The organism is Acinetobacter higginsii (assembly GCF_000369525.1).
GTDB classification, from domain to species: Bacteria; Pseudomonadota; Gammaproteobacteria; order Pseudomonadales; family Moraxellaceae; genus Acinetobacter; species Acinetobacter higginsii.
In genome coordinates this window covers 1,421,488-1,536,830 of the sequence record NZ_KB850072.1, presented here as the reverse complement: position 1 = coordinate 1,536,830, position 115,343 = coordinate 1,421,488, and the positions used below count along the sequence as shown (strand labels likewise).

Here is a 115,343-nt window from a genome sequence, read left to right as displayed (position 1 = left end):
TCAACGCGGCGACGGAGGTTTCTGTCGCAAAGTTGCTGAAATACATTATTGATGCCATCCAAGAAGGCAGTCGTACAAACTTAGATTGGTTTCCAGCGCTGATTGTTTTACTGATGTTTTTCCGTGGTGTTGGTCTATTCCTTGGTGGATATTTTTCCGCTGTTATTTCGCGTAGTTTGGTGTTTAGTATCCGTCAGGAAGTCTATGCAAAATTGTTAAGACTCCCAGCGCAATACTATCTTGATAACAGTGCGGGTCATATCAGTGCCAAGTTGATGTATAACGTAGAGCAGTTAACAGCTGCTTCTTCTGAATCTTTGCAGACCCTGATCAAAGATGGTTTGATTGTTATTGGTCTATTAAGCTATCTGCTTTATACCAACTGGCGTTTAACCCTTTGTATCGTGGTTTTCATGCCATTTATTGGGGTATTGGTCAGAATCGCATCGAAGAAAATGCGGAAACTTTCGATCCAAGTCCAAAATACCATGGGTGATGTGAACCATGTGGTTCAAGAAACCATTACCGCTAACTCGGTTGTGAAGAGTTTTACGGGTGAGGCGTTTGAACAAAAACGTTTTTATAAGTCCTCAGAAGAAAACTTACGCCGTGGTTTGAAAATGGTGGTGGTACAAAATATTAACAGCCCAATTATTCAGCTGTTATTATCAATGGCGATGGCAATCATTCTTTGGCTGGCGTTGCGCCCACAAGTATTTGGAGATACCTCAGCGGGTGAGTTTATTTCATTCATTACCGCAGCGGGCTTGATTTCTAAGCCAGTGAAGAACCTGACTGATATCAATGAAAAACTACAACGTGGGTTGGCAGCAGCACATTCGGTCTTTGAATTATTGGATATGCCTGAAGAAGTCAATAATGGTCAACTTAAGCCTGCATTGAAAGGTAATATTCAATTTGATCATGCCAACCTGCGTTATGATGATGGTACGCATGCGATTAAAGACTTCTCTTTGGATATTAAGGCTGGTCAAACTGTTGCACTGGTTGGACGTTCGGGGGCTGGGAAAACCTCATTGGTCAACATGCTGCCACGCTTTCAAGAGTTAAGCGAAGGGCAAATCTATTTTGATGGTATTCCTGTTCAAGAGATTGAGTTAGCTTATCTGCGCTCACAAATTGCAACCGTGAATCAGCAAGTGGTGTTATTTAATCGTTCAGTACGCGATAACATTGCTTATGGTCAGTTACAAGACTCAAGTGATGAGCAAGTGATTGCCGCTGCTAAAGCTGCTTATGCACATGACTTTATTATGAACTTGCCTCAAGGCTATGACACGATTCTAGGTGCCCAAGGCTTAAACCTATCAGGTGGCCAGCGTCAACGTATTGCGATTGCGAGAGCAATTTTAAAAGACTCTCCAATTTTAATTTTAGACGAAGCGACCAGTGCTTTGGATAACGAATCTGAATACTTCATCCAACAAGCATTTGATGAAGCTATGCAAGGTCGTACCACTATCGTGATTGCTCACCGCTTATCTACAGTTGAAAATGCAGATGTCATTGTGGTGATGGATAAAGGTCAGATTATTGAGCAAGGTACCCATGCTGAGCTACTGGCAAAACATGGCATGTACTATCAGCTTCATCAACGCAATTTTGAGGAAAACTAAGTATGTCGATGGCGCAACGAATACAGGATGCTTGGAATGAACAAGCTTCGTGGTTGGTGGTGTTGCGCCCACTGTCTTGGTTATACCGATTTGGTTTTTGTGCTAACCAAGCCTTGTATAAACACGGAATTAAACCCGTTTATACAGCACCCGTACCTGTCATGGTGATTGGTAATATTACGGTTGGTGGGAGTGGTAAAACACCATTGTTGATTCAGCTGGTCAAATATTTACAGCAACAGCAGATTCGGGTGGGTGTGATTAGTCGAGGTTATGGCGGCGAAGGTCCATTTCCGCTTTTGGTGACTCAACAATCTGAGCCCGATGCTGCAGGTGACGAACCTTGTCTTATTGTCCAATCTACCCAAGTGCCAATGGCGGTTGGGCCGAATCGACAAGCTTCGATCGAATTGTTACTCGAAAATGAGCAACTGGATCTCATTATTAGTGATGATGGTTTGCAACATTGGGCTCTGGCACGTCAGCTTGAATGGATTGTACTCGATCAAAATCGAGGTTTAGGTAATGAAAAATTATTACCAGAAGGTTATCTACGTGAGCCTAAATCACGCTTAAATGGTAGTACTGTCATTGAGCATAGCAAAACCGCACAAGCACAAAGAAGTATGCATTTGGCGGTTGGCCAGCCATACCTTTTAAATACAAATGTTGAAGTGGATTGGTTTGATGCCACTCAATATTTTAATGCGGTTGTTGGTATTGGCTTTCCACAACGTTTTTATCACACCTTAAATACGATAGGCGTGCAGCAATATCAGGCGCATGAGTTCCCAGATCATCATGATTATGAAATTGATGATTTAAGCTTCGACAACCAAGAAGCCATTATCACCACTGAAAAAGATGCCGTAAAGTTTAAAACCTTATTAAAGCAACATCCTGAATTTAACACGCCGATTTGGGTGGTTCCTGTTGAGGCCGTTTTATCATCCGATTGTTATGACTTGCTGAAACAGCAGTTACAACACGTCGGTATTCAATTTTCTTAGAGAGCGACCATGAAACATATTGTCATTCCAGCTCGTTTTGCTAGTTCTCGTTTACCAGCAAAACCTTTATTACTCATTCATGGTCGTCCAATGATTTTGCGTGTGGTTGACCAAGCCAAAAAAGTTGCTGGTTTTGATGATCTGTGTGTGGCTACGGATGACGAGCGCATCGCAGAGGTATGTCGAGCGGAAGGGATTGATGTGGTGATGACCCGTGCAGAACATCCTTCAGGCACCGACCGTTTAAGCGAAGTTGCACGTCGGAAAGGATGGTCACAAGATGATATTATTGTCAACGTACAAGGCGATGAGCCCTTGTTGCCTGCACAATTGGTTCAGCAGGTGAGTCAGCTTTTAGTTGAAAATCCGCAATGTTCAATGTCTACGTTGTGTGAACCAATCCATCAGTTGGATGAGTTTCAGCGAGATAGTATTGTTAAAGTGGTGATGAGTAAGCGTAATGAGGCGCTGTATTTTAGCCGAGCAACCATTCCGTATGATCGTGATGCTGCGAAACAGGCTGAACCAACATTGCATGATCAAGCTTTTCGTCATTTAGGTCTATATGCCTATCGTGTGAAATTACTACAAGATTATGTCACTTGGGAACAAGGTCATCTCGAAAAGTTGGAAAGTTTAGAGCAACTCCGTGTACTCGAAAATGGTCACCGTATTGCTATTGCTGTGGCTGAAGCCAACTTACCGCCGGGGGTTGATACTCAGGCAGATTTAGACCGTTTAAATACTCTGCCTTTGAGTGCATTTGAATAATTATGGTCGATACTCAAGCTACAGTGATTTATCCTTGGCATGCTCAGACATGGGAACTATTAACAACTCGGTTCCCTGAACTTGGGCATGGTCTTTTATTTTACGGAAAGAAAGGTTGCGCCAAGAAAGAGTTTGCAGAGCGATTTGTGGCTTGGGTGCTGTGTTTAAATAAGCAAGCACAACGGGCATGTGGTGAGTGTACCAGTTGTCAATGGTTGAAGTCTGATACGCATCCAAACTATGTGCATATCACCACGGATGAAGACAATAAAAAGCAAAATGCAAAGATTAAAATTGAAAAAATTCGGGATCTACTTCCGTTTGTTCAGCAAACAGGAGAAGGTTGGCGGGTGGTGGTTATTGAGCCTGCCGAAGCACTGAATACCGCCTCAGCCAATGCACTGCTCAAGACCTTGGAAGAGCCTGGTGAGAAGGTTGTATTGATCTTGCTTGCAGATCATTACTTAAAACTTCCTGCAACCATTCGAAGTCGCTTACAGCACTTCGCTTTAGATCGCTTGACGATTCAGGATGCACAAACATTTGTGCAGCAGCAAATTCCAGAAATCTCGAATGAACAAATCTCATTATTGTTGAGTCTTGCTAATGATATGCCTTTGACTGCTATTGAGATTGAAAAGAGTGAGTGGTTACAGAAGCGTGCATTATTCTTGAGTGATTGGTTTAAATTAGTTGCTGAAAAGAATATGCCTTTAAACTATTCAAATAAGTGGTCTAAAGAATTAAATTTCTCTGAATTGATCACCATGTTTGAATATCTTTTAGGGGATCTGATTAGTTTAAAATTGAATCAATCATTAAAGAATAATGATTTGGACTTTAAATCACTAGTCGAGTTCTACAGTTTAGAGGCACTTTTTACTATTTATTCTGACTTACAGCAAAAAAAGTTAATGATTGAACAAAATGTACAAACCCAACTGGTATTGGATGAGTTGTTTATTCAATTGATGAATGTTGCTTAAGTAAATTTTAAAAATATTTTAATTAAATTTATAGGCTTAACCCTCTGGAATAATCAGGAGGGTGGGTTTTTATCATGTTTATGTAAAGTTTGTATATAAATTGTTCGAGGCTCTTCAAACCTTATTAAAAGTATATAAAATGTGAGTTACTTCACAATAATATTAAAAAATAAGGAATATAGAGATGAAAATAACATTTATCGCGATTGCTTTATCATTTGCAATGATACCTAATATTGCAATGGCTGAACCGAAATTTGTATCCAATATTAATGGCTCCTCATTTGCGATTAATGCTTCAAATGCAGGTTCTCAAGCATATGAATGTGTCTATAGCTATTCTTTCAATCATGCCAAAGGTGTGGTAGCGAGTCAGTTCAGTGGTAAGTTTTATATTGAAGCTGGGGTGAGTAATATTTCCGTGATTTCAAGAAATACAGACCAAATGATTAGCACATTGGATTTTGATTATAAATGTACTGAAAAATAGTCATGCATATATTGAATACTCAGTAAAAAAACCGCTTGGAAGAGCGGTTTTTTTTATGGGAAAAATTTCTATTACGCTTGATGTTAAAAATTCACATATACAAATAAATATGTTATTTTTTCACATGGCGTTTTGCTAGGTATGCTAGGGAATTTAGATATGCACATAAAAACACTTTTGGTCGCTTTAAGCTTTTTGTCATTGAGTGCTTGTCAGACATTGGATTCAGCAATGTCTGCAACGGATGGAATTTTAAATAAAACTGGAGATATCCTGAGTGGGGACTTTCGTGGTTTAGGCCCCGCAAAGAAAGCAACACTTTCTGAAATCTGGAGAGATTGGCAACAAAATGAAATTACTGCAAAGCGGAAATGGGATGCTCAACGTCTTGAAGTGCCGGGAATCATTACTCGGATTACCAAAACTGGTGAAGTGATTTCTCAAAACCAAATCGCGATTATTTTTAAAGATCCAAGTAATAGCAAGTGTAAAGGGCAAGGCCTGACTCGCGATGATTTAAAAGTAAATACAGACAAAATTAGCAACCTAAAAGTCGGTGATCGAATTACCGTGACGGGGGTGCTTGGTACCACCGAATCGAAATGGGCAACACAAGGTGAATGTTGGTTCTCATTTGATAAAGCTGAGATCGTAAAAGCCACAAAGTAATATTTTTGATCGAGATAGTAAGCAAGCCTTACTATCTTTATCGATCTGAAGTATTTATGGGTTTAACGTATTGTTATCATCTTCATTTTTTGCAGGAATAGGCGTGTGATAAACCAGTTTCAATTGATTATTTTTGAGGAGGTAGAATTTTTTAGCATAGATATCCTTCCCATTCATTTGAACGGAACCATGAGTGACCAATAATAAGCTATTGGGTTGGATATCAATTAATTTTTCTCCAGTTTTACCGCCGAATGCTTTAAGAATTTTTCCTGTTCTTTTGCTGATTAAAGTGTGGCTGAAACACATAGCACCACAACCCCAACCAACCGCGACATATTCTCCAGCATAGTCAGGTTTTTGTTTGAGTCCTTCAGATAATCGTGTTCTAAACAAACGAGCATCAGCATCACTCATGTCTAATTTTGCAGTGGGTCCTGTATAGATCTGCACTGGATAGTCGGTGAATTTGGGTTGTTTGTTCAAAATCTTCGCATAAAGCATGGATGGACTCAATAAATAAGCACTACACACGATGATTAGACTTATTCTTTTCATTCTAAATTCCTTTGGATCTGCCTTGTTATGTTTTAATCGAGTCGATTCATTCAGTTTTGGTGAATTGTCATCTAGTTTTAAACAATCCTTTCTAGAATGCATGGCTTGTTTAAATAAAGTGCAGATTGATTGCTTTGTTCGGGTTTTATTTAAACATTATTTGTTGTTTGTTCGATTGTTTTCTATAATCAATTCATAAATCGAGTATAGATTTTTTATTAGACGGTCACCAATGAGAATTCTCTAAAATTATGTATAGCTAGTAATATTTTTAGATTTATCAATGGTATAAAATTATTAACGTTTTGATGAATTCGTTTTTGACAGGGGAATGTTATGCAACCACAAATGATGGGCGGAATTATACAGGTCAATATTCCAGATAAAACCACATTGCAATCCAGCTATATGCCTTTTGTTGTGGGTGGTGGTTTGTTCGTACCGACGAAACAAGCCGTTAAAATGGGACAAGAGGTGTTTGTATTGGCAACCTTGCCAGAGCAATCACAAAAGATTCCTTTGACTGGAAAAGTGATCTGGATTTCGCATAAACAGACGCATTTTAAACCACAAGGCTTTGCGATCCAACTTGTGGGGGAAAAAGGTGTGTATTATAAAAACGAAGCTGAAAAATTATTGGCGGGTATGAAAGGCTTGGATCGTCCAAGCTATACGATGTAGTTGTAAAGAGAATAGGAAGAACGAGTGTTTGTTGATACGCATTGCCATTTAACCATGTTAGATCTCAGTCCTTATCAAGGGGATTTGGATCAAGCACTTGAACAAGCACGACTTGCAGGTGTTTCCAAGTTCATGGGGATTTCAGTTGATCTTGATGATCATGTTAAATTGGCTGAAATTGCTGCTCGCCATCAGGATGTAGGCTATTCAGTGGGTGTGCACCCTTGTGAAGACGAGCATATTATGGCACGTGCAACAACGGATTATCTGGTGCAACTCGCTCAGTCAGACAAAGTCTGGGCCTTAGGAGAAACGGGTTTAGATTATTACCACAGTACTGATTTTGTTGCTGAGCAAAAACGTTGTTTTGCACGTCATATTGAAGCATCGAAAATTGTTAAAAAGCCTGTGGTGGTGCATACCCGAGCAGCGAAACACGATACGGTAGATATCATTCGGTCAGAACAATCTACACATGGCATCTTGCATTGTTTTACTGAAGACTGGGAAACCGCAAAGGCTGTATTAGATTGCGGCTATTATATTTCCTTTTCAGGTATTGTCTCTTTTAAAAATGCGCAAGACTTACGTGATGTTGCGAAGCAGGTACCACTTGATCGTTTGCTTATCGAAACAGATAGCCCTTATTTAGCGCCTGTGCCATATCGTGGTAAAACCAATGAACCGAAATACGTTCCTTTTGTAGCAAAAGCATTAAGTGATGTATATGATAAATCGGTTGAAGAGATTGGCATGATTACAACACAAAATTTTGAGAATCTCTTAAATTTGAAATAAACGGTTTTTGATGTACTAGGAAAGAGAGTTATTACGTGAAAATGGATCGTCAGGCTCAGTTTAGAGCACGAGAAGTATTAATTTTTCAAATCGCGGAGCAACTCCTATTAGAAAATGGCGAAGCTGGTATGACGCTGGATGCCTTGGCAGCTGAGCTGGATCTTGCCAAAGGTACGCTATATAAGCATTTTCAAAGTAAAGATGAATTGTATATGCTGCTCATTATCCGTAATGAGCGTATGTTATTGGAAATGATTCAGGATACGGAAAAGGCTTTCCCTGAACATTTAGCATTCTTTATGCTGCATCATTTACATCACCCAGAACGTACAGCATTATTTCACCAAATTGAAGAGCGTCTTTCGACAACGGGCCAGGGCATTCAATTGCTTTTTAGTGAGTTGTATAAAGTACGCCGACAGCGCTTACGTATCATTATTCGTATGACTGAAAGTTATTTATTGGGTATCAATAGCACGATGACCACACGTGATTATCTCGCATCAATTTGGTCGTTAACATACGGTGCAGCGGTTATATTGAATTCGAGTTTCTATCAACGCTATTTAGGTTCTCGAGATACCTTACGCGTTGCCTATATTGAGCAGGCTTTAGCATTACCTAAGCTACTCGAACCTGTTCTCCCATAGTTGAAACAATAATGAGATCGCCACTGCATTCGCAAAAAGCCTTTACCCTGATTGAGATCATGGTGGTGATTGTCATTATGACAATCATGGCATCTCTGGTGGTATTAAATATTGGTGGGGTCGATCAACGCCGGGCCATGCAAGCCAGAGAAATGTTTATTCTTGATCTTAAAAAAATAAATAAAGAAGCAACAGATCAGGCCAAAGTTTTTGCTCTAAATACTCAGAATGCCACAGATGTTGCACCGTTTAGCTATAACTTGTTTGAATACCATGATCAAAGTCGTGAGCAGATTCAGCAGGCAGACCGTACTTGGCAACTGTATAAAGAATTTAAAACTCGCCAATTACCTGATCATGTGTCTTTCAGTATCCAAAGTTTGGACACAGCGACTTATAACAAAGCAAAAAATGAAGACTTGTTGGGGGGGAGAGCTCCTCAATTGATTTGGTTTGGGAATGGTGAAGTGAAACCAGTTCGAATTCAGTTCTACTATGAGCAAAAACCGATTGGCCATGAGTTGCAGTTAGATCACTTGGGTAAAATTGATGAAAGTTAGATATTGGGGAAATCGCGCTTCATCGTGTACTCGAAGCATAGCTTCTCGCCTTGCGACACGATCGAGCCTTGCTCGATTTAATCGTGTTCACGTCGAGCATAGCTCTCCGTCTTGCGCTCGGGTGAAACGTTGTTTCATTAACCCTCGCTCAGGATTTACCTTGCTCGAAGTGATGGTGGCCTTGGCAATCTTTGCTGTAGCTGCAATTGCCTTAACTAAAGTTGCCATGCAATACACTCAGTCGACATCGAATGCGATTTTGCGTACCAAAGCGCAATTTGTAGGGATGAATGAAGTTGCATCGATGGAAATCAATCAGGAATGGCTAGAGGGAACACAATCCAAGCAAGTGACTTCTCAAGGTGAAACCTGGCAAATTGATAAAAAGGCCCAGTCGACGATTAGTCCGAAAATCCAACGTATCGAGTTGCAAGTCAGCTTATTTAATAATGAACAAGGTAAGGTCGAGGCGGGTATTACCAATCTTGTGTTCTTTAACTATCCTGCAAAGGCGAGAACACAATGAAATATAATGCTGAGCATCGCTTTTCGCCTCACTCTGGCTTTACCTTGGTTGAGTTGTTGGTTGCAATTGCGATTTTTGCCGTGCTTTCGATGCTGGGGTGGAAGGTCTTTGATTATCTATTAAAAGTAAAAGATCGTAATGCTGAGCATGAAATGCATCTATTTGCTTTGCAAGATGCATATCAACAAGTGTTAAGAGATAGCTTGCAGATTATTCCATTGACAGCAAATGATGGAAGGCAGTTGCAAGCAGCTATTGTATTGAATGATCAAAGTTTTTCATTTAGTAAGGCTGGTGTTTCTGATCCATTGAAGCAGGGACTATCACCTTATGAGCGTATTGAATATCGCTATGATTCTGCACAGAAGAAAGTGTATCGATTGAAATACTCAAATCTCAATATCCCGAATCGTGTGCAACCGATATCAAGTACATTGTTGGAAAATGTAGATCAGTTTAAAGTGCTGGTTTTGAACCCGCAAGAATTGACACAGTGGCCTGAGAATAGTGACCCGAGCAATATTGCTGAACTTAAAAAATTACCGCTAGGCATAAAAATACAGTTAACTGTTGCAGGCACGGACTATGAATGGATCTATAGTTTATTGAATACTCAGGCATATTTACAGTCGATAGGAAACTCAAGTGGTATGGGTGGGGGTGCAAATTCACCTGATAATAAAGATGGCTCAAACTCATCTAATCCTACTCAACTTCCAACACAATGAGCAAGAGGCATATTCAGTGATTAGAAAAGCTCAAAGTTATGGAGTTGCTCAGCGTGGCATTGCATTATTAACCATTCTGGTCATGGTCGCTTTAGCAACGATTTTGGCAGCGACTATTGCCAAACGCCAGACCAATACCTCTGAAAATACTGGGTATTTGATGCGCCAAGATCAATCTTTATTGTATGCAAAAAGTGCTGAAGCTTTTTTTTCTGAGTTACTTATTCAAGACAGCGATAATGGCGGCACGATTGATCATTTACAGGAGAACTGGGCCAAACCTATGCCACCATTCCCAGTCGAGGATGGTTCTGTTTCTGGGCGCTTATTGGATGAATCCGGGAAATTTAATCTTAATAATTTAGTTAAGGCAGATGGTAGTCAAGTTGATGATTCGGCTCGACGTTGGTTTGAAAAATTGTTGCAGCGAGTTGGTTTACCCGCTGAACTTAGTCAAGCTGTGATTGACTGGCAAGTTGTTAATGATGAGACAACAGGTGCAATGGGTGCTGAGAGTAATTATTATCAAGGTTTAGACCCTGCATATTTAGCGCCGAATACGAAGTTTCACAGTGTCGATGAATTGAAACTAGTGAAGGGGTTTGAAGGAAAAAATTACGATTTAATTAAGCCTTATGTCACAGCACTGCCCGAACAGACCAAAGTAAATATGAATACAGCACCTGCATTATTGCTCGCCAGTATTGATCCGAAAGTTGATGTTAAGGCGGTAGAGCAGGAACTGAAATCCAAACAAGCCAATTTGACTTATTTCAATAATGTTGAAGATTTATGGAAGTTAAGTGCTTTTTCTGGAATAGATGAACAAAGCAAAACAGATGCTGCGACTTTCCTTGACAGCAAATCAAGTTATTTCACTGCTCAAATTGAAGTTGTTTTAAGCGAACGGAAAAGGCAGTTTACCAGCTCATTGGCACGAAAAGACAAGCAAGTATTTGTTTATTCTAGAAGTCTTTCGCCATTTGAGTAGTATTCTTTATTGAGTTATCAAATGGTGACAAGATTTAAAATCAATCCCAATGCTTGTTTTTTTGCTTTATAATAAAATTCGTTTGCAGATAAAAGATTAGCTTGGTGCATGTTAATTCGTAAATTGTTTAAGTTTGAAAATGCTCATATTGTACGTAACTGTACATCGGACCGTTGTAAGCGTTCGATTCATGGGCATAGCTATAAAGTTGAATTATTATTAAAAGCGTCAAAGTTAGATCATGGGCAAATGGTCTATGACTTCGGTCTGTTAAAAGGCGTCATCAAAGAGTTGTATGATAGTTTTGATCATGCAATTTGTTTTTGGCAGAAAGATGATCCTGCTTATATTGATGCTTGTAAAACATTTAGCGCGCGTTGGATTGCGTTACCTGTTTCTCCATCGGCTGAACAGTTTTCTCGTATTTTCTTTTATCTTGCTCAGCAGGTATTGAACTCGACCACCACTCAAAATGGTGAGGGTGATGTTGAGGTTTATTCTGTTATTGTGCATGAAACGGATACAGGTTACGCACAGAGTTTTCAAGAAGATATCGACAATGAGCAAATGGGTGTATTAAATTTGGATCAAATTGTATTTTCAAAGCAAGTACAAGCTGAATGGAGCGATGTTCAGATGTATGAAAATCTGAAAAAAGGAATCAAATTCCAAAACCCAAACGTAGAATTACAAGTTAATATTTGAGTGTGTTTTCACTCCGGTGAGTGAATTTATTTCAAGGAATGTGGATGCAATTTACTGAACAGCAACAGGACAAACTAAGTAAAGTTCAGTTGGATGAGTCTTGGAAAATCTCACTTTCAGAGTTTCTATTGAGTCAAAAAATGGATAATTTGAGGGAGTTTTTGCAACAAGAAAAACTTGCAGAAAAAACCATTTATCCACCAAGTAAACAAATTTTTAATGCGCTGAATACGACACCACTTGGTGGTGTCAAAGTGGTGATTTTAGGGCAAGACCCGTATCATGGTCCAAACCAAGCCAATGGTTTGAGCTTTTCGGTACAAAAAGGGATTGCATTACCACCGTCCTTGCGTAATATTTTTCATGAATTACATACGGACTTGGCAGTACCAGTTTCACGTCATGGCGACTTAAGTAAATGGGCGGCACAAGGCGTACTCTTACTGAACAGTGTACTCACGGTAGAAGCAGGACAACCGACTTCACATCAAAAACAAGGATGGGAAGAGTTCACGGATAGCGTAATTGATGTATTAAATGAACAACGTGAACATATCGTGTTTATTTTGTGGGGTGCCTACGCACAGCGCAAAGGTCAACGTATTGATCGTAATAAACATCTAGTACTAAGTGCAGCGCATCCATCACCGCTAGCAGCGAATCGTGGTGGTTTTTTTGGCTGTAAAGTATTTTCAAAAACAAATCATTACTTGAAACAACATGGCATTGAGCCTATAGACTGGCAATTGGACGCATAATGACTTCTCCTGATTTAAATAGCTATCATCCAGATTTAGTTATTGAACACGCAAAAAATGGTTGGCGAATCATTCGTCTGAATCGACCTAAATCGTTGCACGCTTTAGATGAATCAATCGTAAGTGCGCTGCTTCAAGTATTTGAAGATTTTCATGTCGATGAGACGGTTAAAGCGATTTGGTTTGACTCAACCACGCCAAAAGCATTTTGTGCGGGCGGTGATGTTCGCAAGTTACGTCAATTAGTGATTAATCAGGAAGTGGATGCTGCGAATCAATTCTTCCAGCAGGAATATGCACTTGATTTACTGTTGCATAACTATGCTAAACCAATCGTGGTTTGGGGAGAGGGTTATGTGATGGGTGGTGGGCTTGGTCTATTTATGGCTGCACCATTTCGCTTAGTTACGCCTTATTCACGTTTGGCCATGCCAGAAATCAATATCGGCTTATACCCTGATGTTGGTGCAAGCCGCTTCTTGGCTGATCGTGGGCAAATTGGTTTGTTTACCGGCTTGACGGGTTCAATTATGACGGCAGCGGGTGCATTTAGCATCGGTTGGGCGACCCATATCTGCGAAGCGCAACGCGATAATATGCTTCAAAAAGTACTCAGTGTGGATTGGAATCATTACCCTGCCGGCGCATTTAGAGCGATTGACGATACTTTAAATAGTTTACATCGCCCTGTGGCGTCTGGGCCACTACAAAACTCGATTGATGTAATTCATAGCGTATGTCGCGGTCAAAGCTTTGAATATGATTATCAGTCGATTATTGGTTTAAGTGATGCGAGTAGTGACTGGTTGCGTCAAGCCAGTGAAAACTTACAGAAAGGCTCACCAAGCACGGCTGCAATCACATGGTTGTTATGGCAGTGGGGCAAGCAAGGGCATGCATGGGATGAAGTGTTTGCATTGGAAGCACAGATTTCTGATTGGAAAATTCGCCACCCAGATTTTGTCGAAGGGGTTCGTGCGCGTTTGGTTGATAAAGACTTATCTCCAGAATGGCAGGCAACTGAGCAACTCAGCTTGAAAGGTATCTTGGGAGATTGTCCTCCTGTGACTAATATCGAAAGCTGGAATGCTTTATTAAAGCAATACGGTGTCATTGCCTGATTGTTATGAGTTCTGAAAAATTTAATGATGAATATTGGATGCAGCTTGCCTATGAGCAGGCTGCATTAGCAGCAGCCCAAGGTGAAATACCTGTCGGAGCAATTCTGGTCAGCAAGGGGCAGGTAATCGGTGCTGGATATAATGCGCCAATTAAATTGTCGGATCCAACAGCACATGCTGAAATACAAGCGTTGCGTGCAGCTTGTCAGTCTTTAAATAACTATCGCTTGCCCGACGATACAACACTTTATGTGACGCTTGAACCTTGTACCATGTGTGTGGGTGCATTAATTCATGCACGGATACAGCGTGTAGTTTTTGCTACGACCGAACCAAAAGCAGGTTCATTGGTGAGTGCTAGACAATTGCTTGATAGTGGCTATTACAATCATAAGTTTGTCTTTGAACAAGGTTGCTTACAAGAACAATGTTCATTGCAATTGAGTGATTTTTTTAAAAAAAGAAGAAATGAAAAGAAGACAATCCGTTCGTCAAAAACGTCCTTAAATGATTAAAAATGTCTTATGAGTTGTGGCAAACTAAGCCTCCGATGATTTTGGGTTACATCAAAAGGCGAACTTATGCGTAATGCAATCACCATAGAAAAAGAATTTAATGCACCGATTTCCGAAGTTTTTGACTTACTGTCAAAACATGCCACTTATAACAAGGCATTTGCACCTTTACAGGTTGTTCGCGTAAAGGATTCTGCTGATCCAGAACGTCCTGATGGTGTAGGTTCGATTCGCCGTATGGGCTTTGGAGCGATTAAGCCTTTACAAGAAGAAATCACTTTGTTGGAAGAAAATAAGCGTATTGAGTATAAGTTGATTAATAATCCTTTGGTGAAGCATCACTTGGGGCAAATTGATTTTAAAGAAATTACACCTTTTATAACTTTAGTAACTTATAAGATTGAATTTACAGCAAAAGCACCTTTAGTCAGTAAATTAGTTCTTGCACAACTTAAAGCAGCGATTACACTAGGGTTCTCAAAATTAGCCAAATCAGTTGCTTCATAAGAGATGGGAATGACAGTTCATATTATTACGATAGATGGTCCAAGCGGTTCGGGCAAAGGCACATTGGCTGCTAAAATTGCAGCACATTATCATTTTAATTTATTAGATTCTGGTGCTTTATATCGTTTACTCGGACTGTCATTGTTTCAGCGAGGCTTGCTGGATCAAATTGATGCGAACTTAGATCAATGTGTTGAGTATGCGACTCATTTGGATATTGAATTTAAAACGACTGAAGAAGCGACACTTGTTTTTTTGGAGGGTGTAGATGTCACTAACACTATTCGAACGGAACAAGTGGGTGAGTATGCCTCTAAAGTTGCAACTGTACCTGAATTAAGAAAGGCGTTATTCTCGCGCCAACGTGCATTTATTCAAGCACCAGGATTGGTTGCAGATGGTCGTGACATGGCAACTTCTATTTTTCCAGAAGCCCAAGCGAAAATTTATTTAACCGCTTCGGCTGAGTCTCGGGCGGAGCGACGCGTAAAACAGTTGCAGGGCATGGGCCTTGATGCTAAAATAAGCGACATTTTATCTAACATACAAGCTAGAGATAAGCGAGATATGGAGCGCACAGTTGCTCCGCTCAAACCAGCTGATGATGCGTATATCATTGATAGTTCTACAATAGGCATCGATGAAGTGTTTCAGTTAATGGTTGACTATATCAATAGCTGTATAAAATAGATACACAATTTTTTATCAGTTGAAGCATTGCTTGATCAGATTTTTTGGACAATGTAACAACTTAACTAAACCGGCCTTGTCTGATCCAAGACCGCGGACTTTATCAGGTATATCATGACCGAATCTTTTGCAGCCCTCTTTGAAGAAAGTGAATTAAACCTCAACGTTGAAAAGGGTGCAGTCATCCAAGGTACTGTTGTTAGTATCGATTCTGACTGGGTTACTGTTGACACTGGCCTTAAATCTGAAGGCGTAGTTGACCGTGCTGAATTTTTAAATGAACAACGTGAACTTGAAGTTCAAGTTGGCGATACTGTTGACGTAGTTGTTGAAGCGCTTGACAACGGTATGGGTCAAACAGTTTTATCACGTGAAAAAGCGAAACGTGCTGAAACTTGGACTAAACTTGAGAAAATCTTTGAAGACGGCGAAATCGTTACTGGTGTTATCTCTGGTAAGGTTAAAGGCGGTTTCACTGTTGACATCGGTCCTGTACGTGCATTCTTACCAGGTTCTTTAGTTGACACTCGTCCTATCCGTGACACGACTCACCTTGAAGGTAAAGAGTTAGAGTTCAAAGTAATCAAACTTGATGCTAAACGTAACAACGTTGTTGTATCTCGTCGTGCAGTTATGGAAGCTGAATCTTCAGCTGACCGTGAAGCATTACTTGCTCAACTTGAAGAAGGTCAAACAGTTACAGGTACAATCAAAAACCTTACTGATTACGGCGCGTTCGTTGATCTTGGCGGTATTGATGGTCTTCTACATATCACAGATATGGCTTGGAAGCGTATCAAGCACCCTTCAGAAGTTGTTGAAGTTGGTCAAGAAGTTACTGTTAAAGTACTTAAATTTGACCGCGAGCGTAACCGCGTATCTTTAGGTCTTAAGCAATTAGGCGAAGATCCATGGTTAGCGATCATGAGCCGTTACCCTAAAGGTTCTATCGTTAAAGCACGTGTAACTAACTTAACTGACTACGGTTGCTTCGCTGAAATCGCTGAAGGCGTTGAAGGCTTAGTACACGTTTCAGAAATGGACCACACAAACAAAAACATCCACCCATCTAAAGTTGTTCAGATCGGTGACGAAGTTGATGTTATGGTTCTTGAAGTTGACGAAGAACGTCGTCGTATTTCATTGGGTATCAAACAAACTCGTGCTAACCCATGGGAAGAGTTTGCTAAAGCAAATGAAAAAGGCGAAAAAGTTTCTGGTACGATCAAGTCAATCACTGACTTCGGTATCTTCATCGGTTTATCTGGTGGTATCGACGGTTTAGTACATTTATCTGACATTTCTTGGAACGAACAAGGCGAAGAAGCTATCCGTCGTTACAAGAAAGGTGACACAGTTGAAGCAGTTATCTTATCTGTAGACGCTGAAGGTAACCGTATCAGCCTTGGTATCAAGCAATTAAACAGCGATCCATTCAATGATTTCTTAGCTGCGAACGAGCGCGGTGCTTTAGTTAAAGGTACTGTAACTGCTGTTGATGCTAAAGGTGCTACAGTTAAATTAGCTGATGACATCGAAGCAACGCTTAAAGCTTCTGAAATCAACCGTGACCGCGTTGAAGATGCAACTAAATTCTTAGAAGTTGGTCAAGAAGTTGAAGCGAAGATCATCAACGTTGATCGCAAATCTCGCTCTATCAACTTGTCTATCAAAGCGAAAGACGAAGCTGAAGAGAAAGAAGCTGTGAACAATGCTCGCCAAGCTGCTGCGACTCAAACTGCAGAAAGCAATGGTCCTAAGACTATTGGTGACTTAATTAAAGCTCAAATGAAGTAATTTGTTAAAAAGTACGTTTCTTGTAACTGAGACGTACTTTTTTATACAAAAATACTGCAAACGGTAGCGTAGTAATCATGTACTGCGCTACCGTTTTGTATTTAAACAGGTTATTATTAAAAACATTGAAAAGTAGCAATAATTAAAGAGGTCATCAATGACTACTGAAGCACTTAATAAATCTGATTTAATTGAACGGATTGCACTTAAAAACCCACACTTGGCTGAGCCTCTAGTTGAAGATGCAGTTAAGATTATGATTGATCAAATGATTGAAGCGCTTTCAAGCGGCGATCGTATTGAAATCCGTGGTTTTGGTAGTTTTGCATTGCATCACCGTGAGCCACGTTTAGGTCGTAATCCTAAAACAGGTCGATCTGTAGATGTTGCAGCCAAAGCGGTCCCACACTTTAAACCTGGTAAAGCACTTCGTGATGCAGTAAACGAATCTGCTGAATAAGAATTGAGGTGTTTATGCGTTATGTCTTAATTGCATTACTCGTTGCCATTTTTGGTTATTCACTCGCTTTGGTTCTTCAGAACCCAGCTGAGTTACAAGTGGATTTATTATTTACTCAAGTCCCAGCCATGCGTTTAGGTCTTCTCCTTTTATTGACGCTTGCATTGGGTATTGTGGTGGGTTTATTACTGGGCGTTCAAGTTTTCCGAGTCTTCCAGACCAGTTGGGAAATTAAGCGGCTTCGTAAAGATATTGACTATCTTCGAAAAGAGCAGATCCAACTTGCACAACAAGCTGCCGCAGACGCTGCTGCAAGTGTAAGACATGAAAAAACAGTGTTGGACATTAATCCTGAGAGTCAAACGCGTACGCCACTGTAATTAAAAATATTTATAGGGTTGTAAAGTCTGAAGATTTTAGAACCCTATTAAATGGCCCTTTATTGGATTTAAAGGGCCATTTTTTATGGAAAACCTAAATATCTTAAAGTGGCAGTAATCAGCATGGCCGCAAGAATAACCATGATCAGTGAATATTTCTTCCAAGCAAAGATAAGAGCTACGGCAACGCCCACGATCTTACTGATTCCACTAAAATGAGCCTCAGAAAAAAGTGTATTGAATACGGCCAAGGTAAACAGTAGTACACAAGCAGAGTCTGCCAGTAGTTGTTTATGATGTTCTTTAAAGGTCATGCGATTGGCTAGATAAAAACCTGAGTAGCGAATTAAATAGGTACCAAGGGCAAGCACAACAATTCCAACAAAGATATAACTTTCACTATATTTCATTTTGACTTACCTTTTAACAGTAGACCTAACATGGAAACGAGCACTGGTAAGCCTGTTGGTAGTAAGGGAATTGATGCTACGGATAATGTGCTACCTAAAAATACACGGTGTCGTGTAGTTTTATTCTTTAGCATAGGTAAGATTAATGCGAAAAGAATGGCAGGAAATGCAGCATCTATACCAAATACATAAATATCAGGAATATTTTTACTGAGTATATAGCCAATAAAAACACCAATTGGCCAGAGAATAGCAATCCCTAATCCGCACATCCAATAGGCTTTTTGTTTGGCTTGATCTTCTTGTTGGCTTAGTCCAAACATGACGCTTTCATCATTCATGATATGGCAGGCAATAAACCGATAAGCATTCTTTTCAATAAATGTTGCAACGGATAAACCAAATGGCAGATGGCGTAGGTTGATCAATATACCGGTCAATGCCGCAAAAATAGGATTGGTGCCAGTTGCAATCATACCAATGAATGTAAATTCTGCAGCGCCTGCGAGGACTGTGAGTGATAACAGCAAAGGAATCCACATCGGTACATCGAAGCTTGCAGCTACTGAGCCCAAGGAAATGCCCACAATTCCTGTTGCAACTGAAATCAGTACAATGGCTTTGATTAGATTAAATTGTTCTTTATCTTGCATCATTGGTTTCTATATCAAACGAACGTACGATATAATAGATTAATTTTATACTGTTCGTCAAAACGAACGTTCGTTTTTTATGGTGTTATATGAGTTTGCCAATTGAAATTGTCGCCAAAGGCTTACAACGAGAAAGACAGAAGTCTGGATTATCTTTAGCAGAAGTGGCTCGCCGAGCAGGGATTGCGAAATCGACATTGTCTCAATTGGAGGCCGCTCAAGGTAATCCAAGTCTGGAGACTTTATGGGCCTTATGTGTTGCTTTAGATATTCCATTTGCGAAATTGATGGAATCAAATATTGCGCAAACTCAAGTGATTCGTTTTGGTGAGGGGCCGTCAGTCAGTTCTGAAATCGCGCATTATCAAGCAATCTTATTGGCCAATTGCCCAACAGGCGCTAGACGGGATGTATATATATTAACGACACAACCCGGTGAGCCACGTTGCAGTCAGCCACACCCGATTGGGAGTGTTGAGCATATTATTATTATGAAAGGACGAGCAAAAGTGGGGTTGGTTGCGGAACCTATTTTGTTGAATGAAGGGGATTATATTTGTTATCCCGCAGATCAAGCGCATATCTTTGAAGCTCTGGAAGTGGATACTAGAGCGATCTTGATATCGGAGCAAAGATAAAGATCATTTCATCATTTTAAAAAAGCTTTTTTGTATTATGATGACTTTCTTGCTTTGTTCATTCTACTAATCACTTTATAATTAGCCGATTTTTATGTGATGGAACTAGATTCGTGAGTATTATTGTTGCCCTAGACGCAAAAAGCCAATATGACGCCTTAACAATTGTAGATCAGCTTGATCCGTCACTTTGTCGTGTCAAAGTAGGCAAAGAGCTTTTTACTCATGAAGGCCCATCAATCGTAAAAAATTTACAAGATAAAGGCTTTGAAGTTTTTCTTGATTTAAAATTTCACGATATTCCGAACACGACTGCTCAAGCGGTGTGTGCTGCCGCGGATCTTGGTGTGTGGATGGTGAATGTGCATGCATCGGGTGGCCGTAAAATGATGGAAACCTGTGTAGAGCGCCTTAAAGCGGGTAATTATTCAACTCAATTGATCGCAGTCACAGTTTTGACTTCAATGGGCCGTGAAGACTTACGTGATCTAGGTTTGGATATAGAACCTGTCGATCATGTAAAGCGTTTAGCAAAACTTACTCAAGACAGCGGATTAGATGGTGTCGTGTGTTCAGCACAAGAAGCCAAGATCCTTCGTGAACTATTAGGACTAGAGTTTGCATTGGTCACACCGGGGATTCGTCCTGAGGGTTCAAATGCAGATGACCAAAAACGTATCGTAACGCCAAAGCAAGCAATGCAAGACGGATCAACGCATTTAGTCATTGGCCGCCCAATTACCAAGGCTGAGAATCCAACTGAGATGTTGAAATCAATCTTGGCTTCAATCTAATAAAGTACGATGTTAAAACTTCATACTTAGAAATAAGCTGATTAAGAGTGGTGCGAGAAGTGACAAGATCAATCCACTCATCATGGCATGTGGGACATAATGTGTGCCACATGATTGTTTGACCATGGCAAGTGTGACATCCATTGACGTTGCACCTGCACTGGAAATCGCAGAGCGTGGAAAACGCCAGCCAAGACAATACATCAATAAAATGGCAAAAATTTCTCTAAACAAGTCTGTTAATAAAGCAATCCCACCCAGTTTGGCTGAGTGTAGTTCAGTGAATAAAATCCCTGACATGGAATACCAGCCATAGCCTTGGGCTAAGGCCATGACTTCGTTAAGACTATATTCATTGGATAAGATGAAATAATTTAACAGGGATGCCAAGCATGAACCAACAAATGCAGCCACGGGAACCAGCAAAATTTTCCAACTCAACCAACTACGATCAAATTGGGTGAAGGCCAGTTCGATCCCGATCAAAAAAATAAAGATCAGTAATAAATACCAACTATTAAAGCTGATCGTTAAACCTGAACTATTGACCATGACGCCGAATAGAATACCAACCCCCAAAGCCAAAAATGCTTTGGCGATATTCTTGAGTGCATTGAGAAATAGGTGTAAGGAAATCTTTCCTTGTACACTTTGGCGATCAATCAGTTTGTAGGTGATCAAGCAAATAAAAAATGAACCAATCGAGGTGGTAAATGCAATCAGTAATGCTGGCGGTAGAATAGCAGTAGGATTTTGAACGTGATTTAAGGCTTGAGTCAGTTCAAATGCGACGCTAATCAGTAAAATATAAGAAAAATAGGGCAGTATTTTAAATATGAATTGTTTAATTGTCTGTGATAAATGTGGCCCGACAAAATAGCCTAAGCTAATGCAAACAAAAATCTGGAAGATTAAAACAAGAGAGGTCATACAATCAGAGCGTTTATAGTGCTGATTTATTATGCAGGGAAATCTGATACTTGAATAGATTTATATATCATTTGATATAGAAAGTTTTGAAGATAAACGGATATCAATAAACTTGGGGGATACTGAGTAGATGATTATGTTGTCATTTAGGTAGATGGCATATAAATACAATCTCTTATTCAGCTATGAATATCCTGTTGGCTGAAATATAATTTTAGCAGTAATAAAGGTGGATGATTTGTGACAGCAGCTAAGATTCAAAAAGTGGCATTAGAACGGTTTGCAAAACAGGGCTTTGCAGCAACATCGCTAAACGAGATTGCGACTGGTGTCGGGATAAAAAAACCTTCAATTTATGCACATTTTAAGAATAAGGACGAATTGTATCTCAGTCTGATTCCAATCATGATTGATGAAGAATTGGGACATGCCAAGGTTGTATTGCAAGGCGGAGAAAAAATCCAGCAGCAATTACTGCATTACTTTGAAAGTATCGAACAGCGTTTTGATGCATCATATGGTGTTCAATTTTGGATGAATGCATTAATTAGTCCGCCTGTGCACTTATATGATCAGGTAATTGAACCGATGCATGTCTTTATGGCGGAACTGGAAAATGTATTTTTACAAGCCATTCAACACTCTATTTTAATAGAAAATAAGCATCAACTGGATAGTGTCGCTCTGGCTCGTGTATGCATGAGCTTTGTCGATGCCTTACAAAGCGAATTGATCTATGGTGGGCGAGAGAAGTTTCACCTCAGATTGGATGCGATCTTAAAAGCATTAAATATTCTGATCAGTGCCTAAGTTCAGACACTGATCAAGTGTAATTTCTTTATTCTGTTTCTACTCTAGCAAATGATTCGCGCTGTTCTAGCGCAGCATAAAGACATAAGCCCAGAGCGATAGCACCACAAATAAACAAGCTGCTTGGAAGTAAGCTGATATTAATTTCTATCAAGCTCACAACAAAACCGATCAGTGCCGCGAAAGCATATTGTAGTAAGCCCATTAATGAGGATGCTGCCCCCGTTAAATGTTGTGGGCTTTGCTGCATGGTGAGTGCCGTTAAATTGCCAAAAATGAACCCAGTCGACCAGATGCTTAATCCCAAAAGCGCAATGTATTGCCATAAATTTAAGTCATAAAAATATAGGCTGAGCATCAAAATAAAACTAGAACCGCTGAATAAACACATACCGATGACGAGCAATTGTTGAGCTGACCAACGTTTGAGTAACAGGATTGAGGTTTGTCCTAGAATAATTAAGCCAATCGCATTCGCTGCAAATAGGGTACTAAAACTTTCGTTGTGAATATGGTAGTGCTGAATAAAAATAAAAGGCGATTGGCTGAGGTAAACAAAGAAAGCACCTAAGATAAACCCACCAGCAATCGTATAACTGATAAAGCTTTTATTCAGACAAAGCGTTTGATAGCTATTTTTGATCGCAGTGAATTGTAATGCTTGTCGATATTGAGGTTTCAATGTCTCTGGAATGGCTTGATTTCCCCATAGCCACAGGACCGAACCAAGTACTGCCAATGTATAGAAAATCAAATGCCAAGAGCCGATGCGTAAGATCAAGCTACCCAATAAGGGGGCAAGAATCGGTACAATCATCATGACTTGCATCAAAATAGAAAAATTCTTGGCACTGGTTTTAGCATCGCATACATCAGAAATAATTGCTCTTGGAACCACTAGACCTGCTGATGCACCTATTGCTTGTAAGAAACGTGCAGCCAGTAACCACTCAATCGTTGGTGCAACGGCTGCCAGTATTGATCCTAAGATAAAAACAGCAATTCCGATCAGTAATGGATTACGGCGACCAAAGCGATCAAGCAATGGACCATAGATACCTTGACCAATAGCGAGTCCAATCAGAAATACTGAGAGCGTGAGTTGTATATGGCCTGGCGTTGTCGCATAACTTTCTGCAAGCAGTGGAAATGCTGGCAAATAAATATCGATTGCCAATGCATCCAAGGCGGTAAAAAGGGAGAGCAACAGCAACAAAGACCAACTGATCTTTGTGACGGGAGGAGCAGCGTTCATGTTTTGTGTACTCTTTCCAGGGGAACAATATTTATTTTAACTACCTAACGGTAGGTAGTTAAAATATTAGCATGATTCTTTAGGTCTTGCATAGAGAAAAACAGGGGGATTTAAATCAGATCCATAAAGCGTTGCAATAAAAAAGCACCTTTAAGTTTTAAAGGTGCTCTTGATATTTGGAAGAATTCCGCTATTACTGCTTAAGCAGCATGGTTTTTTGAATTAATCACTGTGCTGATAAAATTATAATCAGCAACATTCACTTTACGTGTCTCTAGCCAATATCTCCATGTATAGGTTGGCCATAAAGAAAAGTTTTTACCGTCAGCGGCTTGATACCAGCTGCTACAGCCACCTGCTTGCCAAACTGTACCTTTGAGCTGATCTTGAACACGTTGATTGAACTGGTCTTGAACTTCGTGCTTGATCTCAACTGCTTGTGTATCTGTTTTATCAACGGTTTGAATCAATTGTAGAATATAGTTGACCTGAGACTCGATCATGAAAATCACAGAATTATGTCCAAGAATCGTATTTGGTCCAAGTAACTGGAACAAATTTGGGAAGTTCTTGGTGCTCACACCATAATAGCTTTCCGCACCATCTTTCCATGCTTGCTTAAGCTCTATGCCGTTACGGCCAACGCAATTGAAATGCTTTAAGTAAATGCGTGGATCAGTAATAAAGCCAGTACCATAAATCAAGCAATCAATTTGACGTTCTTTACCATCTTTAGTGATGATACCGTTCTCTGTAATTTCCTGGATGGCATCTGTCACTAATTCAACATTTTTACGGTTGAAGGTTGGGAAGTACTTATTTGAAATAAGAATACGTTTACAGCCCATGACAAAATCTGGTGTCAATTTTTTCGCAAGCGCTTTATCTTTCACTTGATAGCGAATAAAGGCTTCAGCAAGTTTTTGACCATATTTCATAATCTGTGGTTGTACGATTGGTACAACACGTGATTCATTGGTCCAATAGAGACGGGTACGGTGAATCTGGCGATAAATATTCGACGCCTTAAATAAGTGCTTACTTAGCTGAGAATATTTACGCTCATCACGTGGAATGACCCAAGCTGCGGTGCGCTGGAACACATAAAGCTGTTTTACTTCTGCTGCAATTTCAGGAATATATTGAATCGCGCTACCGCCAGTACCGATTGAAACAACTGCTTTGCCGCTTAGATCGTAATTGTGATCCCATTGCGAAGAATGGAACACTTTACCTTTAAATTTCTCAATGCCTTTGATATGGGGAATTTGTGGCACGTGTAAGGGACCAGACGCAAAGATGACAAATTGAGCCTCAAGAGTTGTCTGGTCTTTAAAATCTAGCGTCCACACATTGCGGTTTTCGTCAAATTCGGCATTGGTCACTTCGTGATTGAATTTGCAATAATCTCGAAGTCGATATTGTTCAGTAATATTTTGAATATAATCAAAAATTTCATCTGCCTCAGCATAGCGTTTTGACCAATCTGTTTTGGGTGCAAATGAAAGGGAATACATATGTGATTGAACGTCACACGCTGCGCCAGGATATTGGTTTTCTCGCCATGTACCGCCAACATCGTTGGTTTTTTCTAAAATTACAAAATCATTGATTTGACTTTGTAATAGTCGAATAGCCATCGCTAAGCCACCAAAGCCCGCACCAATAATTGCAACTTTTGTTTTTTGAATCGCATTTTTGGTTACATCACGCATAGTCTACGTCCTACACAGCTAAATTTTGTGCAAGTTTAACGGTTTTGACGAGATTAAATATGATTGTATAGACGTAAAACTTGATCATTTCGGCAATTCATTTGCACAACGTTTTATAGTAAAACATTAAAGTTTTGAGAACTGCATTCGGAATTATGAAGAGATCTATCCTCGGATTGATGTATTTGATTCAGGGCATGCGTCATGTCGGAATTGACGTGGATGCGCGTTTAGCCAATATGGGAATACAGGCCGATGCTTTAGATCCTAGTTCAATTATTCCAGATGAGATTGAATGGGATATTTTGCAGCATATTAGTCAGGATATTTCACCTGAACAAGGTTTATTTATCGGTCAGCATTATGCGTTAGCGGGTTATGGGCCTTTCCTGATGCTATTGGTTACGAGTGATACCTTGCATAAGGCCCTATTAAATGGGGTTCAGTATCAGCAACTGACTCATCTTTTTGGTTCATTGCAGTTAAAGATCGAAGATGACTTGATCTATTTACTGTATCGACCGATTGATTTAAGTATGCATTTAGGTCAATTGAGAGCGCAATGCGAAATCTCGGGCACTTATAAGTTTTTACAAGATATCTTTAAGATGATGGGACTTGAAGTCCCTCAAATTCAAATTGAACTGCCATTTCATCGACCCAAAGATTTAACACTGCTCGCAGCATATCAAGATTACTATGGGCAAGATGTCAAATTTGGATGTGCGCAAGCTGCTTTTATTTTAGAAAATACACAAATTTTAAACACAAAAATTCCGTCTGCCGATATTTTGACGTATCGCATTTATGAAGAAAAATGCCTACAGGATATTCAACATTTAGAAAAAACTGCCAGTCTCAAATTGACTGTAGTTGAGTATGTTGAGGATTATCTGGAAATGCAAAATGGGGTGATTCCAAGTATGGCGGAAACGGCGTGTGCATTGGATATTCCTGAGCGTACTTTGCGGCATCAATTGCAGCAAATGCAGACCAGCTATAAAGAAATTCGTGAAAGATTAATCAAACAGAAGGCAATAAAGTTTATTGAAAATAGTTCATATTCAATCGAACAGGTGGCCGAAATGTTGGGTTATTCTGAGCCTGCAGCATTTAATCATGCCTTTAAAAGATGGTTTGGATTGAGCCCTCGTCAATATAATCGAAATCATTAAATGATTAAAAATGGTACATTATGATGTTTAAACTCTATGATAATTAAGCCTAAAATCTAATGTCATTGAACGGAATGTTCGATATAATTTTCACCAATTAAAATTGCAATAACACCTTATGTCAAATTCTAAACCAGACTCACATAGCACTGCATTTATCCCAACATCACCTGCCGAGCGTTATGCTCAAGCAATTGAGTCAGGACAATTCATGCCAGATGAAGCACAAGCTCAGGCTGTGCAAGAGTTAGATCGAGTATGGAAAGAGTTACACACTCGCTATAAGGCTTCAAAGAAAGCATTTCGACGTTTCCGTCGTCAGACTTATCCTAAAGGCGTTTATATGTGGGGTGGTGTAGGTCGTGGAAAAACGTGGCTAATGGATCAGTTCTATGAATCTGTACCATTCCGCCGTAAAACACGTATGCATTTCCATCATTTTATGCAACATGTACATAAAGAGTTGAATAAACTTTCTGGCCAACGTAATCCTTTAGATTTGGTTGCTGATCAAATTTATAAGAATGCCGTTGTCATTTGTTTTGACGAATTTTTCGTATCGAATGTAACCGATGCCATGATCTTAAGTGATCTGTTCCAAAAGCTGTTTGATCGTGGAATAACATTGGTTGCAACGTCAAACATTGCACCAGATGGTCTATACAAAAATGGAATTCATCGTGATCGTTTTATACCGACGATTGAGCTGGTGAAGAAGAACTGTAGTGTTCTGAATGTTGACGCTGGGGTGGATTATCGTTTGCGCGTATTGAAGCAGGCGCAATTGTTCAAATATCCATTAACCGATGATGCTCAAGCGTGGTTATCTGGTCGTTTTAAAGCTTTGACTCAGACACAGGCACAATCTAATTCTCCAATCATGATCAATAATCGTGTGGTAGAAACTTTAGGTCATACAGAAGATGTATTGTGGTGTGAATTTTCAGAGTTATGCTTTAAGCCACGTAGCCCAGCAGACTTTATTGAAATCGCGAATATCTATAATACGGTTTTGGTGAGTAATGTTCCGCATTTGACTGATTTCCTGTCAGAAGGAACACGCCGCTTCATTTACTTGGTCGATGAGTTCTATGACCGTGGTGTAAAACTGATTCTTACCTCAGAAGATTCAATTATCGATCTTTATGAAGGCGAGAAATTGGCCTTTGAGATTGAACGTACGCGTTCACGCTTATTGGAAATGCAATCGGATGATTATCTACATTCGGAGCATCGACAAATTCAGGTCGCACAGACTTCATAAATGAAAAGGCATTCTTCGGAATGCCTTTTTTTATAAACTTACATGGATAAGGCTTTATTCTTGGTCAAATTTTGCTATAACTAGATGAGTTTGAAAAAGGGAGTGTGTCACATAAGGATAGTAAAAACTCATTATTTGATATTTTGATAAGTATAAAAAGTTGTGTTTGTCAATACTTCTAATGGGGAAAATGCTTACTATTTAGGAATGTGATATTACTATTCAGGCTAGTATAAATCAGTATACTAGAATTCTTGTTATAAAAAGTTAGCACCATCAGGAAAGACAATGACTGCACGTATTCAAAAAGGCAAGCTAGCGATTGCTAAAGAACTTTACGATTTCATCGAAAATGAAGCTTTACCAGGCACTGGTTTAGATAGTGAAACTTACTGGAAAAACTTCGAGCAAGTCGTTGTAGACCTTAGCCCAAAGAACAAAGCATTATTGGCTAAGCGTGATGATCTTCAAGCAAAGATTGATGAATGGCACCGCAATAATAAATTTGAATTAAATGCTTATAAAGCATTCTTAACTGAAATTGGCTACTTGGTTCCAGAAGTTGCTGACTTCCAAGTAACAACTGAAAATGTGGATGAAGAAATTGCTTTATTGGCAGGTCCACAATTGGTTGTACCTGTACGTAATGCACGTTATAGCTTGAATGCTGCGAATGCACGTTGGGGTTCTTTATATGACGCGCTGTATGGCACGGACGTAATTTCTGAAGAAGGCGGTGCAGAGAAAGGCAAAGGCTATAACCCAGTTCGTGGCGATAAAGTTATTGCTTTCGCAAAAGATTTCTTAAACCAAACTTTCCCCTTGGCTCAAGGTTCGCATGCAGATGCAACTCAATATGCAGTGGTGAATAATGGTTTAGCTGTAACCTTAAAAGATGGTTCAACCACTTCTTTGGCACATGAATCACAATTTGTTGGTTTTAATGGCGAAGCTGCAAGCCCAACTGAGATTGTTTTATTAAATAATGGTTTGCATGTGATTATCGAAATCGATGCCAACAGCCCAGTAGGTAAGACAGACGCTGCTGGTGTGAAAGATTTAACACTCGAAGCTGCGGTTACAACCATTCAGGATTTGGAAGATTCTGTTGCTGCGGTTGATGCTGAAGAGAAGGTTGAAGGCTATCGTAACTGGTTAGGCTTAATGAAAGGTGACTTACAAGAGTCAATCGAGAAAAATGGTAAGACCATTACTCGTACCTTAAACAAAGACCGTACTGTTCAGAACCTGATTGGTGGCACGACTAAATTACATGGTCGTTCATTGATGTTGCTTCGTAATGTGGGTCACCTTATGACAAACCCAGCCATCCTTGTTGATGGTCAAGAAGTGTTTGAAGGCATCATGGATGCTCTAGTGACTCCATTACTGACAGTTGCGGATATTCGTGGTCAAAACGAAAACCAAAACTCTCGTAAAGGTTCAATGTATATCGTTAAGCCAAAAATGCATGGTCCAGAAGAAGTTGCATTTGCGGTTGAATTATTTGAGCGTGCTGAACAAGCAATTGGTTTGCCTGCAAAATCACTCAAAATCGGTATCATGGATGAAGAGCGTCGTACCTCTGTAAACTTGAAGAACTGTATTGCTGCTGCGAAAGATCGCACCATCTTCATCAATACAGGCTTTATGGATCGTACAGGTGATGAAATCCATACCTCTATGGAAGCTGCACCAGTTGTACGTAAAGAAGCAGTTAAAACACAAAAATGGATTGCTGCTTACGAAAACCGTAACGTGGCAATTGGTTTAGCATGTGGTTTACAAGGTAAAGCGCAAATTGGTAAAGGCATGTGGCCAAAACCAGACAGCATGAAAGACATGTTGGCGACGAAGACTGCACATCCAAATGCAGGTGCATCTTGTGCATGGGTTCCATCTCCAACAGGTGCTGTACTTCATGCATTGCATTATCACCAGATCAATGTAAAAGCACGCCAAGATGAGTTGGCTGCTGAAAACATGTTGTCATTAGATGACTTGTTAACACCACCATTTGCGCCAGAAACAAACTGGACTGCGGAAGAGTTAAACAACGAACTTGAAAATAACTGTCAAGGTATCTTAGGTTATGTGGTTCGTTGGGTTGACCTTGGTGTTGGTTGTTCTAAAGTACCAGACATCAATAATGTTGGTTTGATGGAAGACCGTGCTACTTTACGTATTTCATCTCAACACGTTGCAAACTGGTTACGTCACGGTATCGTAACGCGTGCGCAAGTTGAAGAAGTGCTTAAACGTATGGCAGTGATTGTTGATCAGCAAAATGCTAATGATCCATTGTATACACCAATGGCACCAAACTTTGATGGGATTGCATTCCAAGCTGCTTCTGATTTGATCTTCAAGGGTGCAGAGCAACCATCAGGTTATACAGAGCCATTGTTACATGCGGCACGTTTAAAATTAAAAGGTTATACAGGTGATTAAGTTCATCTAAAATAAAAAAGCCTCTTCGGAGGCTTTTTTATTGCATAAGTATTGCTTCACAATTATAATATTTTTATTAAGTTGTTAATTTACAACGATATTTTAAAAGTATTGCAACTGCGTTTAAAAGGATTTAAAAAGCTGATGTAACAAGAGTGCAACAGGTTTTTATATGGCTACCTATCAAAAAAGAAATGGCAGAATCACGGCAATGGTGCGTATCAAACCGCATCCTGTTAAGTCCAAAACATTTGATACTATGCGTGACGCCAAGGCGTGGGCGCAAGAGTTGGAAGTTAAACTGAAGAATGAAAAAGCTCAAGTTTATGAGCATATCTTATTAAAGGATGCTTTAACCGAATATCGAGATACTGTTTCAATTAAGAAAAAAAGTTCTATACAAGAGATCCAAAAAATCAACTTCGTACTAAAACATATGAAATGCGATATTCCTCTTTATAGTGTCGATAAAATGTTTTTAGTAGGATGGCGTGAAAAGCGACTTGAGGATGTGAAGAGCTCAACAGTGCAACGCGAGTTCATTATGTTAATGGGTTTTTTTACATGGTGTGTAGAAACTAAGCTTTGGCTTTCAGCCAATCCAGTTAAAGAAATTCAGATGCCAAAATCGGGCAACCATCGTGAGCGAGTTATATCTTATGAAGAAGTTGAAGCACTAACACCTTTTTTAAATAACGATCTACGGGATATTTTCCATTTGGCTTTAGAGACAGGCATGCGACAAGCCGAAATCTGCAACCTTAATTGGAATCGTATATTTTTAGACAAAAGTTACTTGAGGCTCGAGATAACAAAGAACGGAAAACCCCGTGAAGTGCCTCTTAGTAAAAGGGCAAAAGAGATTTTATCTGCTAGAAAGGCCAAAGGTGCAGGACTGGTGTTTGGTGAATATTCAACATATAGAGCGGGTCAAGACTTCTACAAAGCAAGAATTAAAGCTGAATTATTTGGGTTTACATTTCATCATCTTTCTGTGCAAAGGCCTCAAGTATGGCTCTACGACAAACTCGATCTAAAAGATTTTCTAATTCTGTTTCAGTGATTGTGATTACTTTGACTTCTGACATTTTATAATACCTCTCTGCGTTTCATTGCTTCCATCAATAAATCCTGCACTTCGCGCTTTGAGTCTCGGCGTTCCATAACAACAGAATCAATCGTGTTTTTTGCAATGATGTGATAAATGTAAACTGGACGATCATGGCCTGCTTGCGCTTGGCGCGTTGGCCCAATACGTTCTATGATTTGTTGGTATTGTTCTAAATCCCACCAATGGGAAAAGAAAACTAAAATATTTCCGCCATCCTGAAGATTCAGCCCGTGACCCGCACTTGCTGGGTGGGCAAATAGCACAGGAATCTTTCCTGCATTCCAGTCGTGGATTGTCTTTGGATCTTTGTCTAAATGTTTGCCGCTTGGGAAAGCCTTCTGTAACCGCTCAAGGTCACTTTTAAAGTGATATGAAACGAGTACAGGCATCCCACAAGCTTCTTCAATAATTGATTCAAGCGCTTGTATCTTTTGGTCATGTATGGCTTGCCAATTGCCTTGCTCATCGGTGTAGATAGAACCACTTGCGATTTGCAAACACTTCATTGTTTTTGATGCTGCGTTGAATGCTTCGACTTCTGTGGTTTCAGAAAGTTCAATAAACATTTCCTTTTCCATCTCGTCATACAGTTTTCGCGCTTTGCCTTTGAGCTCAACTTCTATTGTGTTAAATATTGGCTCTTTAATATCGAAATAATCCTTAGCCTCAATGCTCAGGCAAATATCTTTGAGCTTGGTCTGTATTTCATTTTGACTATGTGGAAAGGGCACAAGCTGAACAGCATTGCGGTCTGCACCAACTTGGATTTGCTGAAACCAACGCTGAGTAAATGCGCCAAAACTTGTGCCTAATCTTTGACCGCGGTCAATAAACCATACTTGACCCCAAAGGTCCTTCAATCCGTTGGGGCTCGGGGTTCCAGTTAAAGCAATGAATCTTTTTACTCGCGTATGGGCAACTTTACCTAAGGCGCGTGCACGTACTGAACCTTGACTGACGCGAAAGCCTTTAAGCTTTGTACTCTCATCGGCAACCACTTTAGTAAAAAACCATTTCTCTTTTAGATAGCCCACAAGCCAAGGCAAATTTTCATAATTGATTGTGTAGACATTGGCTTGCTGTTTTAGAGCGCGTACACGTTCTTCAGCAGTACCAACGACAGCTACAACTTTAAAGTGCTCTAAGTGCTTCCACTTCTTAGCCTCATCGGGCCATGTGGTCGCTGCAACACGCAAAGGGGCAACAACAAGCGTTGCGCCGGGTTCGATTAAATCAAGCATGTCCAGAGCGGTGAGGGTAGAAGACGTTTTGCCTGTGCCCATTCCCGCCCACACACCGCAACGCTCATTATCAAGAATGTGCTCGATAATGGCGTGTTGATAATCATGCGGTTTGTATGCGAGTGCAGTCATTATTCAACATCCTTTTGTTGCATAATATCTTCAGTTCGAATGCCTGAAATAATTGCAGATACCCCACAACATGAGCACTCATCAAAAGTAATTGTTAAACCTTTGCCATGAATGATGGAAGTAACTGTCCCAGAAGAATGAGCAGGAACTTTTACGTAAGCATTTTGCATTGGGTGAATATTTTTGATTCGCGTACCAACCCAATCGCTTACTTTTTTAAATCCTAAAGGTGGTTTGGTTTTAAAAGTCATCCCAATAACTCCTCAATTCGTTCTATGCTATCGATTACTTCAACTCGCTGACCCATATCGCGCATACGTTTGTGCTCTCTGATCTGTGCCGCTGTTGGTTTTTCGCCTGTTGCTTTTAGCTCTGCCCAAAACGTGTTGCTTGGTAGCATTACGATACGGTCAGGGGCAGAGTTGCGACCGATCCACTTAACTTTCCGAACTTCACCGCCTAGCGTATTAACTCGTTGCACTAGGTAAGCTTCAATTTTCGATTCGCGCATTAGGTGAGCGCCTCGCATGATTCAGAACAAGAGCCCGATTCATATCGTTTGCTACTACGTAGTGCTTTGAACATCTCATCACGATCATGGTCTTCGTATATTTCAATCACATCACTCATGTGTAAGCGCTTTCGATACATGCGATGATGATTGTATTTGCGACCCTCTGATCTAACTTCAGGCCCTTCTGTTAGACCAATCCATTTCACAGCTTGTTCAGGCTCATCCTTTGCAGCCAAAGCGATTTTGTTTAATGTCTTTTTGATGCAGAAAACGCAGTTGCCAAGATGCTCCGTGATTGCTAAATCAAATGGTTGTTGCTCCCACCAATCCAAAACATCATCTTTTTCAAATTCACAAATTTCTGCTAAATAACGAAATCCTTCTTTCTGATGTTTTGCATCTTCATGTATTGGCAATCCTAGCGTTACAAGGATTTCGATCGGCAATCGAGTTGGTTCATCAAGCCGCATCCCGATCCAGCGCTCAAAGTTATTTTTCCCAAAGATATCATTGCAATATTTCTCAAAGGGTTCCGTCTTCATTCTGGCGGTACAGAACGGAGTATTGTAATACGGGCTACCATACTTCTTGAGCATGTCTTTCCACGGCTCTAAGTCCTGTTTTAATTCATCAAGCCCGATAATTTTATAGTCATTACCAATACCTAAAACTGGATTAATAACGACACGAAGGCAAACAAGGTCGATTTTCCAGTGCTTTACAATATCTTTAATGAATTGATATGTAGATGGATGTTCTGCGCCAGTGTCCATAAATACAAAGTGTGCATTTGGATCTGATTTAAAAAGATGAACCAAGTAAGCTGAAGTACGTCCACCGCTAAAGCTGATAACTTTTTTCATGGTCTTAGTCCTTCTTATAACGGTAAGATTCAAAGCCTGCAGCAGCCAAGGGCAAATCAATTGCCCAATCTGGATTGCGTGCAAGCAGACTTGATAAATGGTCAGGGTTAAATTCAGGCAGATCATCAGTTTCGGTAATCACTTCGTCATGTACCGAAAGGCAAATGTCATAACCTGATTCTTCGATTAGCGGCATGTTGTAGCCAAGTACATCACGGGAAAAAGCTTGTGTGATGTTCTCGGCAAACTTGCCGCCATAGGTGTAAAGGCGTTCCCATTTACGTGTGTACTGGTTATTGCCTAAATATGAAATTTTGCCGTCTTCGGCTTTTGCACCTGGGTAGCAAAGGAAACGGCCACTAGGTAATTTGATCAATAACCAAGAGCCTTTTTTAATGAATGTCACTTTACGGCATGGCACAGCGCGATCTGGATTGTTGATGGCTTCAATGGCTGCTTGTCTTAACTCATTCCACCAAGCGCTAATGTTTGGATGCGCATAGCGCCATGAGCGTTTAAATGAGTCACATACAAGCCATGTTTTTTTCTTAAGTCCGAACGTCGTGCGGCGCTCTTTCTTATGCCATTCCCATGCGCGAATTGCTTCATTCAAAATGCTTGGATCTAAGCTGTCGTATGCTTGGTCAGCCATTGCATCCAGATCGAGTCCATAGGCTGCGGCGAATGTTAAGAAAGCACCCACGCCGCCTTCATAACCTAAGGCTAATTCTTGGACCTTACCGACTTGACGTTGTTCTTTGTCTACTGACTCGGGCGAAACGCTGAATGATTTTGCATAGGCCAATTTGTAAAGGTCGTGCCCAATGCCAGCATCAAAGTCATAGAAAGCTTTGATCTTCCACGTTTCGCCTGCAAGCCAAGCGAGTGCACGGCCTTCGATATTCGATAAGTCAGTGACTACAAGCTTTTTGCCTTCAGGCGCACAAATACAACCACGGATTGCAGAACTAGTCAGCTCCATGACGTTTTCATAAAACAGATCTGCACAGCCGATTTTTAGTGTCTCGATGCCTTCATCAATTACAGATTGTTTAAGAGCAGGGCGCGGCAAGTTTTGCGGCTGGAATAATCGACCCGCCCAACGTCCAGTACGTGATGCACCATTGAATTGAAGCGTCCCACGTAATCGCCCATCTTTGCTTGTACCCTTGGCTAAAGCGTTGTATTTGGCGGTACTTGTGGTTGAAGCTTGTAAACGGATTGCAAGCAATTCTCGAACAGCTAGAGGTAAGGACTCATCATTTAATCGACGCTCTAAAGTTGATTTCTGCATGTCTGGCAGCGAAACGCCATGTGCTTCCAGAATATGCTTAAGCATTGCATCACGTTGGGTTGCGGCTTGCACTTCACCATCTGTTAATGCAACAGTACGTTTTGCTAATCCTTTTTGCGCTTTCTCAACGGCTTCGATTGCCGTGTGAACAAGCTCAAGGTCGATGCATACACCACGATCATTAATTTTTTGGTCCAGATGCCACAGTGCTAATTCAGCATTGCGGTAATTCCATTTTGGGATTTTTTTGTGCAATTCGCGCATCGCCAAAATATCTGACTTTGCATATTCAAGGAAACGCGCCCATTCTGTAGGGTGTGTTTCACTGGTTGCACGTCTAATCTTTTGATTTGCAGGACGTGGCTTGCAGAACAATTGAATGAGTTGTTTACCAGCTTTGTCCTTTGCCTTGTCCTGGTCAATCTTGAAAATCTCACAAAGGATATCAAGGCCGCCTGGTAACGAGTGGCTCAAAGCCTGCACCATCGTATCTTCCCAACGATGGATATCGCGTGCGGCTTGATTGGCCAAGTTGCTTTTTAGATTGCTGTGACGCAACACGGTTCTGTCAAAACCAGAATTGTGCGCGACAATTTTTATATTCTTATCGCTATCAAGTAATGCTTTCATCAAAAGCACTGGCATAGTTGAACCGTCTGTTACATCCCAAACATGAACAGGACCATCATCTAATGCCCATGCGAAAACCATTATTTCTGCATTTTCGGCATAAATATGCGTGCCGTTTTTAATAGGGGTTTCGCTGTATGTTTCTAAATCTAAATACAAAAATTTAGGGGGCCAGTTTGGGAGTTTTCTTCTGTATTGGAATCTGTAGCCTTCATATTTACTTGCGTTTGGATCAGCAAAGCTTTCCTCCAAGCAATCATCGTGTGTGTGACTTTTTGTGCCAAGCCAGACAATTTTTTTCTCGATTAAATCCCGTTCAAATAGCCCATTAAAAATAGAGAAGTAGTCAAAGACTCCCTTATGAATCCTGTCAGCGATTTCCTCTGGACAAAACATATCTGTCCATTCAGTTGTCATTTTTGATAAAACTAAGTCTTGGGCTTCTTTCAAGGTATAGGTAGGTGACATTTCTTTATTTTCCTTATTTATGCTTTGGTAAAGTGAACGCAGAGGGTCAGCAATACATTCACTTTCCAAAGCATCTAGCGCATTGCTAGATGCCTTATGTCTTAAGCTTGGTATGAACCTTGGTAGAAGCTGCCTAAATCCGCTAATTCACTTTCCAGAATTTCAGTGAATTGATCCGCACGAAGTTGGTTGTGCGCATCGCGGCCAATAAAGCGCAATACGAATGTCGGCACGTCATCTTTAGTCGAGATACGGAAAGAAATTTTGATTTCTTCAACAGGCAAGCCTTTATAGCTTTCAGTACGCAGAATGAAGTGGGTAGGCAGGTCAGCTGAAACGCCCTCCGCTTCAGCAGCCTCAGTAACACTGAGCTTGTGGCCCATATCACGTACATCGCTATCAACATCACGGCTACGACCAATTTTCACATTACGGATTGCACGTAACGCCTTTTCTGCTGTTACTTGTTCAGTTCCGGCATAAGGTTTTACGAAATCCGCCCAATCATCTAACCAGTCAATCAATTTTTGCTGTGAGAAACGATCACCATCAATATTTTCTAAAGCGATAAATTCAGGTGTCTTTTCCAAGTTTAAACGAGCAGTATCGTCGCCATGACCTGGTGCAACTTCATCGCCAATATTGAAAATGGTTTCAGCTGATAAGCCGTTTTTTGTTGAGATGAATGATTTAATACCTTTAACACCGCGGTCAGATACATATGCAATAAATGCAGCAATTGCTAATGTTGAAAAACGTCCGCGGAAACGATCACGTTGCTGATTGAATTGTTCAAGCGAATGAACTTTGAAATCCGCGGGGATGATTGCAATTGAGGCGCTGCCGTCAACGTTAATTGGCATTTTTCCTTGCGCTGCAATTGCAAGTTGTGAGATTTTTTCGATTGCTGTTTGTTCCATGATTTTTACTCTTAGTTAGGTTTGTGTTGTTTAAATCAAAGTTTGAAAGGGCTATGCAGAATTAATCTACATAGTCCGTTGCACGGACCTTTTCAGGCATAAGAGAAATCACACCGCCACGTAGTACATGCATTGGTGTTGCACCTACCGAATATTCGGTACGGTGACCGCCTTTTGCGGTTGGGGTTTTATAGTCAATCGAGTGTTCAACATTGACTTGCTGGGTATCTGAAATTTGCTTGAGCTTTAACTTAATGGTGACTTCACCTTGTTTACCGTTAAGCACTACGCCAGCAGCAACATCAGAAAGTACTGCGCCTAATTGCTTTTCAAAAATGCCAGCGTTTAGGTCGCCAAAAAAATTTGGTACATCAGTTGAGGTTTGGCTCATTTTTATTTGTCCTTTCGTGCATTTTGTTTTTGGGTTTCATGCCACTCTACCAATTCTGCATAATCAAAATAGACAGGGGCTTGTTGTGCTTTCCCTTGCTTATAAGGCTTGGGGAAAGAGGGGTCTTTCAAAGTAAGTTCACGTAGCGCATCTCTTTTGATCGCTAATAATTCACACGCTTGGTTATAAGTAACTCGAAGTGGTTGCATTTATAATCGCTCTTCTTTTGATTCGGAAATTGATGCCACACTCTCGCAGTGGCCTCGGCAAACACATAAAGCGGAAATAGTTAAACTCTATTGTTTGCTGCTATGGTTATTTCCAGTTTCAACACTCATAGCTTGTCGAATTTGGTGACACACTGGTCTTGGCGGTCGTTATGCGAAAAGTGGATCTTCGCCCATGTCGTCGGCCGCAAGGTCGTCAAATTCATCAGCATTGGCAACGCCACCGCCTGCAAACGCTTCGCCATCTTTTAGGAACTGAACGCCACGAAGTGATGCGTTAATACGCTTACCGTAGTTGTTGTCTTGGCACCAAAGTTCGATTGATGCATTCACATAGCAACCCGCATAAGGTTTGCCGTCTGCTTGAACAAGCGGGGTGCGGTCACGATCAACTACAGTCACACGGGTTTTGTTACGTGCAGAAATGAAGTAGTGACCTGAAAAACCTTCATAGTCGGATTTAGTGTCGCCATCGTGCAGTGCTGTACGATCTTTTGTTTCAATTTCTTTTTTAACTTGAGGCCATTTTGCGCCCCATTTTTCTGATCCGGCTTTCTCCATGGCATCTTTGATTTCTTTGAGCTGCGGATGGTTCGCAGGTAATAAGAATGATGCAGAGAAAGCAGGTTCACCTTCGCCATTAACCGTTTTTGCTTCGAACAAAGTAGGGAATGCAAGGCGTACATTTTTAAGAGTTACTTTCATTGTTATTGCTCCATTAAGCAGTGAGATCGTCAAAATCGTTTTGTGGGTTTACATCCAGTGCAGGACGTTTATCGTTTTCAGGCGCGACAGTAGGTTTACCGTCAGCACGTGTAATAAGGGCTTCAACTTTGGTCCATTGGCGTGGGCCAATAACTTCAGCTTTTTTGAGTTTTTCAGCTGTCGTTGGACTAATTAATTTGAGGTCGTACATTTCCTCGGTTTTGAGGCGCATGCTCTTAAGCATTGCTTCTGCATCTTCAGGATTTGCCCAGGTGCGTGCACCTTGGCGACCTGCTACAAGCTTGAAGCCTTGAATCTGTTCACCCGCATGTAGCTTTTGGTGAACTGCTGAATCAATGGCTTTGATCCATGATTCAAGAAGGGGAATCGCTGCGTACAACTGACCAAGCTTGTCATTTTCATGGTTCGCAACTTGAGCTGTGGTCTGTGCAATATCCGCTTGCAAGTCAACTTGTGTTAGATCGTCAAAGTCGCCTAAAACAGTTTGCAAGTTGTGCTTCGCAAGGGCTTCGCATTTCGCTTTGGCTTTACACCACTGGCATTGCTTCTCGCCCGGATTGAAGGACCCTTCAAAATCAGCAATCGCACCGCCATCACCTTCATCCAATCCGACTTCTAAACAACGGATGTATTCAGCGGATGTTTTTGCTTCTTGGGCAAATGCTTCAAGTTCTTCGATTGTGCAAACTGCTTCTGACATATAGCCTAAGCGTGGTTGGTGGATGACCATTCGGACCTGCTTGTATTCACCGATCAAACCGAACTCATTTAATGCGCCCAATCCGTACAGCTTTAATTGCTCATTGTTTTCTGCGTCGACTTTTACACCACGACCATATTTCAGGTCGTGGATCTGAATCTCATCAGCAGTTAAAACAACAGCGTCACTTGTACCGAACGCGTTTTCCGAATTGATGTAGTTAGAGAACTCCACACGTTGTTCAACTAACAGTTCATTGCCTTCGGCCTGTGAGCGAACACCATCAAGATAAACCTGTACGTTCTCTGTCATTTCCAGATCAACAGTAAAGTAAGAACTCAGCTTCACTTGCTCGTCTAAATCGCTCCAATGCGCTGCACCGTCTTTGATATAGATTTGACGGTTCAGAAAATCAGTAGCATTCTTGCCTTGCTCTAAACTTTCTGATGCAAGGAAATGTGCCGCTGTACCTAAATCCGCATGCTCAGATGTAGAGTCAGGAATATCTTTTTCTAAGATTATGCTGCCCGCACAATGCATCCAACGATGGGCAGCAGATGGGCTTAACTTAGCGTGTGAAGTCATGGCGAATCCCTAGTAGCTAATTGCAGCGCAATAGATGATCAGCGCGCCAAAAATACTGAATGCGGCAATCGCAATTAGCTTTTCGCGCTGGGTTAATTCTTCTGGTTGTGCGAAATCGTCAGCGTTTAAGCGCTTGTCAACAATCTCATCGAAACGTCCTTTTTTCATGCTGCGTATCCTTCAACTAATTGAATTGTTTTCGCATAATCTGTCTCATTAATTTCAGACATATTTGTTGCACCAACTTGCGCTAGAACTGAGGCAATGGCATCGCGGCCGTGTACTTTGCTTAGACCGATAAGCGCCTTTTTCACATCGTCTTTTGTGACAGCAGTGGTAGCCTCTGTTTCTTCCGCTTTGGTTTCAGTAGTTGCGGTTTCTTCAACGTTTGCAGCTTCGGCAACTTTTTCAGCGGATTCATCAGCTGCTTTTTGTGCTTCGACTGCGGCATCGGTTTTTTTGGCAGAAGTCTTTTCAGTCTCCGCATTCTTAACTTCAGGGTTAGAATTTTTTCCTGCGTATTCATCAAGGTTGAATACAAACTTTTCTAAGGCAGCGACAGTTGAAATGATCTGTGCGGGTTGCGTTACGCCTGCACTGATTAGTGCAGCACATGTTTGTTGGCGGAAATCTGGCATTGCGATTGTCATAACTTTATCCTTCTTTTGTTGCGTTTGGCTCAACATATAGATAAGTTAAACGCAACCTTTAGTTGCGTCAAGCGCAATTTTTAATAAATATGCATAAAAAAACCTGCTTTGATAGCAGGCTTTTGATTTTTATAAAATTATATTTTTAATTAGGTCTTGAGCGTCTTTTTACTTTGTATGTTCTTCTGAAAGAGTCAACAACTTGACCAACAAAATGGCAATCCTCATCAAGTGGAATGATATTGGGTTGGAAATTTGGATTGAGTGCTTGTAGGTATCTATTTCCGTTAGATTCAATGACCAACTTTTTAAAAGTCGCATCATTACCTTTACGCACTACGATTAGATCTCCTGAAATCATGTCGGAATACCAAACGGTTGGGTCGACCAGGATATAGTCGCCTTCAAAAAAGTCGGGTTCGTTACTAACTCCTTTTACTTTTAGATAAAAGCAATCATCGCATGGGTCTTCAGGAGCGGGCATCCATTCCGTAACCTCTGTTAAATCAACAGCCTGAACATTAGTAAAAGTTCCTGCTTGCACCCAAGTCAACACTGGTAGCAAGTTGTTTCTTTTTAAATGTGCCACGTTATTTTCGAGCTTTGTTTCAGCAGTTTTGAATAACTCTGAGACAGTAGTACCAAAGGCACGTGCAATTTTTTCAAGCGTTGGGAAATCGGGGTACTGCTTGCCAGATTCGTATCTTGATACGTTGCCTTTATCGACTTCAATCATTTCGGCAAGTGTTTGTTGACTCATCTTCTTAGCACTACGCAATTGTTTAATTGCATTTCCTAGTTCGGCTTTCATAACGTGTCTCAGTTTGCAAATTTTGCATTATTGAGAAATTTTATCGTTAATATTGCGTCAAACGCAATGAATTTATGCGCAACATGTATTGCTAATTAGTTGCGTTTAATGCAACATAAGTGCAGTTATTAGTAAAAAATAAGGCGAAAACGATGACACCACTTCGTCGCATTAGAGAAATTCATAAGTATTCACTGGCAGAGGTTGCTGCTGCGGTTTCATCTGATGCAGGGAACCTTTCACGGATTGAAAGCGGCGCACAACGTCCTTCATTGGAATTGGCTGAGAAGCTGGCCCAATTCTTCAACGGTGAAATTAACGAAATGCAACTGCTTTACCCTGAGCGCTTTGATGTAGCAGCTCCTAAAGAGTTCGATGATTTATCCGAATCTAAAGGAGCAACCGCATGAAAAAGCGCGACATTCTTTTAGCAAAAATCGACGGGGCTTCGCTAAAGAAAGCCCGTTCTTTGCATAAACCGCATTGCCCTAAAAATGGTGCTCGGTACCTGTCTTTTGGTGTCGGGCATTGTTCTGGCTGCATTAAAGGGAGGGCTTAGGGATGAGTACGATTGGTTATTTTCAAAAGTTCGGTCTGACTGGTGCAAAATACGCTTTAGCAAACATACCCGATAAAACAGCAACTCATCTTGGTGTTGTGATCGACGATGAACCTACTTATTACTCTTTGGATTTTGGTAGCTATTGGGATAATTCTGATTGGCAAGATAGCGATTTCAGAACCGAGGCTGAATTATCTGAAGCGTATAAGGACGGTTGGTGTGTAGACCTTTCTAAACTGAAACGATTAGTTGAGAGTATGGATTTAATACACTCTAATGGTGGTTGGAACGGAACAAAAAACACTATAACACTATTTCAGTCTAGCCTAGATCTTGGTTTGTACCATGGAGTAGATGGGGTTGATGCTGAAAAAGAAATTCCAAGGTTAAAGCAAGCCGTCGCGGACTATAGAGCTATCTATGCTGATGGGGGTGCCGAGTGAGCTATTTTAAGGAACACGGCAAGAACCTCTTAGCCAATCATTACATGATCATTCCTATCAAGCAGGGCATGAAACGCCCTGTGATGGACGAATGGCAGAATGTACGGCTCACCGCTATTGATGTGCCTAAGTATGCAAATCAAGGCGTGGGCATCCTGACGGGTCAAGGGCCTTTCCCTATCTGTGCGGTTGATATCGACGTGACTGATGCAGAGCTGGCAGATAAATTTGCGGATTGGTGTCGGGATAATCTTGGGCTGAGCTGTGAACGGATAGGACGGGCACCAAAGATTTTGCTTGTGTATAGAGCAGAGGAACCGAATTGGGGAAAATCAACCTCTGCATGGTTTGCAGACCCTACAGAAGTTGATAAACCTTTTAAACAAATACAAAAGCAGCGTATCGAAATGTTAGGCCGTGGTCAACAATTCGTCGCATATCACGTGCATCCAGATACAAAACAACCGTATGAATGGGTAGATTTCTTTGGGGGCATTTCAGAATTTGCCGCTAATTCATTGCCTGTTATTACCAAAGAGCAAGTTGCTGAAGCCGTTCAGGTGTTTGAACGTATGGCTGAAGAACATGGATTGATGCGCGTTAAAAATAGCAAGTCACGAGTGGGCGCATTGACGTCTAGCGAATTGGATGATGACGAAGAATTTCTAAACAATATAACTGCGACTATCGGATGGTCGCTTGACGATGCAAAAAAATATTTAGGTTATATCGACAATGAAGATTTTGAAACTTGGGTTCGTGTGGGCATGTCTTTGCATCACGAGTTCAGTGCCAGTGATGATGCTTTGCAGCTTTGGAACGACTGGGCAGCAACAGCAAGCAATTATTCTTCGTTTGAAGACCACGAATATAGATGGGGGACCTTTGAGCAAACAGGTTCAAATATCATCACAGCGCATTGGCTACTCAAAGTTGGGCGCGAATCAAAGCAAGAAAAGATTCGTTTAGAAAAGCGAAAAGTTCTCGCTGATATAAAAAACAAGATCACCGAATGCCAAGAGACACAAGAGCTTTTGCAAGTTGTGGCCAAAGAAGCGGGCAAGGTTGCGGGCACTGATGTGGCCCTTCGTGTTGAACTTTCTGGCCTATTACAGCAACGATTCAAGCAATTATCAAAAGTCTCTATCACACAACGCGAAATCAATATCGCTATGGGTGGCAAGAAGGTGCAAATCGCACTGGATGATGCTCAAAAGCGCCCGATGACTGAGTTCGGGAATGCTTCAAGAATGCTTGATGCCTATGGCACTGAGATTATGTATGTAGCAGAAACAAGTTGTTGGTATCGGTGGAATAGCGTTTATTGGGAACCATGTGTGAACATGGTTGTCGAGCAATACGCAAAGCAAACTGTTTTAGCCTTAGGTGATGAAGCTAAAAAGATCGATGACGATGCCCAGCGTGCTGAGTTCTACCAATTCTGTGCTGCAAGTCAAAAGGCATTCATGGTTAAAAACATGGTGTCACTTGCTCAGTCAGATCCGCGTGTGCTTGTACCATTCAACGAGTTGGATAGCGATATTTATCTGCTTGGTTGTGCCAACGGTGCTGTCGATTTACGCACGGGCGATTTGGTCAAACCTAATCAGGATTTGCTGATTACCAATAGCACAGGGGTTGAATACAGCCATAAAGCGAAATGCCCATTATTCGAAGCAACTGTACTTGATGCTTTCTTTGGTGATCAAGAGATGGCAGATTTTTTCCGCCGGTTGATGGGTTACTCAATTCTAGGCAATCCAAAAGAAAACTTGATGATCATCCCGTTTGGTGATGGCTCTAATGGCAAATCCACCATCCTTACAACCATTTTCAAGGCGCTTGGCGATTATGCCAAGACAACCCCAGCCGAAACGTTTTTAGGTGCAGGTAAGAGCAGCGCAGGAGGTGCACGTGAAGATTTGCTTCGTTTACGTGGTTCGCGCTTTGTCTATGTGAATGAGCCTGAAGAAAACCAAGAGTTAAAAGAGGGTCTAGTTAAGTCCTTGACAGGTGGCGAATCGGTCACGGCACGTGGTCTTTATGCCAAGGGTTCAGTTGAGTTCAAACCAACGTGGACCACGATCATGCCAACAAACCACAAACCAATCATCAAAGGCGGTGACCATGGTATCTGGCGTCGATTAATGATGGTGCCCTTTGAGCGCAACTATGACGCTGACAAGACCTTAATCAAAGACACGAATAGATCAGAAAAGCTCTTGGCCGAGATTGAAGGCGTTTTGGCTTGGTTGGTGCGTGGTGCGCTTGAATATCAGCAGGAGGGATTGAGGGAACCTGGCAAAACTAAAGCTGCACGTGATGAATATAAAGAAGATATGGACCTGCTTGGTGACTGGATTCGTGAATGCTGCGAAGAAGGTGATTTTACAGAATCTTCTCAAAATCTTTGGGTGAGTTGGGAACAATTCGCAAAAGCGCGAAACGAAATTAGATACATCCCTACGGCTAAATCACTTAGTCGTCGTTTAAACAGTAAATATCAAAGCTATCGGTCAAACGGCATTAAACGCTTTACAGGAATCCGTGTGCATGTTTCCGCAGAATTTGCGGATTTGGATGCACCTAACAATTAGGTTTATGGGTTGAACACGTAGCTTTTTGCTTATTCGCATTATTTTACGTGTTTGTGGGGATAGGGGGCAGTGCTATTAGTGCTATTACGAGGCTATTTCTATAAAACTTCTATTTATATATATAGGACTTTTATAAAAAACAGAAAGAAATAGCACTAATAGCACTGCCAAAGACAAAAACGAAAAATTTTAACAGTTTGGCAGGAGGGCGACATGCCTGTATTAGCGTTTCTTCCGCAGTACGTGGTGAAAGACAAGGTAAAACGTTGCTCTACGCCAAAAGTATCTGAGGATGATGTGAAAAACATTCGAGAATTACATAAATCGGGCCTTTCTTTGCGTCAGCTTGGACACAAGTATGACATATCACACGAAATGGCTAGACGTATTTGCAATGGGTATTGCTATAAGGAGGTTATCTGATGGCTTTACGCGGAAAACAAAAGATATTTGTGCATGAATACCTAAAAGATTTAAACGCAACGCAAGCTGCAATTCGCGCAGGGTATTCTGCAAGAACTGCGGGTTCAATTGGCGACGAGAACCTAAAAAAACCTGAAATACAAAAAGCCATTACTGAAGCCCAAAATGCACGTATCAAACGATTGGATGTTGATGCGGATTACGTTCTAAATCGCTTAGTGCAAATTGATCAAATGGATGTGATTGACATCATGAATGATGACCTTTCACTAAAACCAATTAGCACTTGGCCCCCTATCTGGCGTCAGTACATTTCAGGTTTAGACAACATGGAGGAATTTGACGGACGTGGTGAAGATCGTTCGCTCATTGGTTACCTGCGCAAAATCAAATGGCCAGACAAAGTAAAAAACCTTGAGCTACTTGGCAAACATATCTCAATCGGGGCGTTTAAGGAGAAATTAGAACTTGGTAATGACCCGGACAATCCACTGACAGATCCAAAGGCAGCAAGCAAAAAACTATCAGCTTTGGCCAAGTTGCTAAAAGCGAATAAGGAGAAGAACGATGCGTGAACACTTTGAGCAATCAATTAAGAACATGCCAAGCTCTTTGCACATATCAATTTTGAGCTTTGCTTTGAAAACAATGAATTACGCGCCTGAGTTGGAGCAATGCGCGTGCTGTAAGGCAGGTGAACAATGACCGCATATATCATAGAGCGTTACGAGATTTTTCATTTGTTGTTTTTATGGGGTTGGGTGTTTTATGCGTTTGGTTGTGTTATTGGGATCGGATTTCTTATTGGGCTAGATGACCACGATGAATACAAAGGGCAAAAGCGTTACTACGGGATCATGTTAATTGCGGCTTTATTCATCATTGGGCTAATTGGAACAATCTTTTTGCCATCGCCAGAATTGGTGAAAGGTTGGTTTCAATGAAGACATATTTAATCTACTGCACCTATGTTTGCTTTGTGCTTTCACTCAGCGTAATAAGATTTCGCGCAAGAGAGTTCAAAACCAAGCATGGCATTGAGGGATGGCTCTCTTACTATTTTGCATGTGTGTCAGGCTCGGTTGTCGTTATGGCGATTGTGATCAATTGGATCAAGGGGCATTTCTAATGACGATAAACGCCGATGATCAGATTCTTGCATTGCTTGCAGATATGAGCGAACAGCAGATTGAGCAATATTTGTTGTCGCTTGATGATGATGAGCAAGCGGAAATTAGCAAGCTGATTGCTAATGCGCCCGTGTGGTTTCCGCTTGAAGGACCACAACTGGCAGCATATTTGTCTCAAGCTGACGTGATCGGCTACGGCGGTGCAGCGGGTGGCGGCAAGACAGATTTGATCGTTGGATCATCGCTCAATATCCATAAGCGTGTGCTTGTTGTACGGCGTGAAAAAGCACAGACAGACGGCATTGTGCAGCGCACAGAGGAAATTCTAGGCCACAAGAATGGCTACAACTCGCAAAAGTCCTTCTGGAATCTTGGAAACGGCAAACTGATTGAGTTTGGCGGCTTAGACAATCTGGGGGATGAGAAGCGTTGGCAAGGTCGTGCACATGACTTAAAAGCACTGGACGAAGCAACTGAGATTCGCGAATCACAAGCACGATTCGTGATGGGGTGGAACCGTTCATCAGATCCTAATGTGAAATCCAAAGTGCTAATGACCTTTAACCCACCAACAACCGCAGAGGGCAGATGGGTCATTGATTACTTTGCACCATGGATTAAAAAGGGATATCCAAACCCAGCTGCACCAGGCGAATTACGTTGGTTTGCAATGGTGAAAGGCAAAGAACAGGAAGTTGATAGCAATAAGCCATTTGTGCTTATCGATGACCAAATTGTCTACGACTTCAACCAAGATGACTACAAACCTGAGCACATCATCAAACCTAAATCACGCACGTTCATTCCTGCACGTGTGACAGATAACAAGTACTACATGGAAACGGGCTACATGAGTACATTGCAATCCTTGCCTGAACCTTTGAGGTCACAAATGCTATACGGCGATTTCGGTGCAGGTATTGAGGATGATCCTTGGCAAGTTATACCAACAGAATGGGTTGAAGCAGCACAAGCACGTTGGAAGCCTGAAGATGAGATGCGCATCTTGTACAAGGGCGATTTTCCTATGGATTCTTATGGTCTGGACGTTGCACGCGGCGGCAAGGACAGTACTATCGGCTATGCACGGCATGGGCATTGGTATAACAGAGCGAATGTACTTGAAGGAATCATGTCAAAAGATGGTCCTGCATCTGCATCCTTCGCAGTGGGTCATGTGCGTGATGAAGCGCCCATCCATGTTGACGTGATTGGTGTGGGTGCAAGTACGTACGATTTCCTTAAGCAATCGGGTTTGCATGTAATTCCTGTTGATGTACGCCAATCCGCAACAGCGTTTGACCGATCTAATCAACTCACTTTCCACAACATGCGCACGCAACTTTGGTGGCAGCTACGAGAATCATTAGATCCTGCCTACAACAGCATTGTCGCATTGCCTCCTGAACCTGAGTTGCTTGCAGATTTAACAGCCCCACGTTGGTCTCTGCAAGGCAAGAATATTCAAGTCGAATCACGTGAAGACATTATCAAACGCCTAGGCCGAAGCCCCGATTATGGATCTGCAATTATCAATGCGCAGATTGATACGCCAAAGCGCAAAGTGTTACAGGCGATTTATGGCAATAACTCGCGGCGCAATTATGACCCTTATGCGTAGTGTCAACAGGAAACAAGGCATTCAGATATTTGCAAAAGCATAATGGCTAAATGCAATAGACATGTGGAGAAATGCAATGTGCAGCAGCAACATTACCGATGTGATGTTCGGTGGAAACAGCGTTTTAGATAAAACAGCAAAGATTTTTGGTGTAGCACCTAAAAAGGCAAAGGTAGAAGCGCCGCCCCCAACACCAGTACGCCAAGATTCTAAAACGCCTGATGCATCTGCAACGATTGACCGTATGCAGCAATCACAGAATTCGATGTCAGGCGGCATTGCAAATACGCTTTACACAGATCCTGAAGGTGTGAGCGATGAAGATTTGCGCTTAGGTAAAAAAACTCTATTAGGTCGCTAATATGAACGAAGATGCAATCAGAAAGCTAAAAAAGCGTTTTGATAAGATTTGGCAAACACGTGTCAATGACATGGACGACTATTGTGCTGAGATTGCATTGCACGTTTTGCCTGTCGCAATTAAAACAATTAAAAACCAAGAAAAGCACGATCGTTCTGCATGGCGAAAGATTGTAGATAACACAGGCAAAAACTCTTTGAAAGTTCTTGCAGCAGGGATGTTGTCTGGTACATGTTCACCAAGCCGACCATGGTTTGTTATTGAAGCGTCTGACCCTGAACTTAAAAAAGACACCATGGTCAAGCAATGGCTGAAAGAGTTGCAAGATATTTGCTATTCAACATTTGCAAAAAGCAACGTCTACAGAACAGTTCACAATTGTTATCTGCAGGAAGGTGCATTCGGCACTTGTGCTGCTCTCGCACCAAGATCTGAAGATGCTCAATTGATGGACCTTATTCCCATGTCCTTTGGTGAGTACGCAATCACAGTTGATGCATTCAATAAACCAAACGGGATATATCGCAAGTTCAAATTGACTGTAGAAAATATGATTGCGTTTTTTGGTGAAGAAAACGTATCTGATCAAGTCAAATCAGCCTATGAAAATGAAAATATTGAGCAAGAATTTGTTGTGCATCATGCGATTTATCAACGTATAGGAGCACAGGGATTCGGTGCAAAAAACATGAAATACGCATCGATCTACTATGAAGCAAATTCACAAGACAAATTGCTACGTGAAAGCGGATTACACAGCTTTGAGGTTATTTGCGGACGTTGGACAGTATCAAGCAGTGATGTATACGGCGAATCGCCAGCAACAGATTGCTTTGGAGATATGCGTGCATTGCAGAAAGCGCATCAGCAATTCGCAAAGGGCGTTGATTATCAAGTCAATCCACCAGTGTTGTTGCCTGAATATCTTAAGGGACAAGAAAAAGAGACGTTGCCCAATGGCATTGCGTTCTATTCGCCAAATCCAATGAACAACGTGGCACAAGTTCAACCGATGTTAAATGTGCAGTTTGCAGTAGACGGTGTGTTTACTGAGATTCGGCAATCACAAGAACGTGTAAAACAAGCATTTTTCACAGATTTGTTTTTAATGCTCGATGCATACGATCAAGGCAAGATGACTGCAACAGAAGTGTATGAGCGTAAATCAGAAAAAATGCTCATGCTTGGACCAGTGGTTGAACGTCAGATCGATGAACTATTGCGACCATTAGTAGAAATCTGCGTGATGCGAGTGTTAGACACTACGCCATATTTGCGTGAAACAGCGCCTGAAGCAATTCAAAACTCTGAAATTAAAATCGAGTTTGTATCAATTTTAGCCTTGGCGCAACGTGCTACTGGTGCATCCAATCTGCAACAGATGCTTGCAATGGTGGGACAAATTGCTCAAGTCGATCCGCAAGTTCTCGACAAGTTTGATACTGACAAATTCCTTGATGAGTATGCAGACACTATTGGTGCTTCACCAATGATTTTCCGAGATAAGAAAGCGGTCGAACAAATCCGAGCGCAAAGAGCGCAACAGCAACAAGCACAGATGCAGCAACAAGCGCAGATGCAGCAATCTGCAATTAACAAGCAGCAAGCTGAAGCGATCCAAACTGCTAGCCAAGTAGACCCGAACACACTTGCTAATGCTGCATTAGAAGGAGGGTTGATTGATGCCTAAAACACAATACGAGCTTGACCAAGAACAGGAAGCGAACGACCTGAAAGAGGTTTTAAAAACCACTCATGGAAAACGCTTACTGATGCGTTTAATCAATCGTTCAGGGATTCATCAGCCCACATATGCAAGCGGTTCACAACCTACAGATTTTGCATTTCTGGAAGGTCGTAGGGAGTTTGGGCTATTTCTACTTGCTGAAGTCACTAAGGTCAGCACAGATGCATGGTTAGACATGCAAAAAGAACATTTTAAACAAACCAATTTGAACAATGAAAAGGTGAAACATGAGCGAGAACAACAACGCGCCATCAACAGCAACGACTGATACAACGGCAGCGACACCAACAACAAACAATGCTACAGGAACACCTGCAGCAACTCCTACCACTGAACAACCAGGCACCACACCTGCTGCTGCACCAACAACTGATGGTACAGGTCAACCAGCATTAGAAGTGCTATTGGGGGGTGATCAACCAGCCACAGATGATCAACCAATTGCATATACAGATTTCACAATGCCTGAAGGTTATGAGCTTCACGGCGATGATGCAAAAGTGCTTCAGGAGTTAGGGCAAGAGTTCAAAATGCCGCAAGAAGCAGTGCAAAAGCTTGTTGATTTAGGCGTACAGCTTCAACAAAGACAAGCAGTTCAACAACAGCAAATGGTCAAATCATGGATTGATGCGGCGCGTGCAGATACCGAATACGGCGGCGAGAAACTGCAACAAAGCCTGTTGACAGCGCAAAAGGCTTTCACCTTACCGCGTGGGGAGAAAATCTCTAAGATTCTATATAACAGCGGACTTGGCAATCATCCTGATGTAATTGGGTTTATGACCGAAGTGGGCAAGTTGCTACAACCTGACAACATTATTACAGGTAAAGGCAATAACACTTCAACACCAAGTCTAGGACAACTATGGTACGGCGATAATAACTAGCAGAGGGCTTAATATGTCTTTAGTCGCACAATTACAACCTACGCTCATGGATCTAGCTGCGCGCTACGGACAGACGCCCGAAAGTGCAGTTATCGAGATTCTAGCTGCAAGCAATGAATTGCTTGACGATATGGTGTGGGTTGAAGCCAACGATGGCACAGGTCACAAAACAACAATCCGTACAGGCTTACCAAAAGGCGCTTGGCGATTACTCAACTACGGTGTGCCTGCAGAGAAATCAGCAACAGCAGCGGTACGTGATACTTGCGGATTGCTCGAATCATATTCAGAAGTTGATAAGCAACTTTATGATATGGAGCAAAATCCGCAAGAATGGCGTGCAAGTGAAGATGCAGCATTTGTTGAGGGTATGTCGCAAACAATGGGTGAAACACTCATCTATGGTAATGCACGCGATACCCCTGCGGCGTTTACCGGTTTCGCACCTCGTTTCAATGATATTGCACAAACCAACCCTGCGAATAAGCGCAATATTCTTGACGCAGGTGGCACAGGCAATAACAACACTTCAATTTGGTTTGTGGTTTGGCATAAAGATACTGTACACGGTATTTACCCACGCGGTACCAAAGCTGGTTTGCAAATCCGTAATTTAGGTGAAACAACCAAAGAATCAGGCGGATTAATGTATCAAGTTTTGCGCTCACACTTTGTTTGGAATGCGGGTGTAACAGTTCGCGATTGGCGTGCAGTTGTTCGTATCGCAAATATCGATGTAACTGCATTAACCAAAGATGCAAGTGCAGGTGCAGACTTGTTTGACTTACTGGCGCAAGCGGCTGAATTGTTGCCACGTAAGACCAGCGGTCGAATCGCAATCTATGCAAACCGCACTATTTCACAATTCTTGCGTCGTCAAAGTGTGAACAATAAAAATGTTCGAATCACTGTTGAAGAACAAGGCGGGCGTAGCGTAACCAAGTTTGATGGCATGCCAATTCGTCGTGTTGATGCGTTACTCAACACAGAATCACGTGTGGTTTAAGGAGTAATTATGTTAATTGATAAATTACTTGTGCTGTCGATGGATCAAGCCATCACAGCCACAGCAACTTCTACTGACACACTTGATTTGCAGAGAGCATCAACGAGTGTCAATCGTTTACCCGTTTTGCTACGCGGTAAAAACCTTTTGCCTACGACTGCCACAGTAACAGTTCAATTGCAGGAATCTTCTGATAATTCTTCATGGACCACTGTTGAAAGTTCACGTGCTTATACAGGTGCTGAACTTAATTCAGGTGTAATTGGCGAAGTGATGATGCCTGTTAAGCCTAAACGTTATGTCCGCTTGAATTATGTTGTTGCAAGCGGTCCATTCACAGCGGGTACTGTTTTTGTCCATGTCTCAGATCATCGTGACGTGCAAGCAGCTTATCCAGTCTATGCAGGGGCTTAAACATGGAAGGCTTAAAACAAGTACGTGCAAATCAAAAGGGCTTCTACAAAGACCGCCTTATTCAAGATGGAGAAATCTTTGCGGTCGGAGAAGATGAAACAGGGCTTTGGTTCGAGGACTTAGATCCAAAGCCTGTGGGTACTGACACTAACAGCAATTATTCTCGTATGAACAAAGAAGCTCTAACTGCGGCCGCAGCTGCAAAAAATATTGAGCTAAACGGTTCAGAAACTAAAGCTCAACTTGTTGAGTTGTTAGAAGAAGCCGACCTATTGCAGTAAAGCAGGGTAAAAACTTATGAGATCAATTACTGATCTTTTCAATCTAGCCCTGTCGCATCTTGCGCAGGGCTATGTTGTTAATGATCCTACTGAACAGACACCGCATGCAAAATTGTGCAGTACTTACTACCCAGTTTGTAGGCAAGACATTCTTGATGATGAGCATCAATGGACCTTTGCGGTCGGAAGTTTGGCTTTGAATGCTGATGCTGGTTATGCCGATGCAATTGCTTATGTGCTGCCTAGTGACATGATTCGACCATTTCAACTTGAATCAGGCACACCGTTTTATGTGCAAGGTGATCATCTTTTTACATCAGATCCTTCACCAGTTTTACGTTATGTAAGAGACATTAAAGATTTGTCTTTATTGCCTCAAAAATTCAAAGTGGCTTTGTCATATTTATTGGCAGGGCGTATTGCCGGCGCATTAATCAACGACCAAGAAAAGCAAACCATGATGTTGCAGATTTACGAGATAGAGAAGGCCAAAGCGATTAGGACTGATCTGCAACAGCATCGCATCGAGCGCAGACCTGACTTTGATGGTTCGTTATATTTAGCGAGATAAAAATGCAATTATCATTTAATGGCGGCATCGTATCTTCTGAAATGTTTGGTCGCTTTGATCAAGCAAAATACCAAACTGGTGTTGCGAAGTGCAAAAACTTCCTTGTCGAGCTTTATGGCGGTTTGACTTATTGCGCTGGCCTTCGATACGTTCATCATTATGCATGGCACTTGGGCGGAATGCGCTTAATTCCATTTGTGTTTAGTGAAGAACAAGCAGTTGTTTTGGCGATTCGAGCGGGAGCGGTGAACTTCTTTGCAGATGGTGGGATGCTACTAGATGAGGATGATCTACCCTTAGAGCTTGCCTTGCCATATACGCAAGAGCATTTAATGCAGCTGCGGTATGCACAGTCGGCAGATGTAATAACAATTACGCATCCAAACTATGTACCACGCAAAATTATTAGAAAAAGTGCAACAGAATGGGTTGTCGAGTTTGTCACCGTTTCATATGGCATCGGGCAACCGCAGAATCTCACAGGGGTTGCAAATACGCCAAATACAACGGGGTATGTTGAACGCGATTATGTTTATCAAGTAACTGCAATTAATGAGGATAACGAGTCCAAAGCCTCAGAAAAATCGCCTATTTTAAAGAATGATCTCACACTTGCAGGCAACACCAACGTCTTGAATTGGGATGCAGTACCAGGTGCAACACGATACAACGTCTTTAAGTTGCGTTCGGGTTTGGCAAGCTACATTGGGGAAACAACTGAATTAAGTTTCACAGATGATTATATTGAGACTAATGGATCGATAACCCCGCCATTAATTCGAGATCCGTTTGAGTTCAATCCAACGGCGGTTGCATATCATGGCCAACGTAAAGTTTATGGTGGCGGATATAAGTCACCACAATGGTTGCGCATGTCTCGTACAGCTACCGATGATAATTTTGGCTATCACATTCCATTGCAAGACACAGACTCAATTCAGATCAGATTTGCTGCGCGTGATGGGAATGGGGTTAAGCACTTGGTCCCTATGGGCGATTTACTCATTCTAACAAGCGGTGCTTTGTGGAAACTCTCATCAGATGGGGCAATGACTGCTGCAAGTGTAAATGCAAGTAAAAGCTCGAGTACAGGGGCTAACGATGTGACGCCCGTTGAAATTGATGGGGCCACTATCTTTGCATCCGACCAAACAGGCCACATTCACGAAATTTCAATGTCCCAAGGGATAAACTCATCCTACCAAACAATCGATTTATCTTTGATGTGCCCGCACTTATTTGATGGACATAAAATTGTAGATTGCGCATTGGTCAGGAACCCATTAGATGTGCTTTATTTTGTGCGTGACGACGGCGTTTTGTTATCTCTAACTTATAGTGCACAACAACAAGTTTGGGCTTGGGCTGAACGACATACAAATGGCAAAGTGATATCTGTGGCTGCAATTCCAGAAGAATCTCAAACGGTTCTTTATTGTGTAATTGAGCGGGGAGAAATTAGAACAATAGAACGGGTGTTAATGAGACAGCCGGTTGAGATGCAAGACCAATGCTACCTAGACAGTTCTATTCAATACAAAGGTCCACCAACAAAAACAATTACTGGCCTAGATTGGTTGGAAGGGCGTGAGGTTTCAGTTTTTGCTGATGGGGGTGTAAAGCCTCCTAAAACAGTTACTGGCGGCTCAATAACATTAGACCGCGAATTATCAAACGTGTGGATAGGCTTGAATTATGAAGGTGAGATTCAAACACTGCCTTTGGTATCTCAAGAAACACATCCAGCTAAACCGAAATTACCTACTCAAGTTCATTTAAGAGTTAAGGGAACGCAGGATATTTTGGCAGGTACAGACCCTGAAAATCTTTTAATGACAGAGTATAAACCTCGGAGTCTTGAACCCTACGGACAGCCTTTAAAGCTGATAACCGGTTGGGCACAAATACCTGTTGCCAGTGCATACAATAAAGACGTACAAATCACTGTAAAACATGATAAACCTTTACCCATGAAGCTCTTGGCAATAGAGGTAGAGTTCAAATGACAATTACGAATATCGAGATCCGAAAACCAACTGACCGAGACATACGAATTCTTGTTGAAAACATGCGCGAAGCAGATAAAGAAGAATTGCGGGCTTACTTCAGCGACAATTACGACTTTATCGTAAAAACGAGTGTTAAGTATTCACGCGATGCTTGGGCGGTGGTTGTAAACGGTAAACTGCTTTTTATTTGTGGCGTAGGTCTTACAAGCATGATTGGGAGTGTCGGTTGCCCTTGGTTGTTGGGCACGGATCATATTTCAAGTTATCCAATAGAGTTTTATAAGCAAAGCAAAAAAATTCTTGGTGAAATGATGCTTGATTACGACACGTTGACGAATCATGTTTATGTCAAGAATGACAATGCGATACGTTATTTAAGGCGTTTGGGTTTTAAGTTTAGCGAACCTGAACCACACGGGACAAACGGCGAATTATTCTACCCGTTTGCAATGGTGGCAGCATGATGGGTGGCGGAGGTGGCGGAGGTCAAGGCAACCTCTATGCCGCAATTGCAAAAGCTGCGGTCAAAGGCGGCACGACTTATTTAAAGCTCAAGGCCCAAAAGCAAGCACTTGAACAGCAAGCTGAATTTGCTGATGCAAATGCAACACTTGCAGATATTCAGGCGCGTGATGCGATCGATTCAGGGCGAGTTTCAGTCACTGATTATCAACGCAATGTTTCGGCGTTCAAATCTAGCCAAATTAATGCGCTAGCTGAAAACGGCATTGATGTCACCCAAGGTTCAGCAATCGATATGCTTGCAAGTACAGAAATGATTGCGCAATCAGATATTGACACAATCAAGTACAACGCTGCAATGCAGTCTTGGGGGCATCGAGTAGAGCAAACCAATTTCTTGAATCAGAAAAACGTATTAACTGCCCAAGCGAAATCGATTCGCCCACGTCTAAATGCAGAACTTGCTGCAATGAATGAGTTCGCATCAACCATGTTTGGCGGCGGAGGTGGGGGCAGTCCAATGCAAGGCGGGGAGTCAATGACTGCTATGCCAAGCGGCGGTGGCAGCTATTCAAATAATAGTAATTTTGCTATGTCGCTATACGGCAATAACCAAGGCGCATCTTGGCAGAACTACAACTGGAATTGGATGGGAAATCAATAAATGCGTATTCCACAGTTTAATCAACAAGTAAACGAGCAAGGCATGCCAAATGCCCGCATACAAGGTGGCATGTCACCTGGTGCAGCGGTTGATGTTGTGTCTAACCAGATTGACGGTATTGCAAACTTGGCTAATACTGCTGCTAACGTTTATCAGCAAGAAGTTGATAGAACTGACCGCACACGCGTTATGGATGCTCAAAACCAATTAACTGAACTCAAGTATCATCTACAAAATAATAAGATCGATGGATATATTCATAAAAAAGGCGCAGATGTTGTTGGATTCAATAACGACGATGGCACTGGCTTTGTTGATTACTACTCAAAAGCTTATCAGGACGGCGTAAGCGAGATTACTGCAAAGCTTGGCAATAACCGCCAACGTGCAATGTTTAATCGTGCAGCAACTCAAGATGCCTATGCATTTAGAGGGAATCTGCAAAACTATTTTGTACGTGAAAACGATACATACCAGCAAAGTGTTTACTCTGCATCAGCGGATAGATACATCCGAAACATTAATGAAAACCCTGCTGACTTTGCATCTATTGATGACAGTCGTGAAAACCTAAAGGCTTCGCTTGGTGAGTTAATGCGCTTAGAAGGTAAATCAGCAACAGAAGCTGAAAACCTTTATCTGAAAAATGTCTCCAGTGCGCATATGAACAATCTGAATGCTTTTGTTGAGAATGGCAACCTTAAAGCTGCAACTTTGTATAGAGATAAATACAGTAGCGAAATATCATTGGCTGACACTTTCAAAGTCGATAAAGTCATTCGTCAAAAATTAGAAGATCAGCAAGTTGAATCTTTGGTTAATTACGCAATTACAGGTTCTCAAGAAAATAGTAATCCTGCCCTAAATGCACCCCCACAAGTATCACAGGCGATTGCACAAGAATTGAAAAGCCTTACACCGCAACAGATGAAGGGCATAAAATACAATGATCAGCGGCTTGATGTTTACACGGTTCATGCCGCAAAAGAAAAAGGCATGGAGTGGGCAGCGCCTTTGCTATTAGGGATTCGTTTATCAGGGGAAAAATCAGATAACAGTGCAGTCTCTCCAAAAGGTGCTAAATCAGTTATGCAATTTATGCCACCAACTTGGTCTGATTTTAATAAAAATGGTCAGCGCGATATTAACAATCCTGCTGATACTATTGACGCTTCATTAGAATTTGTTGATTGGATAAGTAAGAAATATAAAACCAAAGATCCAATGGTAATCGCAGCATATTACAATGGGGGCCATCCTGCCGCCGAAGCTGTTAAAAATGGTCGATTACCGCCAGCAAGCGAAACACGTAGTTATTTAGAGCGTATTGATAATTGGCTTACAGATGGTTTTGGCAAATATGCTAAGCAACCTTCTAAGACCCGTGAACAAGCCTTTGATGCGGTGTGGGGCAGTAATGTATCTCAAGAGGTCAAAGGTAAGGCAGAAGTTGCTTTAAACCGTCGATATGCAGCTGAAGACAAAATTAAAAAAGACAAACAGGACGAATCGTATAGCGAGATATTTAATGGAATCACAACTGGTCAGTTTACTTTTGAGCAAATACCAGTAAATGCAATTACTGATCTTGAGCCTGCTCAAATTAAAAGTTTACGTTCAATTAGCAAGTCTATCTACGAAGCACCTGTTAAAACTGATCCAACTGTTTTTAGTATGATTATGCTCAACAAAAATGAGTTATTTAAGGGTAAGCCACAATCAGTACTACACCAATATGCAGACAAACTTTCGCCTGCGGATTACCGAAACATTACTCAAATGTACCTTGATGTTAATAAGGAACCTAAGGACATTAAAAAGAACGATGAAATTGAAGTAAGTCCGAAAACGGTCTCAGACTATTTAAATCCATACTTACCAATGCTTGGTATTACTGATAAATCTAACAAAAAACAAATTGAACATTACTCTGCGGTCCAAGCGGATGTTACACAAACATTACGAGAAGCCGAGGCACGTAAAGGCTCCAAGTTATCGAAAGATGAGTATGGTCGAATTGTACTCAAGACAATTGGTCTAAATTCTCAGATCACTTCTTCACGATCTTTTTTAGGAGTGCCTCTAACTGGTAATTCTGAAATTACTTTAAATCGAATATACTCAGTTAAAAGTAAGGATGATATCGCCCCCAACACTCAAAGAAAAATTGACGACTTGTTTAAAAAACAGGGCCGAGATGTGTCTAAAGTTACTTTGGCGGAATATCTGAATGCGTACTACTCAATGATGCGTCGGGGGTTTTAATGGGTTTATTCAAAAATTTTCTTTTCGGAATAATGGCAATAATAGCGCCTACAGTCTTGTATGAATTGACATTAACATTGTTAAAATCAATAGGCATTGATGCGCCTACGTTTAAAATTTTATTAGCTGTTTGCTATGCTTTATTTGCGTTTTTATTAGTTATCATTGTTTATGAGAATACTACAGCAAATAAAAATAAATTAATTATAGTTCTACTTGATATTTTAGGCGGCAGCTTACTTTTCTTTTTTACCTACCCATCTTGGGTTCCCATATTTTATATGATCTTATCTTTATTTTCGCTTATGTACTGGCGCAGTCGATTTAGGAATTAGGGATGTTAATTGGCAACTAAGCTGTCAACAGCAAAAGCCTTTATCACGTATAACAGCATTTAAGATTACATAAGTCCGTAGTCTTAAGTGCTTTTATTATGTCTGATCAAAACCAAACAAACCTTACAATTGGTCAATTATTCGAAATCAACCAAGGTAAAAATGCAACCCAGATTGCAGATACAGAAGCACGTGCGCGAAAGGCCGCAAAAGACCTTGGACTAGACTATAACAAAATGACGGAAACGCCTGAGCAAATTGCATCAGTTGCCGATGAAGTCATAACTCAAAAGAAGTTAAACGAAGTTATTTCGAGCGATCCAGTCCTTGGTAAATACGCATTAAACCCAAACCAAGCTGCTGTTTCACTTGATGACTTTGGTTCATTAAAAAAGATCAGTGATAGCGTTTCGTTATTTGGTTCAAGTCTTACAGATCCGCGTCAACAAGTCACCTATGATGATTTGCAAAATGCGATTGTGAAAGGTGCATCTACTGAACAGCAAAAACGGTTGCAAGACCTTGGTGTATTCCAAAAACCTGACTCAGTAAAGCCGACAGTTAGCAATCTATTAACAGATCAACTAAATGCGCCTTTCTTTCCGAAAGCACCAGAACAACAAATCAAAGAAGTGCACGACCAAATCCTAAAAGAACAAGGTTCATACGCTGCGGCACGCTTCAATCGCTACATGGAAAATCGTAAGTTTTGGGATAGCCAAGGTCAATTGCTGCCGCAGGAAGAACGTGAAGGCAGCACGAATTGGGATGCAACCAAGCGTGGTTATGCATCTCTATGGCAAACCATTGGCGCGGCTAAATATGCAGCCACTGGTGACGACAGTATGTTGCAGCGATTCACCAATTATAAAAAGCGCCTTCCCCAATCTCAAGAATTAGTAACCCTTTTGGATGACATGGGGCAGGCTGCAAAAACCAATGACGCTGGGTGGTTAGGGGCAACTCAAGAATTTATAACCAAAGCAGATGGAGGAACCATCACAGAACTGGCATTGGAACAACTACCTCCAAGCTTAATAGGCTTTGGTCTTGGTGCAGGTGCAGGGAGTGTATTAAGCCAAACATTAACAAGGAACACAGCAAAATACGCACCATGGTTCATGTCGATAGAGAAGGCCCAAAACCTAATCAAAGGTGCGGCATTAGTTGGTGGTGCAATTCAAGGCGGAATTGGTGCAGGTACAGCTGACGTCGCGATTTCTTACGGACAAAACATGGCTGAAGCGCGTGAAAAGTTTCTAACACGCCAAGAGCAAATTGACTATGCGGCCGCTAAGACGTGGGGGTCTGCTAAATATTCAGCCTTAGGCGGATTGCTATTGCCTATCAATTTCGGTGGGGCGTTGCGAACTGTAGGCGGTCAAGCAGTTATTCAGTCTGCAGCAGGGGTTTATTCAGTTCAAGGTGCGGCAGATGCCGTTGGGGAAAAGGCAGACCCGGTAGAAATGGCACTAGAGGGAATGTTGGGCATGATCATGGCAGCACCTGAGGTTGCCATAGTTTCAGCAGGCAAGGTTAAAAACCAACGTACAGCCGAATTTGCGCTGGACCAATTGCGCCAAGACCAACAACAGGATGCAGTACGTTCAAGCACACTTGCTGCAATCCTTAATACATTAGTAAATCGCAATCGTGAAAGTAAAACTAATCAGCGCGATGAATCGGCAAGCCAAGATTTTTTGCGCCAAGCTATTGAAGAACACGGCGCAATTGATGAAGTCTTTATCGATGGGCAGACTTTTAACCAGTTATTGCGTGATCGTGATATTGCACCAGAAGATTTGTTCTCTCGTGCACCAAGTCTGCAAGACCAATTGGGCAATGCTCAAGAATTTGATGGCACAGTTCAGATACCAATTGACGAATTTGTTTCGTCCATGTCTGCATTGGATGATGCAACAGATTTTGTTGAAAATGTTCGTTCACGTCCAGATATGCCAACGCTTAAAGAAGCACAAGAGAACTTGGCAAAGACCACGGAACAAATGCGCCAAGAGGCCGAAACGTATTTAGATGAACAAGCAAAGTTTGAAGTGGCTGAAGATTCACGGGAAATAGTTGCAACCGAGATCCAAAACCAACTTGGTAAAACTGCAACATTTAATGCCAAGTACAACCGTGCTGCAGGTGAATTGGCTTCGGCATTTTACTCAACCTTAGGCGATAAATTAGGTATAAGTGCAAAAGAAGCTTTTGACCTTCATCCAATTCGTATCTTTAGAGAAGGCACCGAACAGGGTTATAACCAAGTTCTACCCGATGCTATGCCAAAGGGAATGGTTAATAGCAATGGACAAGAAGCCGCAAACATTTATACAAATTATTCAAACAACCATAACGATTGGGCAATTAAGTCTATTTTGTTGGGCGAAGTGGGTAATTTCTCTCGAAGCGATTTAAATAAATATACTGGTTTTTCTCATTCGATCTATACATCTGAGTTAATGCATATTCGAAAAAATCATGGGGATGCAAAAAAAGAAAATGCTCGTGGACAATTGCCTGTTTTAGCGTCAGATATTGCAAAAATTGAGGATATTATTTTAAACCATGATGCTTTTATTCAAGATGCTGGATTGAGCAAAAACAAAAAACCAATGATCGGTTATGTCAAAAAATATGATGATGGCGTGTTGGTGTATGTAGAGGAAGTAAGAGAGGGAAGATCTGATTTATCAGGGCTTTCAATGAGAAAGCATCCCGCCACGAGTGATATCAATGTACTGGTTAAGCACAATAGCCACACTCCCAACGTCCAAGACGATGGCGGGCATAGTTCAATTTTAGATCAGCGTGATAATAATTACAAGCAAACAAATGGCGGTACAAGAGGCTCAATTGTTTTCCCTAATGGGGAGATAGGCTCAAATATAATTTTAAGTAAAAATGCTGATTTTTCTACATTTGTGCACGAGCTTGGGCATCATTTCTTAGAAATGAATATGGATATTGCGATGAATCCTGATGCACCTATTCAAGTTCGTCAGGACATGGAAACAGTTTTAAAGTGGGCTAGTGCTGACTTCAAAGACATTGGCGAATGGGATTTTTTCACCGATGCTGAAAAAACAGAAGTGCATGAAAAATTTGCTGAAACTTTTGAACAGTATGTGTTTACAGGCAAAGCGCCAAGCATTGACTTAAAGCAAGTTTTTAATCGCTTCCGTCAGTTTATGATTGCTGTATATCGCAATGTAGAGAAATTCTTAGGCATTAATGACCGTGCAGAATTGAACAGCGATATTACAGGCGTGATGGATCGAATGCTTGCATCAGAAAGCGCAATTCAAGAGGCTCAAGCGGCTGCAAATTTAGAGATGCTGATTCAGCAAGATGACGCAATGCGCATGGGTATAAGCCCAAAAGATTATGATGAAATGCGCCAAGACCATGAGGTAGCAACAGAACTTGCAATCAATACGCTTGAGCAGAAAACGCTGCAAAACTTATCCTGGTATCAAAAGCAAAAAACCAAGTATTTACGAACACTGCAACGTGAAGCGAATAAAAAGCGCGAGTCTGTAAAACAGGAAATTGCAAAGGATGTAGCGCAAGAGCCGATCTATCAGGCCATGATGTTTTTACGTCAACCTTTGGACAAAGTAGAGAAGCGTGATTTAAACAATGTTCAGTCTGAGCGTGACACCTTATTTGAAGCAATTGCGAAGTTAGGCGGCCTTGATGTAAATGAAATCGAATCGACTTGGGGCATAGACCAAGCTGCGAAAATCAAATCAGGCATTGGTAATAAGCCAGTTGTACGATCATCAAAATCTAAAGTAAGAGGTCTTTCTATTGAAGAAATGTCAGAACGTCTTGCGGAGTTTGGTTACTTGGCCAAAGATGAAAATGGTAAATTTGATACTCGAGAATTGGAAGACCGTTTTGCAGATGAGCTAATCGGTAATAAGCAATATTCTAATGAAGTTGATCCTGCATTACTTGATTACGCCCAAGACATGGACATTTTACAGCGATATGCAGAAGGCATGGTCACAAAGGGCAAATTGGCTTTAGATTGGATTGAAGCGAAATACGGTAAAGACAGTGAAGTATTTAACCAAGTATCAAAAGGCGCTTACGGCGTTGCCCAGCGTGGGGGTGAAAACCCTGATTTAATTGCAGAGATGTTTGGCTTTGAAAGTGGCGATGCTTTGATTCGGGACCTAATCAATTCTCCAACGCCCAAGCAACGCATCGATCAATTAACAGATGAACGCATGGCTGCACAATATTCTGAATTTTACGATCAGCAAAGCATTACTGAAGCAGTTGAATCAGCATTGCATAATGATATTCGTGCTCGAATGTTGGCCGCAGAAATGGCAGCATTAAATGGACTTATGGGGCGTAAATCTGCACTGAATGAAGCAGCTAAGGCTGTTGCACGTGACATGATCCAACGCCAAAGAATACGTGACATTCGCCCCCATATGCGCGCACAAGACGATGCTCGATTGGGGCGCATGGCAAATGATGCGTTTAAGAAAGGGGAGACAGTTGATGCCGCCCGGCATAAGCGCAATCAACTCGTCCAATTTTATGCAACAAAATACAGTTACGATGCAAAGGACCAAGTACAACAAAGCCTGAACATTGTGAAAAAGATATTTGGCAATAATGAAAAATTAGCCAAAAGTCGTGATTTTGATATGGTCACAGCAGCACGTGGAATATTGGGTAAATATGGTTTAGGTCGTGATTCATCAAACTATGAACAGCAACTTGAATTAATCAGAAAATATGACCCAACAACCTATGCTGAAATTCAAAACATCGGGGTGCTACCTGAAAACCAAGATTTCAAGAATCTAACACTTGAGCAATTCAGTGCGGTAATGTCCGCAGTGGAAACACTTTGGTATCGTTCCCGTGACAATAAAATTTGGCACACCACAAATGAAGCCTTTGAGCGGGAACAAGTCAGAGAGGAATTAATACAACAATCCCGTGGTAAGAAAAGCATTGAGAAAATTCAACAAACAATGTTGGGTCGGGATAAGTTTGCAGAACTAAAAGCAAGATTTATGGAATTGGGTGCATCCGCTAAACGTGTTGATCAAGTTGTGACTTGGTTGGATGGCGGCCCAACGGGTAAATATCGTGAATATATTCTTAATCCAATGCAGGATGCCCTGAGTAAATACCGCATTGATAAAGCCAAAATGTTAGATCAAGTCGTTAAAACATTTGAAGGCTTTGGCAAATTGGACAATTCAAAGATTGCCGCACCTGAATTAAACAATTATACATTTATTGGCAAACAGTCTTTGCTTCACGCAATCATGCACACAGGCAATACAAGTAACAAAGAGCGTTTAGTGCTTGGTTATCGCTGGGGCAGTCGCTTGGAAGATGGTTCAGTTGATTTCAGCGGTTGGGACCAATTTTTTAATCGCATGATTGCAGAGGGCACAATCACCAAAACGGATATGGACACTATACAAAAATTTTGGGATTTGTTTGATAGCTACAAAGAAAAAGCACAAATCACGCATAAAAAGATCAACGGTCGTTATTTTGATGAATTACCAAATTCACCTGTGATGACACCTTTTGGCGAGTACAAAGGGGGTTATGTACCTGCTGTGTATGACCGCTTACGCTCAAACGAACAAGACCGCATTCAAGACAAAAACCTTGCAGAAAATAACTTACAAGCTTTGGACATTGCCACCACTGGCGCCAATTTCACTAAATCACGTGCTGACCGTTACCACGATCAGCTTGAGTTAGATTTGTCACGTTTGCCAAGCCATTTGGACAAAGAGTTGCGCTATATCCATTTGGAACAGCAAGTTCGCCAGGTAGGGCGACTGCTGTTGAATAAAGATTTCAGAAATGAGATTGAGCGCGTTTTGCCGTTTGGTGTTAAGCAGATTTTTAATCCATGGTTGAAAGCGGTTGCAAATCAATCCGTAGATGAGAGTTCAGGTTCACATGTGCTGGATAGAGTGTTTAGCGTGCTACGTCGAAACACGGGTATTGCAATTATGTCTGCTAACTTAAAGAACGCAGTAGAACAGTTAACCGGCTTTGCGCAAGTCACAGTAGCAGTACCGCCTAAACAATTGATAAAAGCTCAAGCTGATTACTTTAGATCAATCGCATCGCGTCAAGACATGGCAAGTGACATTATGGACATGTCTGATTTTATGAAAACACGTTGGGATCGTGCAGCAGATGAGTACCGATATGCAATTGATGAAATTGTATTTCAAAAGAATGCCTATCAAACAGTGAAAGATTTCACAATGAAACATGCCTATTTCTTACAGACCTCGATTCAACGCCCAATGGAGATCGTGACTTGGCAAGCGGCCTTCAATAATTTCACTGAAAAGGGTATGAATCAATATGATGCTGTTCATGCTGCAGATAGCGTTGTGCGTCAGTACATGATGGACATGTCACCTGAAGGCATTTCAAACATTGAACGCGGTACACCTGCTAAGCGTATGTTCTTGATGTTTTATAACTGGTTCAACATGGTATGGAACACGGCCAATTCTGAAGCAAAGCTTGCACTTGAGGCCAGCAACGGCAGTTGGGTAAATGCTTCACCACGATTGGCTTATGTCGCTTTAATGATGGTTTCTATTCCTGCAATGGTTTCTCAACTTCTATTCATACTGTTCGCAGGTGGTATCAAAGACTATGACAATGAGGATGATAAATGGAGCGATCTAGCGGAGCAAATGGCGTTATCCCAAGTGAAGATGCTCACGGCGTTTGTACCTTATGCAGGGAATGTTGCTAATGCTGCAATCAGTAATACCGATGGGAACGTAATGAATGACCGTTACACTGCTTCACCTGTATTCAGCATTGGTGAAAGCGGGATTGCTCTAATCCAACACACTAAACGGGCATTAGATGATGAGAAAGAAGTCAATCAAGGTAAAGCAGCAAGGGACCTTTTAAACACGATGACGTTTGTTTCTGGTATCCCTTTTTCAATTCTTGGTAAACCTTCTGGGTATTGGTTAGACATTTTCAGTGGTAAAAAAGAAGAACCTAAGGATGCTGTTGATGCTGTGCGCGGAACCATTACTGGAAAGCATGCACCTACAGACTAAGCTGTTGACAGCACAAGCTTTGGGAACAACTATTTAGAATCGCACCTTTATAAAATGGCTGTAGTAATACGGCCCTTTTATTTTGGTGGACACATGACTGTTTCAAATTCAGATCGACTAAGCCCGTTGTATTTGGGCAATGATTTCGATTTGCGTTTTGACTTTACCTTCAGAACTTTTGATCAAGAAGATTCTGAGGGAGTTTCTGTACGTGTAAAAAACGGAACTGAATTTGAAACACTAGATCCATCGCTATATTTGGTTAATACCAATATCGATCAACTCGGTGGGCATATCCTATTAAAATACCCTTTAGCAAATAAATATTTCTACATTGCGGGGGATACCGTTGTTGATCAGCTTTTAGATATTACGAATTATGATAATTTTTACCCTGACGCTTTAGAAAAGGCATTGGATAAAGTTACCGCGATTTTGCAAGAGTGGTACACAAAGCTTGATCAAGAATCTATATCGCGTGTTTTGTCTGATATTAATTATGAAGAATTATCTAAAAAGCGCGATGATGTTTTAAAGTCCTATATTGAAACATTAGTTCGCCAAAACAATGACGGCAAATTCTATTTAAGCGATCAATACATCACAGCCAAGGAATTTTTAAGTCCAACAATTACAAACATTAAAGACGCGCTTCTAATTGGACTATCAACGGGTAAGGTTATTGAAATTCGTGAACCAACAAGTATTGCTTTTGCAAGCACAAGCGAAGTTCAAACTCTACTGAGTAAACTAGAAAACCTAATTATTAATGCACCAACAACTTTCACAATCCCTGCTGCAATATACAATTTCAACTCAGAATATATTGCTAAATACACTAAAGATCATGGCCTTTTAACAATAAAAGGCGCTGAACCACTGGCGGTGACTATCAGTTCTGTGGTTTCAGCAAATGGTGCAGACGGCTTATGGGATGTGACCTATGCATTAGCTGATGCAAGTAATGTAAGCGTTGGCGATTATCTTAAAATAGATAAAGTTATATGCGGAGCTACTTGGTTTGAAGCCCTTCCAATTCGTAAAGCACAATTGGGGGAGTTAGCAGTTGGCTTTAATAAGATGGGTAATGCTTCTGTTTCAGGCACAACTATTACATTAAGCGGTACAAGCGATAATGCACGTCCAAGTAATTGGTTGGATATTGGCGATTTAATTCACTACAAAGGTCAAACTAGAGCAGTAGTATCAGTTGACGACACACTAAGAACCATCACAATTGCTTCTGCATTTGAATCAGGGTCGGGTAGCGATGATTTCGATGCCGACGCTAATCGATACCAATGGTGGTATTTCACCAAGGCAAGCTCGGGCAGTATTAGTATTTCAAATGGTGTTGTAACAGGCATAGGTACAGTATTTTTAAGCGATGTGAATTTAGGGGATGTGTTGCTTTTTAATGGTTGTATGGCTCAAGTAACCGCAATAAACAGTGATACATCTCTAACAATCGATGTAACAACACATAATCTTTCAAATCTAAAATATACAGCTTTAAAAGTCTCAATGATTCAACATGAAGGGACTTGGAAAGTATTAGCTAAAGCAGGGAATAACGTCACAGTACGTCTTAAAAATTGGAATATGTATCAAGCAGAGGTTCGGGATTCTTTAGGGAACATCACTACTCCATATTTCAAAGGATATGCACCACCAATTAAGGGTTGGTTGGGTGCTACTGTAAAAGTAATGAAAACCGTATTGAAGCAGAACAATCCGTCAGGCAGCGGTTTGATTGGCGAGCAAGATGGAAATATCAAACTACTAGACAACCTTGTAATTGAAGGTGGTTCGGGCGGAACGGGCTTATTGCTAAAAGGTACTAATGCAGGATACGAAGCAATACAGTCTAGATTAATTTGCGGTCAGAACTTTTCAGTGACCGGTTTTAATAATTGTGCTTGGGGTTTTAATGGCTCACATCTACATGCACCTTATGCACACTTCATTGGTTCTACTTCACACGCATTAAACTTTGGCGACGGTGGTTCCGGGTATCTTCGAGGCTCAATTGTTGCTGGATCAAATGGCATTGGACTTATGCTGTCAGGTAATTATTGCAGATTATCTGAAGTACGCTTGATTGGTAATAGACTTCAGGGAATGCGTACTGATTCGGGGGCCGGGTTTTATTGTGATTCTGGTTTTGCTTATGGTAACGCAAGTCATGGTTTGATGATTGTTAACAACTCTGGTGGGCAATTCGCTGACGGCTTCACAATTTCTAATGGTGGAAATGGCATTAATACTCAAAATGGTGGTAGTGGCCGTTATTCTCGAAATTTAACAGCTTGTAATAAAAACCACCAAATGTCATTTACTGGCTCAATGGTTGAAGCAGGTCAGGCTTGGGCAACTGGAGCAAAAGCGGGGCGTTCTGGAATTGTGGTAAGTGCATCACAGGCTTATTTATTCGCAGCCTGTACTACAGGTAATTCCGTAATTGGACTTTATGCTTTAGATAATGCACACATTTCTACACGAAATTGCTATGCATCCAAGAATGGAACAAATGGTGTAAATATTCAAAACCTCTCAACTGTTGTAGCAAACGGCTCTTACACTGAAGGTAACTATGGACCGAATAACGTAGTCATTGCAACTGGCAGTTCGGGTAATGGTTTCGGATCCGGGCAATCAGCTCAAGTAAATGGCGCAATTGCAACAACATATACAACTCTTGCGAACGGTGGGGTAATCACATATCAAAAGAATGCGGCTTACGGTTATGTATTCGGTGAAATAGAGGTTTTTGGCTCTTCAGTAAATGCAATTGCAGGCAAGGCTTATTTGCGAGCAGGCTCAAGCGCGAGCACTTCTAAAATAAGTGGGCATGCAAATTTTTCAGTGACTACAGGGGTGCTAGATGGATCAAACGGAACCCCAGGTAATTTAATTGTATCAACGCATACAGATGGCAATATCTATGTTGCAAATCAAACAGGCGGCGCTGTAACTATCTCAACATTACTGAAGGGGAACATCCTGTGAAGTACGAAGATTTTACTATCCTTTCTGAATATATTCAGGATTTAGGCACAAGAAAACAGAAGATCTGTTGGATCACTGACGGCCTTGCGGAATACCAAGTGATATGCGGATTAGATGAAGATCCAATTACTGTCTTTATCGAAGCCAATCAATAATCTTATAGCCCCTTTCACGGGGCTTTTTACTGTCAACAGATTTCGATACTTAACAAGAGCACTTTCTTAAAATGGATAAAACTTATCTGAGTAAATAAAAATGCAAGAAAGTGCGATCCCTTGGTTCATTAAATTTTTACCTAAAGCAATTCCATGGGCGGCAAAAATCTTTCCCGCAGTGGTTGGGGCGGTGCTTGCGCTTATTTTAAGCGGTGACATCGATAAAGATGGAAAGCTTCAAATCTCATTAAGGACCATTGGTCTTTTAACAGCAGCCATAACAATTAGTATTTATGGAGGTGCAACATTTATTGAATACCACGGCTTATCAGATAAATCTCTCATGATGCATGGGACGATTATGTTTTTCTTTGCCGTGTTTGGACTACTGTTTATCAGTATTGTTTACCAGTCAATCGCCCTGCTCAGGGGCAAGCCTTTATCTGAAATTATCGGAGAAGTTAAATCTGCAATTTTGGCCATTCTTAATGGTAAGGGAGGTGGCTGATGAAAATGACGACGCAAGGCTTTGCCGTATTACGTGAAGCATTTGGGAAATTAACCCAAAGTCAGGTTGAAGAAATCAATTTTATTGTTGGTGTTATAGATCAGGATAAATCAATTACGTACCCTCAAGCCGCATATATTCTAGCTACAACGTGGCATGAAACAGCAAAGACGATGCTACCTGTGGTCGAGTATGGGAAAGGCAAAAACCGTACTTATGGTACATGGTATTTGAATAGTTTAGATCAACGCTATTGTTTTAAAGACAGCAGTAAGCAGGCGGCCTACCTTTGTGAAGACCGTCCATATTTATATTATGGGCGCGGATATGTGCAATTAACTTGGTATGTCAACTATGAAAAGGCATCTAAGAAGCTTGGAATTGACTTAGTACAGAACCCTGAACTTGCGACCCAAAAAGAATATGCAATCAAAATTATGCTTGAGGGTATGAAAGAAGGTTGGTTCACTGGTAAAAAACTCATTGACTACATCTATCAAAGCAAAAAAGATTATGTGAATGCACGGCACATTATAAACGGCACTGACAAATCAAGTTTAATTGCAGGTTATGCAGAGACTTTTGAATATGCTTTGAGGCGTCCCTGACGTGGTTACTCATTCTTGTAAACGCTCTTTGCCTTCCTTGGTTGTGAGCGTTTTAATTCAGTGCATAACTTGGACTAGGTTAATGTATCTATCTACATTTTTTTTAAAGTAAATATAAAATCAACTCAGAACTCTTATTTTAAAATACCATTTTAAATTAAAGTATTATCTTATTAGAGTAATAAAATATCTTTCTAATTCTATTAGTTCACTTGATCTAATAGCGAATCCTAAATGCATTGGCGAGTTCATTTCTACACTCGGCTTAGTATTTAAGGTAATTTGGCCTGTATTTGATATCAGTGGTCCAGCATATAAAATTCCTAAAAGTTTTAGTCTGCCTTCTCCTATTTGAAAGTTACCTGTTCTTTTGTTGAAGTAGCCAAAAGGGTTGTATAAAAATATTGGTGAACCTGATGAACCAGGAAAACAAGCCATGTCTACAACAAATTCATTTTTACCATTATAACGTTTGCTAGGATTACTTGCTGTTATCCCCTGTCTAACGAGAGGAAAATTATTTGCCTCATCCGATATTCCGTTTGGGCATCCTATCATCGTTACTTCCTCAATCGCATCTAGATACTGCCATTCATCCTCTACAGGAATAATGCCCATTTCAATATTAGAATAAAATATCTGATTACCATCAGTGTTAGCTTGGTTCAAGGCGTCCCCAACGAGTATGGCGCATAAATCTACATTTTCATTTGGGTGGGGGATAACTAAATTTTGAAGTGGGAGATTAATATTCAAATATCTACCTGAAGGACCACCAGAAATAGGTTCTTGTAAGTGGCACTTTATACTTATTGAATCCGCACCTTTTATGACATGTTTATTAGTGACAAGTACAGGTGCGAATGAATCCCTTGTCCTATTAAATGCTGAAAAGAACCCTGTACCAGTTCCAAAAGCTACCCTTTGTTTTACAGAAATAATTTTAATTGTTGAATAAAGCAATTGTTCTGCGATTGTCAAATTATTAGGCATATAAAACCAATAGTTAAAGTATTATTACTCCCTTATAGGGAAATGGTTTTAAATTGTCAATTCATTTATAAACAAGATTTTACTAATTATCCAACTCTCAAAAGTCCTTCCCATGTGAACGGATTATTACTGAGATTACCACGTGACATTGACCAAGCTCGGTTTGGCATGAAGCAAGGCCCAACGCCGATTTTCTTTTTACCGAATTTTTCTTGTATTGCTTCATAAGTTTTCATTAAATTTTCTTTTTCTTCTATTTCTTGTATGTCAGTTAATAAGTCATAAATATGCGATGACTTTGGTTCTAAACATGTGAACATCACGCCACATTTTTTAAACTTGATACCTGGTTTAAATACGTGCGTAATCATTATTGTTGCTGCTTTCACAAAGTCAGTAACGCAGTCAGTAGGTTGGGGAAATGCAAATGAAACGGACTTGTTATAAAAAGGGGTGTTTGCATCAAATGGATTTGATTGAGCAAATACAATCAAGCATCCGCTTAGTGATTTGTCAGCACGTAATCTCTTACATGCATCTTGGGCATGAAGGGCGATAGCTTCTTTCAAATCTTGAAGTTCAGTAACTTTTTGCCCGAAGGACCTACTCGATATGATCTGCTTTTTGCTCGGTGGGGTATCTTCAATCTCAATGCATGATATTCCTTGCAACTCGCTTACGGTACGAGCCATCACGATGCTGAACAATTTTTTCATTTGGGTAGGGTTGCTACAAGCCAAGTCGAGTACCGAATTAATCCCCATGGATTGCAGTTTTTTAGTGTGCTGTCGACCAACGCCCCAAACTTCGCTAACATCAATCTTTGCAAGGTAATCTTCTTTATTACACAGATCCATTCGGGCTAGGTCGCACACACCGTTAAATTGTTTGTTCTTTTTAGCAATGTGATTTGCGATTTTAGCTTCAGTTTTACTGCGACCAATGCCTACACAAACAGGCAACCCAAGCCATTGCCAAAGCGTATTTTTCATTTCGTGGCCATACTGCACGAAGTCTATATAATTAGAAAATGTTGTTAAATCTAAAAATACTTCATCAATTGAATATCGCTCAATCTCAGAGTTAGCAACAAAGCCAGAAAGGATATTGTAAAAACGCTTAGACATTTCCTCATACATCGCGTAATTGCTGGACATTACAACAACGTTGTTACGCTCAACAAGGTCCTTAATTTGGAAAAGCGGTACGCCCATTTTGATCCCAATATCTTTTGATTCTTGCGAGCGTGCGACTGCGCAACCGTCATTATTTGATAGAACAATAACAGGGCGGTTATTAAGTTTTGGATTAAACACACGTTCACAAGAAACGTAGCAATTGTTTACATCAACAAGTGCGAAAAATCGGTCTTTCATGGTTAACTTGAAAAAGTTACAAATTCAAGTTAAATGTTAGAACTGAGCTGTTGTGAATTCAAATTTAAAATTCTGTGGATAAACAAGCAGGCGACACTTTAAGTCGCCTGTCTTGATGCGTTTGGTCGGAAATTAATCGATTGAAGTGTTGAAAATGGAATTTTTCAAAATTATTGAAATTAGTTTATGAAAACTGGAAATATAAAAAATAGTGCAACAAAAGTGAAAATAATGTTATTAACTTATTGATTTATATAGTGTATAAAAGCCTCTTCGGAGGCTTTTTTATTGTGTATGTAGCGTATGGACTTTAACTGTAAAAATATAGACTCAATTTAAGTGGCCCAACTCATCTGGAACAGGATAAAACATCATCTTGATGAAATTTTTGTTATAATTCTCGCAGTTTGATCATTTAGCCGAATCATAACGATGTCACAAATTTTAAAATTAGATGCTTTAAAACAAGCGCAAGTATCTACTTCGCCGTATCCTTATTTTGTCGTAGAAAATTCGATCGTAGATAGCGAGGTGAAAGCTGTTATTCAGAATTTCCCAAAGATTGAACAGGGTGGTAGCTATAACATTGAAGATGTTGAAATTAAGCCGAATTTTGATCGCTTTTTAAAGTCTTTAGATACCAAAGAATTCCGTCAGATTTTAACTGAAAAATTTGATGTGGATGTGATGGAACATCCGATGATGATCACCTTACGTGGTTATTCACGCCAAAAAGATGGTCGCATTCATTCTGATTCGAAAACCAAACTGCTGACTATTCTGATTTATCTAAATGAGTCTTGGGATGCGCCTACAGGTCGTCTACGTATCTTGAATGATGAAAAGAACATGGATGACTACGTCGAAGAAATTGATGCGGGTCCAGGTACATTGGTTGCATTTAAAGTGACTGATAATGGTTGGCATGGTTATGTACCGTTTGAAGGACAGCGTCAGTCAATTCAAATTAACTTTTTAACCAGCGATAAAGCCAATGCCAAGCACCGCTTTATCCACGGTTTAAGTGCAAAAATGAAAAAGTTATTTGGCTAATTTATGTAATTAGAAAGAGGAGGCTTGATACCTCCTTTTTTTAACTTTGTTTTTAAGGATAAATACTCAACAAACTATGTGTGCCAACTATAAACCATTAACAGTCGAGCAAGCTCAACAGCTTGGTTTACCTTTGATTCCATTTGAATATGGGGAAGAAGTTTACCCAAGTTATACAACCCCTTTACTATTTAAATCAGAGCAAGGGCTGGAGTGGCGGGAAGTATTGTTTGGTTTGGTACCAAAATGGTCGGAAGATACCAATATTTCCAAGCATACTTATAATGCTCGACACGAAACCATTTTTCAGAAACCTAGTTTCTTGGAGGCGGCTTCCAAGTGCAAATTTGGTGTTATTCCTGTTTCCGAGTTCTATGAAAGTAAATACATCGATAATAAGCCTCAAAGATGGGGTGTACGTCGTAAAGATGGAAAGGCTTTCTTTATCGCGGCTTTATATGAGATCAGAAAGTTGGGCGATCAGGTGATCCGTTCGGCAACCATGCTTACGATGGATGCCATAGACCATCCGATGATGAAAGATTTCCATGAGCCGGGAGACGTAAAGCGGTCAGTGGTGGTTATTCCACATGAGCGCTTAGATGAATGGTTAAGCTTAAAACAACCACATCAACTCTATGAATTTATGAAGGGTTTTCCTGTAGAAGAATTTGAGTGTTCCCATGTTCCTAAAGCAAAGATTGTAAAAATAACACCGCAACTGAATATGTTTGATTGAGCTTAATATTTGAGTTGATGAGATAAAAAAAGGCTTCCTATTGGAAGCCTTTTTTGGATCAGTTGCTTAGCGCGCAAGATTTTTAAACATATGGCGCAGAATTTCCATTGTCTTTTCAATTTGCAAAGGCGTTAAGCCATCAAATGATTGTTCGAGGATAACTGAGGTAAGATCATTAATTTTGGTAATCATTTCCTGACCTTTGTCTGTTAGATAGACGCGAGTGATACGACCATCTTCCTTGCATGAATACGTATCGATATAGCCTTCATCTTTGAGGCGATAAACAATTTTGGTTGTGGTCGACATTTTGGAAATGACCATGTCGGAAAGCTCTGACACACTGGCATGGGGTTTGACATGCAAGGCAATGAGAATACGGCGACGAGAATTGTCTAAGCCATATTTTTTGAGCACGTTATCGATATTTTGAACGTACTGAGCATTTACTTGAGAAATCCAGTAAAAAGGAAAGTCTTCCAGGTTAAATGAATCGGCTGTAGGTAAAAAACGCGCATATTTTTTTGGCATCACTTATTTCCTATACTTGCACAAGGAGCCACTCCTAGTCGCTCCTAGATTCCATGAAATGTCTATAACTTGCCTGTTAAAAAAATCGATCCTCTGATTTTTTTAGCATTCCATTTTTTAACAAATCTGTTCAAAGATAACGGTGAAATTATCTTTATTCTCAACGAATAAGTCATCATAAAATTCACATAAATCAGCTATTAATGATGTACTATCCAGTCGTCTTTCCTTCAAGGTTGTCCTACAGCCTAGCATTACTGCTTATTTGTAGAATAATCATATTGTAGAAAAAAAATACGATTTTTGACGTGACATTTTTATAATATTTTCTGTCTAAAATGTCATAAATATACGAAATCAATATATTTATAAAATAAATAACGCTTAAAAAAATAGCGAATACAACTATTTGAATTAATCAATTGGTTAAAATATAGCACATAAAATTTTTTAAAAAGTTGAATAAATACATTCTTTATCACATTTTTTCGATGAAATTTTAAAATTTGCAGCTTTGAATAGATTTTGATGGGGCAATTTAGATATAAATTTGGTGTGTAGAGCGAATAGTGAGAAATCAAAAAAGATATGAAAGGGATAACAATTGAACTTCGGAGATTAAATAGATAAAAAGACGCATCTAAACAGGATTACAGGTTTAGATGCGTAAAGTGCAAAATTGTGATGACTCATGTTTTTCTTAAAGCTTAAGTTCATTTTCCATCAGGGGCCATAGCTTTTGATGTGACTTTTTAAACATCGACATATGTCCAATTTGTTTGTAGCCATGTTGTTGTGGGTTTAATTCAATCAATTTGGTTGGTGCATTGGGGTATAAGCGAAGTAAGTCTTTGACATTGGCTTGAGTGGCAATTTCATCATCAGTTGCCCAAAAAGAAGTAATCGGGCATTGAATTTCTTGATGATAATCTTCGAAGATACTTTTACCAATTGCATTCATGACATAACCAGGTTTACTGCAAAACTCAGCCCATTGTTTTGCAACATTTTTAGGGAGGTTTTCTCCCATCCCAATAAATTGAGTTGCGCCATAACCTTTCAAGAAGCTAGAAACTGGGAAAATAACGTTAAACATAACGGGCGCAAGGATTTTAGTTTTACCTTTCAAGCCTTTGACATGACCTGTAGAGCCAGCGATAGCCAAAACCTTAGCAACCTTGTTATAGTTTGAAGTAATCCCAAGTAATTGCCCGCCAGCACTATGCCCAACAATAATCACTTTTTCAGCTTGAGTTCGCTCTAATAAGGTCTCAATTGCGGCTGGAATATCATAAATTCCCCAGTCATTTATACTGGCCGTAGAATTCTTGAGCGGGCCATGAAGCGATTCACCTATACCGCGAAAATCAAAACTTAAAACGCTATAACCTTGTTGGTTAAGCCATTCTGCGAAAGCATGATAGAAATTTTTTGTAATGCCTGTCGCTGGACAAATCAAGATCGGGTAGGGTTTGGTATGATCTTGTGCAGGATAAAATTGGGCTGCAAGTTGATAGTCATCTTTGCAGCTCATCCAAAAAGATTCATAACTCTTCATTAGAAAGATACTCTTATATGTGCATAGTATTACTTTACACAAGTTCCAAAAAGAAACTCGTTTAAAAAATGACTTAAAAGTCAAATTTTATGTAATATACGCACACAAAAGGAATATTTTAATTTCGGGGATGTTATGTATGTTTTAAATACTGCAACACAGCTTGCTATTGTATTTAGTGGGATTTTTCTATGGGTGGGGATGCTGACTGGAGTTTGGAAATATTATCAAATTAGACAAACAGCGCAGGCAAGAGCACATTATTATGTGGATATTGCACATCGGAGTAGTCTGCTTTACGCGGCAGCCAGTCTAATTTTAGCAGCATTAAGTTTTTTTACAGTTCTATCTGATTCAATCGCATTATTTTGTGTTGTTGCAAATCTATTCTTCTTTGCGATGTCGATTTTAATCTATATTTTGCATGGATTATTAAGAGATACAACCAATCAATTCAAACAGCCGCATCAAGTGGGGAAATGGACTTTACCAGCATGGTGTATGACATTGATGATGTTGAGTTTAATTCTTGTAGAGTTGGGTGCAACTGGGATTTTAGTATTGGGAACTATTGCTCAATTTTTACATTAAAAAATGGATGATCACTCATCCATTTTTCCTAAAGAATTTTTTTGGCGCACTGCGCTTAACTGTCGAAACTTTCGATCGACGATCGCCCACATACAAAAGGCCAGAGATACAATCAATGCATATGCAAAATATTCGGGTTTTAAATTACCTTTAATTGTGCCTTGAAACAACAACGTGACCATTAAGGCAAGCGTTGTAGTTGCATATACGATTGAATCATTTGCCTTCAGAGCGTTAATGAAGACTTGCTTGTTGAAATGTATTGATAACATCTCCATCCCTCCTTGTTGTGACGACAAAACCATGTGTTTTTGTCTGAATTGTTTTTTAAGTTGTACTGCTATTTTCTGAGCATTTCAATAGGGATAGTGACTATTTTGAAAATAAATTTCTAAATGTATTGATTTATATAACTTTTAAGTATTTTTTATATTGATTTATACTATTTTTTAGTAAAATATTAGCCATTATTTTTACATTTTGAAAAGTTTGCCAATCAACTAATTCAATTGAAATAGTTGTTTTTAGATCACAAATAAAGACATTGAGGCATATTTGACAGCGTCAGCTTTAAGTTAAGAAAAGAAAGATTTGTCGTAAACAAAAAATGAGCGTTGGATAAAAGAACATTTCTTGTATAGCTAAAATCATGTTTGGGTAAAACATCATTTTAACGACAAATCATTTTAATCTTTAGATGCCGATACGCGATCGACCACAATTGCAAAAACAAGAACGATCAGCGATGGGAGTAACCATGCGAGATTTTGTTCGTTCAATGGTAAGTGCTGAATAAAAGTCGGTAATTGTGCAGTAAAACCAGCCGCTTTAATTGCTTCAAAAATACCAAAAAGGAAAGCAACAGCAGTCACAGATCCAACCACGATCGACGGATTGTTCCAACGTTTCCAGAAGAAGCTGAGCATGATCACGACAATCGCTGGCGGATAAATTGCACTGAGTACAGGAACTGAGATTGCAATCAGCTTTGTTAGACCTAGATTAGAAATCAACAAAGAAAAGCCAGTCAGGATAAAAACAAGTAACTTATAAGATAAACCTGTCAATTCGGTAAAATATTCAGCGCAAGCACATGTAAGACCAATTGCGGTTACCATACATGCAAGGAAAATTAAGATGGTTAAGAAATACGATCCGTAATCACCAAACGCGTGTTGTACATAAGCATGCAGAATGATTGCACCATTGGCTGCATTAGGCGCGACTTCATGACTGCCTAAGCCAAGTTTAAACAAGCTGACATAGACAAGCGTGAGTCCAACACCCGCAATCAAACTTGCGATAATGGCATATTTGGTAATCAGTTTTGTATCTGTCACACCTCGTGATTGGATCGCTTGAATAATTACGATACCAAATACCAGTGCGCCTAAGGTATCCATGGTCAAATAACCACTAACGAAACCTTCAGAAACAGGACTTGCGATATAGTTGTTGACTGGAGCTGAAATCATACCTGTTGGAATCGCAAATGCGGCGATACCTAAGATTGCCAAGGCAATGATTTTTAAAGGAGCCAGTACATGACCAACCGTATCGAGTAGTTTATTTGGATACAGTGAAACTGCAGTCACAAATGCAAAATACACAATACTATAAATAAGAAGGCTGCTACCTGATGTACCAAAATACGGTGCGAAGCCAATTTCATAAGAAACTGTTGCAGTACGTGGTGTTGCAAAGAGTGGACCTACAGACAAATAGCAAACAATGGTGAGCAGTAAGCTAAAGAAGCGTCCAAGTGGAGAGCTGATGATTTCGATTGAACCTTTCATGCGAGATAAGGCCATAATCGTAATGACAGGCAAACCAACTGCGGTAATTAAGAAACCGAAGGCCGCAAGCCAGACATGTTCACCAGCCTGCTGAGCAACGATTGGAGGAAAGATAATATTGCCTGCGCCAATAAATAACGCGAAGGTCATAAAACCTAAAGCAATGATATCTCCTGTACGAAGTTGATTCATAAAGAGGGAGGCATAAAATAAAAGTGCGAAGTTTAGAACAAAAATGCGTTCTTTTGAAACTAATTTATGTGAAATTTGGTTGATTTTTGACTAAAAAGAAATGATGAAAATCATATAATTAGTAATGGTAAAGCTAATGTGTTGAAAAGCTTTCCAAAACTCGAAAATGCAGAAGGGTATAGATTCTTTCCTATTGGCCTAACTGAATTTAAATATCAAAAATAAAATGCTCTTTTAGTCTTAAATAGATTGAAGATTTCAATGGGAAGGCGTACAAATATTGAAATACTTTATGCAGTCCCCATATTAATTTTTCTGCATGTGATTTTAATCTGATTGATGAATAAGGAAAATCTCGAATGAGAGCTTCTACTGTGACCATTAAAACTGAACAAGATCTGGAGAAATTACGTATCTCTGGTCGTTTAGCGGCACAAGTGTTAGAAATGATCGGGCCTTATATCAAGCCTGGCGTTTCAACTGAATATTTAGATGATATCTGCAACGATTATATTGTGAATACATTGCAGGTGATTCCTGCCAATGTGGGCTATCACGGTTTCACCAAAACGACCTGTATCTCTGTCAATGAAGAAGTTTGTCATGCAATTCCTTCTGCGAAAAAGATTTTGCAAGAGGGTGATATTTTAAATATCGATGTTGCCGTGATTAAAGATGGCTATTTTGGCGATACCAGCCGAATGTATTTTGTTGGTGAGCCAAAGCCTGAAGCGAAAAAACTGGTTGAAACAACCTATGAAGCGATGTTAGCGGGTATTCATACAGTGAAACCAGGTGCAACATTAGGTGATATTGGCTATGCCATCCAATCTGTTGCTCAGCGTGAAGGTTATAGCATCGTGCGTGAATATTGTGGGCATGGTATTGGTCGTATTTATCATGAACAGCCGAATATTTTGCACTATGGTCAGAAAGGCCAAGGTTTGGTTCTGAAAAAAGGCATGGTGTTTACCATTGAGCCGATGGTGAATGCAGGAAAACGCTATGTAAAAGAACTCAATGATGGTTGGACTGTAGTGACACAAGATAAATCATTGTCTGCTCAGTGGGAGCACATGGTTGCTGTAACGGATGATGGCTTTGAGCTATTAACGCCATGGCCGAATGGCACAGGACATTATCCAGCCGTTTAAGTTATCCGATAAAAAAAGCGCGATTTCTAATCGCGCTTTTTTTTAGTTGAGCATTGGGTAAGTTGTTCAACCAAATAATCAATAAAAACACGAACAGCGGGCAATAGACCGCGTCTCGATGGATAAACTGCGTGGAAAATACCGTGTGGTGCCGTCCATTCGGGTAAGACAGTCACAAGTTGTCCTGTTTTTACAAAGTCTTGGGCAATACTGTCGGGAAGCAGGGCGATCCCACAGTTTTGAGTGGCTAATTCCGCCAGCATCAGTAAATTTGAACCCATAATCACGGGGTTTACTTTGATCTTTTTCTGCTGATGGTCAGGGCCTGTTAACAAGAATTGTTGATCGAGATGATCTTCAGCCATGCTGATAATACGATGTTCTGCCAGTTGTTCTGGGCTATTGAGATGACCAAATTCATTTAAATAGGCTTGGCTGGCGAAAAGACGTTGTTCAATCGCTTCGAATTGGCGCAATACAAGGTTTGGATCATCATCTAATTTAGAGCGAACACGCAGCGCCAGATCGACACCTTCATTGATGACATCAATACGGCGGTTGCTGATCATCATCTGTACCCGAACTTCAGGATATTTCTTCAAAAAGGCCGGTAGGATTTTCGCCATCTGATTTTGAGCAATATCGACTGGTACACTGACTTTGATGACACCACGTGGCTGACTGCTCAAATGATTGACCACATCATGCGCTGCTTGGGCTGCATTCATCATCACCTGTGCATGTCGGTAAACATCCATACCAATATCAGTCACGGCAAAATGACGTGAACTACGTTGAATCAGACGTACACCTAATTGTTCTTCGAGATTGTAAACCCTACGGCTGAGTTTAGATTTAGGAATGTCTGTTGCACGTTCAGCAGCACTAAAGCCACCATGTTCTACAACCAGCGCGAAGCAATAAAAATCATCTAAATCCGTTAGCATTACGCTATAAACTCCAGCTTATTGTGATCAAGTTAAATGAATATAAAAGTGATTATTAAACATTGTGGGCTAATAATATAGCCCGAACCTGCTGATATTGTTCCATTCGCTCAAAATCTTTTGCGGTTGGTGATGGAATTCGAGATAAGTCCATATTGTCAGTGATATCAGCCAATTTCACAACACGTGCTAAAGGGTTTTGTACAGTGCGCTGAGCGGCTTCGATTCGAGACTCACCATCTAGTTTGGTGAGTGCAACGATTGCTTCGATAATGTGTGTCTGGAATCCTAAAGCTTGTAAATCTGCAATGCTTGTTTCGGTATCTTCTAAGACATCATGCAGAACAGCAATGATTTTATGATCCATACTGGGTACATTCAGCATCACTCTGAGTGGGTGTAAATTATAGGGGGCATTGGCTTTGTCAACTTGACCTGAATGTTGTTTTGCGGCAAATGCAATTGCTTGTTCTAATGTCGCCATCAGCTAAATCCTCCGCTTCAAGATAGATTAGCGCGTCATATTCTTTTAAACTGGCTGAAATTTTTTGCGCTTAAGTATTATGTCATATCAACTTATCAATATTGTCGATGCGACCCAAAACATTGTATGTCCTTTTTGTCAGCATGCGGTTCTAGACTGGGATCAAGAGCAGTATATTCAACCTTGTGAACATACGCTATTTATGGCAATGGATTTAGGTTTTGAATTTATTGCTGATCGTTTTGAAGAGGTTTTACCACAGTCAGTGGATGAAATTCATGAAGATCCAAATATGAATATTTTTGCTAGTGTTACTCAAGCTCACTATGCCGACATGCACATTTATAAAGCAGATTTAGGTGTGGAAGGGTTATTCCGCTATGTTGGATTTAGTCAACATTAAAATCCTTCCAATAAAAAAGCCAATCATTTGATTGGCTTTTTGCTTAACAGCTTATGCTTCAGGTGCTGGGCTGTACTGTTCAACTAATGGTTTTAACTCACCATTTTGGAACATTTCAAGCATGATATCGCTACCACCAATAAGCTCGCCATTGATCCATAATTGTGGAAAAGTAGGCCAGTTCGCAATTTGAGGTAAAGTTGCACGAATATCTTGATTTTCCAAGATATTTACATAGGCAAATGGACGACCAATTTGGCTAAGTGCTTCTACTGCACGAGCAGAAAAACCACATTGCGGAAATTGTGGAGTGCCTTTCATGTAAAGTAAAACAGGGTGTTTCGCAATTTGATCACGAATTAACGCTACTGTATCACGCGCTTGTTCCGTCATAGATAGATCCTCAACTAATCTCCTTGCATTATACCTAAAAAAAAGCGCGGCGGAGGATTGCGAAAGATTTTTCTTATATAAATGTGACTTTAGGCTTTCAATCTATGCAAGTTTTTGCTTATATAACTTTTTTCACCACAACTACTGATAGATTGAGTTTGTTATGACTAATATCACTCTTGCTCCTGTGCAACCTGATCAACCATCACACCTTATGGCAACCTATGGTCGCCAAGCGATCAGCTTTGTACGAGGACGAGGGGCGTATCTATATACGGCAGAGGGTACAGAATATTTAGATGCGTTAACGGGGATTGCTGTGTGCGGTTTAGGACATGCACACCCTGTTATTGCAGAAGCGATTGCTGAACAAGCTGCGACTTTGGTACATACCAGTAACCTATATGAAATTCCTTGGCAAACAGCTGCAGCACAGAAACTGGCAGAAGTTTCAGGGATGGAAGAAATTTTCTTTTCAAATAGTGGTGCTGAATCAAATGAAGGTGCGATCAAAATTGCACGTAAATTTGGTGCTCAACAAGGCATTGCATACCCTAAAATTTTAGTCGCGGAACAATCTTTCCACGGCCGTACCTTGGCAACCTTGTCTGCAACTGGCAATAAAAAGGTTCAGGAAGGCTTTGCGCCCTTGGTTGAAGGTTTTATTCGTGTGCCGTTTGGAGATGTGGAAGCAATTCAAGAAGCAGCCATCAACCATCCAGATATTGTTGCCATCCTGATTGAGCCTATCCAAGGTGAAGGCGGCGTGAATACAGCACCACAAGGGTTTAGTTACTTGGAGGATGTACGTGCGCTATGTAATCAGCACAATTGGTTGATGATGCTAGATGAGATTCAAACAGGGAATGGCCGTACAGGTAAATACTTTGCTTATCAACACACCAGCATTATTCCTGATGTCATGACTACAGCCAAAGGCTTAGGAAATGGCTTTCCAATTGGTGCGGTGATGACACAAGGTAAAGCTGTGGGTTTACTGGGTGCAGGCAGCCATGGTTCAACTTATGGTGGAACAGTGCTAGGTTCACGTGTGGTATATACCGTACTTGATACTCTGGAAAAGGAAAATGCAGTTGAGAATGCTGCTACAGTAGGTGCCTATATTGTTGATCAACTCAGAGCGCAATTGGCAGATTACAATGTTCAAGTGCGTGGCTTTGGCATGATGATTGGGATTCAGCTACCAAAAGACTGTGCTGAACTGGTTGCGATTGCACGTGATGAATATAAGCTGATTATCAATGTAACGGCTGGTTCAGTGGTACGTTTATTACCGCCATTAAACATGACACAAGCGCAAGCAGATGAGTTACTACAACGTCTTGTTGCTGTGATTAAGAACTTTCTAAAAGCATAATCGTTGTAGGTTGAAGAAAAGGGCAATTCACTTGCCCTTTTTTGTTTGTATAGAGAATCAGCCAGAAATATATTGTTGAAGCTGTTCAATCAGAATACGTTGATCATCCATCGCTGCTTTAACTAAGTCTCCGATAGAGATAAAGCCAACTAACTTTTCTTGATCAAGCACAGGTAAATGACGTAAATGACGGTCAGTCATGAGGTTAAGGCATTCTTCTACCGTATGGTTTAAACCTACAGAAATTACTTTTGATGTCATAATGTCTGACACAGGCGTATTGTTTGAAGAACGTTCCATTAAAGCAATCTTACGGGTGTAGTCACGTTCAGAGAAAATTCCAACGACTTTCTCATCTTCGGCAACGACTAAAGCACCAACACCTTTTTCTGCCATAATTTTAATTGCTTCAAGTACAGTCGCATTCGGTGAAATGGTGAAAATTGATTGTACTGCTTTATTCTTGATGACTTGAGCAACGATTGTCATTGTTTATCCACCTGTGTTGTATTGTCATTTTCATTTAACTTAACGGTATTTTTTTTAAATGCAAAGCCCTAATTTCATTCCAATGATAACTTTTCTTCATGAGTGTCTAAAAAGTCATCATTGGATTAGAGAGAATAATTAAACCGTCACTGCTGATTGATGTGGCATAAAGAAGAAATGCTGCATTTGCTGAGTTGAAAGTTTAAATTTACGATGTGAAGAGTTAAATAAAGCAGGTTCAACTTGTAAACGGGTTAAAGTTGGAAGCAAGGACTCATGGAAATCTTTCGGCGTAATCTTACGTGGTGTGTAGTTTTTCCAGTGTGCTTTAGCATAGCGATGAGCTTGGACGCCGTTTAGCCAAAAGGGGAATACGTGACCATCTTGATCCGATTTGATTGCCCAACCCTGATGGTATAAACCCCAAAGAACGCCGCAATACATCATTGTTTTTAGAATTGAAATTTTAAACATCAACTCACGTGAGACTGGTTGGAAATGGCTAAAACGATACATGTTATTAAACTAATATTCTTAAACTTATGTTTTATTATAAGAAAGATAGATGGCAGTTATGTTTAAACAATTGATCTAAATCGTAAGCAAATATTGTAGGTATCTCATCCAAGCGGTTAAAGCTTTACTGCAGCGCAAGTTAGGAATATGAAAGAACCATGTTGATTCGTTTTATGGAGGTATTAAAAAACGCCACCTAAGTGACGTTTCATTATGCTTGTAAGGTTGCCATCTTCTGCCAATACTGTGCTTTCAAGGAATCACGTTCTACTCGGAAGCCTTGATAATACAACTCTGCTAAAAATAATGCCGCTTTACCGTGACCTGCTTTAGCTACTTCTTCAAGCTCTTTCACTGCATCTTGGAAGTTTTTTTGCGATTGAATTGTATTTACCGCATTTGCATATACATGCTCTAGTTCATGGTGTGTAAATTGTTGAATCATATATAACTCCTTATTTTAATTATGATTACCGCAAATTCTATTCAAAGTTACTCTACTTTGAATTTAAGCTACTTTAACTTAGATTTGTTAAATTATTATGACAAAATTGATTGAATTGTCAAATATATTCGGTGTCATTACGTAAATAAAATCTTACACGATTAAACATTTGTCGCAAATAATTTTAAGTAAAATCAAAGTGAAAATAATAGAAAAGGAGAATAACATGTCCAATGTCATTGATGGCGTAACTGTGGATGTTCCACCATTAGAAAGTCAAATTATTGCGTTAGCTCATCATCATCGTCAATTACTTGATGAAGCCATTTTCCATCAAGAAATTCACTTGGGTGATTACTGCTTAGCACAACGTAAACGCGTGTATGACTTTGCCAGTCATTTAAGTCCTGAACAAAAAGATCAGTTTTATCGGATCTACGATGGAGAGTTGAAAAATATTGCCGATGATGATGACTTACATCCTGCAGATGCTGAAAGTGGTGTAGGGATGTTTGCCATTTTTATTACCTTAGTCATCATTGCATTTATTTTGTACTTTTCCTTCGTTCGTACATTAGTCAGTTAATCATTGCTAAAGTAGTGTGCGTTCAATAAGTTGTGGAATTGTGACTTATTGAACGTTGTGCTTGTCCTTAGCGAATCAGAGACTTACACTACCTCTAATTCGAGGTAGATTATGTTGTCTATAATTTTTAAACATAAGGTTATGCAATCCAAATTAGGATTTAAGTTGGACCAATTTTACAATGTTTTGGTCGGTATTATTATTTTGTCTATTTTTATACTTGCGTATAACGCATTGCAACGTCCAATTAACACAGCGCAGTACCAAAAAGTTGTTCAGTATGCACAACAGGCCAGCCATCCAAGAACACAGCATTTGGCCGAAGATACTTTGGAGCAGGCTAAAATTCGACGTGTAGATTATCTAAAGCTTTTAAATGCTTACCAATTTGAATCGAATCGTATTAAACAATATCCCGCAATGGCAAAAGAAGATGAGTGAGTTTTAAACGACTCATTTCTATTGATAAATGAATGGCTTGTCACGGTCGGGAAAACGAAATCAATTTATGCTAGACTGACCGTCTTTTTTAAAGCTGCTTTATTCTCAAGGAATCGACATGCAACAGCAATCGAATATGCAAAATAAATTCTTGATAGATGCTGACATTGGTGATGATGATGTCACATTACCGAATTTACCTGCTGTCGATGTTCCCATTATTGATGAGCCAGTTGTAAAAACTACAGTTGAGACGCCAGCACCTGTAATAATTGCAGCAACAGCACCTGTTGTCGAAGAAGAAACCCAAGCTACGGGATTCTTTGGCCGCATGAAAGATGGTTTGACTAAAACACGTCGTAGTTTCACCGATGGTATGGTCAATATCCTGATTGGTGGTAAAGAGATTGATGACGAGTTATTAGAAGAAGTTGAAGAACAAATGTTGGTTGCCGATATTGGTGTAGATGCAACCAAAACCATTATTGCCAATTTGACTGAAAGAACAGCTCGTGGTGATTTGATCTATTCCCATGCGTTGTACAAAGCACTGCAAGAAGAATTAGTCGCTTTACTCGCACCGCGTGTTAAACCGCTGCATATCGATCCTAACAAATCGCCTTATGTGATTCTCATGGTCGGTGTAAATGGCGTGGGTAAAACTACAACCATTGGTAAATTGGCGAAGCGTTTACAAGGCGAAGGCAAGAAAGTCATGCTTGCTGCAGGTGATACGTTCCGTGCGGCAGCGACTGAACAACTGCAAATTTGGGGTGAGCGTAATGACATCCCTGTGGTTGCTCAAGGTCACGGTGCAGACAGTGCTTCGGTTATTTTTGATGCTTTTGAAAGTGCGCGTGCTAAAGGCATTGATGTCTTGATCGCGGATACTGCAGGGCGTTTGCAGAATAAAGCCAACTTGATGGAAGAGCTGAAAAAAGTGAAGCGTGTGATGCAAAAGATTGATGCAACTGCGCCACATGAAATTATGCTCATCGTTGATGCTGGTACGGGGCAAAATGCAATTAACCAAGTTCAGCTGTTTGATGAAGCTGTTGGCTTAACTGGGATTACCATTACCAAGCTTGATGGTACAGCAAAAGGCGGCGTGTTATTTAATATTGCAAGTCGTACCCATGTGCCGATTCGTTATATCGGTGTGGGTGAGAAGATTGATGATTTACGTCCTTTCTCAGCTAAATCATTCGTTGCTGCATTATTTGAAACCGATAAGTAATTAAATTGTGTTAAAAAAGACTCCACGACATGTGGAGTTTTTTATTTCGAATAAAAAATAAGACTGTTTCAAAAATAAAACGATCTGTCATGTTTTTTAGACTATTCCTAAAAAATGCGTCGTTATACACTACATTCAATCCAAGATAACGCCCCAAAGGGCACAAAGGTAGGAATAACAACATGAGCAACTTCTTAAATAGCATTAAATCACGTCGTACCATTTATGCGATTGGTAAAAACCTTACAGTTGACCAAACTAAAATTGAAGAGACCATCCGTGAAGCGGTAAAACACAGCCCATCATCATTCAACTCGCAAACCTCACGTGTTGTGACTTTGTATGGCAACTCTCATATTAAATTTTGGGAAATCGTACGTGAAACTTTGCGTAAAATGGTACCAGCAGAAGCATTTGCAAATACAAGTGCAAAAATTGATAGCTTTGCTGCTGGTTTTGGTACAGCGTTATTCTATGAAGATCAAGATGTTGTAAAAGGCTTACAAGAGCAATTTGCATTATATGCAGATAACTTCCCAGTTTGGTCTGAGCACTCAAGTGCAATTGCACAGTTTGCAACTTGGACTGCTTTGTCAGAAATTGGTGTAGGTGCATCATTACAGCACTACAACCCAATTGTTGATGCAGAAGTTGCGGAAACTTTTGATATTCCAGCAAACTGGAAATTACGTGCTCAGCTTGTATTCGGTTCAATCGAAGCAGCGGCAGGCGAGAAAACATATATGGATGATTCTGCACGTTTCAAAACGTTTAACTAAGTTTTAAAACGAGTAGCAAAAAAGGGCACTGTTTAGTGCTCTTTTTTTTATTTCTACGAATGGAATTTCAAGTAGTGCTGACGAAATGGGCAGCTTTGTACATACTTTGTGAGAACTGGTAATCCAGAATGTTGAGTTAGAGGATAGTAGAAAAAGAATGATTGGAGATTTTTTTGTTTAAGTGGTTGATTTAAATTAAAAATTTACAAGATAAAGTATTGGGTTTAGATATTACCAAAGATTTGCACAAAGAGGTGTTGAGAATAAATAATATGATTGCTAGAGTTGTTTCAAAGATTACTTTTAAAAAAGCACTTTAAAGTGCTTTTTTGTTGTCTTGTTATTTTCATAATAGTTTGCTTTTATGGTTGTTCAGATTAATAGGAATTCATCATGAAAGAAGCAATAGAACAATATCGCCAAGAACGAGCAACATTAGAAAATGAGATTTCAGATTTCCTTGAGAAGAAATTTGCAGAATTCAAAGACAAGACTGGTGCGGAAGTCATTCACCTTGAGGTAGAGTTTGATTCAACTGATGATGAAGAAGCGGAATTCTTTATTTCGAGTGTGTTTATTGGAACTGATCTTTAATTGAATCAAGAAATAAAAAAACCTCCTTCGAGAGGTTTTTTTATGGGAAATTTATTTTACTTGTGAAGTAAAAAAATATAAGAATTACATCATCAAGGATCTTTCGTAAAAGGGTTATGATTTTTTATAATAATCATAAGTTTTTGTTTTTAATATTTAATTTGAAATAATGGTGAGTAAATAATAAAATATACATTTGTCTTTATTTGTTTTGTGTTGAGTTTTTTGGTGAAAAAATTAGTAATTCTTCTTATAAGTACGGTAATTTGTGGTTCGGTGTATAGTGCAGATGATATCTTCAGCAAAGATAAATCACTTTTAATTCTAAATAATGATGAGCCTCATAAAGAGGTTAAAAGTAGTGAACAGTTTGATTTCTTTGAGTCGATGAAGCAACAAGAACAAGATCGTGTCAATCAACGTAATTATGAATTAGAGCAAGCGCACGTAGCACAACAACATACATCTAATATGAGTCCTCATGATAGGTCCCAATATTATCTGGAACATAGACATTTCGATGCTTTGAATGCACAAGGTCATGAGCAACAGTTCAACTCAATTTTGAAGGCGAAGAATAGAGGTTTAATTTCTGAAAAAGATTATCAGCAAAGAATTGCAAAACATAATCCGGTGCCATTGGATCAGAGAAATAATCAACTTAAATTCTCAATCCCAATTGGGGAATAAGTTAGTTAACGGCAAAGCTCATCAAAAGATGGGCTTTTTGCTTTTCTGTGGTATAAATTATCACCAACTATAAGGGTGATATATGACAGGCAATTCAGCTAAATGGCTTTGTGTTGGTGGTGTTTTAAGTAGTGAGTGGAGAGAACAGCAGTTAGATACATTCGATGTTGATCCCAATGATTTAGATACTCATAGTTATATACCAATGAAACTTATTAATCCTATAACCAAAGAAGAGCAGCATTTCTTTGTATATACAGAATTACAAGAGCAAGCATATGACAGGGCGATAAATTTTGCCTTTTGGAAAAACCAATAAAAAGAGAAAGCCTCCTTCGGGAGGTTTTCTTTTATGCCCTGCAACTGATGGGGCTTTTTATTGGCAAAACTATTGCTGTAAACATTCAGTAATCATTGTTCTGTAATTGTCAGATTCTTTGAAATACGCTTGTTGGCTCAAATTTTATTTATTAAATTCTACAAGTCGTACTGTTTTGAGCTGATTACAGTACGATGGGTTTAGTTGAGACTGACATGACTGAAATTGAACCCCTTTTGCCCATCAGATTAATTTTTTGATGGGATTTTTTTGTTTAACCAGATAAATATTTGGAAGAAAACTTTCTGTAAATCTATTCTTTTAGAAAGAATCTAAGGATTTACTAAGGTGCTTGGAAGGTCTAAAAACCTATTTAACGTGAAATTTTGAGGCTCAATGATGCAATCTGTTTTCTTTGCAAACTTAAATGATAGCAAGTTTACTTTCATCAACGTTGAATCAATGACTGAAGAAATATTTTGGTGCAGTACAAAATTTTGTTTTAATTCAGAGAAAGAAATATATATCTATCGACGGAAGGATCTAACATCAGATGAATATGATGAACTAATTCGCCAGGCACACAAAAGATTTGATTAAGCTATCTGTAGAAGATCCAGTAAAACAATAGTTTGGCTTTATGACAACTAACAGTTTTGTCAGAATTTTGCAGGCACAAGAAAAATTTGTTATTTTTATTTTACAAAACAAAATGTTAGATAAAGTCATTTTCTTTTGCCATATATATGATGTATATATCTTAAATAAGCCGAATTGTTGCAATAGACAGTTTTGGTTTTTGTCATAAAATGGTCATAATCGCGGAGCATAGTGCTTACGATTTCATAAATTGTTTATACTGAGAAGAGTCTAATGTCTTTAAGAGTTGGTGTTGCTGCTTTCGGTTTATTATTAAGTAGTTCAGTTTTTTCTGCAGTCACTATTACTGCCCCTGAAGAAATCGTGATTCTTGCTGTAAATGGTCAAGAAGTAAATAGTGGATTAATTCCATCAAAGAAGAATAACTATCAAGTAGATCCAGGCAATTTAACTGTTAATGTTCGCTATCGTGAATATTTTGAGCATTTAAATGGTGAACATGACATCGTTAAATCAGGCGTTGTGACCATTCAAGCACCAGATTTACAAGACAATCAGTCTTATAGTCTAGGTTTGGTCAATGCACCTAAAAACTTCGATGCCGCAAAGAAGTATGCAGATCAACCTACTGTTGCTTTGTATGATCAAAATAAAAAATTGGTGGTACAGCAAACAGGTGCAAATAATGAAGCACAGCCATGGTTTACTGGCAGTAATTTATTAAGCCGTACTTTGGATTTAACCCAAAAGAATAAGAATAATGCTGCGAATCAACCTGCACCTGTTTATGCAGGAACCACAGCACAAGTAGTTGCAACTGCGCCTGTAGCGGTAACAACAGCAGCGGCAGCCGGTACAGCAAAAACCACAGATCAACAATTGGCAGAATTGTGGCAGAAAGCATCTAAAGCTGAGCGCCAAAAATTTATGGCTTGGTTAGCTGGTCAAACAAACTAATCTAAAATTTAATAACAAAGCCGATGTTTTCATCGGCTTTGTTTTGTGTGGAATAAAATAAAAATGTCTTTAAAGATTAGAAAAGCAAAGAATAGTGATTTGGAACAATTGGTTAAGCTGATTAATATCGCTTATAGAGAACAATCAGAACGTAGTTGGACAACTGAAAAAGCGTATGTACAAGGCGATCGCATTTGTAAAGTTCAATTAGAACAAATATTGCAGCAACTAAATTTCGAATTATTGGTGGGTGAACTAGGTAATGATGAGATTATTGCCTGCATTGGATTAAGCTTGAATGCTGATTGTATAGAGATAGGTACTTTTGCGATTGATCCAAGCATACAGAATCAAGGCTATGGGCGTGAATTACTCAATTATGCGGAGTTATATATTGCACAAAATTATCCAAAGATTCGTGATTTAGTCATGCATGTTCTGGATGTTCGTATTGAACTGTTGGCGTATTATCAGCGCCGTGGTTACCAAATAACGGGACGGAAAAGCGAATATCCAATTGAGGCTGATGTAGGGCAACCCATTGTACCTATTCAACTGATTGAAATGAAAAAATCTCTTTAATGCATAAAAAAGCCATGATGAATTGGAACAATCATGGCGTTAAGAACAGGAGGTTATGCTTGGTTTTCAGTAAGCGATGGTACTTGGTCAACTTTTTGCGTAGACCAAATTGAACCAACTGGTGTAGCTTGAGCACGCTCTCTGGCTTGTTGATAAAAACGTATAAATATTAAAGCAAATACCAAAGCAACGATATCAATCCAAATCAAATGAGCTGTTGAATACCAAAGTCCTTGAATTGGAAACACATAGGCAAGTAGAGAAGTCGCAGGAATCAGTAATAAAACAAGCGCAATGGCGAAGAACAGTTGAGCTAAAGCCGTTGCTGCACCAATAATAAAACTGTATGAAATACAAGCAACAAATGCTAAATAGTAGCTATACATAAATACATAGTTATGACTTTGTAATTGCAATGGTATGATATGATATGGGTCCATCAACCAATCAACATACTGGTAAATATCGCTAACATACAACCTAAGCAAGCACCTATGGTCAGATTGGCAATAAACATGACATCTTTACGCTGTTGTGGTGCTGGTAGGTTCATTCTTCTGTTTACGCAGGCGTGTTTCAATCCACAGAATATTGCCTGAATAGAACAAAAACGAATGGTTCTGAAATCGAAGCCAGTGGTGAAATCCTATAGGTACTCATAAAAAAAGGCTTTCAAATTTGGCAGCCTTTTATATAAAAATAGCAGTAGATAAAAATATTAAGTTAGATTTTATTTTACATTATGGGACTTTTTTGCATTAATTTTGGCTGGAAAAAGTCTTGTTTTTGATGTTTTTTAGCTATTTAAGTATTTGTTAATACAAGTATTTATTCTGATTTTGTTAATCGCTCTGAAATTGAATAGACTTAATGCAGTACTCATGTTTGAGATGGTTTTATCCCTTTGCTTTATTTAAGATGATCGTGAAAATTTAAAATATTGATTCAATTGATGGAATATTTTGCATGATTTTAAATAATGAGAAAATAGATTGAGGGTGGTATGTTTTGGATTGTATTGTTTGTTGTTTTAATTGTGATTTATCTGCTATTCAAAGCATATAATAGTTTGCAAGCGAAAGCAGAGTTTATTAAATCAAGTCTTTCAAATATTTCTGTATCTTTGCAAAAGAAAGTGAATCTGATTAATCAGTTAATTGATGTGGTAAAGAACTATCAAGATGGGGAGCAACTCTTGCATCTGACTATTTCTAAAGATGCAACCAAGGCAAACGAGATTGTTTCTGGGCAGCGTGAATCTCAGGTGGCTTTGATGGGAATTCAGGGTCTAGTTCAGCGTTACCCAGATCTTAAAGCAAACGAACAATATCAAAGTTTAATGCAAAGTATCAAAGCTGTTGAAGATGAGATTGGTCATCAACGCGAAACGTTTAACCATTACGTTCGAGAATACAATACCAAACGAGGTTCTATCCCAACTGTTTTTATTGCGAATGCACTCAAATTTTCTGAAGCACCCTATTTGGATTTTTCAGTTGAAAATACGGAACAACACATTCTAAAAGATTTTCATACCGATAGTGCTGAGCATTTAACAGCACTTTTGGGTTCAGCAAAAACCAGTTTAGTTGATGGTTCAAAAGCACTTGCCAATAAAGCATTAGATACAAGTAAACGCATTTTGGAGAGTGAGCAAGTTCAGAACTTAAAAGAAAGTGCAGTGTCAAAGTATCAGCAAATAACAGATACACCGAAGCAGGTAGAGCAAAATACTGAAGAGTTTTCTGATACAAAGGCTATTGATCAAACCGAGCAGGCTCAAATTGATCAGTCTGAAAATGTTGAGCAAGCTCAAACATCGAGTAAGGCAGAATGAGTCAGTTTAAGCTTGAACAAATTTTTTAGCTTTGAGTGTCTCGTAAATAAAAAAACTGCCAGATTAACTGGCAGTTTTTTTATGGTCGGTGTAAGGGGTTAATTTCCAATCCAAATAAAATAGCCCAACACCATTAATGGCCAAGCGATATAAGGACTAAATAACCATTTCCATAACCAGAACCTTGGTATAAACCCAACTCCATGCACGAAGCCACCAGAAATCCCAATCATTACCAACATCAGCAAGCTATGATTGTAATGTCCGTTAGCATCCAACATCAGCGATGGATGGACCAGTAAAATAGCAGCAAGCGGCAATGCCAACAAAAACGAAATGGTCATTGCAAGTACTTGCGCTTTACTATTCTTCGGTGTTGTCATTGCTTCAGCCATTCTATTATTCCTCATCTAAATCTTGATGATGTTCGATATACAGCGCACTGAGTACACCTGCGAAACATGCCATCAAGACACCTAGAATCCATGCAAAATACCACATGTCATATCTCCTGATTAATACAAACTATGTGAATTTTCTTCGATATGTTTGTTGGTGATGACACCCCACATTTTGTAATACGACCAAGAGGTATAGATCAAAATGAGAGGGACGAAGATACATGCAGCAACGGTCATTACCCCAAGGGTTTTGTGACTAGAAACCGCATCCCACATGGTCAAGCTTGAAGTTGGATCAATGCTTGATGGTAATAAGAATGGGAACAAGGCAAAACCAGCAGTGAGAATTGCACCAACTATCATCAGGCTTGTACCAGTAAAACTCACAGCCGCTTTATGTTTCGCTGCACTGACAATGACCAATAGCGCACCGAGGATCGCAGCGATAGGTGCAGCCATGGTGATCGGATACGTTGTATAATTGTTTAACCAACCATGATTGGCATTGGTCACCACATCTTTCGCAAGCGGATTCAGCGCAGCGTTGGTATTGACCGCAGTTGCATAGCTATAACCTGAGATATTGCCAAACAATAACCATGCACCCGCAGCCAAGAAGCACACAAGGAACACGATTGCCATGATTTGTGTTGCTTTGGCAGAACGGTTATGCAAATTGCCATCGGTACGTAGCATCAGCCAAGCACCACCATGCGCACATAGCATTGATAGGCTGACAATACCGCAAATCAGTGCAAACGGATTCAATAGTGCAAAGAAGCTACCAGTATATTGCGAACGTAAGGTGTCATCTAAGCTAAAGGGTACGCCGAGGAACAAGTTACCGAATGCTACGCCAAACACCAGCGCTGGAACAGCACCACCGATACATAAGCCCCAGTCCCAAGAGGTACGCCATTGGGTATTCTCTAATTTAGAGCGATAGTCGAAACCGACGGGTCGCAGGAACAGGGCAAATAGCACCAGTAATAAGGCCCAATACATGCCAGAGAAGGCAACTGCATAGACCATTGGCCAAGCAGCAAACAGTGCACCACCTGCTGTAATAAACCAGACTTGGTTACCATCCCAGTGTGGTGCGATGGTATTGATTGCAGCACGGCGTTCAGAGTCAGTTTTACCTACAAATGGCATCAGTGCCATTGAGCCCATATCGAAACCATCGGTAAGTGCAAAGCCAATCAGTAGTACACCAACGAGCACCCACCAGATAATTTTTAGGAGTTCATATTCGATCATGATTGAGCCTCCCCAGTTTTTGCTTCTAGTTTTTCAAAATGATATTTACCAGTATGCAAAGAACTTGGACCTAAACGAGCAAATTTGATCATTAAGTACATTTCAATAATGAGTAGTACGGTATAGAACGCTGCAAGCGCAATAATCGAGCCCCACACATCACCAGCGCTGACGCTTGATGCAGAGAGGTGTGTTGGTAAGATTTCACCAATCGACCATGGCTGACGACCACCTTCAGCTACATACCAACCTGTTTGAGCTGCAATCCATGGGAGAGGGAGAGCAAACAAAGCAAATTTGAGTAACCAAGGTTTATCTTCAGCATTACGTTTTGCCACAGCCCAAGTCGCGAACAGGAATAACAACAGCATCAGGAAGCCAGAAGCAACCATGGCACGGAAAGAGAAGAACAGTGCCGCGACGTTTGGAATAGTATCTTTAGTTGCAGCTTGGATGTGTTCTTCAGTCGCATCAACCACATTTGGAGAATATTTTTTCAAGAGTAGGCCATAACCTAAGTCTTTTTGATTTTTCTCAAATGAAGCCAATAAGTCAGGAGAACGGTCACCGGCACGCAGTTTTTCTAACTCGCTATAGGCCACCATACCGTTACGGATACGTACTTCATGTTCTTTCATCAAGTCACGTAAACCCGTTACTTCTTTATCGGTAGAACGTGTTGCAATAATCCCCATCACATAAGGAATTTTAATTGCATAGTCGGTACGCATTTCCTGCTGATTTGGGAGACCAAATAAGGTGAATGCAGCAGGTGCAGGCTCGGTATGCCATTCTGCTTCGATTGCAGCAAGTTTGGTTTTTTGAACATCACCCAACTCATAACCAGACTCATCACCAAGAAGAATCACAGATAATGTTGAGGCTAAACCGAAGATTGCAGCGATGGCGAATGAGCGGCGTGCAAAAGGTAAATCACGTTTCTTTAATAAGTAATAGCTTGAGATGGCGAGTACAAAGATTGCACCAGTGACATAACCCGCAGAAACCGTATGTACAAATTTGACTTGCGCCACAGGGTTAAAGATCAGTGCACCAAAGTCCACCAGTTCCATACGCATGGTTTCGTAGTTAAATGCAGCACCGACTGGGTTTTGCATCCAACCATTGGCGATGAGAATCCACAAGGCAGACATATTCGAGCCAATCGCCACCAACCAAGTTACACCTAAGTGTTGTACTTTAGAGAGACGATCCCAGCCAAAGAAGAATAAACCAATAAAGGTGGATTCTAGGAAGAAAGCCATCAAGCCTTCAATTGCAAGCGGTGCCCCGAAAATATCGCCTACATAGTGAGAATAATAAGCCCAGTTGGTACCGAACTGGAATTCCATAGTCAGGCCAGTGGTTACGCCTAAGGCAAAGTTAATCCCGAAGAGTTTCCCCCAGAATTTGGTCATATCTTTATAAATTTCTTTACCAGAAATCACATAGGTGGTTTCCATGATGGCAAGAATAAAAGCCAGACCTAAAGTTAGAGGGACGAAAAGAAAGTGATACATTGCGGTCATTGCAAATTGGAACCGCGAAAGATCGACCACGCTTTCAGAAATCATCAACGTGTCTCCTGAGTTTTGGACATGTCACCAGCAATACGCTCGGCAACTTCATTGTTAAAATCTTTTGGAATCGTTGGCGCATCAAACCAGATGTGTTTAATCACCAAGAGAAGTACAACTTTAATAATAAGAATAATCGTGATTTCTCTGATGAGTCGCCGATTTGGATCTTGAGAACTCGTGTTCATAGAACCTAGCCTCATATTTAAAGAAGATGTAAAACATTATTAAATAAAATTCATTGAAAATAAACCTTTAGTATTTTTAAATAATTTAAAATTAAATATTTGTTTTAAATCATATGGATATTCTATTTTTGTTAAAATATTTAAAATAATTATTTTAACCAACCAAAATAATATGAATTAATTTTAAAACCTGATCAAAACGGTTGTATTTATATTTTTAAATCTGATTAAAAAGATAAGGTTTATACTGAATTAAATAAATATTAAACCAACTAAAATAGTATGAATATAAAATTAATAATATATACAGTGACTTATCGTTTTAATTACATAATTAAATAATTCTTACAATGAAGTCTCTACAAAACCTAGTGTATAGATAGAGATTATTCTAAAAAATGTGATAGGTATCACTGTTGTGTTTTTTGTGCCAGTGAGATCATGAAAACAACAAGAAGGGAAGAGCTAAATTCAAAACTTTTGCAGGATATATTTGTAATAAAATGTAAAAATTACTGTTTTTCTCTACTCAATCGCAATTTTGAGACAAAAATCAGTCTGGTGCGAATAAGTTATTTGAGAGAGATATTTTTTTCGCGAGATAGTGTGAGTTTGATTTTTGGCTAATTAACAACACTTGGGACTGTAATTCCAATTCACCGTACTCAGGTTCAACTTGTACATAATAGAGTTGTCCGAATTCATCACGCACACGCGCCTGAGCTGAGAAACCAGGGCGTGCATTTCCAGTTGAGATTGTGGCTAAACGGCCAACCAAATTGGTATGTGTATGAGTGACTTTGGGTTTGATCACCTGATCTAGGTAATGAATCATAAATACGGTAAAGAAAATATCGATGATCAATGCTGGAACAAATAAATAGTAAGGTGAAATGAAGTAGTGCTGCAAAGCAAAGAACGAGAGTTCCAGAAAATAGCCTGCAAAACTAAAATTAATCAGTAAAAAAACAAAGATCAGGTATTTAGAAAATTTCACGTCGAGTAGAGGTGAATTCAGTAACCAATCTGGGGTGAGCTTTTGAACCAATTGACTCGGTCGTAAGCCAATAACAATCCCGATGGTTTCTGCAATGCTGAGCACAATTAAAGCCACGACACTCATATGAAATGGCATCAGATAGTAATTGAGGAAAAACTCAGTCATCGCAGAATTCATGATCTAGGGCTTAATCAATATAGATACCACCGTCTGAGTGGACTTCCAAATTTACTTTCTCAAGGAATTCACCTAGACATGGGCCTGAAATACATTCACCTGTTTCGACTGAAAATAGTGCGCCATGGGTAGAACATTGAATATATTCTTTATCTTGGTCCAAGAACTGATTTTCTAAATACTCAAGTTCAGTTTGCAAGTGTGGGCAAACATTTTGATAGGCATAGAAGCTGCCATCTTTTTGAGTAATAAAAATCGTGGTCCCTTTCATGGTGTCGTATGCACGAGACTCACGTTCAGGGACTTCTTCAGTCATGCAAATCTTTTCCATGTTATGCACATTCCTGTTGAGCTTTTTGGAATTGTTCAAAGAGTTTAGCGTAATTTTCTACGCTTAAACGTGGTCCATATTGAGCAACCACTTCACTTGAGATCAAAATAGCAAGTTGTGCTGCAGCTTCCAAGCTTAAACCAGCATTGATTGCATATAAAAATGCACCAGAGAATGCATCGCCAGCACCATTGGTATCTACGGCTTCAACTGTACGACCATTGACATGGAAATGGTGTACTTGATCAACAATCACAGCACCTTTAGCGCCTTGTGTAATCACAATATGTTGATTTTTTAATTTTAGGCTTTCAATTGCCGCATCAAGATTGTCTGTTTCGGTAAACATGAGCGCTTCTTGCTCATTACAGAATAACAGATCTACACCATCATCTAAGAGTTCGACCAAACCTTGACGTGCATATTGCACCATTGCAGGATCGGAGAGTGATAATGCAATTTTAACGCCGTGTGCTTTAGCCAGTTCACGTGCCTGCTTAACTGCAACACGTGCGGTATCGCTGGTTGATAAGTAACCTTCGATATACAGCCATTTTGCGGTTTTAAGTGGTTCAAAGTCGATTTGTTCGTCGGATAATTCAGCGGTAATCCCAAGATAGGTTTGCATGGTACGTTCTGAATCTGGGCTGATCAGAACCATACACGTACCTGTAACACCTTCACTGATTGATTGTGTTGTGGTTGTAATGCCAGCTTCGTTTAAGCCATCGAGATAAATGCGACCGAGTTCATCATTACCCACACGACAGCCATAAAATGCAGTACCACCTAAGGCACTAAATGCAACGGTTGTATTCGCTGCTGAACCACCACTCGCTTGGCCCTTGTAGCTTTGAGTATCTTGTAATTTTTGATATAAATTTGCCTGTGTTTCACCATCGCCTAAATGCATTGTGCCTTTTGGCAATCCCTGTTGCGTTAGAAACTCATTTGAAACCTTAAATTCTTGGTCAATGAGTGCATTACCAATTGCAAAAAGATCAACAGTTGCCATGTTTGTCATCACAGTAAAAATCAAAAAGCAAAGTTTACACGAATGCTACGGATTACAGTAGTTTGTTGAAGAAAATTCAGCAAAGTATAGGCTCACAGTGAATGAAGGAAAGAAGATGAGGCCAGACCACTTTAGAATTGAAAGAAGTCTGGAATTGCCTGCACAAATAGATGTTTTGATCCAATATTCAGAATGTGAGGGCTTCCGCTTCTTAAATAGATAAAAACAAGATTTTCAATCAGGTACCAATTGTTTTGATCGGATCGGAGAAGCACTTTTTGTTGTGTATGATCAACATGATACTTTGATTGCCATAGGTGGAGTGAATCAAGATCCTTTTGCCGAATCGAAGAGAGTTGGGCGTTTACGTCGTTTCTATATCCATCCAGATTATCGTGATAAAAAAATAGGTACTTATTTATTGATGCATATTGAACAATACGCAAAGACTTATTTTGAGCGGCTTGATTTATTTACTGATACAGCACAAGCGGCTCACTTCTATCAAAGTCGGGGATATCAATCTATCGTGTCAGCACATCACAATTTTTACAAGATTTTATGAAACGCTGTTTTGGATTAGGCGCTGCATTTTTCTACAAAAACATAGTAATTTACATGGATATCGATACGTATTCTTCGGTAGACTCTCTATAATCAATTGTAATGAATTTAATAGAGATAAATTGGAGATCACATGACTGTAGATGTTACTGAAAGCATTACTCAAACCACACATCCCGCGTTTCAGCTATTACGTCAACACCATGTAGAAGCACTCGATATTCAAGTTTCAGAATATAAGCACAAAGTGACTGGTGCAGTTCACTACCATTTAGCCACAACGCATGACGAAAATGTGTTCTTGGTGGCATTTAGAACGCAGCCGATGGATTCCAAAGGTGCTGCACATATTTTAGAGCATACGGCACTCTGTGGTTCTGAAAAGTTCCCTGTACGTGATCCGTTCTTTTTGATGATCCGCCGTTCATTGAACACATTTATGAATGCATTCACAGCAGCGGATTGGACAGCGTATCCTTTTGCAACACAGAACAAAAAAGACTTTCAAAACTTATTGTCTGTGTATTTAGATGCGGCTTTTGCCGCGAATTTAAATCCTTTGGATTTTGCGCAAGAAGGTATTCGTATTGAGCTGGAAAATGATCAAGCCGTTTATAAAGGTGTGGTATTTAATGAAATGAAAGGAGCGATGAGCTCTCCTTCAGATCAGCTATATCATCAGCTTGCACATCATTTATTCCCAGAAACGACCTATCACTACAACTCTGGTGGCGATCCTAAAGATATTCCAGACCTAAGCTATGAGCAGTTGGTGGATTTCTATAAAATTCACTATCACCCAAGTAATGCCGTGTTCATGACCTTTGGCAATCAAAGTGCGTATGACCTGCAAGAGCAATTTGAGAAATTAGCTCTACATAAGTTTTCTCAAGGGACAACTTTATATTCAAAACCTGAGAAGCGTTTAACTGCACCTGTAGAAGTGACTGAAAGCTATGCGGTTGACAGTGAGGATCTGAAAGACAAGACTTACCATGTCATGTCGTGGTTGTTACCTGAAACCAGTGATACTAAATTACGTCTAGGTATGCGTTTGGTTGAGGGAATTCTATTAGAAAATTCTGCTTCACCTTTACGCCATTACTTAGAAACTTGTGGTTATGCACAATCAACAGGTCCTTTAATGGGAGTTGATGACAGCAACTTTGAAATGACCTTCTATTGTGGAGTTCAAGGCTCTAATGCTGAACATGCAGAAACATTTAAAAATGGCATTCTCGATATTCTGAAAGAGGTTGCTTCTAAGCCAGTAGATACTGATTTTGTCGATGCAATTCTTCATCAAATTGAATTACATCAACGTGAAATCAATGGTGATGGAACACCGTATGGTCTCAGTCTGATTCTGAATGGACTAGGTAGCGCGATTCATCATAGCGATCCAGTTCATGTCTGGGATGTGGACTCTGCGATTGAACAAGTGAAAGAAGAGTTAAAAGACCCAATGTGGTTATCAAACTTAATTCAAACTCACTTGTTGGATAATCCACACCGTGTACAAATGACTTTAGTACCTGACGCAACGAAATCAGTGAAAGAACAACAGGCTGAACAAGCACGTTTGGCTGAGATTACAGCTCATCTCACGGATGCGCAGAAAGTTGAAATCCAAGAAAAAACGGCTGCATTAAAGCAACGCCAAGACACACCAGATGATCTTGAATTGTTACCAAAAGTTGGTTTGGAAGATGTGCCTGCTGAATTGCAAATTGTGCAAGGTCAACTACGTGAAATTATTTGCAATGGCTTAGACACGCCGTTGAATTTATATCATGCAGGAACCAATGGTATTTACTATCAACAAGTGTTGATTCAGATTCCTGATGAGATCGTGCAATCTCCATACTTCAATTTACTCTCAATTCTAATGGGAGAAGTTGGTGCGGGTGAGTACGATTATTTGGAATTCCAGCAAATCCAAACCGCAGTAAGTGGTGGTTTAGGTATGGGAGCATCATTGCGCAGCAAGGTCGATGACAAAGACCGTATTAGTGCATGGCTCACGCTGACGACAAAATCACTGACGCAAAAACTAGATGCAATTCAATTATTAAAATTGGCATTTGAGCAACTTCGTTTTGATGAGAAAGACCGTATCATCGAGTTATTGCAGCAACGTAAAACTCGCTGGCAATCACGTTTGTCTGGCTCTGGTCATAGTTATGCCATGCAAGCTGCCTCACGTCAAATGAGCGCACTTGCTCGCCGTGATTATCACAATACGGGTTTAGGCGCATTAAACTGGCTCAGTGACTTGGTTGCGAAAATTGATCAAGATGATAGCGCTTATCAAGCATTGATTACTGAATTACAGTCGATTCATCGTAAGTTGCTGCAAGCACCTAAACAATTCTTGTTGGTATGTGAAGAACATCAATCTGATCGTTTAGTTGAAGAAGTTCAAAACGTTTGGGATAAGCTAGTTGTTGATAAAACACCTGTCACTTTAACGCAAGTAGAACAGGTCAATACTTCAGATGATGAAGCATGGTTAATTCAAGCGAATGTTCAGTTCTGTTCATCTGCTTATCAAGCAGTTGATGTCGCACACCCTGATGCAGCACCTTTGATGGTATTGGCAGCTTATTTACGTAATGGTTTCTTGCATAGTGCCATTCGCGAAAAAGGCGGTGCATATGGTGGTGGTGCAAGTTATGATGGCAATGCGTGCTCATTCCGTTTCTATAGCTATCGTGATCCACGTCTAGCGGAAACGTTTAATGATTTTGAAGCCAGTGTGCAATGGTTACTGAATACCGAACAACAACCACATCAACTCGAGGAAGCAATTCTAGGTTTGGTGGCTGGTATGGATAAGCCAGGCTCACCAGCTGGGGAAGCAATTACCGCATGTTATGCCTTATTGCATGCACGTACGCCAAAATTCCGTAAAATCTTACGTGAGCGTTTACTTAACGTGAACTTAGAGGATTTACAGCGTGTTGCGAAGCAATATCTATTGGCTCAAAAACCAGTGAAAGCGGTGGTTGCGCCATTTGCGAAACGTGAAGAATTGCAGAAACTTGGATTTAATATCCAGCAAGTTAATTAATAAAATAAAAATCGGAGAAATCTATGGCGTTCAAATCTTTTGAACGTAGTCATTTGGAGCTGAGTATCCTTGCGATACTTGGCTCTTTAGCGACATCGTTGTCACATGCTGAAGCGACAGCACCGGCAAGTCCTGCAACCGTTGATGCCTGTGTGGCCTTGGCCGCAAATGCTGAGCGTCTGGCTTGTTATGACAGCCTTTTTAAAGCGCCGACCATTATTCCAACACAAGTTCAGACCGATGCCGCACCTATGGTTGCAGCGGCTATGCCTGTGGCTGAATCGAGTGAACCAGCCAAACCAGAGTCGTTGAAAGATAAGGTGGTTCAAAAGGTCAGTGACTTGCATATATTAGGCGCTGCACCAAAATTTGATCCAAATGTTTCATTACTCGATCGCCGTTGGGAATTGTCAGAAGAAAGTAAATTGGGGGTATGGAATATTCGTGCTTATCAACCGGTTTATCTGTTACCAGTGTTCTGGACCAGTGATAAAAATGAATTTCCAAGCAGTCCGAACCCTGAAAATACCGTCAAAAATAAGCAAGAGTTGACCTCGAGCGAAGCAAAGTTCCAGCTTTCGTTTAAGACCAAAGCTTGGGAAAACATCTTTGGTAATAATGGTGATCTCTGGTTGGGTTATACGCAATCTTCACGTTGGCAAGTTTATAACTCAGAGGAATCAAGACCATTCCGTGAGACCAATTATGAGCCTGAAGCGAGTTTGATGTTTAGAACCAATTATGAAATTTTAGGTCTAAATGCACGTTTGCTTGGGGTGACTTTAAACCACCAATCCAATGGTCGTTCAGATCCGTTATCGCGTAGTTGGAACCGTGTGATTTTTAATCTTGGTTTTGAAAAAGACAACTTCGCACTGATGCTGCGTCCTTGGTACCGTGTTGAAGAAGATGCCAAAGATGATAATAACCCTGATATTAAGGATTATATCGGTCGTGGTGATTTAACCGCATTTTACCGTAAGGGCAATAATGATTTTTCTTTGATGTTACGCCATTCATTAAAAGGTGGTGATCGTTCACATGGTGCGGTTCAGTTTGACTGGGCTTTCCCAATTAAAGATAAATTACGCGGTCATTTTCAAATATTTGATGGCTATGGCGAGAGCTTGATTGATTATAACCACCGAGCGACCTATGTCGGCTTGGGTGTATCTTTAATGAACTGGTACTAAATGAGTTTAAATATTCCAGAGTCCTTATTACAGCTTGAAGCAAATTGTGGTGTCTTTGCACTCTGGTTAATCGTGAAGCAATATCATACGCATATTGATATTGCTGATCTGATTCGCTTGTCTGGTCATGACCGAGAAGATGGAACATTTACCATTGCTTTGGCTGTGGCACTGAAAAAATTAGGGTTTGACGTGTCATTCTATACAGCACCTGACCCTAATATTGATGAAAGGGAAAAGCAAAGTTATCTTGATGCGCAGCGTCTTCAGATTCCCATTCAGGCGGCTTTAACTTATTCAGAGATTCAGCGAGCTTTTGAACAAGGCCATTTCGTGATTGTGTTTTATGACACATTACAAGGTATGGGGAACCAATCCTTAATTTATTCAATCGATGAACACGACATTAGTTTTTGTGATCATTTTGACGTGATGTCTAAAACAGTGTTTGAACAACAACGTCAAAGTGATGAAATTTGTCGACAAGTGATTGTGATTGAACAGCCTTTGGATCATCATCCAATCTGAATATTGGCATTGGCATGTTTTAAGCGGCTCTTCTTCGGCGTCGCGATTAAATAAGCCAGTGTTAACGGCCCTAATCGTCCCGTAAACATCAGCAAACTCAGCACAAACAAACTTCCATCATGCAACTGACCTGTTGCACCTCGTGACAGTCCTACAGTACATGCCGCAGAGACCACTTCAAACATCAGATCGAGCACATCTAATTTTGGCTCAAGCAGGAAAACAATAAAGCACCCCACAAAAACGAGCATGCCTGTAATGGCAGTCACTGCAAGTGCTTTATAAGTCGTTTCTTGTGAAACTGAATGGTTAAAAATCCGAATTTCTTCATTACGGCGTAGAAAGGAAATCACACAGAGCAATAAAATTACAAAAGTACCGACTTTAATACCGCCTGCGGTACTGAGAGAACCACCACCAATAAACATCAATAACATGGTCAATAGAGCCGTACTATGTTCCATTGAACCTGTATCAATGGTGTTAAACCCTGACGAACGTGGCACAGTTGCTTGAAACCATGCATTCATGGCTTGCTCACTTAAACTCATCGAACCTAGGGTAAGCGGATTATTTGACTCTAATAACCAAATTAAGATAAATGCAACAAGATTTAAAATTGCAATCGTACTGAGGATCAATTTGCTGTTCGGGGTCAACTTGCTCCAGCGTTTATTTTGTTTAACATCAATCAGAACCAAGAAGCCAATCCCGCCTAAGGTATATAACATACTGATGGTGAGACAAATCAGATAGTGGCTTTGAAAGTTAATCAGACTGTTATCAAACAGGGAAAAACCTGCATTATTAAAAGCTGAAACACTATAAAAAACAGCATAATAAAGGCCGCGATCAAAACCATACATTGGAGCAAAGGAGGCTGTCAGAATAATGACGCCAATCAACTCAAAGAACAGGGTATACAGCACGACGCCTTTGGCAACAAAGGTGACTTTAGAAAGGCTGGTTTGACCTAAACTGTCTTGCGCCATCATTTGTTGTTTTAGCCCCAGTTTTGGAGCAAGACTTAAGGCTGCCAATATAGCGAAGGTCATAAAACCTAAACCACCCGATTGAATCAACAAAAGGATAATAAACTGCCCAAGATGATTGAATGAATCATTTAGGTTTACGACTGATAAACCTGTAATGGTCACAGCCGAAGTTGCTGTAAACAAGGCATCCATCCAACTGACATTGCCTTTATTTGCAATCGGCATTTTTAGTAATATCGTGCCAATAATAATAAAACTAAGAAACCCAATCGCGAGTAAAGACGGTGGGCTGAGGTTGAAAATTTTCTGGGAGTTTATTTTGAATGCCATATTATGCGAAACATCCTGAAAGTTTTCGGAGATGACTGAGTAAACCTTCTAGAATGAGGACATCACCTGTTTTTAAAGTGAAGTTGCCGTCTGTTTCATAGAGAATTTCTTGATCTCGTTTTAATAATAAAAGTTTGATATGTGGTTCTTGTTTTAAAATGCCAGATAAATTTACGTTGTTGAGCTTTTCATGCACAGGAACTTTGACAATGTAATGATCGTGATCAAGCGCCATATAACGGCTTACCATTGGGTAATTTAATGCCTGAGCAACCCGAACACCCATATCTTCTTCAGGATGGATAATCTTACTGACATTTAAATGAGAAAGAATGGTGTGATGTGCTTTGGTTTTAGCCTTGACCAGAATTTTCTCAACACCAAGATTCTTGAGATTTAAAACACAGAGAATACTGGCTTCAATATCTTCACCAATGGCAACAACGACAGCATCGCAATTTTGGATATTGAGTTCTTCTAAAACATGTTCGTCGGTGGCATCGGCAATCACGGCATGGGTAATACGATCAGCAAGACTTTCAACATTGCGTTTAATGGTATCAATGCCAATGACATCATGATTCAGTTTAGTCAGCTCTAATGCAACAGTTGCCCCGAAACTACCTAAACCAATGACTGCAAACTGTGCCATAACTGTCCTTAACTAAATGATAAAAATGTCTTTTTATTCATTTTAAGATGGAATAACTTTCCATTTGTAATGATTTTGTTTGCGCTACACATTTATAAGCAAAACATCGAATAAAAATAAAGCCGACATAATGTCGGCTTTATAGTATTAGAAAGCTTATTTAAGAAAACGACGATAGCCCGTATTATCTGTGATTTCGGCATAAGGATAAGTGATTTTCTCTAAAGTTTCGACTAACCCATCTGGATTTTGCTTCGCATCGGTTGCTTGTAGGCCAACCAGTACACGACCCTCCGCAGCGCCATGGTTACGGTAATGGAATAAGGTAATGTTGTGGGTTGGGCCTAAACGTTCTAAGAAGGTTAACAGAGCGCCTGGACGTTCTGGAAACTCAACACGGAATAAACGCTCATGTTCGATATTGGCATGACCACCAATCAAATAACGAATATGCAGTTTCGCAACCTCATCATCAGACAGGTCATCCACTTCATATTGTTGTTTCAACATCTCATGAATTTCATGACGCTCGGTTTCACCACCTTTGAGGCTGATTCCGACAAAGACTTGAGCGAGATTACTATCACTGGCACGGTAGTTAAACTCAGTGATGTTACGACCTTGTAGAGCACGGCAAAAATGCAGAAATGCACCTTTTTGCTCAGGAATTGTTACCGCGTAGATCGCTTCACGACGTTCACCCAACTCAGTGCGTTCTGCAATATAGCGTAAACGGTCAAAGTTCATGTTAGCACCACAAACAATTGAGACCATATTTTTGCCAGTCAGTTGGTGCTCTGCGACATATTTTTTGATCCCAGCCAAGGCCATTGCGCCAGAAGGTTCAACAATACTACGATTCTCGTCATAAGTGTCTTTGATTGCAGCACAAATTTCATCTGTATCTACAGTGACTATATCTGGTTCTACGATTGGACCTGAATTATCTGATTTACGAAGACGAATAATGTCGAAAGGTAACTCACCGATTTGTGCAACAGCCGTACCATCAGCAAATAGACCAACATGAGGTAAGATCACACGTTCATTGGTTTCAAGTGCAGCTTTTAAGCACGCGGATTCTTCGTATTCAACACCAATGATTCTGACATGTGGTGCAACTTCACCTAGGTACGCTGCAACCCCAGCGATTAAACCACCACCACCGACAGCAACAAAAACGTATTCTACATCACGCCATTGACGCAATAACTCATTGGCAATAGTTCCTTGGCCTGCAATCACCAGTTCATCATCGTAAGGCGGAATAAAAACCAAGCCTTCATCTTCAGCACGCTGTTTGGCATATTTATTGGCAACATCAAAACTGTCGCCATGTAACACAACTTGGCCACCTAAACGCTTAACTGCCTGAACCTTAATGTCAGGTGTAGTGCTTGGCATGACAATAATGGCATGAATGCCTAATTTTTTTCCTGATAGAGCGACGCCCTGAGCATGATTACCTGCAGATGCACAAATAACACCACGATCAAGCTGATCTTTTGGTAATTGGCTAATTCGGTTGTAAGCACCGCGTAGCTTGAAAGAGAATACAGGCTGTAAATCTTCACGTTTAAATCGAATGTTATTATTAATTTTCTGACTAATTCGTGGAGCTGCTTCAAGCGGTGTTTCAATCGCAACATCATAAACCGTTGCTTGTAAAATTTGTCGTACCACACGAGACAGCATGTTCATCTTCCCTATAACAGTTTAAAATAGGCAATCATTGTAGCAAACCCCTGTGCATTTGCGCTGTTTTCTTAAAGCAAATGTCAAAATAGTTGAGTGAAGTCATGAGTCTATATGCAACCCAAGATGAAAAAAAACAAGCTGCGGCCAAAGCAGCTTTGAAACATTTGCCTAAAGGCGGCATTTTGGGCGTAGGAACAGGAAGTACCGTTAATTTTTTAATTGATTTATTGCCTGAATTGCAATTAGAAGCGGCAGTGGCAAGTTCAACTGCGACAGCTGAACGCCTAAAAAAACTAGGTATTGAAGTGGTCGATATGAATTCTGTCGGTGGTTTAGATGCTTATGTGGATGGTGCTGATGAAATTGACCGTCATATGCATATGATCAAAGGTGGTGGTGCAGCATTAACCCGTGAAAAAATTGTGGCATCAATTGCAAAGAAATTTGTATGTATCGTAGATGACTCAAAATGGGTAGAGCAATTAGGACGTGATTTCCCACTTCCTATTGAAGTGATTCCAATGGCACGTTCTGCAGTGGCTCGTAAAATTGTTGCGCTAGGTGGTGATCCTGTTTATCGCGAAGGTGTTGTAACCGATAATGGGAACGTGATTTTAGATGTATTTAATCTGAATATTCTAAATGCGATTGAGTTGGAAAAGACCATTAATGATATTCCAGGTGTTGTGACCAATGGTATCTTTGCATTAAATGCAGCAACCATTGCTGTTGTTGCAACTGACAGTGGTATCGAAGAGCGTACAGCACAATAATGCCATCAGTTTCACTAGAAACGCTGTTACCTGAAATTAAAGTTGTTCGACATGCAAGGGCAAGAAATTTGCGCTTGCGTGTTGAGCCAACAGGTATTCGCCTCACAGTTCCTTTGTTTTGTAGCAAACGACAGATTCAGCAGTTTCTGCATCAGTCTGAACAATGGTTGATCGAGACTTGGGCTAAACAACAACAGCAATTTAATCAAACGACGGCATTTCCTGAATCGTTGACATTGTTTCACCATGTCCAACCTTTTAGGATTATTCAACAACAGCAACGACATATTTTTAAGTTTGATTTCGAGCGACAACAATTACTGATTCGGCATGAACAGTCCGAGCAGGCTTTACAAGCTGCTGTCATGGCTTATGCAAAACAGTTTTTACCTGAATATTTAGCTCAAGTAAGCCAGCAAATCAGTTTGTCTTACCAACAATGTAGTATCCGTAAGCCAAAGACGCGTTGGGGTAGTTGTAGTTCTAAACATGACATCATGTTACATGCTGCATTGGTGCTGATGCCAGAATATATTGTACGATCAGTCTGTGTACATGAGTTAGTACATACCAAACATTTTGATCATAGTGCTGCGTTTTGGAATGAAGTGAAAAAGCATGATACCAATTACCTTGAGCATCGAAAGCAATTGAAACAGACGCAATTGCCGAGTTGGTACTATAAAAAATAATAGAATATACGTTTTGTCTTAACCATTAAAAAAGCGATTGTTCTGAATAGTTAAACCTTTCCGAATACGTATAGCCTGTTTTAGGCTAGGTACATCATTTTGCCATTGTTTGAGTACCAAAATAATGGCAATGATTTCAGCACGTGTCAGAAGACCTAGCCAGAAAACAATCCAAAATAAAATTTGACTTTGGCCTGTAAGTGTCACTTGTACCAATAAGGCAAAGAGAAATAAGGTCCAAATTTTTGCACCAAGACTATGGGTGGCCACTTCTTTACGGAACTTAATAAAGCTAACCATATAAATCGCCACTTCAAATAAAATTAGAACCAGAATCGGCCAAATGTATTGTTTAAAAAAAACAGATTGTTGTAAGTAAATTGATGCGATTGCACAAATAAAGAAGATTTGATCAATATTGGAGTCTAAGCGACGTAGTTTTTCATCTGACACGCCTAAATGTCTTGCAATGATGCCATCAAAGATATCACTCATTAGTCCGAGTGTTAAAAATACGACTGTATAAAGAGGATAAAAGCTAGGCCGTAATAGTGTTACTACGACAATTAGAAAGCCGAGCAGCAATCTGGAATAAACAAGAAGTGTAGGGATTTGATACTTAAGAGGCATTAAATATAAGATCGATGAGTTTATTAAAGCAGTATATCAGCCGAAGAAGAAAGCTAAGATTGAAATAACAGATTTAAAATAAAACAACAGCTTAGTTAAAGCTGTTGTTTTATTGGAATCGGCAAAATTATTTTGGATTTGGACATTAACGCTTTGGCTAAACATCAATGTTTTAATTTAGCTTGAACTATGAGAAATTGCACTGTAATTGAGTGGTCTGTAGCTGATCTGGCGCTTTACGATTGTCTAAACCAGCACTAGCACTTAACACTTGATTTTTCTTTACTTTTACTTGAATAAAGCTATATTGCAGTGTGCTATTATTTGGTTCAGTTGAGCTGCTGTTTAATAAGTATTCAGCATTGGCTTTATCTACCTGTAATAAATTATCAGTGCTATCGCCATCCAATTTTGAGCTAAAAGTTTGACCATCTTTAACGAGTTCTAACCAGCCATCACCACGAATATTGAGTTGGCAATTACCAGTTGAATCTTTGTAGTTACCGATTAAATATTCAATGGAAGGTAAGCTTGCATTCACAATGTTGATACCCGTAATACCTTGTTTGCATGGGTATAGAGAACCATTACAACTCTCTGTTGTATCGGAAAAACCAACTGCACGTCGATAATCACCAGCACCAATGATACGGAAAATCGTATTAGAGTTAATGACAGGATTTTCTCCAGCATATGCTTTTTGCTTTAATAAAGCATAGCCTTGTGGATTTATAGATGCTTGCTGGTAATGGTCAGCAAGTTGGAGTGTAGCCTGTTTGAGTGATGCGGCAAATGCGTCCTTAGCATTTTTTTGATTCGTAGTAATATCTACTAATGTATTTTTAGCGGGGTCAATATTATCAGGAGTTGTCTTTACTAAAGATGTTAGAGTACTTTGATCACCACGAATTTTTTTTGTATCGAGATAACCATCTCTTAAATCAACCGCTAAATTTTGAGTAAATTCAGCAAAACTATTATTTGGGTAAGTGTTTGACCATTGTTGTAGAAGACCAAAACTGAGATAGGTATTTGTATATAGGCTAGATTGTAACGAAATGCTTGGTGGAGAAAAGACACTAAATAAGCTATTTGGATTCAGATTGCTAATATCTAACTGATTGAAAGCATCCGTTAATGCAGTATTTACATCGCTTGTTGCAAGTTTTAATTGTAGAGCAGTAATATCGGTTGGGGTGCTATTTGTGTCTGTAGGTAATACCCCTGAACGTATTAGAGCACGTTGATAAATTGCTTCTGAACTTGGGTTAATGTAAATAGCTTGTGTGAGATTTGCTATATTTACTTCAACCAAACTACGTAAAATCATAGAGACTTTTTGATATTGGCCACTTTGAAAGTCGTAGATGAGTGAGTTGGGGGTAGTAGCGAGTTCAATACGATAGAGATGGTTTCTATTCAAAATTCGCGGTAGTGTAATATTTAGATCAGTTGTTGTGCTTACTGATTGTTCGAAGATCAAGGTATTGTCAAAATTATCATAAATTCTAACGACTATGTCACGCATTTCAACTGCTGCTTTGACATTGAAACTCTTCGGTTTTGGTTCTGATACAGTGGTTGTGGTTTCTACTTTCGCTTTACTTTCACCACTTCCACAACCAACTAATGCCGAACTAAGTAGAAGTGTACTCAGCCCTAAGCAAATATGATGATGTAATCTTTGTTTTGACATCAAAGAAGGCATTCCAGCTCTCCAAAAAAATTTTGCATCCATGAAATTTATTATTACCGCAATTTTTTTATTCTATTCGAATAGTGAAATGATTCAATAGTATTTCTTGACCAATGGTAGAATCAATCCAAATATAATGAGTTTATTTGTATTCTCTCATAAACTTTTGAGTGTTTAATCAAGATTGACAGTACTTTTATTTTGTTAAAAGTTAGGTACTTGAAGATTGTGTAAAATGGGTCAAACTGCCATACTATTTATCTAAATGAAAGCTTGAGGTGTCACGCGTGATTTCTGTTGGTATTGTTGGTGGAACTGGATACACTGGGGTTGAGCTATTACGTCTTTTATTAAGACATTCACAAGTTCAGGTTCGTATTCTCACTTCTCGTACAGAAGCAGGAAAGCGTGTTGCAGATATGTTCCCAAGTCTACGCGGGCATACAACACTCGAGTTTTCAGATCTGGATTTAGATCAATTAGCACAATGTGATGTTGTATTTTTTGCAACGCCACATGGTGTAGCGATGCAACATGCTGAAAAATTGATTGCTACAGGTACAAAAGTCATTGATCTTGCGGCTGATTTTCGCTTGCAGGATTTGGTTCAGTTTGAAAAATGGTATGGTATGCAACACAGTTGTCCTGCCATCTTAAAAGATTCTGTGTATGGTTTAACTGAGTTAAATCGTGAGAAGATCAAGCAAGCACAAGTGATTGGTAATCCTGGTTGTTATCCAACTACGGTACAATTAGGCTTAGCTCCATTACTTAAAAATCCAGACCAACTGATCCAAACACAAAGTATTATTGTGGATGCAAAGTCAGGGGTGTCTGGGGCGGGGCGTAAAGCAAGCCTAGGTATGATTTACAGTGAAAATGCTGATAATTTCAAAGCCTATGGTGTTGCTGGACATCGTCATCATCCCGAGATTGTTGAAGCGCTGGAAAATATTTCAGGACAAAAAGGGCAGTTTGATCAGCTTATTTTTGTGCCGCATCTTGTACCAATGATTCGTGGCATGTTGAGTACGATTTATGTTGACTTAACCGAACAAGGTCAGCAACTTGACTTACAAGCATTTTACGAAGATTTCTATAAAGATGAACGCTTTGTTGATGTCATGCTTACAAATAGTTCTCCAGAAACACGTAGTGTTCGCGGTGCGAACGAGCTTAGAATTGCACTCTACCGCCCACAAGCCAATAAATTGATTATCTTGGTTGCTCAAGACAACCTAGTCAAAGGCGCTGCAGGTCAGGCGATTCAAAATATGAACTTAATGTTTGGTTTTGATGAGGCTGCAGGCTTGGAAGGTATTGGTTTATTACCATAAAAAACGCTTTTTTACTTCACACACATTTAAATTTCGATTTTAATGTGTGCTTTGATGCAGATCATAACGATAGAGATGATGATGGAAAACGTTGAACCGACTACTTCACCAGACAGTTCCGTTGAAAAAAATAAATTCTTAAAAACGAATTTACCTTTGATTATTGGTGCTACTGTTCTTATCGGTAGCAGTTTTTTGCTTGGTTATACTGTCGGCCACCGTCAAGGTTTAACTGTGGTTGGTTATGATGCAGATGCTGAGCAATTGGTAGATGTGGTTCAGAAACAAAAGACTGCATTGGATTCGGTCAGCAAGAGTTTGAATGCTGCTGTTCAAGAGCGTGATATGGCTGTGGGTAATGCGGATGACTTATTCAAAGCAGTGAATCAAGCCAATGCGGATAAGACCCAATTTGAAGGGATGAATGCGATTTATCGTGATATTTTGAGACAACGTGGTGGTGTAAGCTTAACCATTCAAAATATGGCAATTAAATCTTTACCGGAAAATGCCTTTGAATATCAGATTGATCTTGTTCAAGTAAGCCCAAATAAACGCCGTGCTTCTGGTTCGGTTGAGTTGCGCTTAATTAAAGATACTGAAATCTTAGTTGTGCCTTTAGAAGATAAAAACTTCAATTTCGATGATTTTGAGCGCCTAACGGGGCGTTGGACAATGCCCAAAGGGTTTACGCCTCAATTCATTGAAGTGCGTTTAACAGGCGCTGGCACACCTGTAATTAAACGCTTTAGTTGGCAAAGAGGTAAACCGGTTGATGCAGGTTCTGCTTTCGTGTCGGAAATACCTCAAGCTGAAGCAAATGCTCAATAAATTTTAGATTAAGAACTCAATATGCGAAGATATAAACGTCAAATGAATTTAAGTGAAGTGAAAAATTCTTTTCATCAATCTGGGTTTGTCGATTGGCACTTGAATCCACGTTTAAGTGATTCGCAAGAGGATCATGAGGGTGAGGTGGTTGTACAAACAGCCCCTCCAGAATTAAAACGACCGCCGTTATATGCAGTTGTTTTAATGAACGATGATTACACGCCGATGGATTTTGTTA

The 115,343-nt window shown here is 40.1% G+C and carries 121 protein-coding genes and 2 pseudogenes (2 of these 123 only partly in view); 78 read left to right on the top strand and 45 right to left on the bottom strand.

The window, feature by feature from the left end; translation table 11 throughout:
• The 6 genes from msbA to F902_RS13375 all read left to right on the top strand — a co-directional run.
• Nucleotides 1–1,637, top strand: partial view of a lipid A export permease/ATP-binding protein MsbA gene (gene msbA, locus F902_RS13400; RefSeq protein ID WP_005204222.1) — the 3' portion only. The gene continues 91 nt to the left of window position 1, outside the view; 1,637 of the gene's 1,728 nt are visible here — the last part of the coding sequence; the start codon falls outside the window, past its left edge; it ends in the stop codon at nucleotides 1,635–1,637.
• Nucleotides 1,638–1,639: 2 nt separating this feature from the next.
• Nucleotides 1,640–2,647 carry a tetraacyldisaccharide 4'-kinase gene (gene lpxK, locus F902_RS13395; protein WP_005204220.1) on the top strand — a complete coding sequence of 336 codons (1,008 nt, stop codon included), beginning with the start codon at nucleotides 1,640–1,642 and terminating at the stop codon, nucleotides 2,645–2,647.
• Between the two features lie 9 nt (nucleotides 2,648–2,656).
• On the top strand, nucleotides 2,657–3,418 hold the full coding sequence (kdsB, locus tag F902_RS13390; protein WP_005204218.1) for a 3-deoxy-manno-octulosonate cytidylyltransferase: 762 nt from the start codon (nucleotides 2,657–2,659) through the stop codon (nucleotides 3,416–3,418).
• A gap of 2 nt (nucleotides 3,419–3,420) precedes the next feature.
• Nucleotides 3,421–4,404, top strand: coding sequence for a DNA polymerase III, delta' subunit (locus F902_RS13385; protein ID WP_005204216.1), 984 nt, complete (start codon nucleotides 3,421–3,423; stop codon nucleotides 4,402–4,404).
• 184 nt (nucleotides 4,405–4,588) lie between these two features.
• On the top strand, nucleotides 4,589–4,894 hold the full coding sequence (locus F902_RS13380; protein WP_004806625.1) for a hypothetical protein: 306 nt from the start codon (nucleotides 4,589–4,591) through the stop codon (nucleotides 4,892–4,894).
• A gap of 159 nt (nucleotides 4,895–5,053) precedes the next feature.
• A complete protein-coding gene (locus tag F902_RS13375) occupies nucleotides 5,054–5,563 on the top strand; it encodes a lipoprotein (RefSeq protein WP_032811637.1) in 510 nt (169 codons plus the stop codon).
• A gap of 54 nt (nucleotides 5,564–5,617) precedes the next feature.
• Here F902_RS13375 and F902_RS13370 read toward each other — a convergent pair whose 3' ends face one another.
• Nucleotides 5,618–6,121 carry a hypothetical protein gene (locus tag F902_RS13370; protein ID WP_005204213.1) on the bottom strand — a complete coding sequence of 168 codons (504 nt, stop codon included), beginning with the start codon at nucleotides 6,119–6,121 and terminating at the stop codon, nucleotides 5,618–5,620.
• Between the two features lie 336 nt (nucleotides 6,122–6,457).
• Between F902_RS13370 and F902_RS13365 the strand changes: the two genes are divergently transcribed.
• The 16 genes from F902_RS13365 (at nucleotide 6,458) to F902_RS13290 (ending at nucleotide 17,988) form a co-directional block, all read left to right on the top strand.
• Nucleotides 6,458–6,802 (top strand): PilZ domain-containing protein, encoded by a 345-nt coding sequence (locus tag F902_RS13365; RefSeq protein ID WP_004806631.1) that lies wholly within the window; start codon nucleotides 6,458–6,460, stop codon nucleotides 6,800–6,802.
• Nucleotides 6,803–6,826: 24 nt separating this feature from the next.
• The gene (locus F902_RS13360) at nucleotides 6,827–7,600 is read left to right on the top strand and encodes a TatD family hydrolase (protein WP_005204211.1); all 774 of its coding nucleotides are present in this window, start codon (nucleotides 6,827–6,829) and stop codon (nucleotides 7,598–7,600) included.
• Between the two features lie 41 nt (nucleotides 7,601–7,641).
• Nucleotides 7,642–8,250: a TetR/AcrR family transcriptional regulator gene (locus F902_RS13355; RefSeq protein ID WP_017401929.1), complete on the top strand. Its 609-nt coding sequence runs from the start codon at nucleotides 7,642–7,644 to the stop codon at nucleotides 8,248–8,250.
• 11 nt (nucleotides 8,251–8,261) lie between these two features.
• Nucleotides 8,262–8,810, top strand: coding sequence for a pilus assembly FimT family protein (locus tag F902_RS13350; protein WP_005204208.1), 549 nt, complete (start codon nucleotides 8,262–8,264; stop codon nucleotides 8,808–8,810).
• Between the two features lie 136 nt (nucleotides 8,811–8,946).
• Nucleotides 8,947–9,336, top strand: a complete 390-nt coding sequence (gene gspI / locus F902_RS13345) for a type II secretion system minor pseudopilin GspI (RefSeq protein WP_032811635.1) — start codon at nucleotides 8,947–8,949, stop codon at nucleotides 9,334–9,336.
• Nucleotides 9,333–10,064 carry a type II secretion system minor pseudopilin GspJ gene (gspJ, locus tag F902_RS13340; protein ID WP_005204204.1) on the top strand — a complete coding sequence of 244 codons (732 nt, stop codon included), beginning with the start codon at nucleotides 9,333–9,335 and terminating at the stop codon, nucleotides 10,062–10,064. Before gspI ends, gspJ begins: the two co-directional genes overlap by 4 nt.
• Complete coding sequence (gene gspK / locus F902_RS13335) at nucleotides 10,021–11,055, top strand: type II secretion system minor pseudopilin GspK (RefSeq protein ID WP_017401928.1); 1,035 nt, start codon at nucleotides 10,021–10,023, stop codon at nucleotides 11,053–11,055. The genes gspJ and gspK overlap by 44 nt, the downstream gene beginning before the upstream one ends.
• Nucleotides 11,056–11,163: 108 nt before the next feature.
• Complete coding sequence (locus F902_RS13330) at nucleotides 11,164–11,760, top strand: 6-pyruvoyl trahydropterin synthase family protein (protein ID WP_005204200.1); 597 nt, start codon at nucleotides 11,164–11,166, stop codon at nucleotides 11,758–11,760.
• Between the two features lie 44 nt (nucleotides 11,761–11,804).
• The gene (gene ung / locus F902_RS13325) at nucleotides 11,805–12,518 is read left to right on the top strand and encodes a uracil-DNA glycosylase (protein WP_004806648.1); all 714 of its coding nucleotides are present in this window, start codon (nucleotides 11,805–11,807) and stop codon (nucleotides 12,516–12,518) included.
• Nucleotides 12,515–13,639 carry an enoyl-CoA hydratase/isomerase family protein gene (locus tag F902_RS13320; RefSeq protein ID WP_171061051.1) on the top strand — a complete coding sequence of 375 codons (1,125 nt, stop codon included), beginning with the start codon at nucleotides 12,515–12,517 and terminating at the stop codon, nucleotides 13,637–13,639. Before ung ends, F902_RS13320 begins: the two co-directional genes overlap by 4 nt.
• A gap of 5 nt (nucleotides 13,640–13,644) precedes the next feature.
• Complete coding sequence (gene tadA, locus F902_RS13315) at nucleotides 13,645–14,154, top strand: tRNA adenosine(34) deaminase TadA (RefSeq protein ID WP_005204195.1); 510 nt, start codon at nucleotides 13,645–13,647, stop codon at nucleotides 14,152–14,154.
• A gap of 66 nt (nucleotides 14,155–14,220) precedes the next feature.
• Nucleotides 14,221–14,661, top strand: coding sequence for an SRPBCC family protein (locus tag F902_RS13310; RefSeq protein ID WP_005204193.1), 441 nt, complete (start codon nucleotides 14,221–14,223; stop codon nucleotides 14,659–14,661).
• 9 nt (nucleotides 14,662–14,670) lie between these two features.
• Entirely contained in the window at nucleotides 14,671–15,351 is a 681-nt protein-coding gene (cmk, locus tag F902_RS13305; protein WP_005204192.1) for a (d)CMP kinase, read from the top strand.
• A gap of 114 nt (nucleotides 15,352–15,465) precedes the next feature.
• Nucleotides 15,466–17,148: a 30S ribosomal protein S1 gene (rpsA, locus tag F902_RS13300; protein ID WP_004806660.1), complete on the top strand. Its 1,683-nt coding sequence runs from the start codon at nucleotides 15,466–15,468 to the stop codon at nucleotides 17,146–17,148.
• Between the two features lie 157 nt (nucleotides 17,149–17,305).
• Nucleotides 17,306–17,608, top strand: a complete 303-nt coding sequence (locus F902_RS13295; protein ID WP_004806663.1) for an integration host factor subunit beta — start codon at nucleotides 17,306–17,308, stop codon at nucleotides 17,606–17,608.
• 14 nt (nucleotides 17,609–17,622) lie between these two features.
• Nucleotides 17,623–17,988: a lipopolysaccharide assembly protein LapA domain-containing protein gene (locus F902_RS13290; RefSeq protein ID WP_004806665.1), complete on the top strand. Its 366-nt coding sequence runs from the start codon at nucleotides 17,623–17,625 to the stop codon at nucleotides 17,986–17,988.
• A gap of 83 nt (nucleotides 17,989–18,071) precedes the next feature.
• On the opposite strand, the gene F902_RS13285 is transcribed toward F902_RS13290, so the two are convergent.
• Nucleotides 18,072–18,398, bottom strand: a complete 327-nt coding sequence (locus F902_RS13285) for an AzlD domain-containing protein (protein ID WP_005204189.1) — start codon at nucleotides 18,396–18,398, stop codon at nucleotides 18,072–18,074.
• Entirely contained in the window at nucleotides 18,395–19,051 is a 657-nt protein-coding gene (locus tag F902_RS13280) for an AzlC family ABC transporter permease (RefSeq protein WP_017401926.1), read from the bottom strand. Before F902_RS13280 ends, F902_RS13285 begins: the two co-directional genes overlap by 4 nt.
• An 89-nt stretch (nucleotides 19,052–19,140) precedes the next feature.
• On the opposite strand from F902_RS13280, the gene F902_RS13275 reads away from it, so the two are divergent.
• Both F902_RS13275 and pyrF read left to right on the top strand, forming a co-directional pair.
• Entirely contained in the window at nucleotides 19,141–19,689 is a 549-nt protein-coding gene (locus F902_RS13275) for a helix-turn-helix domain-containing protein (protein ID WP_005188020.1), read from the top strand.
• A 113-nt stretch (nucleotides 19,690–19,802) separates the two neighbouring features.
• Nucleotides 19,803–20,483, top strand: coding sequence for an orotidine-5'-phosphate decarboxylase (gene pyrF, locus F902_RS13270; protein WP_005204183.1), 681 nt, complete (start codon nucleotides 19,803–19,805; stop codon nucleotides 20,481–20,483).
• 12 nt (nucleotides 20,484–20,495) lie between these two features.
• On the opposite strand, the gene F902_RS13265 is transcribed toward pyrF, so the two are convergent.
• Entirely contained in the window at nucleotides 20,496–21,413 is a 918-nt protein-coding gene (locus tag F902_RS13265) for a LysO family transporter (RefSeq protein WP_005204180.1), read from the bottom strand.
• Between the two features lie 240 nt (nucleotides 21,414–21,653).
• On the opposite strand from F902_RS13265, the gene F902_RS13260 reads away from it, so the two are divergent.
• Entirely contained in the window at nucleotides 21,654–22,223 is a 570-nt protein-coding gene (locus F902_RS13260) for a TetR/AcrR family transcriptional regulator (protein WP_005204178.1), read from the top strand.
• A gap of 28 nt (nucleotides 22,224–22,251) precedes the next feature.
• Here F902_RS13260 and F902_RS13255 read toward each other — a convergent pair whose 3' ends face one another.
• Nucleotides 22,252–23,478, bottom strand: coding sequence for a multidrug effflux MFS transporter (locus F902_RS13255; RefSeq protein WP_005204176.1), 1,227 nt, complete (start codon nucleotides 23,476–23,478; stop codon nucleotides 22,252–22,254).
• A 200-nt stretch (nucleotides 23,479–23,678) separates the two neighbouring features.
• Entirely contained in the window at nucleotides 23,679–25,193 is a 1,515-nt protein-coding gene (locus tag F902_RS13250; RefSeq protein ID WP_005204174.1) for a flavin-containing monooxygenase, read from the bottom strand.
• Nucleotides 25,194–25,348: 155 nt separating this feature from the next.
• Between F902_RS13250 and F902_RS13245 the strand changes: the two genes are divergently transcribed.
• From F902_RS13245 to F902_RS13230, 4 genes are all read left to right on the top strand, one after another.
• Nucleotides 25,349–26,368 (top strand): AraC family transcriptional regulator, encoded by a 1,020-nt coding sequence (locus F902_RS13245; RefSeq protein WP_004806683.1) that lies wholly within the window; start codon nucleotides 25,349–25,351, stop codon nucleotides 26,366–26,368.
• A 118-nt stretch (nucleotides 26,369–26,486) separates the two neighbouring features.
• Entirely contained in the window at nucleotides 26,487–27,632 is a 1,146-nt protein-coding gene (gene zapE, locus F902_RS13240; protein ID WP_004806685.1) for a cell division protein ZapE, read from the top strand.
• Nucleotides 27,633–27,920: 288 nt separating this feature from the next.
• On the top strand, nucleotides 27,921–30,083 hold the full coding sequence (locus F902_RS13235) for a malate synthase G (RefSeq protein ID WP_005153408.1): 2,163 nt from the start codon (nucleotides 27,921–27,923) through the stop codon (nucleotides 30,081–30,083).
• A gap of 172 nt (nucleotides 30,084–30,255) precedes the next feature.
• The gene (locus tag F902_RS13230) at nucleotides 30,256–31,146 is read left to right on the top strand and encodes a tyrosine-type recombinase/integrase (protein ID WP_005204172.1); all 891 of its coding nucleotides are present in this window, start codon (nucleotides 30,256–30,258) and stop codon (nucleotides 31,144–31,146) included.
• A 26-nt stretch (nucleotides 31,147–31,172) separates the two neighbouring features.
• Here the strand turns inward: F902_RS13230 and F902_RS13225 are convergent, their stop codons facing one another.
• From F902_RS13225 to F902_RS13170, 13 genes are all read right to left on the bottom strand, one after another.
• Nucleotides 31,173–32,567, bottom strand: a complete 1,395-nt coding sequence (locus tag F902_RS13225) for a DEAD/DEAH box helicase (protein ID WP_005204170.1) — start codon at nucleotides 32,565–32,567, stop codon at nucleotides 31,173–31,175.
• Nucleotides 32,567–32,818, bottom strand: coding sequence for a hypothetical protein (locus F902_RS13220; RefSeq protein ID WP_005204169.1), 252 nt, complete (start codon nucleotides 32,816–32,818; stop codon nucleotides 32,567–32,569). Before F902_RS13220 ends, F902_RS13225 begins: the two co-directional genes overlap by 1 nt.
• Nucleotides 32,815–33,078, bottom strand: coding sequence for a PDDEXK family nuclease (locus F902_RS13215; RefSeq protein ID WP_005204167.1), 264 nt, complete (start codon nucleotides 33,076–33,078; stop codon nucleotides 32,815–32,817). The genes F902_RS13220 and F902_RS13215 overlap by 4 nt, the downstream gene beginning before the upstream one ends.
• Complete coding sequence (locus F902_RS13210) at nucleotides 33,078–33,944, bottom strand: phosphoadenosine phosphosulfate reductase domain-containing protein (RefSeq protein WP_005204165.1); 867 nt, start codon at nucleotides 33,942–33,944, stop codon at nucleotides 33,078–33,080. Before F902_RS13210 ends, F902_RS13215 begins: the two co-directional genes overlap by 1 nt.
• 4 nt (nucleotides 33,945–33,948) lie before the next feature.
• Nucleotides 33,949–36,336: a bifunctional 3'-5' exonuclease/DNA polymerase family protein gene (locus tag F902_RS13205; protein ID WP_005204163.1), complete on the bottom strand. Its 2,388-nt coding sequence runs from the start codon at nucleotides 36,334–36,336 to the stop codon at nucleotides 33,949–33,951.
• Between the two features lie 101 nt (nucleotides 36,337–36,437).
• Nucleotides 36,438–37,256 carry a DUF2303 family protein gene (locus tag F902_RS13200; RefSeq protein ID WP_005204161.1) on the bottom strand — a complete coding sequence of 273 codons (819 nt, stop codon included), beginning with the start codon at nucleotides 37,254–37,256 and terminating at the stop codon, nucleotides 36,438–36,440.
• A gap of 61 nt (nucleotides 37,257–37,317) precedes the next feature.
• A complete protein-coding gene (locus F902_RS13195; protein WP_005204157.1) occupies nucleotides 37,318–37,647 on the bottom strand; it encodes a hypothetical protein in 330 nt (109 codons plus the stop codon).
• 2 nt (nucleotides 37,648–37,649) lie between these two features.
• Entirely contained in the window at nucleotides 37,650–37,856 is a 207-nt protein-coding gene (locus F902_RS13190; protein ID WP_005204156.1) for a hypothetical protein, read from the bottom strand.
• A 168-nt stretch (nucleotides 37,857–38,024) separates the two neighbouring features.
• Nucleotides 38,025–38,579, bottom strand: coding sequence for a DUF2815 family protein (locus F902_RS13185; RefSeq protein WP_005204155.1), 555 nt, complete (start codon nucleotides 38,577–38,579; stop codon nucleotides 38,025–38,027).
• Between the two features lie 13 nt (nucleotides 38,580–38,592).
• Nucleotides 38,593–39,885: a DUF2800 domain-containing protein gene (locus tag F902_RS13180; protein ID WP_005204154.1), complete on the bottom strand. Its 1,293-nt coding sequence runs from the start codon at nucleotides 39,883–39,885 to the stop codon at nucleotides 38,593–38,595.
• Between the two features lie 9 nt (nucleotides 39,886–39,894).
• Nucleotides 39,895–40,053 carry a hypothetical protein gene (locus F902_RS22675; RefSeq protein WP_005204153.1) on the bottom strand — a complete coding sequence of 53 codons (159 nt, stop codon included), beginning with the start codon at nucleotides 40,051–40,053 and terminating at the stop codon, nucleotides 39,895–39,897.
• Nucleotides 40,050–40,535, bottom strand: coding sequence for a hypothetical protein (locus F902_RS13175; protein ID WP_005204152.1), 486 nt, complete (start codon nucleotides 40,533–40,535; stop codon nucleotides 40,050–40,052). Before F902_RS13175 ends, F902_RS22675 begins: the two co-directional genes overlap by 4 nt.
• 145 nt (nucleotides 40,536–40,680) lie before the next feature.
• Nucleotides 40,681–41,346 (bottom strand): LexA family protein, encoded by a 666-nt coding sequence (locus F902_RS13170; RefSeq protein WP_005204151.1) that lies wholly within the window; start codon nucleotides 41,344–41,346, stop codon nucleotides 40,681–40,683.
• A gap of 152 nt (nucleotides 41,347–41,498) precedes the next feature.
• Here F902_RS13170 and F902_RS13165 point away from each other — a divergent pair, with 152 nt between their 5' ends.
• From F902_RS13165 to F902_RS13050, 24 genes are all read left to right on the top strand, one after another.
• Complete coding sequence (locus F902_RS13165; protein WP_005204150.1) at nucleotides 41,499–41,756, top strand: helix-turn-helix domain-containing protein; 258 nt, start codon at nucleotides 41,499–41,501, stop codon at nucleotides 41,754–41,756.
• A 151-nt stretch (nucleotides 41,757–41,907) separates the two neighbouring features.
• Nucleotides 41,908–42,351, top strand: a complete 444-nt coding sequence (locus F902_RS13160) for a hypothetical protein (RefSeq protein ID WP_005204145.1) — start codon at nucleotides 41,908–41,910, stop codon at nucleotides 42,349–42,351.
• Nucleotides 42,348–44,948, top strand: a complete 2,601-nt coding sequence (locus F902_RS13155) for a phage/plasmid primase, P4 family (protein WP_026057462.1) — start codon at nucleotides 42,348–42,350, stop codon at nucleotides 44,946–44,948. The genes F902_RS13160 and F902_RS13155 overlap by 4 nt, the downstream gene beginning before the upstream one ends.
• A gap of 213 nt (nucleotides 44,949–45,161) precedes the next feature.
• On the top strand, nucleotides 45,162–45,371 hold the full coding sequence (locus F902_RS23060) for a hypothetical protein (protein WP_005204142.1): 210 nt from the start codon (nucleotides 45,162–45,164) through the stop codon (nucleotides 45,369–45,371).
• On the top strand, nucleotides 45,371–45,946 hold the full coding sequence (locus F902_RS13145; RefSeq protein WP_005204140.1) for a terminase small subunit: 576 nt from the start codon (nucleotides 45,371–45,373) through the stop codon (nucleotides 45,944–45,946). The genes F902_RS23060 and F902_RS13145 overlap by 1 nt, the downstream gene beginning before the upstream one ends.
• Before the next feature lie 126 nt (nucleotides 45,947–46,072).
• Nucleotides 46,073–46,315 (top strand): hypothetical protein, encoded by a 243-nt coding sequence (locus F902_RS13140; RefSeq protein WP_005204139.1) that lies wholly within the window; start codon nucleotides 46,073–46,075, stop codon nucleotides 46,313–46,315.
• Nucleotides 46,316–46,499: 184 nt separating this feature from the next.
• Entirely contained in the window at nucleotides 46,500–48,122 is a 1,623-nt protein-coding gene (locus tag F902_RS13135; protein WP_005204138.1) for a hypothetical protein, read from the top strand.
• 76 nt (nucleotides 48,123–48,198) lie between these two features.
• A complete protein-coding gene (locus tag F902_RS13130) occupies nucleotides 48,199–48,483 on the top strand; it encodes a hypothetical protein (RefSeq protein ID WP_005204137.1) in 285 nt (94 codons plus the stop codon).
• A gap of 1 nt (nucleotide 48,484) precedes the next feature.
• Nucleotides 48,485–50,173, top strand: a complete 1,689-nt coding sequence (locus tag F902_RS13125; protein WP_005204136.1) for a portal protein — start codon at nucleotides 48,485–48,487, stop codon at nucleotides 50,171–50,173.
• The gene (locus F902_RS13120) at nucleotides 50,166–50,498 is read left to right on the top strand and encodes a Bbp19 family protein (protein WP_005204135.1); all 333 of its coding nucleotides are present in this window, start codon (nucleotides 50,166–50,168) and stop codon (nucleotides 50,496–50,498) included. Before F902_RS13125 ends, F902_RS13120 begins: the two co-directional genes overlap by 8 nt.
• Nucleotides 50,458–51,117, top strand: a complete 660-nt coding sequence (locus F902_RS13115; RefSeq protein WP_005204133.1) for a hypothetical protein — start codon at nucleotides 50,458–50,460, stop codon at nucleotides 51,115–51,117. Before F902_RS13120 ends, F902_RS13115 begins: the two co-directional genes overlap by 41 nt.
• Nucleotides 51,118–51,130: 13 nt before the next feature.
• A complete protein-coding gene (locus tag F902_RS13110; protein WP_005204131.1) occupies nucleotides 51,131–52,123 on the top strand; it encodes a major capsid protein in 993 nt (330 codons plus the stop codon).
• 9 nt (nucleotides 52,124–52,132) lie between these two features.
• Nucleotides 52,133–52,537 carry a Bbp16 family capsid cement protein gene (locus tag F902_RS13105; RefSeq protein WP_005204129.1) on the top strand — a complete coding sequence of 135 codons (405 nt, stop codon included), beginning with the start codon at nucleotides 52,133–52,135 and terminating at the stop codon, nucleotides 52,535–52,537.
• Between the two features lie 2 nt (nucleotides 52,538–52,539).
• A complete protein-coding gene (locus F902_RS13100; protein ID WP_005204127.1) occupies nucleotides 52,540–52,818 on the top strand; it encodes a hypothetical protein in 279 nt (92 codons plus the stop codon).
• A gap of 16 nt (nucleotides 52,819–52,834) precedes the next feature.
• Nucleotides 52,835–53,389 carry a phage connector family protein gene (locus F902_RS13095; RefSeq protein WP_005204125.1) on the top strand — a complete coding sequence of 185 codons (555 nt, stop codon included), beginning with the start codon at nucleotides 52,835–52,837 and terminating at the stop codon, nucleotides 53,387–53,389.
• 2 nt (nucleotides 53,390–53,391) lie between these two features.
• The gene (locus F902_RS13090) at nucleotides 53,392–55,395 is read left to right on the top strand and encodes a phage tail protein (RefSeq protein ID WP_005204123.1); all 2,004 of its coding nucleotides are present in this window, start codon (nucleotides 53,392–53,394) and stop codon (nucleotides 55,393–55,395) included.
• Nucleotides 55,392–55,862: a phage protein Gp13 family protein gene (locus F902_RS13085; protein ID WP_005204122.1), complete on the top strand. Its 471-nt coding sequence runs from the start codon at nucleotides 55,392–55,394 to the stop codon at nucleotides 55,860–55,862. Before F902_RS13090 ends, F902_RS13085 begins: the two co-directional genes overlap by 4 nt.
• The gene (locus F902_RS13080) at nucleotides 55,859–56,524 is read left to right on the top strand and encodes a hypothetical protein (RefSeq protein WP_005204119.1); all 666 of its coding nucleotides are present in this window, start codon (nucleotides 55,859–55,861) and stop codon (nucleotides 56,522–56,524) included. Before F902_RS13085 ends, F902_RS13080 begins: the two co-directional genes overlap by 4 nt.
• Nucleotides 56,525–58,789 (top strand): transglycosylase SLT domain-containing protein, encoded by a 2,265-nt coding sequence (locus F902_RS13075; protein WP_005204117.1) that lies wholly within the window; start codon nucleotides 56,525–56,527, stop codon nucleotides 58,787–58,789. It begins immediately after the preceding gene.
• Nucleotides 58,790–59,222: 433 nt separating this feature from the next.
• Nucleotides 59,223–66,224, top strand: coding sequence for a PBECR3 domain-containing polyvalent protein (locus F902_RS13065; protein WP_005204114.1), 7,002 nt, complete (start codon nucleotides 59,223–59,225; stop codon nucleotides 66,222–66,224).
• Nucleotides 66,225–66,317: 93 nt separating this feature from the next.
• Nucleotides 66,318–69,233: a hypothetical protein gene (locus F902_RS13060; protein ID WP_228129738.1), complete on the top strand. Its 2,916-nt coding sequence runs from the start codon at nucleotides 66,318–66,320 to the stop codon at nucleotides 69,231–69,233.
• Complete coding sequence (locus tag F902_RS22670) at nucleotides 69,230–69,388, top strand: hypothetical protein (protein WP_171067756.1); 159 nt, start codon at nucleotides 69,230–69,232, stop codon at nucleotides 69,386–69,388. The genes F902_RS13060 and F902_RS22670 overlap by 4 nt, the downstream gene beginning before the upstream one ends.
• A gap of 100 nt (nucleotides 69,389–69,488) precedes the next feature.
• Nucleotides 69,489–69,896: a hypothetical protein gene (locus tag F902_RS13055; protein WP_005204111.1), complete on the top strand. Its 408-nt coding sequence runs from the start codon at nucleotides 69,489–69,491 to the stop codon at nucleotides 69,894–69,896.
• On the top strand, nucleotides 69,896–70,504 hold the full coding sequence (locus tag F902_RS13050; RefSeq protein WP_005204110.1) for a glycoside hydrolase family 19 protein: 609 nt from the start codon (nucleotides 69,896–69,898) through the stop codon (nucleotides 70,502–70,504). Before F902_RS13055 ends, F902_RS13050 begins: the two co-directional genes overlap by 1 nt.
• Nucleotides 70,505–70,669: 165 nt before the next feature.
• Here F902_RS13050 and F902_RS13045 read toward each other — a convergent pair whose 3' ends face one another.
• A complete protein-coding gene (locus F902_RS13045) occupies nucleotides 70,670–71,497 on the bottom strand; it encodes a S1 family peptidase (RefSeq protein WP_005204109.1) in 828 nt (275 codons plus the stop codon).
• 86 nt (nucleotides 71,498–71,583) lie between these two features.
• Nucleotides 71,584–72,873, bottom strand: coding sequence for a Y-family DNA polymerase (locus F902_RS13040; protein ID WP_005204108.1), 1,290 nt, complete (start codon nucleotides 72,871–72,873; stop codon nucleotides 71,584–71,586).
• 432 nt (nucleotides 72,874–73,305) lie between these two features.
• Here F902_RS13040 and F902_RS13035 point away from each other — a divergent pair, with 432 nt between their 5' ends.
• Entirely contained in the window at nucleotides 73,306–73,926 is a 621-nt protein-coding gene (locus tag F902_RS13035) for a 2OG-Fe(II) oxygenase (protein ID WP_005204107.1), read from the top strand.
• A 76-nt stretch (nucleotides 73,927–74,002) separates the two neighbouring features.
• Nucleotides 74,003–74,665, top strand: a complete 663-nt coding sequence (locus F902_RS13030) for an SOS response-associated peptidase (RefSeq protein ID WP_005204106.1) — start codon at nucleotides 74,003–74,005, stop codon at nucleotides 74,663–74,665.
• Between the two features lie 66 nt (nucleotides 74,666–74,731).
• On the opposite strand, the gene F902_RS13025 is transcribed toward F902_RS13030, so the two are convergent.
• Nucleotides 74,732–75,196, bottom strand: a complete 465-nt coding sequence (locus F902_RS13025; protein ID WP_004653790.1) for a MarR family winged helix-turn-helix transcriptional regulator — start codon at nucleotides 75,194–75,196, stop codon at nucleotides 74,732–74,734.
• A gap of 700 nt (nucleotides 75,197–75,896) precedes the next feature.
• Nucleotides 75,897–76,754, bottom strand: coding sequence for an alpha/beta hydrolase family protein (locus F902_RS13020; RefSeq protein ID WP_005204105.1), 858 nt, complete (start codon nucleotides 76,752–76,754; stop codon nucleotides 75,897–75,899).
• Nucleotides 76,755–76,889: 135 nt separating this feature from the next.
• Between F902_RS13020 and F902_RS13015 the strand changes: the two genes are divergently transcribed.
• Nucleotides 76,890–77,345, top strand: coding sequence for a hypothetical protein (locus tag F902_RS13015; protein WP_005204104.1), 456 nt, complete (start codon nucleotides 76,890–76,892; stop codon nucleotides 77,343–77,345).
• Nucleotides 77,346–77,356: 11 nt separating this feature from the next.
• Here F902_RS13015 and F902_RS13010 read toward each other — a convergent pair whose 3' ends face one another.
• Nucleotides 77,357–77,617: a hypothetical protein gene (locus tag F902_RS13010; RefSeq protein ID WP_005204103.1), complete on the bottom strand. Its 261-nt coding sequence runs from the start codon at nucleotides 77,615–77,617 to the stop codon at nucleotides 77,357–77,359.
• Nucleotides 77,618–78,031: 414 nt separating this feature from the next.
• Nucleotides 78,032–79,333 carry a branched-chain amino acid transport system II carrier protein gene (gene brnQ / locus F902_RS13005; protein WP_005204102.1) on the bottom strand — a complete coding sequence of 434 codons (1,302 nt, stop codon included), beginning with the start codon at nucleotides 79,331–79,333 and terminating at the stop codon, nucleotides 78,032–78,034.
• Between the two features lie 359 nt (nucleotides 79,334–79,692).
• Here brnQ and map point away from each other — a divergent pair, with 359 nt between their 5' ends.
• A complete protein-coding gene (gene map, locus F902_RS13000) occupies nucleotides 79,693–80,487 on the top strand; it encodes a type I methionyl aminopeptidase (protein WP_005204101.1) in 795 nt (264 codons plus the stop codon).
• A gap of 26 nt (nucleotides 80,488–80,513) precedes the next feature.
• Here the strand turns inward: map and F902_RS12995 are convergent, their stop codons facing one another.
• Nucleotides 80,514–81,434, bottom strand: coding sequence for a LysR family transcriptional regulator (locus F902_RS12995; RefSeq protein WP_005204100.1), 921 nt, complete (start codon nucleotides 81,432–81,434; stop codon nucleotides 80,514–80,516).
• A 55-nt stretch (nucleotides 81,435–81,489) separates the two neighbouring features.
• On the bottom strand, nucleotides 81,490–81,918 hold the full coding sequence (locus tag F902_RS12990; protein WP_005204099.1) for a hypothetical protein: 429 nt from the start codon (nucleotides 81,916–81,918) through the stop codon (nucleotides 81,490–81,492).
• Between the two features lie 79 nt (nucleotides 81,919–81,997).
• On the opposite strand from F902_RS12990, the gene F902_RS12985 reads away from it, so the two are divergent.
• Complete coding sequence (locus tag F902_RS12985) at nucleotides 81,998–82,321, top strand: hypothetical protein (RefSeq protein WP_005204097.1); 324 nt, start codon at nucleotides 81,998–82,000, stop codon at nucleotides 82,319–82,321.
• A gap of 51 nt (nucleotides 82,322–82,372) precedes the next feature.
• On the opposite strand, the gene grxD is transcribed toward F902_RS12985, so the two are convergent.
• The gene (gene grxD / locus F902_RS12980) at nucleotides 82,373–82,714 is read right to left on the bottom strand and encodes a Grx4 family monothiol glutaredoxin (protein WP_004639270.1); all 342 of its coding nucleotides are present in this window, start codon (nucleotides 82,712–82,714) and stop codon (nucleotides 82,373–82,375) included.
• A 163-nt stretch (nucleotides 82,715–82,877) separates the two neighbouring features.
• On the opposite strand from grxD, the gene F902_RS12975 reads away from it, so the two are divergent.
• The gene (locus F902_RS12975; protein WP_005204095.1) at nucleotides 82,878–84,092 is read left to right on the top strand and encodes an aspartate aminotransferase family protein; all 1,215 of its coding nucleotides are present in this window, start codon (nucleotides 82,878–82,880) and stop codon (nucleotides 84,090–84,092) included.
• Between the two features lie 57 nt (nucleotides 84,093–84,149).
• On the opposite strand, the gene F902_RS12970 is transcribed toward F902_RS12975, so the two are convergent.
• From F902_RS12970 to F902_RS12960, 3 genes are all read right to left on the bottom strand, one after another.
• On the bottom strand, nucleotides 84,150–84,581 hold the full coding sequence (locus F902_RS12970) for a CBS domain-containing protein (protein WP_005204092.1): 432 nt from the start codon (nucleotides 84,579–84,581) through the stop codon (nucleotides 84,150–84,152).
• 138 nt (nucleotides 84,582–84,719) lie between these two features.
• Nucleotides 84,720–85,097: a DUF2750 domain-containing protein gene (locus F902_RS12965; RefSeq protein ID WP_004806719.1), complete on the bottom strand. Its 378-nt coding sequence runs from the start codon at nucleotides 85,095–85,097 to the stop codon at nucleotides 84,720–84,722.
• 211 nt (nucleotides 85,098–85,308) lie between these two features.
• On the bottom strand, nucleotides 85,309–85,542 hold the full coding sequence (locus tag F902_RS12960) for an SEL1-like repeat protein (protein WP_004653777.1): 234 nt from the start codon (nucleotides 85,540–85,542) through the stop codon (nucleotides 85,309–85,311).
• A gap of 226 nt (nucleotides 85,543–85,768) precedes the next feature.
• On the opposite strand from F902_RS12960, the gene F902_RS12955 reads away from it, so the two are divergent.
• From F902_RS12955 to F902_RS12910, 9 genes are all read left to right on the top strand, one after another.
• Nucleotides 85,769–86,128 (top strand): hypothetical protein, encoded by a 360-nt coding sequence (locus tag F902_RS12955; protein WP_004806721.1) that lies wholly within the window; start codon nucleotides 85,769–85,771, stop codon nucleotides 86,126–86,128.
• 111 nt (nucleotides 86,129–86,239) lie between these two features.
• Nucleotides 86,240–86,569: a hypothetical protein gene (locus tag F902_RS12950; RefSeq protein ID WP_004806727.1), complete on the top strand. Its 330-nt coding sequence runs from the start codon at nucleotides 86,240–86,242 to the stop codon at nucleotides 86,567–86,569.
• 118 nt (nucleotides 86,570–86,687) lie between these two features.
• Nucleotides 86,688–87,806, top strand: a complete 1,119-nt coding sequence (ftsY, locus tag F902_RS12945; protein ID WP_005204090.1) for a signal recognition particle-docking protein FtsY — start codon at nucleotides 86,688–86,690, stop codon at nucleotides 87,804–87,806.
• 182 nt (nucleotides 87,807–87,988) lie between these two features.
• Nucleotides 87,989–88,585 (top strand): nitroreductase family protein, encoded by a 597-nt coding sequence (locus F902_RS12940; protein WP_005204088.1) that lies wholly within the window; start codon nucleotides 87,989–87,991, stop codon nucleotides 88,583–88,585.
• 393 nt (nucleotides 88,586–88,978) lie between these two features.
• On the top strand, nucleotides 88,979–89,179 hold the full coding sequence (locus F902_RS12935; protein WP_004806733.1) for a hypothetical protein: 201 nt from the start codon (nucleotides 88,979–88,981) through the stop codon (nucleotides 89,177–89,179).
• Between the two features lie 228 nt (nucleotides 89,180–89,407).
• Nucleotides 89,408–89,869 (top strand): hypothetical protein, encoded by a 462-nt coding sequence (locus F902_RS12930; RefSeq protein ID WP_005204086.1) that lies wholly within the window; start codon nucleotides 89,408–89,410, stop codon nucleotides 89,867–89,869.
• Between the two features lie 82 nt (nucleotides 89,870–89,951).
• Complete coding sequence (locus F902_RS12925; RefSeq protein ID WP_005204084.1) at nucleotides 89,952–90,188, top strand: hypothetical protein; 237 nt, start codon at nucleotides 89,952–89,954, stop codon at nucleotides 90,186–90,188.
• 873 nt (nucleotides 90,189–91,061) lie between these two features.
• The gene (locus F902_RS12915; RefSeq protein ID WP_005204082.1) at nucleotides 91,062–91,745 is read left to right on the top strand and encodes a YccT family protein; all 684 of its coding nucleotides are present in this window, start codon (nucleotides 91,062–91,064) and stop codon (nucleotides 91,743–91,745) included.
• A gap of 63 nt (nucleotides 91,746–91,808) precedes the next feature.
• Nucleotides 91,809–92,327, top strand: coding sequence for a GNAT family N-acetyltransferase (locus F902_RS12910; protein ID WP_005204081.1), 519 nt, complete (start codon nucleotides 91,809–91,811; stop codon nucleotides 92,325–92,327).
• 53 nt (nucleotides 92,328–92,380) lie between these two features.
• Here the strand turns inward: F902_RS12910 and F902_RS22900 are convergent.
• Nucleotides 92,381–92,941: pseudogene (locus F902_RS22900) on the bottom strand (PepSY domain-containing protein); the annotation flags it as partial.
• 389 nt (nucleotides 92,942–93,330) lie between these two features.
• On the opposite strand from F902_RS22900, the gene F902_RS12900 reads away from it, so the two are divergent.
• The gene (locus F902_RS12900) at nucleotides 93,331–94,164 is read left to right on the top strand and encodes a LemA family protein (RefSeq protein ID WP_005204076.1); all 834 of its coding nucleotides are present in this window, start codon (nucleotides 93,331–93,333) and stop codon (nucleotides 94,162–94,164) included.
• A gap of 98 nt (nucleotides 94,165–94,262) precedes the next feature.
• Here the strand turns inward: F902_RS12900 and F902_RS12895 are convergent, their stop codons facing one another.
• From F902_RS12895 to F902_RS12860, 8 genes are all read right to left on the bottom strand, one after another.
• Nucleotides 94,263–94,559: a cyd operon YbgE family protein gene (locus tag F902_RS12895; protein ID WP_004806745.1), complete on the bottom strand. Its 297-nt coding sequence runs from the start codon at nucleotides 94,557–94,559 to the stop codon at nucleotides 94,263–94,265.
• Nucleotides 94,560–94,563: 4 nt separating this feature from the next.
• Nucleotides 94,564–94,665, bottom strand: a complete 102-nt coding sequence (gene cydX, locus F902_RS22155; RefSeq protein WP_004653762.1) for a cytochrome bd-I oxidase subunit CydX — start codon at nucleotides 94,663–94,665, stop codon at nucleotides 94,564–94,566.
• Nucleotides 94,666–94,679: 14 nt separating this feature from the next.
• On the bottom strand, nucleotides 94,680–95,825 hold the full coding sequence (gene cydB, locus F902_RS12885; protein ID WP_005204073.1) for a cytochrome d ubiquinol oxidase subunit II: 1,146 nt from the start codon (nucleotides 95,823–95,825) through the stop codon (nucleotides 94,680–94,682).
• A complete protein-coding gene (locus F902_RS12880; RefSeq protein WP_004806748.1) occupies nucleotides 95,822–97,399 on the bottom strand; it encodes a cytochrome ubiquinol oxidase subunit I in 1,578 nt (525 codons plus the stop codon). Before F902_RS12880 ends, cydB begins: the two co-directional genes overlap by 4 nt.
• Nucleotides 97,399–97,590, bottom strand: coding sequence for a cytochrome oxidase putative small subunit CydP (gene cydP, locus F902_RS12875; RefSeq protein ID WP_004806751.1), 192 nt, complete (start codon nucleotides 97,588–97,590; stop codon nucleotides 97,399–97,401). Before cydP ends, F902_RS12880 begins: the two co-directional genes overlap by 1 nt.
• A gap of 553 nt (nucleotides 97,591–98,143) precedes the next feature.
• Nucleotides 98,144–98,755 (bottom strand): OB-fold-containig protein, encoded by a 612-nt coding sequence (locus F902_RS12870; RefSeq protein ID WP_171061069.1) that lies wholly within the window; start codon nucleotides 98,753–98,755, stop codon nucleotides 98,144–98,146.
• Nucleotides 98,756–98,777: 22 nt separating this feature from the next.
• Nucleotides 98,778–99,083, bottom strand: coding sequence for a Rieske (2Fe-2S) protein (locus F902_RS12865; RefSeq protein ID WP_017402009.1), 306 nt, complete (start codon nucleotides 99,081–99,083; stop codon nucleotides 98,778–98,780).
• 16 nt (nucleotides 99,084–99,099) lie between these two features.
• Nucleotides 99,100–100,113 (bottom strand): adenosine kinase, encoded by a 1,014-nt coding sequence (locus tag F902_RS12860; RefSeq protein WP_005204069.1) that lies wholly within the window; start codon nucleotides 100,111–100,113, stop codon nucleotides 99,100–99,102.
• A 115-nt stretch (nucleotides 100,114–100,228) separates the two neighbouring features.
• Here F902_RS12860 and F902_RS12855 point away from each other — a divergent pair.
• The 4 genes and pseudogenes from F902_RS12855 to F902_RS12840 all read left to right on the top strand — a co-directional run bounded on the left by F902_RS12855 (nucleotide 100,229) and on the right by F902_RS12840 (nucleotide 105,471).
• Nucleotides 100,229–100,678 (top strand): annotated as a pseudogene (locus tag F902_RS12855) (GNAT family N-acetyltransferase).
• A 132-nt stretch (nucleotides 100,679–100,810) separates the two neighbouring features.
• Entirely contained in the window at nucleotides 100,811–103,750 is a 2,940-nt protein-coding gene (locus F902_RS12850; RefSeq protein ID WP_005204065.1) for an insulinase family protein, read from the top strand.
• A gap of 23 nt (nucleotides 103,751–103,773) precedes the next feature.
• On the top strand, nucleotides 103,774–104,943 hold the full coding sequence (locus F902_RS12845; RefSeq protein ID WP_005204063.1) for a phospholipase A: 1,170 nt from the start codon (nucleotides 103,774–103,776) through the stop codon (nucleotides 104,941–104,943).
• The gene (locus F902_RS12840; RefSeq protein ID WP_005204061.1) at nucleotides 104,944–105,471 is read left to right on the top strand and encodes a cysteine peptidase family C39 domain-containing protein; all 528 of its coding nucleotides are present in this window, start codon (nucleotides 104,944–104,946) and stop codon (nucleotides 105,469–105,471) included. It begins immediately after the preceding gene.
• Here F902_RS12840 and F902_RS12835 read toward each other — a convergent pair.
• The 3 genes from F902_RS12835 to ilvA form a co-directional block, all read right to left on the bottom strand.
• Nucleotides 105,459–106,796, bottom strand: a complete 1,338-nt coding sequence (locus tag F902_RS12835) for a TrkH family potassium uptake protein (RefSeq protein ID WP_005204059.1) — start codon at nucleotides 106,794–106,796, stop codon at nucleotides 105,459–105,461. The two genes, F902_RS12840 and F902_RS12835, sit on opposite strands and share 13 nt — an antisense overlap.
• A 1-nt stretch (nucleotide 106,797) precedes the next feature.
• Nucleotides 106,798–107,448 (bottom strand): potassium channel family protein, encoded by a 651-nt coding sequence (locus F902_RS12830; RefSeq protein WP_005204057.1) that lies wholly within the window; start codon nucleotides 107,446–107,448, stop codon nucleotides 106,798–106,800.
• A gap of 156 nt (nucleotides 107,449–107,604) precedes the next feature.
• On the bottom strand, nucleotides 107,605–109,149 hold the full coding sequence (ilvA, locus tag F902_RS12825) for a threonine ammonia-lyase, biosynthetic (protein ID WP_171061068.1): 1,545 nt from the start codon (nucleotides 109,147–109,149) through the stop codon (nucleotides 107,605–107,607).
• A gap of 98 nt (nucleotides 109,150–109,247) precedes the next feature.
• Between ilvA and rpiA the strand changes: the two genes are divergently transcribed.
• Together rpiA and F902_RS12815 are read left to right on the top strand one after the other, a co-directional pair.
• Nucleotides 109,248–109,919: a ribose-5-phosphate isomerase RpiA gene (gene rpiA / locus F902_RS12820; protein ID WP_005204053.1), complete on the top strand. Its 672-nt coding sequence runs from the start codon at nucleotides 109,248–109,250 to the stop codon at nucleotides 109,917–109,919.
• Nucleotides 109,919–110,611 carry a M48 family metallopeptidase gene (locus tag F902_RS12815; protein WP_005204052.1) on the top strand — a complete coding sequence of 231 codons (693 nt, stop codon included), beginning with the start codon at nucleotides 109,919–109,921 and terminating at the stop codon, nucleotides 110,609–110,611. The genes rpiA and F902_RS12815 overlap by 1 nt, the downstream gene beginning before the upstream one ends.
• A gap of 18 nt (nucleotides 110,612–110,629) precedes the next feature.
• On the opposite strand, the gene F902_RS12810 is transcribed toward F902_RS12815, so the two are convergent.
• Together F902_RS12810 and F902_RS12805 are read right to left on the bottom strand one after the other, a co-directional pair.
• Nucleotides 110,630–111,241: a CDP-alcohol phosphatidyltransferase family protein gene (locus F902_RS12810; protein ID WP_005204051.1), complete on the bottom strand. Its 612-nt coding sequence runs from the start codon at nucleotides 111,239–111,241 to the stop codon at nucleotides 110,630–110,632.
• Nucleotides 111,242–111,428: 187 nt separating this feature from the next.
• On the bottom strand, nucleotides 111,429–112,949 hold the full coding sequence (locus tag F902_RS12805) for a hypothetical protein (RefSeq protein ID WP_005204050.1): 1,521 nt from the start codon (nucleotides 112,947–112,949) through the stop codon (nucleotides 111,429–111,431).
• Nucleotides 112,950–113,224: 275 nt separating this feature from the next.
• On the opposite strand from F902_RS12805, the gene argC reads away from it, so the two are divergent.
• From argC to clpS, 3 genes are all read left to right on the top strand, one after another.
• Entirely contained in the window at nucleotides 113,225–114,274 is a 1,050-nt protein-coding gene (gene argC, locus F902_RS12800; protein WP_005204049.1) for an N-acetyl-gamma-glutamyl-phosphate reductase, read from the top strand.
• An 81-nt stretch (nucleotides 114,275–114,355) separates the two neighbouring features.
• A complete protein-coding gene (locus F902_RS12795) occupies nucleotides 114,356–115,105 on the top strand; it encodes a DUF6776 family protein (protein ID WP_004806783.1) in 750 nt (249 codons plus the stop codon).
• A gap of 21 nt (nucleotides 115,106–115,126) precedes the next feature.
• On the top strand, nucleotides 115,127–115,343 hold the 5' portion of the coding sequence (gene clpS, locus F902_RS12790; RefSeq protein WP_004806784.1) for an ATP-dependent Clp protease adapter ClpS. 197 nt of this gene lie beyond the right edge of the window; the window shows 217 of its 414 coding nt (coding positions 1–217); its start codon is at nucleotides 115,127–115,129; its stop codon lies beyond the right edge, outside the window.

Coding starts and splice junctions, on each gene's coding strand:
- lpxK (WP_005204220.1), top strand. CDS start 1,640: ATGTCGATGGCGCAACGAATACAGGATGCTTGGAATGAACAAGCTTCG.
- kdsB (WP_005204218.1), top strand. CDS start 2,657: ATGAAACATATTGTCATTCCAGCTCGTTTTGCTAGTTCTCGTTTACCA.
- F902_RS13385 (WP_005204216.1), top strand. CDS start 3,421: ATGGTCGATACTCAAGCTACAGTGATTTATCCTTGGCATGCTCAGACA.
- F902_RS13380 (WP_004806625.1), top strand. CDS start 4,589: ATGAAAATAACATTTATCGCGATTGCTTTATCATTTGCAATGATACCT.
- F902_RS13375 (WP_032811637.1), top strand. CDS start 5,054: ATGCACATAAAAACACTTTTGGTCGCTTTAAGCTTTTTGTCATTGAGT.
- F902_RS13370 (WP_005204213.1), bottom strand. CDS start 6,121: ATGAAAAGAATAAGTCTAATCATCGTGTGTAGTGCTTATTTATTGAGT.
- F902_RS13365 (WP_004806631.1), top strand. CDS start 6,458: ATGCAACCACAAATGATGGGCGGAATTATACAGGTCAATATTCCAGAT.
- F902_RS13355 (WP_017401929.1), top strand. CDS start 7,642: ATGGATCGTCAGGCTCAGTTTAGAGCACGAGAAGTATTAATTTTTCAA.
- F902_RS13350 (WP_005204208.1), top strand. CDS start 8,262: ATGAGATCGCCACTGCATTCGCAAAAAGCCTTTACCCTGATTGAGATC.
- gspJ (WP_005204204.1), top strand. CDS start 9,333: ATGAAATATAATGCTGAGCATCGCTTTTCGCCTCACTCTGGCTTTACC.
- gspK (WP_017401928.1), top strand. CDS start 10,021: ATGGCTCAAACTCATCTAATCCTACTCAACTTCCAACACAATGAGCAA.
- F902_RS13330 (WP_005204200.1), top strand. CDS start 11,164: ATGTTAATTCGTAAATTGTTTAAGTTTGAAAATGCTCATATTGTACGT.
- ung (WP_004806648.1), top strand. CDS start 11,805: ATGCAATTTACTGAACAGCAACAGGACAAACTAAGTAAAGTTCAGTTG.
- tadA (WP_005204195.1), top strand. CDS start 13,645: ATGAGTTCTGAAAAATTTAATGATGAATATTGGATGCAGCTTGCCTAT.
- F902_RS13310 (WP_005204193.1), top strand. CDS start 14,221: ATGCGTAATGCAATCACCATAGAAAAAGAATTTAATGCACCGATTTCC.
- cmk (WP_005204192.1), top strand. CDS start 14,671: ATGACAGTTCATATTATTACGATAGATGGTCCAAGCGGTTCGGGCAAA.
- rpsA (WP_004806660.1), top strand. CDS start 15,466: ATGACCGAATCTTTTGCAGCCCTCTTTGAAGAAAGTGAATTAAACCTC.
- F902_RS13295 (WP_004806663.1), top strand. CDS start 17,306: ATGACTACTGAAGCACTTAATAAATCTGATTTAATTGAACGGATTGCA.
- F902_RS13290 (WP_004806665.1), top strand. CDS start 17,623: ATGCGTTATGTCTTAATTGCATTACTCGTTGCCATTTTTGGTTATTCA.
- F902_RS13285 (WP_005204189.1), bottom strand. CDS start 18,398: ATGAAATATAGTGAAAGTTATATCTTTGTTGGAATTGTTGTGCTTGCC.
- F902_RS13280 (WP_017401926.1), bottom strand. CDS start 19,051: ATGCAAGATAAAGAACAATTTAATCTAATCAAAGCCATTGTACTGATT.
- F902_RS13275 (WP_005188020.1), top strand. CDS start 19,141: ATGAGTTTGCCAATTGAAATTGTCGCCAAAGGCTTACAACGAGAAAGA.
- F902_RS13265 (WP_005204180.1), bottom strand. CDS start 21,413: ATGACCTCTCTTGTTTTAATCTTCCAGATTTTTGTTTGCATTAGCTTA.
- F902_RS13255 (WP_005204176.1), bottom strand. CDS start 23,478: ATGAACGCTGCTCCTCCCGTCACAAAGATCAGTTGGTCTTTGTTGCTG.
- F902_RS13250 (WP_005204174.1), bottom strand. CDS start 25,193: ATGCGTGATGTAACCAAAAATGCGATTCAAAAAACAAAAGTTGCAATT.
- F902_RS13245 (WP_004806683.1), top strand. CDS start 25,349: ATGAAGAGATCTATCCTCGGATTGATGTATTTGATTCAGGGCATGCGT.
- zapE (WP_004806685.1), top strand. CDS start 26,487: ATGTCAAATTCTAAACCAGACTCACATAGCACTGCATTTATCCCAACA.
- F902_RS13235 (WP_005153408.1), top strand. CDS start 27,921: ATGACTGCACGTATTCAAAAAGGCAAGCTAGCGATTGCTAAAGAACTT.
- F902_RS13230 (WP_005204172.1), top strand. CDS start 30,256: ATGGCTACCTATCAAAAAAGAAATGGCAGAATCACGGCAATGGTGCGT.
- F902_RS13225 (WP_005204170.1), bottom strand. CDS start 32,567: ATGACTGCACTCGCATACAAACCGCATGATTATCAACACGCCATTATC.
- F902_RS13220 (WP_005204169.1), bottom strand. CDS start 32,818: ATGACTTTTAAAACCAAACCACCTTTAGGATTTAAAAAAGTAAGCGAT.
- F902_RS13215 (WP_005204167.1), bottom strand. CDS start 33,078: ATGCGCGAATCGAAAATTGAAGCTTACCTAGTGCAACGAGTTAATACG.
- F902_RS13210 (WP_005204165.1), bottom strand. CDS start 33,944: ATGAAAAAAGTTATCAGCTTTAGCGGTGGACGTACTTCAGCTTACTTG.
- F902_RS13205 (WP_005204163.1), bottom strand. CDS start 36,336: ATGTCACCTACCTATACCTTGAAAGAAGCCCAAGACTTAGTTTTATCA.
- F902_RS13200 (WP_005204161.1), bottom strand. CDS start 37,256: ATGGAACAAACAGCAATCGAAAAAATCTCACAACTTGCAATTGCAGCG.
- F902_RS13195 (WP_005204157.1), bottom strand. CDS start 37,647: ATGAGCCAAACCTCAACTGATGTACCAAATTTTTTTGGCGACCTAAAC.
- F902_RS13190 (WP_005204156.1), bottom strand. CDS start 37,856: ATGCAACCACTTCGAGTTACTTATAACCAAGCGTGTGAATTATTAGCG.
- F902_RS13185 (WP_005204155.1), bottom strand. CDS start 38,579: ATGAAAGTAACTCTTAAAAATGTACGCCTTGCATTCCCTACTTTGTTC.
- F902_RS13180 (WP_005204154.1), bottom strand. CDS start 39,885: ATGACTTCACACGCTAAGTTAAGCCCATCTGCTGCCCATCGTTGGATG.
- F902_RS22675 (WP_005204153.1), bottom strand. CDS start 40,053: ATGAAAAAAGGACGTTTCGATGAGATTGTTGACAAGCGCTTAAACGCT.
- F902_RS13175 (WP_005204152.1), bottom strand. CDS start 40,535: ATGACAATCGCAATGCCAGATTTCCGCCAACAAACATGTGCTGCACTA.
- F902_RS13170 (WP_005204151.1), bottom strand. CDS start 41,346: ATGAAAGCCGAACTAGGAAATGCAATTAAACAATTGCGTAGTGCTAAG.
- F902_RS13165 (WP_005204150.1), top strand. CDS start 41,499: ATGACACCACTTCGTCGCATTAGAGAAATTCATAAGTATTCACTGGCA.
- F902_RS13160 (WP_005204145.1), top strand. CDS start 41,908: ATGAGTACGATTGGTTATTTTCAAAAGTTCGGTCTGACTGGTGCAAAA.
- F902_RS23060 (WP_005204142.1), top strand. CDS start 45,162: ATGCCTGTATTAGCGTTTCTTCCGCAGTACGTGGTGAAAGACAAGGTA.
- F902_RS13145 (WP_005204140.1), top strand. CDS start 45,371: ATGGCTTTACGCGGAAAACAAAAGATATTTGTGCATGAATACCTAAAA.
- F902_RS13140 (WP_005204139.1), top strand. CDS start 46,073: ATGACCGCATATATCATAGAGCGTTACGAGATTTTTCATTTGTTGTTT.
- F902_RS13135 (WP_005204138.1), top strand. CDS start 46,500: ATGACGATAAACGCCGATGATCAGATTCTTGCATTGCTTGCAGATATG.
- F902_RS13130 (WP_005204137.1), top strand. CDS start 48,199: ATGTGCAGCAGCAACATTACCGATGTGATGTTCGGTGGAAACAGCGTT.
- F902_RS13125 (WP_005204136.1), top strand. CDS start 48,485: ATGAACGAAGATGCAATCAGAAAGCTAAAAAAGCGTTTTGATAAGATT.
- F902_RS13120 (WP_005204135.1), top strand. CDS start 50,166: ATGCCTAAAACACAATACGAGCTTGACCAAGAACAGGAAGCGAACGAC.
- F902_RS13115 (WP_005204133.1), top strand. CDS start 50,458: ATGAGCGAGAACAACAACGCGCCATCAACAGCAACGACTGATACAACG.
- F902_RS13110 (WP_005204131.1), top strand. CDS start 51,131: ATGTCTTTAGTCGCACAATTACAACCTACGCTCATGGATCTAGCTGCG.
- F902_RS13105 (WP_005204129.1), top strand. CDS start 52,133: ATGTTAATTGATAAATTACTTGTGCTGTCGATGGATCAAGCCATCACA.
- F902_RS13100 (WP_005204127.1), top strand. CDS start 52,540: ATGGAAGGCTTAAAACAAGTACGTGCAAATCAAAAGGGCTTCTACAAA.
- F902_RS13095 (WP_005204125.1), top strand. CDS start 52,835: ATGAGATCAATTACTGATCTTTTCAATCTAGCCCTGTCGCATCTTGCG.
- F902_RS13090 (WP_005204123.1), top strand. CDS start 53,392: ATGCAATTATCATTTAATGGCGGCATCGTATCTTCTGAAATGTTTGGT.
- F902_RS13085 (WP_005204122.1), top strand. CDS start 55,392: ATGACAATTACGAATATCGAGATCCGAAAACCAACTGACCGAGACATA.
- F902_RS13080 (WP_005204119.1), top strand. CDS start 55,859: ATGATGGGTGGCGGAGGTGGCGGAGGTCAAGGCAACCTCTATGCCGCA.
- F902_RS13075 (WP_005204117.1), top strand. CDS start 56,525: ATGCGTATTCCACAGTTTAATCAACAAGTAAACGAGCAAGGCATGCCA.
- F902_RS13065 (WP_005204114.1), top strand. CDS start 59,223: ATGTCTGATCAAAACCAAACAAACCTTACAATTGGTCAATTATTCGAA.
- F902_RS13060 (WP_228129738.1), top strand. CDS start 66,318: ATGACTGTTTCAAATTCAGATCGACTAAGCCCGTTGTATTTGGGCAAT.
- F902_RS13055 (WP_005204111.1), top strand. CDS start 69,489: ATGCAAGAAAGTGCGATCCCTTGGTTCATTAAATTTTTACCTAAAGCA.
- F902_RS13050 (WP_005204110.1), top strand. CDS start 69,896: ATGAAAATGACGACGCAAGGCTTTGCCGTATTACGTGAAGCATTTGGG.
- F902_RS13045 (WP_005204109.1), bottom strand. CDS start 71,497: ATGCCTAATAATTTGACAATCGCAGAACAATTGCTTTATTCAACAATT.
- F902_RS13040 (WP_005204108.1), bottom strand. CDS start 72,873: ATGAAAGACCGATTTTTCGCACTTGTTGATGTAAACAATTGCTACGTT.
- F902_RS13035 (WP_005204107.1), top strand. CDS start 73,306: ATGTCACAAATTTTAAAATTAGATGCTTTAAAACAAGCGCAAGTATCT.
- F902_RS13030 (WP_005204106.1), top strand. CDS start 74,003: ATGTGTGCCAACTATAAACCATTAACAGTCGAGCAAGCTCAACAGCTT.
- F902_RS13025 (WP_004653790.1), bottom strand. CDS start 75,196: ATGCCAAAAAAATATGCGCGTTTTTTACCTACAGCCGATTCATTTAAC.
- F902_RS13020 (WP_005204105.1), bottom strand. CDS start 76,754: ATGAAGAGTTATGAATCTTTTTGGATGAGCTGCAAAGATGACTATCAA.
- F902_RS13015 (WP_005204104.1), top strand. CDS start 76,890: ATGTATGTTTTAAATACTGCAACACAGCTTGCTATTGTATTTAGTGGG.
- F902_RS13010 (WP_005204103.1), bottom strand. CDS start 77,617: ATGTTATCAATACATTTCAACAAGCAAGTCTTCATTAACGCTCTGAAG.
- brnQ (WP_005204102.1), bottom strand. CDS start 79,333: ATGAATCAACTTCGTACAGGAGATATCATTGCTTTAGGTTTTATGACC.
- map (WP_005204101.1), top strand. CDS start 79,693: ATGAGAGCTTCTACTGTGACCATTAAAACTGAACAAGATCTGGAGAAA.
- F902_RS12995 (WP_005204100.1), bottom strand. CDS start 81,434: ATGCTAACGGATTTAGATGATTTTTATTGCTTCGCGCTGGTTGTAGAA.
- F902_RS12990 (WP_005204099.1), bottom strand. CDS start 81,918: ATGGCGACATTAGAACAAGCAATTGCATTTGCCGCAAAACAACATTCA.
- F902_RS12985 (WP_005204097.1), top strand. CDS start 81,998: ATGTCATATCAACTTATCAATATTGTCGATGCGACCCAAAACATTGTA.
- grxD (WP_004639270.1), bottom strand. CDS start 82,714: ATGACGGAACAAGCGCGTGATACAGTAGCGTTAATTCGTGATCAAATT.
- F902_RS12975 (WP_005204095.1), top strand. CDS start 82,878: ATGACTAATATCACTCTTGCTCCTGTGCAACCTGATCAACCATCACAC.
- F902_RS12970 (WP_005204092.1), bottom strand. CDS start 84,581: ATGACAATCGTTGCTCAAGTCATCAAGAATAAAGCAGTACAATCAATT.
- F902_RS12965 (WP_004806719.1), bottom strand. CDS start 85,097: ATGTATCGTTTTAGCCATTTCCAACCAGTCTCACGTGAGTTGATGTTT.
- F902_RS12960 (WP_004653777.1), bottom strand. CDS start 85,542: ATGATTCAACAATTTACACACCATGAACTAGAGCATGTATATGCAAAT.
- F902_RS12955 (WP_004806721.1), top strand. CDS start 85,769: ATGTCCAATGTCATTGATGGCGTAACTGTGGATGTTCCACCATTAGAA.
- F902_RS12950 (WP_004806727.1), top strand. CDS start 86,240: ATGTTGTCTATAATTTTTAAACATAAGGTTATGCAATCCAAATTAGGA.
- ftsY (WP_005204090.1), top strand. CDS start 86,688: ATGCAACAGCAATCGAATATGCAAAATAAATTCTTGATAGATGCTGAC.
- F902_RS12940 (WP_005204088.1), top strand. CDS start 87,989: ATGAGCAACTTCTTAAATAGCATTAAATCACGTCGTACCATTTATGCG.
- F902_RS12935 (WP_004806733.1), top strand. CDS start 88,979: ATGAAAGAAGCAATAGAACAATATCGCCAAGAACGAGCAACATTAGAA.
- F902_RS12925 (WP_005204084.1), top strand. CDS start 89,952: ATGACAGGCAATTCAGCTAAATGGCTTTGTGTTGGTGGTGTTTTAAGT.
- F902_RS12915 (WP_005204082.1), top strand. CDS start 91,062: ATGTCTTTAAGAGTTGGTGTTGCTGCTTTCGGTTTATTATTAAGTAGT.
- F902_RS12910 (WP_005204081.1), top strand. CDS start 91,809: ATGTCTTTAAAGATTAGAAAAGCAAAGAATAGTGATTTGGAACAATTG.
- F902_RS12900 (WP_005204076.1), top strand. CDS start 93,331: ATGTTTTGGATTGTATTGTTTGTTGTTTTAATTGTGATTTATCTGCTA.
- F902_RS12895 (WP_004806745.1), bottom strand. CDS start 94,559: ATGGCTGAAGCAATGACAACACCGAAGAATAGTAAAGCGCAAGTACTT.
- cydX (WP_004653762.1), bottom strand. CDS start 94,665: ATGTGGTATTTTGCATGGATTCTAGGTGTCTTGATGGCATGTTTCGCA.
- cydB (WP_005204073.1), bottom strand. CDS start 95,825: ATGATCGAATATGAACTCCTAAAAATTATCTGGTGGGTGCTCGTTGGT.
- F902_RS12880 (WP_004806748.1), bottom strand. CDS start 97,399: ATGATTTCTGAAAGCGTGGTCGATCTTTCGCGGTTCCAATTTGCAATG.
- cydP (WP_004806751.1), bottom strand. CDS start 97,590: ATGAACACGAGTTCTCAAGATCCAAATCGGCGACTCATCAGAGAAATC.
- F902_RS12870 (WP_171061069.1), bottom strand. CDS start 98,755: ATGACTGAGTTTTTCCTCAATTACTATCTGATGCCATTTCATATGAGT.
- F902_RS12865 (WP_017402009.1), bottom strand. CDS start 99,083: ATGACTGAAGAAGTCCCTGAACGTGAGTCTCGTGCATACGACACCATG.
- F902_RS12860 (WP_005204069.1), bottom strand. CDS start 100,113: ATGGCAACTGTTGATCTTTTTGCAATTGGTAATGCACTCATTGACCAA.
- F902_RS12850 (WP_005204065.1), top strand. CDS start 100,811: ATGACTGTAGATGTTACTGAAAGCATTACTCAAACCACACATCCCGCG.
- F902_RS12845 (WP_005204063.1), top strand. CDS start 103,774: ATGGCGTTCAAATCTTTTGAACGTAGTCATTTGGAGCTGAGTATCCTT.
- F902_RS12840 (WP_005204061.1), top strand. CDS start 104,944: ATGAGTTTAAATATTCCAGAGTCCTTATTACAGCTTGAAGCAAATTGT.
- F902_RS12835 (WP_005204059.1), bottom strand. CDS start 106,796: ATGGCATTCAAAATAAACTCCCAGAAAATTTTCAACCTCAGCCCACCG.
- F902_RS12830 (WP_005204057.1), bottom strand. CDS start 107,448: ATGGCACAGTTTGCAGTCATTGGTTTAGGTAGTTTCGGGGCAACTGTT.
- ilvA (WP_171061068.1), bottom strand. CDS start 109,149: ATGAACATGCTGTCTCGTGTGGTACGACAAATTTTACAAGCAACGGTT.
- rpiA (WP_005204053.1), top strand. CDS start 109,248: ATGAGTCTATATGCAACCCAAGATGAAAAAAAACAAGCTGCGGCCAAA.
- F902_RS12815 (WP_005204052.1), top strand. CDS start 109,919: ATGCCATCAGTTTCACTAGAAACGCTGTTACCTGAAATTAAAGTTGTT.
- F902_RS12810 (WP_005204051.1), bottom strand. CDS start 111,241: ATGCCTCTTAAGTATCAAATCCCTACACTTCTTGTTTATTCCAGATTG.
- F902_RS12805 (WP_005204050.1), bottom strand. CDS start 112,949: ATGCCTTCTTTGATGTCAAAACAAAGATTACATCATCATATTTGCTTA.
- F902_RS12795 (WP_004806783.1), top strand. CDS start 114,356: ATGGAAAACGTTGAACCGACTACTTCACCAGACAGTTCCGTTGAAAAA.